Raw genomic sequence first — 113171 nt, 5'->3', positions numbered from 1 at the left:
CATGGCGATCATGATCCGCTGCCGCATCCCGCCCGAGAACTCGTGCGGGAACATGGTGATGCGGTTCTTGGCGTCAGGGATCTTCACCGCGTCGAGCATTTTGGTGGCCTCGGCCACCGCGTCGCGCTTGGTCATGCCCTTGTGCAGGGTCAGCACCTCGGCCATCTGGTCCGAGATCCGCATGTAGGGGTTGAGCGAGGTCATCGGGTCCTGAAAGATCATGCCGATCTCTTCGGAGCGCACCCGGTTCAGCTCCTTCTGCTTCAGCTCCAGCAGGTTGCGCCCGTCGTAGCGGATCTGCCCCGTGGCGCGCCCGTTGCGCGCCAGAAGCCCCATCGCCGCAAAGGCGGTCTGGCTCTTGCCCGAGCCGCTTTCGCCGACGATGGCAAGGGTCTCGCCCTCGTCGATCGAGAAGCTCACCCCGTTGACGGCGTTCACATCGCCGTCGCCGGTGGTGAAGGTGACGCGGAGGTCTTCGATGTCCAGCAGGGCCATTAGCGGTCTTTCGGATCGAGGGCGTCACGCAACCCGTCGCCGACGAAGAAGAAGGCGAAGAGCGTGATGACGAAGAAGAAGAGCGGGAAGGCAAGCTGCCAGATCACGCCGTACTGCATGTTGCTGGCCCCGTTCGAGATCAGCGCGCCGAGCGAGGTGTTCGGCTCCTGAATGCCGAGGCCCAGAAAGCTGATGAAGCTCTCGGTGATGATCATCTGCGGCACCAGCAGCGTGGCATAGACGATGACGAGGCCGAGAAGGTTCGGCACGATGTGGCGCAGGATGATCGTCATGGGCCGGACGCCGGTGGCATGGGCGGCTTCGACGAACTCCTTGCCCTTGATGGTCAGCGTCTGGCCGCGCGCGATGCGCGACATGTCGAGCCATGAGATCAGGCCGATGCCGATGAACAGCATCAGGATCGAGCGGCCGAAGATCACCAGCATCAGGATCAGCACGAACATGTAGGGCACCGACATCAGGATATCGACCGTGCGCATCATCGCGCCGTCGGTGCGTCCACCCCTGTAGCCCGCGATGGCCCCATAGAGCGTGCCGACGATCACCGCGACGCCCGCGCCGACGATGCCGACCAGAAGCGAGATCCGCGTGCCCTGCACGGTGCGCGCATAGAGATCGCGGCCCGAGCTGTCGGTGCCGAAGTAGTGGCCCGTCTCCAGCGACGGCACGCCCTTCGAGGCGTTCGAGCCGATCAGAGAGAAGTCGACGTAGTCGGGCTCGTATTGCGCCAGAAACCCGCCGAAGAAGGCGAAGATGCAGATCGCGACGAGCGCCACGAGACCGGCGGTGGCGGCGCGGTTGCGCATGAAGCGCTGGCGCGCGTCCTTCCACAGCGAGCGGCCCTTGACCTCGGCGGCAGCCTGCGCGGCGAGCAGGCGGTCGGCGGTGCCGGGATCGGGATTGAGCGACATGGGACCCCTCCTCAGTAACGGATCTTCGGGTCGATCCACGCATAGAGCAGGTCGACCACGAGGTTGAACGTGACAGTCAGCACACCGACGAGGATTGTGATCCCCATGATGACCGAGTAGTCGCGGTTGAAGGCGGAGTTGACGAAGAACTGGCCGATGCCGCCGGTCGAGAAGAACACGTCGATGATCACCGAGCCGGTGATCATGCCGACGAAGGCGGGCCCGAGGTAGCTCAGGACCGGCAGCATCGTCGGCTTGAGCGCGTGCTTCCAGATGATCCGGCTGGTCGGCAGACCCTTGGCCCGCGCCGTCCGGATGAAGCCTGCGTTCATCACCTCGAGCATCGAGGAGCGGGTGATCCGCGCGATCGAGGCCATGTAGGAGGTCGAGAGCGCGATAACCGGCAGGATGATGTATTCGATCTGCCCGCCCTGCCAGCCGCCGCCCGGCAACCAGCCGAGCCACAGCGTGAAGACGAGCACGAGGATCGGCGCCATCACGAAGTTGGGCAGGACCTGCGCGCCGATCGAGATGCCGACGGCAAGATAGTCGAGCCATGTGTTGTGGCGGATCGCCGCGGCGACGCCGAGCGAGACGCCGACCACCAGCGCCACGATGAAGCTCCAAAACCCATAGGTGAGCGTCACCGGGAAACCTTGGGCGATCACGTCGTTCACCGTGCGGTCGCGGTATTGGAACGAGGGGCCGAAGTCGAAGTGCACGACGACGTTCCAGATGTAGGTCGTCATCTGCTTCCAATAGGGCTGATCGAGGCCATAGCGTGCCTCGATGTTGGCCATCACCTGCGCGGGCAGCGGACGCTCGGAATTGAAGGGGCCGCCGGGGGCTGCGTACATCAGCACGAAAGAGATGACGACGAGCAGCAGGATCGTCGGGACCGCGATGGCGACGCGCCTGAGAACATAGTTCAGCATGTGGGTTTTACCTCGGTTCCGCCTCTTGCGGAAATGGGCCGCGCCCCCCGGCGGTTGGGCCAGGGGGCGCGGCGTTCGTTCAGGTCGGGATCACTCGCCCGCGACGCGGTACAGATCCTTGGCGTACCAGTTGTCCTGCGCGTTCTCGAGCGGGTAGCCCTTGATGTGCTCGTCCATCATGAACACGGTGGCGTAGTGGTAGATCGGCAGGATCGGGAATTCCTGCGTGATGATCTCTTCGGCCTGGGTGTAGAGCGGCAGCGGATCTTCGGCGGTCTTCGCCTCAGTCAGCAGACCATCGTAATCGGCGTTGTTGAAGCCCGAGTCATTGTAGGACGAGTTGGTGTCCATGATGTCGAGGAAGGACGAGGCTTCGTTGTAGTCGGCGCACCAGCCGGCGCGCGCCACTTCGTAGTTCTTGTTGTGGCGCTCCTCGAGGAAGGTCTGCCACTCCATGTTGGCCATCTCGATGTCGACGCCGAGCGTCTGCTTCCACATCTGGCCGATCGCCGTGGCGACCTGCTTGTGGGCCTCGGAGGTGTTGTAGAGCAGGTCGAGCGAAAGCGCCTCGCCATCCTTGCCATAGCCGGCCTCGGCCATCAGCTCGGCGGCGCGCTCGTTGCGCTCCTGCTGGGTCATGTTCGCCGCCTCGACCTGCGGCACCTCGAAGCCCGCGGTGGCCCAGTGGGTCAGCGTGTAGGCCGGCTTCTGGCCCCCGGCGACGACGTTGTCGACGATCACGTTGCGGTCGATGGCGAGGTAGAGCGCCTCGCGGACCTTCGGATCGGCCAGCGCTTCGGGGCCCGAATCCGAGACGTTCAGGTTGTAGTAGTAGGTGCACAGGTTCGGCACCGAGATCGCCTGCGCGGGGTATTCCTCGGCGAGGCGCGGGAACTGGCCCGCGGGCACGTCGGTCTGGTCGAACTCGCCGGCAAGGTAGCGGGTCAGCGCCTGATTTTCATCGTTGATGATGAGGGCGGTGACTTCCTCGATGATGACGTTGTCCGCATCCCAGTACTCGGGGTTCTTCTTGAGCGTGATGTATTCCTGCGGCACGCGGCTATCGAGGACATAGGCGCCGTTCGACACCATGTTGCCGGGCTGGGTCCAGGCGTCGCCATGCTCTTCGATGGTGGCCTTGGGCACCGGGAAGGTGGTGGTGTGCGTCACCATCTGGTCGAAATAGGGCAGCGGCTGCGACAGCGTCACCTCGAGGGTGTGGTCATCCACGGCCTTCACGCCCAGTTCGGAGGGCTCCTTGTCGCCCGAGATCACCTCATCGACGTTGGCGATCTTCATCAGGCCCATGTACCACTGGTACTCGGAGGCGGTCGCGGGATTGGCGGCGCGCTGCCACGAATAGACGAAGTCGTTCGCCGTCACCGGCTCGCCGTTCGACCACTTGGCTTCGGGGCGCAGCGTGAAGGTGTAGGTGAGACCGTCCTCGGAGACCTCGTAGCCGGTGGCGACGGCGGGAACCACGTCACCTTTGCTGTCCTGCCCCATCAGGCCCTCGAAGAGGTTGCGGCCGATGGCCGAGCCTTCGACGTCCTCGATGAGGTTGGGGTCGATCGAGGGAAATTCGTCGAGCACGCGGTAGGTGAAGCTCTGTTCGGCGGCGAGCTTTTCCCCGGTCTCGGGGTGCTCCATCATCGCGTGGCTCTCGGCGTTCGCGGCGCCAGCGAGCGCCAGCAGCGCGGCGGTGCCGGCGAGAAGATGGGTCTTCAAGGTCATGTGGTCATCCCTGTTTGGAGGACGCGAGACAGCCCGCGTCGGATGCAGATCCGCCCTTTTCAGGCGTGGTTGTGTCACGATCCTTTTGCGAGTGGCCGTTATTTGCAAGACTTATCGCAGCATGACCACGCGACAGCGCACGGGGCATACTTCCCCTACGTCAGCCAAGTTAGGCAACCTTATGGCGAATTTTCCGATGTATTCGCACGATTGATGTTGCGCAGGCTCCATGCTGCGACAACTTCACGTTTCATTCCTCCGTAGGGTGTCTTGAAATTGTGATCATTCGCCCAAGCGGGAATCTGCCGCCTCTCGCCCTCGCCACCCTCTCGAACTAGCTTTCGGTCCAAGGAGACGCGCCGATGACCCCAGAGACCAACGATCCCGCGCTGACGCTCGGGGCCCGTGCGGGCCTTCCCGATGCGCTGCGCGTGCTGCTCGAGGATTATCCCCGTGCCGGTTGGGAGACCGATCCCGGCTTTGACGGGCTGGTGCGATTCTGGCTCTCCAAGCATCTGTCGTTCCGCGAAATGCTGGCGATGCTGACGCGCGAGACGCAGGCCGCCGCCGACGGAGCCGACCCGGCCCGCTTTGCCGCCGCGCTGTCGCAGGTCGGCGGGCGGCTGGTGGGCGAGTTGCACGGGCACCACGGCATCGAGGACGCGCATTATTTCCCCCGTCTTTCGGCTATGGAGCCGCGGCTGGAGGCGGGCTTTGCGCTGCTCGACGGCGATCACCACGCGCTCGATGGGCATCTTGCGGATTTCGTCGAGGCCGCGAACGGGCTGATCGGCATCGCGGATGCGCCCGCCCGGATGCGCGGCGAGGCGGCGCGCTTCGCCACCCGGCTAGACGGATTTCAAGGATTTCTCGATCGGCACCTCGTCGATGAGGAAGAGCTAGTGGTGCCGGTCCTACTGCATCACGGTACTGGGGCCTTAGGATGATCGAGCGGCTCGAGATGTTTCTGGCGCTCGCCAAGGCCGAGCATTTCGGCCGCGCCGCCGAGGCGATGGGGGTGACGCAGCCGACGCTTTCGGCAGCGATCCGGCAGCTCGAGGATCAATTGGGCGTGATGCTGGTGCGGCGCGGCTCGCGGTTTCAGGGGCTGACGCCGGAGGGCGAGCGCGTGCGCGACTGGGCGCGGCGGATCTCCGGCGACGTGCGCGGCATGAAGGAGGAGCTGCGCGCCGCGCGCGAAGGGCTGACCGGCGTGCTGCGGCTCGCGGTGATCCCGACCGCCTTGGGGGCCGTCACGCAGCTCACTTCGCGCTTTGCCGCAGCCCATCCCAAGATGCGGTTCTCGGTGCGCTCGACCACCACGACGCAGCTTCTCGCGGCGCTGGAGGATCATGAGGCCGACGCCGGGATCGGCTATCTCGACAACGAACCCATGGGCCGCGTTGTCACCGTGCCGCTCTATACCGAACGCTACGTGGCGGTTATGCGCGGCGATGCGGCGCTGGCCACACAAGCGCGGCTGCGCTGGGCCGATTTCAAAGATACGGATCTGTGCCTGCTCACCCCCGACATGCAGAACCGCCGGATCATCGCGGGGCATCTGGCGGGCGCGGGCGTTGAGGTTACGCCAAGGGTCGAAACCAACTCGACCATCGTGTTGATTTCCCATGTGCTGAATTCGGGCTGGGTCACGATCCTGCCAGAGCGTGCGGCGGCGATCTTTCTCGAAGGCCTGCCGCTGGTGGCCCAGCGGATCACCGACCCCGATGCCGCCCACGAGATCGGGCTGATCGCGCCATGGCGCGAGCCGCACACGCCGCTGCTATCGGCGCTACTGTCGGAGGCACGACGCTTCGACCGGGATTGATAGGTTTTCTCTATCGCAGCACGAAATTGCGATATTGATACGCAGTGTGAGTATGCGGTTGTATGCGCGGACGACTCGAGGAGGAGCCAGCCGATGCCGACACCGCCAGCCCCCGCCGATCTGGAAGGCCGCCTGCGCGCGATCCTTGCCGATCACGCGACCTTCGAAGGGCCCTTGCTGCCGATCCTGCACGCGGTGCAGGCCGAATGGGGCTATGTGCCGCCAGAGGCGCTGCCGATCATTGCCGAAGGCCTGAACATCAGCCGTGCCGAGGTGCACGGCGTGGTCAGCTTCTACCATGACTTCCGTGAAGAGCCGGCGGGTCGCCACATGCTCAAGATCTGCCGCGCCGAGGCCTGTCAGGCACGCGGCGGTCTGGGCATCGAGGCGGCGGCCAAGGCCCGGCTCGGTGTCGATTGGCACGGCACGAGCGCGCGAGGCGACGTGACGCTGGAGCCGGTCTATTGCCTCGGGCTTTGCGCCACCGGCCCCGCGATGATGCTCGATGGCCGCGTCGTGGCACGGGTCGACAAGGCGCGGCTCGACGCGCTGCTTTCGGAGGTGGACGCATGAGCGTGCTGAAGATCTACGTCCCACGCGATGCCGCCGCCCTCGCCGTCGACGCCGAGAAGGTGGCCGAAGCGGTCATCACCGAGGCGAAGATCCGCGAGATCGAGATCGAAGTCATCCGCAACGGGTCGCGCGGGATGCTCTGGCTGGAGCCGATGGTCGAAATCGAGAAGGATGGCGTCCGTCATGCCTTTGGACCGGTGACGCCGCATGACGTGCGCGCGCTGTTCGACGCCGACTGGGGCACACACGCGCTGGCCCTCGGCCCGACCGAAGAGATCGACTGGATGAAGCGGCAGACCCGCCTCACCTTTGCCCGCGTCGGCGTGATCGACCCGCTGTCGCTCGATGCCTACGAGGCGCATGGCGGCCTTAAGGGTCTGCGCCGGGCGCTGGAGATGACCGGCGCGGCGATGATCGACGAGATGAAGGAAAGCGGCCTGCGTGGTCGCGGCGGCGCAGGTTTCCCCACCGGCATCAAATGGGACACCGTGCGTCTCGCTCAAGCGAGCCAGAAATACATCGTCGCCAACGCCGACGAGGGCGATTCGGGCACCTTCGCCGACCGGATGCTGATGGAAGGCGATCCCTTCAGCCTCATCGAGGGCATGGCGATCGCGGGCATCTGCGTCGGCGCGACGCGCGGCTATATCTACCTGCGCTCGGAGTATCCCGAAGCGATCCACACCATGAACGAGGCGATCCGCATCGCCCGTGCGCGCGGTGTGCTCGGTGCTTCGGTGCTTGGCTCGGATTTCGCCTATGACATGGAGGTCCGCGTTGGCGCGGGCGCTTATGTCTGCGGCGAAGAAACCTCGCTCCTGAACAGCCTTGAAGGCAAGCGCGGCGTGGTACGGGCCAAGCCCCCCCTGCCCGCGCTCGAAGGTTTTCTCGGCAAGCCGACGGTGGTCAACAACATCATCTCGCTCGGCACCGTGCCGGTGATCTTCGAAAAAGGTGCGGCGCATTACCGCGACTTCGGTCTTGGCCGCTCGCGCGGCACGATCCCGATCCAGATCGCGGGCAACGTGAAGTTCGGCGGCTTGTTCGAAACGGCCTTCGGCACCTCTCTGGGCGCGCTGGTCGACGAGATCGGCGGCGGCACGGCAATGGGCCGCCCGGTCAAGGCGGTGCAGGTCGGTGGTCCTCTTGGGGCCTACTTCCCGCGCTCCAAGTTCGACACGCCCTTCGGCTACGAAGAGTTCGACGGTGAAGGCGGGCTCATCGGTCATGCGGGCGTGGTGGTGTTCGACGACAGTGCCGACATGCTCGGCATGGCGCGCTTTGCCATGGAGTTCTGCGCGGTCGAAAGCTGCGGCAAGTGCACGCCCTGCCGGATCGGCGCGGTGCGCGGCGTCGAGACGGTCGATCGGATCGCACGTGGCGACACGAGCGCGATCCCGCTGCTGACCGATCTTTGTGATACCATGAAGGACGGCTCGCTTTGCGCGCTGGGGGGCTTCACCCCCTACCCCGTGATGTCGGCGCTGACGCATTTCCCTGACGATTTCCATGCCAATGCCAAGGAGGCAGCGGAATGAAGGACTTTCTGATTCCCTTCGACGGTCCCGGTGGCACCGGTCTCAAGGACGACACCGACATGGGCACGCCCGCGTCGACCTCGACCAAGACGGTTACGCTGAGCATCGACGGCTTTGACGTCACCGTGCCCGAGGGCACCAGCGTCATGCGTGCCAGCGCCGAGCTGGGCATTCAGGTGCCCAAGCTCTGCGCCTCCGACAACATGGCCGCCTTCGGGTCGTGCCGTCTTTGCGTGGTCGAGATCGAGGGGCGGCGCGGCACGCCCGCCTCCTGCACCACGCCGGTGGCCGAGGGCATGGTGGTCCACACCCAGACCTCCAAGATCAAGAAGCTCCGCAAGGGCGTCATGGAGCTCTATATCTCCGACCACCCGCTCGACTGTCTGACCTGCGGTGCCAACGGCGATTGCGAGCTTCAGGACATGGCCGGGGCCGTGGGCCTGCGCGACGTGCGCTACACGCCCGGCGACAACCACTACGACCCCTCAGGCACCGGGGCGCGTTCCCAAGCCGAGGCGCGGCTGCGTCAGCCGGTCGGCATCTCGAACCCGCAGTTCATCCCCAAGGATGACAGCAACCCCTACTTCACCTACGACCCCTCCAAATGCATCGTCTGTTCGCGCTGCGTGCGGGCCTGCGAGGAGGTGCAGGGCACATTCGCGCTGACCATCGAGGGGCGCGGCTTCGACAGCCGGGTTTCGGCGGGCACCAAGCTCGACGACTTCATGACCTCGGACTGCGTGTCCTGCGGCGCCTGCGTGCAGGCCTGCCCGACCGCGACGCTGCAGGAAAAGTCGGTGATCGAGATCGGCACGCCGGATCGCTCGGTCGTCACCACCTGCGCCTATTGCGGCGTCGGCTGTTCGTTCAAGGCTGAGATGCGCGGCGACGAGCTGGTGCGCATGACCCCGTATAAGCACGGCAAGGCCAACCGCGGCCATAGCTGCGTCAAGGGCCGCTTCGCCTATGGCTATGCCGCGCATAGCGACCGCATCCTGAACCCGATGATCCGGGTCAGCATCGACCAGCCTTGGAAAGAGGTGTCCTGGGACGAAGCCATCGGCTTTGCCGCCAAGAAGATGCGCGGCATTCAGGAGCAGTACGGCAAGAAGTCGATCGGCGTGATCACCTCCTCGCGCTGCACCAACGAAGAGACCTATCTCGTCCAGAAGATGGCCCGTGCCGTCTTTGGCAACAACAACACCGATACCTGCGCCCGCGTTTGCCACTCACCCACGGGCTATGGCCTCGGCCAGACCTACGGCACATCCGCCGGGACGCAGGATTTCGATTCGGTCGAGGACACGGATGTGGTCGTCGTCATCGGGGCCAACCCGACCGACGGCCACCCGGTCTTCGCAAGCCGCCTCAAGAAGCGGCTGCGGGAGGGGGCGAAACTGATCGTCGTCGATCCTCGCCGAATCGACCTTGTCAAAAGCCCGCATGTCGAAGCCGCGCATCACCTCGCGCTGCGACCGGGCACCAACGTCGCGATCGTGACCGCCATCGCGCATGTGATCGTGACCGAAGGCCTCTACGACGAGGAGTTCATCCGCACCCGCTGCGACTGGGAAGAATTCCAGGACTACGTGGAGTTCGTGGCCGAGGACCGGCACGCGCCCGAAGCGGTCGAGATGCTCACCGGCGTCCCGGCGGAAGAGCTGCGCAAGGCTGCCCGTCTCTACGCCACAGGCGGCAACGGCGCGATCTACTACGGTCTCGGTGTGACCGAGCATTCCCAAGGCTCGACCACCGTCATCGGCATCGCCAACCTCGCCATGCTGACCGGCAACATCGGTCGTCGCGGCGTTGGCGTGAACCCGCTGCGCGGCCAGAACAACGTGCAGGGTTCCTGCGACATGGGCTCCTTCCCGCACGAGCTTCCGGGCTACCGCCACGTAGCGGGCTCGGAGGTGCGCGAGGTGTTCGAGAGCCTGTGGAACGTCAAGCTCGACTCTGAGCCGGGCCTGCGCATCCCCAACATGCTCGATGCCGCCGTCGACGGCACCTTCAAGGGCCTTTACTGCCAGGGCGAGGACATCCTTCAGTCCGACCCCGACACCAAGCACGTGGCAGCGGGCCTGGCGGCGATGGAGTGCGTGATCGTGCAGGACCTGTTCCTGAACGAGACCGCGAACTACGCGCATGTCTTCCTGCCCGGCTCGACCTTCCTTGAGAAGGACGGCACCTTCACCAACGCCGAGCGCCGCATCAACCGCGTGCGCAAGGTCATGGCCCCGAAGAACGGCTATGCCGATTGGGAGGTGACGCAATTGCTGGCGAATGCAATGGGCGGCGGCTGGACCTATACCCACCCCGCGCAGATTATGGCCGAGATCGCGGCGACGACGCCGAGCTTTGCCAATGTCAGCTACGAGCTGCTGGAAGAGAAGGGTTCGGTGCAGTGGCCCTGCAACGACGCCTCGCCCGAGGGCACGCCCCTCATGCACATCGACGGCTTCGTGCGCGGTCGCGGGCGCTTCATCCGCACCGAATACGTGGCGACGGATGAAAAGACCGGCCCGCGCTTCCCCTTGCTGCTCACCACGGGTCGCATCCTGTCGCAGTACAACGTCGGCGCGCAGACGCGCCGCACCGAGAACTCGCGCTGGCATGAAGAGGATGTGTTGGAGATCCACCCGCATGATGCCGAGGTGCGCGGCGTGAAGGACGGCGACTATGTCCGCCTCGCCTCGCGCTCGGGCGACACCTCTTTGCGCGCGGTGATCACCGACCGGGTCAGCCCCGGCGTGGTCTACACCACCTTCCACCACCCGACGACGCAGGCCAACGTCATCACCACCGACTTCTCGGACTGGGCGACCAACTGCCCGGAATACAAGGTGACGGCGGTGCAGGTCAGCCCGTCGAACGGCCCGTCCGAGTGGCAGGAGGATTACAACGCGCAGGCCGAGCAATCGCGCCGCATCCTGCCCGCGGCGGAATGAGCGAGGGTTTGCACCCTTACCAGCGGGTTTCGGCCCGCGACGCGGGGGCGGCTCAGGCCGCCCCCGCTTCCCTGTCCGCCGTGTCCCTGCCCGAGGAGACCCCCGTGGCGGTGGTCTACAACGGCTCGACCCAGGCGGTGATGATGGCGACGCCCGCCGATATCGAGGATTTCGCGCGCGGCTTCACGATCACCGAAGGCTTTGCCGAAGCCCAAGAGATCGGCGAGGTCGAGATCGTCGAGCAACCCAATGGCATCGAGGCCCGAATCTGGCTGCCGGATGAAAAGCAGGCCGCCCTCGACGCGCGCCGCCGTGCGCAGGTCGGCCCCGTCGGCTGCGGCTTGTGCGGCATCGACAGCCTCGCGCAGGCGGCCCGCACCGTGCGGGCGGTGCCCGCCTCCGACCTCGTGCTGGCCCCGTCGGAAATCGCAGTGGCACTCCACGCCCTGCGCACACTGCAACCGCTGCACGACGAGACCCGGGCCGTTCACGCGGCAGGCTTCTACATCCCCGGCCAAGGCATCGTGCTCGCCCGCGAGGACGTGGGCCGTCACAACGCGCTCGACAAGCTCGCCGGTGCCATGGCGGCCACAGGCGTCGACCCTGCCTCCGGCGCGGTCGTTCTGACCTCACGGCTGTCGTTGGAGATGGTGCAGAAGACCGCGATGATCGGCGCGCCGGTCATGCTTTCGGTCTCGCAGCCCACGGCCCACGCGGTGCGCCTCGCCGAGGAGGCAGGGATCGCGCTCGTCACCCACAACCGCCAAGGCACCCGCATCTTTACCCATCACGCCCGTATCGGAGCCGCCCATGTCCTCTAGAACCACCGACCAGAAGCTCGTCTACATGGCGAACCAGATCGCCACCTTCTTCGAAAGCCAAGCGGAGGGCACGCGGGCCCAGCACGTGGCCGAGCACCTGCGCTCGTTCTGGGAGCCGCGGATGCGTGATCGGCTGTTTGCGATGCTGGACACGAACGAAGCGGATGATCTGACCCCCCTTGCCCGTCGCGGCGCGGAAATCTGGCGCGAATTCGGCAAGGCAGTGCCCGCCCACTCCGAAGAGGAGTGATCCGTCGGCCCCGCCGGGCGCATCATTGGCAACTTCATTCTGCAAATACTCATGGCACCCGGTCCGCGTCGCGCGCTCCGTCGCGGATCAGGGTGCCGTTTCAGCCGCCGCTCTTCGCGCGGTAGATGCCTTCAGGCAAATTCAGCGCCGCCTGCAGCTCGCGCGCCTGGTGCAGTGACAGGGTGATCCGCACTACGGCATCGCTGCGGGGATCGTACTGCTCGACGGTCACGCAATCTTCGAAGGCGCAGACGGTGACGTCCTCCTGAAGATGGGCGGCACCCTCGTCGACAAGCGTGACGACCGTGGCGTCGAAATCGTGCTCGATGGTGAACATGGTCCCAGCCTAGGCGGCGCGTCGAGGCTCTGCAAGTCGTCGGCGGCGGCGCGATGCCGATCTTGTGAGAGGGGCGCGTCCGGGGCTGGCCCCGCGTCGGGGTGGCGGCTAGGATCGGGGCAATTCTTCCCGACGAACCGGATGTTGTCGCCGATGTTGTCCCGCCTTTCCTTTTTCGCCCTGGCCGCCGGTCTTGGGCTTTCGGCCTGTGCGCCGCCCATCACCGTGGCCACGGGGCCGCAGCGCACCACCACCGTGACGCGCCCGGGCACCCCAGCCCCCACCCCGACCAATGTCACCGTCTCCAAGGGAGCGGGCCCTGTGTCCAACCCCGATGCCGCCCGCTCGGCCGCGCGCAATTTCGTGCAGGTCGTGGAACGGCTGGAACCGGTGGCCGAACAGGTTTGCCGCGCCAACGCGCCGCAGCTCGATTGCGATTTCCGCATCGTCGTCGATGACCGTCCCGGCCAGCCTGCCAACGCCTTCCAGACCCGCGACGCCCAAGGCCGCCCGCTTTTGGCCTTTACCGTGGCGCTGCTGAGCGAAGTGCAGAACGCCGATGAGCTGGCCTTCGTGCTCAGCCACGAGGCGGCGCATCACATTGCGGGTCACCTGGATCGCCAGAGCCGCAACGCCGCGATAGGCGCCACGGTGTTCGGCCAGCTCGCCAGCGGGCTTGGTGGCGGCAACGAAAGCGTGGTGCGTACCGCGCAGCAACTTGGCGCGGGCTTTGGCGCGCGCAGCTATTCCAAGGATTTCGAGCTGGAGGCCGATGCGCTGGGTGCGACCATCGCCAAGCGCGCGGGCTACGACGCGGTCAAGGGCGCAGAGTTCTTCCTGCGCATCCCCGATCCGGGCGACCGGCTGCTCGGAACGCATCCGCCGAACGCGCAGCGCATGGAGATCGTGCGGCGCACCGTCGCCGGGCTTTGACCCACAATGGGGGTGCTCAGACGAGCACCCCCATCGCGATCGCGGCAAAAAAGCAGGCCGAGGCGGCGAGCACGAAACCGTGCCAGATCGCGTTGGAAAAACGCAGGCCTTCCCACACGAAGAAGATCACCCCTGCCGAATAGAGCAGTCCCCCGATCACCACCAGCGCGGTCGAGGCCACCGGCAGCGTCATCGCCAGCGACCAGACCAGCGCGGTGCTGAGCCAGCCCAGCAGCAGGTAAAGCGTGGGGCCGAGACGGCCCGGGCTCTTCCAGAAGAACAGCTTGGCCGTCGCGCCGCCCAGAGCCACTGCCCAGACCACCGCAAGGATGGCATAGGCGAAGGCCGACCCGATCAGCACCACCAGCGGCGTATAGGTGCCCGCGATCTTGAGATAGATCGCAGCGTGGTCGATCCGGCGCAGCATCGGCCGCAAGCGGGCCCAAGGCGTCATGTGATAGAACGCCGAGGCCGAGAAGGTCGCGATCAGCGCGGCCCCGTAGATCGCCACGGCGACGATCCGGTCGGCGCGCGCCTGCGCATCCCAGACCGAGAGCGAGATCAACAGGGCCGCCCCGATGAGTGCAAAGATCACGCCGAGGGCGTGGATCACGCCATCGGCGATGCGCTCGGAGCGGGCATAGGCGGGGTAATCTTCGTGTTGAGGTGTCATGCAGATAGATCTAGCGCAAGCCGCGCGCAGTGGGAGGGCGCATTGGTAGAGGACGTGGCGACAACGAGAAAACATTGCACTGCCTTGGCCGGCGGGGACTCCTTGGCTTCCTCTTTCGCACAGGTCATATCTGCTTTTGCGAGGCCCGGGGGCGAGATATGCGTGAACATTACGAGCGACTGCGCATGCGCGCGGTCTGGTCCTGGCAGGGACTCAAGCACATCTGGAACACCGAAGGCAGCCTGCATCAGTGGATGTGGGCCAACATCGCCTCCGCCGTGCTGGCCTTCGTGCTGCCGCTCTCGGCGGGCGAGCGCGGCATGCTCTTGATGGGCGGCGTCATGGTTCTGGCGTTCGAATGCCTCAACACCGCGATCGAGCGGGTCGTCGACGACGTTTCCGAAGAACGCCGCGCTCTGGCCAAGCAGGCCAAGGATTCCGGCTCTGCCGCGGTCGCCGTCGCGGGCGCCGCCGTGGGGCTGGCTTGGATCTGCGTGCTGGGCGGGCTGGTGTTCTGAGAGACGCGAGACATCGCTGCGCATGAAAAAGGCCGCACCCCACTCGGGATGCGGCCTTTTCCTTTGCCGGTGGGCCGATCAGCTCTCGGGCGGCAGCACGCGCAGGCGCAGCTCGCGCAGCTGGTCGTTTGTGGGCTCCGAGGGCGCGTTCATCATCAGGTCTTCGGCCCGCTGGTTCATCGGGAAGAGGATGACCTCTCGGATGTTGGCCTCGTCGGCCAAGAGCATCACCACCCGGTCGATGCCGGCGGCGCAGCCACCATGCGGCGGGGCGCCGTACTGGAACGCGTTGACCATGCCGCCAAAGCGCTTCTTGACCTCGTCCTCGCCGTAACCGGCCAGCTCGAAGGCCTTGAACATGATCTCCGGCTTGTGGTTCCGGATCGCCCCCGAGATCAGCTCGTAGCCGTTGCAGGCGAGGTCGTACTGGTAGCCCAGCACCGATAGCGGATCGCCCTGAAGCGCCTCCATCCCGCCCTGCGGCATCGAGAACGGGTTGTGCGAGAAGTCGATCCGGCCCTCGTCGTCCTTCTCGTACATCGGGAAGTCGACGATCCAGGCAAAGGCGAAGCGGTCGGTCTCGGTGATCTTCAACTCTTCGCCGATCGCGACGCGGGCGCGGCCGGCCACTCGCTCGAACGCCTCGGGCTTGCCGCCGAGGAAGAAGGCGGCGTCACCGACGCCGAGGCCAAGCTGCTGGCGGATCGCCTCGGTGCGCTCGGGGCCGATGTTCTTGGCGAGCGGACCGGCGGCTTCCATGCCGCCCTCGGCTTCGCGCCAGAAGATGTAGCCCATGCCCGGCAGGCCTTCCTTCTGGGCGAAGGCGTTCATCCGGTCGCAGAACTTGCGCGAGCCGCCGGTCGGGGCGGGAATCGCACGGATCTGCGTGCCCTCCTGCTCCAAGAGCTTGGCAAAGATCGCGAAGCCCGAGCCTTTGAAATGCTCGGAGACGTCCTGCATCTTGATCGGGTTGCGTAGGTCGGGCTTGTCGGTGCCGTACCAGAGAGCGGCGTCCTTGTAGGAGATCAGCGGCCATTCGTCATCGACCTTCCGACCGCCACCGAACTCCTCGAAGATGCCCTGCATCACCGGCTGGATCGTGTCGAACACGTCCTGCTGCTCCACAAAGCTCATCTCGAGGTCGAGCTGGTAGAAATCGGTGGGCGAGCGATCGGCGCGCGGGTCCTCGTCGCGGAAACACGGCGCGATCTGGAAGTACTTGTCGAAGCCCGACACCATCAGGAGTTGCTTGAACTGCTGCGGTGCCTGCGGCAGCGCGTAGAACTTGCCCGGGTGCAGACGCGACGGCACGAGGAAGTCGCGCGCGCCCTCGGGGGAGGAGGCGGTGATGATCGGCGTCTGGTACTCGCGGAAGTTCTGGTCCCACATCCGCTGGCGGATCGAGCGCACCACGTCCGAGCGCAGCGTCATGTTCGCCTGCATCGCCTCGCGGCGCAGGTCGAGATAGCGGTACTTGAGCCGCGTCTCCTCGGGGTATTCCTGATCGCCGAAGACCTGCAGCGGCAGTTCCTTGGAGGCGCCGAGCACCTCGACCCCGCGCACGAAGACCTCGATCTCGCCGGTCGGCAGCTTGGGGTTCACCAGCTCGGGCGCGCGGGCCTTCACCTCGCCGTCGATGCGGATGCACCATTCGGAGCGCAGCTTCTCGACATCGGCGAAGGCCGCGCTGTCGGGGTCGCACAGCACCTGCGTGACGCCGTAATGGTCGCGCAGGTCGATGAACAGGATGCCGCCGTGGTCGCGGATCCGATGCACCCAGCCCGACAGCCGGACGGTATCGCCCACATTGTCACGGGTCAGGGCGGCGCAGGTGTGGGTGCGGTAGGCGTGCATGAAAGGATATCCCTTGTGGCGGGTGTCGCGCCGATACACCGGGTTGGGGCCTTGATGTCAAGCAAGCCGGGAGGTCACGCCGCGACGAGATGCGCCGCGATCAGCCCCCGAAGCGAATTGCCCATGAAGAACGGCTCGGCTTCGAGGTCGCCCTGCGTCAGCACCGCCTCGCGCCAGCCCTGCCCCAGAAGCGTGGCCCTGAGCACGCCGGGCAGCAATCCGCAGGACAGCGCGGGTGTGCGGTGGTCTACGAAGAGATTGGTGATCGTACCCTCGCAAAGCTCCCCGCGACCGTTGAGAAACAGCCATTCGTCCACGCCTTCGGGCAGTTCGGCTCGCGCCCGGTCATAGAGCGCCCGACGGGTGGTCTTGTATCGCAGCCATGGATCCTCGGCGTCGAGCCGCTCGGGGTGGATCGCCACGCGCCACAAGGCGGGGTTCGGGGCCAGCGGACCGGTCGTGAGATCGAGCGCGCCCGCCCGGTCGAGCGTCAGGCGGCAACGCAAAGGCGCCTCGGGGCTGAGGTCGAGCAGCGTCTCGGCCCGTCTGCGGTCGAACGGGAAGCCCAGCGCCAGCGCCGTGCGGCCCATCCGATCGAGATGCGCTGCCAGCCGACGCGGCCCCTCGCCGGGATGCGCGCCCAAGGTCTCGATGATCCGAAGCGGGGTCTCTTGGGGCATATGCGGGCTTTGAGTGTTTCTGGAGTAAACTTGCCGGATCACGGCAGAATGCGCGCGAAGCGGGTCTTCCACAACGCCTCGTCCCATTCCGAACCCGCCTCGCTGTCCCAGACGATGCCGCCGCCGACGTTGAGCGTGGCGCGCCCACCCTCGACCATCAGAGTACGGATCGCCACGTTGAACGAGGACCGCCCGTCTGGCCCGGCCCAGCCGATCGCGCCGCAGTAAGCCTCGCGCGGCCACGGCTCCAGCTCGCGGATGATCTCCATTGCCCGCAACTTCGGCGCGCCGGTGATCGAGCCGCAGGGAAACAGCGCGGCCAGGATCGCCGCGAACCCGGCGCCGGGGGCCAGCCGGGCGGTCACGTGGCTCACCATCTGGTGCACCGAGGCATAGGTCTCGATGTCGAACAGCTTTGGCACCGCGACGCTGCCGGGCACGGCCACCCGGCTCAGATCGTTGCGCAGCAGATCCACGATCATCAGGTTCTCGGCGCGATTCTTCTCGTCGGCGGCGAGAAACGCGCGGCGCGCCTCATCCTCGGCCTGCGTCGCCCCCCGCGGCTGTGTGCCCTTCATGGGCCGCGTCTCGATGCCCCCTGCCCCGTCGGTGGCAAAGAACAACTCCGGCGAGCGCGAGATCAGCGTGGGCAGCCCCTCCTGCTCGACCATCGCGCCATGCGCCACCGGCTGGCCCCGCGACAGCGCGGCATAGAGCGCCTCCGCGCGGCCCGTGCACACCGCATCGAGCGGGAAAGTCAGGTTCGCCTGATAGATGTCGCCCGCCGCGATGTAGTCGCGCACCTTGTCCAGCGCGGCACGGTGATCCTGTGCCGTCCAGCGCGGCTCGAACGCACCCAAGCGCGCCGGTCCCACCTCTGGCGCCCAGTCCTCCGGCGCCTGCTCGAACACGCCAAACCGCAAGAGCGGCAAGCGGCGCTCCTGCGGCATCAGGCGTCGCAGCCGCCGCTCCAGCGCGTAGCCCAGCTCGTAGCTCGCATAGCCTGCGATCCATGCGCCCTCCGCCCGCGCGGCCTCGATGGCGGCAAGTGCCAATGGCACGCCTTCGGGCCGCCACGCCTCGATCAGACGTCGAGGCCGCGAAAATACCGCGCCCCGTCCCTCGGGGCCCCTGTCGAAGCCGATCCGCATGTTCGCCCACACTCTTTTGCCCCCTCCCGATACATCGGGCGCCCTCCGCGCGACAGGGGGGCCGGAGTTTGCTTTCCCCTGCGGGACCGCAGGGCCTTGCGCTAAGACGGTCCATGTCTATAACCGCGACGATTTGCGCGGCCCCCTCCCTTGAGGCTGCGCGAGAAACACGAGGGTCCCATGCCGAAAAGAACCGATATCCGCTCGATCATGATCATCGGCGCGGGGCCGATTGTCATCGGCCAAGCCTGCGAGTTCGATTACTCGGGCGCGCAAGCCTGCAAGGCGCTGCGCGAAGAAGGCTACAGGGTCATCCTCGTCAACTCCAACCCAGCGACGATCATGACCGATCCGGGGCTGGCCGACGCCACCTACATCGAGCCGATCACCCCCGAGGTCGTCGCCAAGATCATCGAGAAGGAGCGCCCCGACGCGCTCCTGCCGACCATGGGCGGACAGACCGGCCTCAACACCTCTTTGGCGCTCGCCGATATGGGTGTGTTGGAGAAGTTCGGCGTCGAGATGATCGGCGCCAAGCGCGAGGCCATCGAGATGGCCGAGGACCGCAAGCTGTTCCGCGAAGCGATGGACCGGATCGGCCTCGAAAACCCCAAGGCCACGATCATCACCGCGCCCAAGATGGCGAACGGCAAGCGTGACCTGAACGCCGGCGTCTCTCTCGCCATCGAGGCGCTCGAAGAAATCGGTCTTCCCGCGATCATCCGCCCCGCCTTCACGCTGGGTGGAACGGGGGGCGGCATCGCCTACAACCGTGCCGAATACGAGCATTACTGCCGCACCGGCATGGACGCCTCGCCGGTGGGTCAGATCCTCGTCGACGAGTCGCTGCTCGGCTGGAAGGAATACGAGATGGAAGTCGTGCGCGACCGCGCCGACAACGCCATCATCGTCTGCGCCATCGAGAACGTCGACCCGATGGGCGTGCACACCGGAGATTCGATCACCGTCGCCCCGGCGCTGACCCTCACCGACCGCGAATACCAGCACATGCGCAACGGCTCGATCGCCGTTCTGCGCGAGATCGGCGTCGAAACCGGCGGCTCGAATGTGCAGTGGGCGATCAACCCCGATGACGGCCGCATGGTAGTGATCGAGATGAACCCGCGCGTCTCGCGCTCCTCGGCGCTGGCCTCCAAGGCCACCGGCTTCCCGATCGCCAAGATCGCGGCCAAGCTGGCCGTGGGCTATACGCTCGACGAGCTCGACAACGACATCACCAAGGTGACCCCGGCGAGCTTCGAGCCGACCATCGACTATGTCGTCACCAAGATCCCGCGCTTTGCCTTCGAGAAGTTCCCGGGCTCCGAGCCGCATCTGACCACCGCGATGAAATCGGTGGGCGAGGCCATGGCGATCGGCCGGACCTTCCACGAATCGATGCAAAAGGCGCTGGCTTCGATGGAGACCGGGCTGACCGGCTTTGACGAAATCGAGATCGCGGGCGCGCCCGACCGCGCGGCGATCACCAAGGCGCTGTCGAAGACCACGCCCGACCGGATCCGCGTCATCGCCCAGGCGATGCGCCATGAGCTGTCGGATGACGAGATCCAGGCCGTCACCAAGTTCGACCCGTGGTTCCTCGCCCGCATCCGCGAGATCGTCGACACCGAGAACGAGCTGCGCAAGACCGGCCTGCCCACCACGGAAGAGGGCCTGCGCCACCTCAAGATGATGGGCTTCACCGATGCCCGCCTCGCCACCCTCACGGGCCGCGATGAGGACAACGTGCGCCGTGCGCGCCGCAATCTCGGCGTGACGGCGGTGTTCAAGCGGATCGACACCTGCGCCGCCGAGTTCGAGGCGCAGACCCCCTACATGTATTCGACCTACGAGCACCCCGTCATGGGCGAGGTCGAGGACGAGGCGCGGCCCTCGGACCGCAAGAAGGTGGTGATCCTGGGCGGCGGTCCTAACCGGATCGGTCAGGGCATCGAGTTCGACTACTGCTGCTGTCACGCCTGCTTCGCGCTAACCGATGCGGGCTACGAGACGATCATGGTCAACTGCAACCCCGAGACCGTCTCGACCGACTACGACACCTCGGACAGGCTTTATTTCGAGCCGCTGACCTTCGAGCACGTCATGGAGATCCTGCGGGTCGAGCAGGAAAACGGCACGCTGCACGGTGTGATCGTGCAGTTCGGCGGCCAGACCCCGCTCAAGCTCGCCCGCGCGCTCGAGGCCGAAGGCGTCCCGATCTTGGGCACCACGCCCGACGCCATCGACCTCGCCGAGGACCGCGAGCGGTTCCAGGACCTGGTGAACCGTCTGGGCCTGAAGCAGCCGGTGAACGGCATAGCCTCGACCGACCAGCAGGCCATCGACATCGCCGACAGCATCGGCTTCCCGTTGGTGATCCGCCCCTCCTACGTGCTGGGTGGCCGGGCCATGGAGATCGTCCGCGACATGGACCATCTCAAGCGCTACATCCGCAACGCCGTCGTCGTGTCCGGCGACAGCCCGGTGCTGCTCGACAGCTACCTCTCCGGCGCGACCGAAGTGGACGTCGACGCGCTGTGCGACGGCGAACAGGTGCACGTCGCGGGCATCATGCAGCACATCGAAGAGGCCGGCGTGCACTCGGGTGACAGTGCGTGCTGCCTGCCGCCGCACTCGCTCACCCAAGAGATCCAAGCCGAAATCCGGCGTCAGACCGAGGCCTTGGCCAAGGCGCTGGGCGTGGTCGGGCTGATGAACGTGCAGTTCGCCGTCAAGGACGACGAGGTCTACCTGATCGAGGTGAACCCGCGCGCCTCGCGCACCGTGCCCTTCGTCGCCAAGGCGACCGACAGCGCCATCGCCTCGATCGCCGCACGCCTCATGGCGGGCGAAAAGCTCTCGGCCTTCCCGTTCCGCCCGGCCTACGAGAATGTCGATTACGACAGCGACCTGCCCTATGCCGACCCGATGACGCTGGCCGATCCCAACATGCCGTGGTTCTCGGTCAAGGAGGCGGTGCTGCCCTTCGCTCGCTTCCCCGGCGTCGACACCATCCTCGGGCCGGAGATGCGCTCGACCGGCGAGGTCATGGGCTGGGACCGCAGCTTCGCTCTGGCCTTCCTCAAGGCGCAGATGGGCGCGGGTGTTGATCTGCCGCGCGAGGGCCGCGTGTTCCTGTCGATCCGCGACGGCGACAAGACGCCCGACATGGCGGAAGCGGCGCGCATCGTCACGGGTCTCGGCCTCACCATCCTCGCCACGCGCGGCACGCTGTCGTGGCTCAAGGAGAACGGCATCGAGGCCGAGCTGGTCAACAAGCTCTACGAGGGTGGCCTCACCATCGTGGACCGGCTGAAGGACGGGCATGTGGCCTTGGTTATGAACACCACCGAGGGCGCGCAGGCGATCGAGGACAGCCGCGACATCCGCTCGGCGGCGCTGCATTCCAAGATCCCCTACTTCACCACCGCCGCCGCAGCGCAGGCCGCAGCGCAAGCGATGAAGGCCCGCGTCGAGGGCGATGTGGGCGTGCGCTCGCTGCAGGCGTAACGTCAGCCGGAACGGCCTGAGCAACCATGCGTTTCTCCCTCACCAACCAGAAGGGAGAGACGCATGGATACCCCCCTCGAGATCGCCTTCCACAACATGGACAGCTCTAACGGGCTTGAGGCCAAGATCCGCGAACGCGCCGACAAGCTCGAGCGTTTTCACAGCCATATCACCAGCTGCCACGTCGTGGTCGAGGTGCCCAACCGCAGTCAGGCGGGGGCCAAGGGATATCACGTGCGCATCGAATGCCGCGTGCCGGGTAAGGAACTGGTGGTCAGCCAGGACCCCGGAAAGGGCGACAAGCATGACCCCTACCTCGCGGTCCGCGACGCCTTCTACGCGATGGAGCGACAGCTCGAACACGCCGCACAAAAGGTGCAGGGCGATGTGAAGATGCACGAGGGGCCGCCGCAGGGCCGGGTGCGCCAGCTCTTCACCGAATACGGTTTCATCGAGACCCTCGACGGGCGCGACATCTGGTTCCACAAGGCCAGCGTCGCCGAGGACGGGTTCGCGAAGCTCGAAGAAAACACCCCGGTCGAGTTGTCGATCGTCGATGACGGGCCGAACGGCATGGGGCCGCAGGCGACGAGCGTCCGTCCGATCGGCCGGATGCAGCTGCAGGGCGACGTGCCCTCGCACGCCTGACCCCGAAGCTCACCGGGGCCGAGCGAAATTTGCCCCGAAGGACGGGCGGCGCGTTGTCAGGATGCGCCGCCCTTTGTATGTCCGGCGCATGGCCAAGCTCTATTTCAACTACTCCACCATGAATGCCGGCAAGTCGACGGTGCTGCTGCAAGCGGCGCACAACTACGACGAGCGCGGCATGCAGACCTATCTGCTTACTGCCAAGTTCGACAACCGCGCCGGCGAGGGCTTCATCAAGAGCCGCATCGGGATCGGCTCCAGGGCCGACACCTTCGACGCGGGCGACGACTTGTTCGAAAAGATCAAGACGCGGCTGGAGACGCCTTGCGCCTGCGTCTTCATCGACGAGGCGCAGTTTCTCTCGCCTGATCAGGTCTGGCAACTGGCCCGCGCCGTTGACGATCTGAACGTGCCGGTGATGTGCTACGGGCTGCGCGTCGATTTCCTAGGAGAGCTGTTTCCCGGCTCGGCCGCCCTTCTGGCGCTGGCCGACGAGATGCGCGAGGTGCGCACGATCTGCCATTGCGGGCGCAAGGCGACGATGGTGGTGCGCAAGGACGCCGAAGGTCGCGTGGCCACGGGCGGCGATCAGGTCGAGATCGGCGGCAACGACCGGTACGTCTCGCTGTGTCGGCGGCATTTCCGCGAGGCGATCGGCGACCGCCCCGCGTGAGCGTCAGTTGACGAGGTTGGGCAGCGCCTGCCCCTTGGCCCAGGCACGGGCGTTGTCGAGCGCCATCCGCCCCATCGCCTCGCGCACCTCCAGCGCCGCGGTGCCCAGATGCGGCAGCAGCACGGCGTTGTCGAGATCACGCAGCGCCTGCGGCACCTCGGGTTCGTTCTCGTAGACATCGAGGCCGGCACCGCCGATCCGGCGCTCCTGCAACGCCGCAATGAGCGCCTGCTCGTCGACGACGTCGCCCCGCGCGATGTTCACGAGGATGGCGCCGGGCTTCATCGCGGCGATCATCTTGGCCGAGATCATGTGCCGGGTTTCGGGCGTCGCGGGCACGGTGACGACGATGAAGTCCGAGGACGACATCAGCTCCTCCAGATCGCCGACCTGCAGCGCCGGAAGCGGCACCGCCTTGGACGAGCGGTTGTGGAACAGCACCTGCATGTTGAAGCCCAGCGCGCAGCGCGTCGCCACGGCCTGACCGATCCGGCCCATGCCGACGATGCCCACGGTCTTGCCGGTCACATGGGCACCCAGCATCTGCGTCGGCGCCCAGCCGGTCCATTTGCCCGCGCGCACCAGCCGCTCGCCCTCGCCCGCGCGTCGCGCGGCGGCCAGAAGCAGCGTCAGGCCGATGTCGGCGGTCGCGTCCGTCACCGTGTCGGGGGTGTTGGACACCGCGACACCCGCCGCACGGGCGGCGGAGGCGTCGATGTGGTTGTAGCCCACCCCGAAATTGGCGAGCACGCCGCAGCGGATTTCTCCCGCCTGCGCGAAGGCGTTCGCCGTGAACCGGTCGCCCAGCGTACACAGGATCGCGTCGTACTCACCCAGCGCCCGCGCCGCCTCGGCCTCGGTCAGGCCGCGATCCGCGTCGCGGAAGGTGGCATCAAAGGCTTCGGCACAGGCGTCGAGCACGGATTGCGGCAAGGGCCGCGTCACGAGAAGGGTCTTCTTGGTCATGACAGCCGCCCTCCCAGCGGCACAGGCTGATCGGGGCCGATCAGCACGATCGCGCCCTCCGCGTCGGGCAGGCCCAGCACCAGCACTTCGGAGACGAACTTGCCGATCTGGCGCGGTGCGAAGTTCACCACGGCCAGCACCTGCCGGCCTTCGAGGGTAGCGGGGTCGTAATGCGTGGCGATCTGCGCCGAAGAGCGTTTCTCACCGATCTCACCGCCGAAATCGATCCAGAGCTTGATCGCGGGCTTTCGCGCCTCGGGGTAAGGCTCCGCGCGGGTCACGCGACCCACGCGGATGTCGATCTTGGCGAAATCGTCAAAGACGATCTCGGGGGATCTCGCCTCACCCATTCGCAAGCTCGCGCGAGCGGTCGGCGGCGGCCTTGAGCGCACGGCTGAGAAGCACCGGGAAGCCGTCGGTCTCGTTCATCAGCACGTCGAGCGCGGCCTGCGTGGTGCCGTTGGGCGAGGTGACGTTCTCGCGCAGCTTGCCGGGATGCTCGTCGGAGCCATCCGCCAGAGCGCCCGCGCCCGCCACCGTGGCCGAGGCCAGCTGCAGCGCCAGCTCGGGGCTGAGACCCTGCTCCTCGCCCGCCTTGGCCATCGTCTCGATCAGGTGGAACACATAAGCCGGGCCGGAGCCCGAGACCGCCGTCACGCCGTCCATCTGGTCCTCGCTGTCGAGCCGGACCACCTGCCCTACCGCCTTCAGGAGTTCCTCGGCCAGATCGACCTGCTTGGCCGTGGCGTGGGCGTTGCCGATGATCGCGGTGATGCCGCGTCCGATGGCCGAGGGCGTGTTGGGCATGGCGCGCACGATCGGGGTCTTGTCACCCAGCGCCTGCTCGAACTTGGCGATCGGGGTGCCCGCGGCGACCGAGACGAACAGCGTCGTGCCGTTGCCCTTGGCCTGCATCGAGGGCAGCGCGTCGCCCATCATCTGCGGCTTGACCGCGACCAGAACGATCGCCGGATCCTCGGGCAGCTCCTCGTTCAGGCGCACGCCCTGCTTTTGCAGCCACTCCGAGGGGTGCGGATCGAGCACCGTCACCGAAGTGGTCGGCAGACCGCCATCGAGCCAGCCCGCCAGCATGGCCGAACCCATCTTGCCGCAGCCAAGGAGCACGAGGCCCCGGCGCGCAACTTCATCCATCTGCATGGCGCAACCTCCTTTGAGTTTGCGCGGGAGGCTAGGCGCGTGGGGGCCGGGCTGCAAGCAGATGACCCACCCGCGCAGCCCGAGAGCGCTCATGCGGCCTGTGGATTGGCAAGACGGTTCAGCGGCGGCGCAGCCGGATCACCACGTCGACCTTGGCGATCTCCGCGCCCTCGGGGGCGACGGGCAGCCGAGAGATCTCGAGCTGATCGGCGGGGGCGTCCGAGAGGCGCGCCTCGTCTTCCCAGTAGAAATGCGGGTGATCGGTCATGTCGGTGTCGAAATAGCTCTTGGAGCCATCCACCGTGATCTCGCGCATCAACCCGGCGGCGCAGAACGCCGACAGCGTGTTATAGACCGTCGCAAGCGACACCTTGTGCCCCGTGCGCGCCGCCGCCTCGAACAGGCTCTCGGCGGTGACGTGGCGGTTCTGCCCGTCGCCCACCAAAAGCGTGGCGAGCGCGAGCCGCTGGCGCGTCGGGCGCAGCCCGGCGGTGGCCAGCCAGTCGGCGCCGCGGCGGGCGCGAGGTTGGGGCGTGTGCGTCATGACCCGCCAGATATGCCCTTTATCGGCCACGATTTCAATGTTGCACGATATCCCGCCGGGCCGCGGCGCTCTTGCCCTATCGCGCGGCACGGTGCTAGAGCCTTGGGTCAGACAAACCACAAGAAACCGACGGGGCCACATGTCAGAATATCCGACCCAGTTCGACAAGGACGCGCTTCTGAAATGCTCGCGCGGTGAACTGTTCGGGCCGGGCAATGCCCAGCTTCCGGCGCCGCCGATGCTGATGATGGACCGCATCACCGACATTTCGGGCGACCGGGGCGAACATGGCAAGGGTCACGTCGTGGCCGAGTTCGACATCACGCCCGACCTGTGGTTCTTCGAGTGCCACTTTCCGGGCAATCCCATCATGCCCGGCTGCCTCGGGCTCGACGGGCTGTGGCAGCTCACCGGGTTCAACCTGGGCTGGCGCGGCTGGCAGGGGCGCGGCTATGCGCTCGGCGTCGGCGAGGTAAAGCTCACCGGCATGGTGCGCCCGGACCGCAAGAAGCTCACCTATTACGTGGATTTCACCAAGGCGGTGCAGACCCGCCGCCTGACCATGGGCGTCGCCGACGGCCGGGTCGAGGCCGACGGTGAAACCATCTATCTCGTCAAGGACATGAAGGTCGCTCTCTCCGAGAGCTGAACCTGTCAAGGAAGGAGGCGCCATGCGTCGCGTCGTCGTCACCGGCCTCGGGGTCGTCTCGCCCATCGGCAATTCGGCCGAGGAAGTGGATGCCGCGCTGCGCGCGGGCCGCTCGGGCATCGAAGCCTCGGATGAAATGGCCAAATACGGCTTTCGCAGCCGTGTCGCGGGCACGCTGAAGGTCGACCTCAAGGAAGAGATCGACAAGCGGACCCTGCGCTTCATGGGACCGGGCGCGGGCTATGCCTATCTCTCGATGCGTCAGGCCATCGCCGATGCCGGGCTCGAAGAGCACGAGATCTCGAACGAGCGCACCGGGCTCATCGCAGGCTCGGGCGGACCCTCGACCTCGAACCTCTTCGCCGCGCATCAGATCGTGCTCAAATCCGGCAGCCCCAAGCGCATCGGCCCGCTCATGGTGCCGCGCGGCATGTCGTCGACCGTCTCGGCGAACCTGTCGACCGCCTATTCGATCAAGGGCATCAACTACTCGATCACCTCGGCCTGCTCGACATCGCTGCATTGCATCGGGGCGGCCGCCGAGCAGATCATGATGGGCAAGCAGGACGTGATGTTCGCCGGTGGCGGTGAAGAGCTCGACTGGACCCTGTCGTGCCTGTTCGACGCGATGGGCGCGATGTCGTCCAAGTTCAACGACACGCCTCAGAAGGCCAGCCGGGCGTTTGATCGCGACCGCGACGGCTTCGTCATCGCGGGCGGCGGCGGCATCGTGGTGCTCGAAGACCTCGAGCACGCACGCGCACGCGGCGCCAAGATCTATGCCGAGGTCACAGGCTTCGCCGCGACCTCCGACGGCCATGACATGGTGGCCCCCTCCGGCGAGGGTGGCGAGCGGGCGATGCGTCTGGCGCTGTCGACTCTGCCTGAAGACCGCAAGGTCGGCTACATCAACGCGCATGGCACCTCGACGCCGGTGGGCGACGTGGGCGAGGTCGAGGCGGTGCGCCGCGTCTTTGGCGCGGGCAACACGCCCCCCATCTCCTCGACCAAGTCGATGACCGGCCACAGCCAGGGTGCCACCGGCGCGCAGGAGGCGATCTACTGCCTCCTGATGCTCAAGGGCGACTACATCGCGCCCTCGATCAACGTCGAGAACCTCGCCGAGGGGATCAACGAAGGCGAGATCGCGACGGAGCTGCGCGAGAACGCCGGCCTCGACACGGTGATGACCAACAGCTTCGGATTCGGCGGCACCAACGGCTCGATGCTGCTGTCCCGTTTCAACGACTGATCAAAGCGGGAGAGACGGACATGATGTCGATGGAAGGCAAGCGCGGCCTCGTCATGGGGGTCGCAAACGACCGCTCGATCGCTTGGGGCATCGCCCGCGCGCTGCATGGCGCCGGGGCGGAGCTGGCTTTCTCCTATCAGGGCGAGACCTTCGGGAGGCGCGTGGCACCGCTGGTGGCGCAACTCGGATCGGACTTCCTGCTCGATGTGGATGTCACCGACGACGCCTCGCTCGATGCCGCGTTCAAGGAGATCGAGGAGCGTTGGGGTCGGCTCGACTTCATCATTCACGCCATCGCCTATTCCAACAAGGACGAGCTCGCGGGGCGGTTCATCAACACGAGCCGCGAGAACTTCCGCAACTCGCTCACCATCTCGTGCTACTCGCTCATCGACATCGCCCGCCGCGCGCATCCGCTGATGGCTCCGGGCAGCTCGATCGTCACCCTGACCTATCAGGGTTCGAACAAGGTGACGCCGTTCTACAACGTCATGGGCGTGGCCAAGGCGGCGCTGGAAGCCTCCGTGCGCTACCTCGCCAACGACCTCGGCCCCGAAGGTATTCGCGTCAACGCGGTCTCGCCGGGTCCGATGAAGACGCTGGCGGGGGCGGCCATCGGCGGCGCGCGCAAGACCTTCAAGCACACCGACGCCAACGCGCCGATGCGCGCGAACGCGACGCTTGAGGCCGTGGGCGGCACGGCGCTCTATCTCTGCTCGGAGGCCGCGGCCTGCACCACCGGCGAGATCGTGCATGTCGACGGCGGCTACCACGTGCTCGGCATGCCGCAGAGCGAGAACCTCTGAAGGCCCGGCCCCGCGCCTAGCCGCGCGGCCCCCACAGGATCAGCGCCGCGCCGATCAGGCAGACCAGCGCCCCGCCCGCATCAAAGCGGTCGGGGCGTTGTCCTTCCACGACCCAGAGCCAGCCGAGCGAAGCCGCGATATAGACCCCGCCATAGGCGGCGAAAGCCCGTCCGGCAAAGGCCGCGGGGCTGAGCGCCAGCAGCATCGCGAACCCCGCCAGGGCCGCGCCGCCAGGCACCAGCCACCAGCCCGAGGCCCCCGAGCGCCACCACGCCCAGACCGCGAAGCAACCGGAGATTTCAAAAAGGGCTGCAAAGAGGTAGATCGTCAAAGCCTGCATGGTTTTCTTCTAGGCTCCGCGCGGTCGGAGTTCACATGAAAAAGGCCCCGGCAGCGCGTGCTGCCGGGGCCTTTTCCGTTGATTTGTGCCCGTGATCAGGCCGGGTCGACGCCGACCACCTCGACGTTGAAGGTCAGGTCCTGACCGGCCAGCGGGTGGTTCGCATCGAGCACGACCTGCTCTTCGGTCGCTTCCATCACCGTGACCGGCACGACCTGCCCCTGCGGGGTCTGCATCTGCAGGCGGGTGCCCGGATCGACCGGGATGTCGGCCGGGATCGAATCGCGCGGCACGGCCTGACGCGCGTTCGGGTCGGGCTGGCCATAGGCATTGTCGCAGGCGACCTCGACGGTCTTCTTCTCGCCCACTTCCATGCCGGGAATGGCGCTGTCGAGACCGGGGATGATCTGGCCCGAACCGACCTGGAACTCGAGCGGCTCGCGGCCTTCGCTCGAATCGAAGGTCTGGCCGTCATTCAGAGTGCCGGTGTAGTGAATGCGCACGGTGTCGCCCTGCTTGACTTGCGTCATGAGCCTCTCCTTGAACTGGGATCTTGCGGGTGAATGTCTGGAGGCCGCCTCTGCGGGTGCTCCTCGTCGGTCCCCCCCAAGGTAGGAAGACTGAGCCCGGTTCGCAACCCGATCGCCCCGAGAAGCCTTTTCCTAGGACACGGGGCATGCCAGCCTCGCCACCACAGGGGGATCTCATGACCATCAAGACCATCGTTTTCGACGCCTACGGCACGCTCTTCGACGTCAATGGCGCGGCCCGCATCGCCAGCGCCGAGCCGGGCGGCGAGGCGCTCGCCCGAAATTGGGAAGAGATCGCGCAGAACTGGCGCATCAAGCAGCTCGAATACACCTGGCTGCGCGCGATAACCGGCAACCACATCGATTTCGCGCATGTCACCGCCGACGCGCTGACTTGGACCATGGAGAAGGCCGGGCTCGACAGCCCCGAGTTGCGCGCGCGTCTGCTGGCGCTTTACGACACCCTGCCCGCCTATCCGGAGGTGCGAGAGGTGCTGGCTGACCTCAAGGCCAAGGACCGCAACGTGGCGATTCTGTCGAACGGCACGCCCGAGATGCTCGACCGCGCGGTGGAATCCGCCGGTATCGGCGCCAGCCTCGACGCGGTACTCTCGGTTGAGGAGGTGGGCGTCTACAAGCCCGACGCGCGGGTCTATGACCTCGTGCAGGCCCGGTTCGGCGGCAACAAGGACGAGGTGCTCTTCGTCACCTCGAACTTCTGGGATGTGGCAGGGGCCACGGGTTATGGCTTCATCACGGCTTGGGTGAACCGCACCGACCAGCCGCGCGACAGGCTCTGGTCGCGCCCGACCCATGTGCTGCCCGACCTCAGCCACGTTCCGGATTTCGCATGATGCCGCACTACGACGCCGAAGACGGGGTGCGGCTGCACTATCTCGATGAAGGTGAGGGCCTGCCGCTTTTGTGCCTGCCCGGCCTATCGCGCAACGCCGCCGATTTCGACCACGTGGCGGCGTATCTGTCCGGCGTGCGGCTGATCCGGCCTGACTATCGCGGGCGAGGCCGATCGGACTGGGCCGACCCAGCAAGCTACACGGTGGGCCAGGAATCTCGCGATGTGCTGGCGCTGATGGCGCACCTTGGGCTGGCGCGGGCCGCGATCCTCGGCACCTCGCGCGGCGGCCTCATCGCCATGGCGCTCGCCGCGACCGTGAAGGACCGGTTGATCGGGGTGGCGCTCAACGACATCGGCCCCGAGATCGCGCCCGCAGGGCTCGAAACCATCAAGGGCTATCTCGGCATCCCGCCCGCGCAGGCGACATGGGAGGAGGCCGCGCGCTATCGCGCCGAGGCATGGACCGGGTTCGAAGGCGTGCCGCATGACCGCTGGCTCGATGAGGTGCGCGGGCATTACGAAGAAACGCCGGAGGGGCTGAAGCTGCGCTATGATCCGCGCCTGCGCGATGCGGTGCTGGGCGGTGCGGTGCAGCCCGCCCCCGATCTCTGGCCGCTGTTCGACGCGCTCGCGGGCCTGCCCGTGGCGTTGATCCGGGGCGCGAATTCGGAGCTTCTGACGTCCGGCACAGCCGCCGAGATGCGCCGCCGCCAGCCGGACATGATCTTCGCCGAGGTGCCGGGCCGCGGCCATGTCCCCTTCCTTGACGAGCCGCCGTCGCTCGCGGCATTGAACGACTGGCTGGCGCGTTGCCGGGCTGTTGAGGGAGACAGGGTTTGAGCGACATCGACATGATCCGCGCCGCGCGGGCACGTATCGGCGACAACTTGCGCCGCACGCCGCTGCTGTCGGCCCCTGCCCTCGACGACATCGCCGGTCGGCGCGTGCTTCTGAAGGCCGAATGCCTGCAGATCACCGGATCGTTCAAGGCGCGCGGCGGCTGGTCGGCGGTCTCGGCCATCGCGCCCGAGATCCGCGCGCGCGGCGTCATCGCGTTTTCCTCGGGCAACCATGCGCAGGGCGTGGCCCACGCGGCGCGCGAACACGGCGTCCCAGCGGTCATCCTGATGCCGAAGGACGCGCCTCGGGCCAAGATCGACGGCACGCGGGCGCTCGGCGCCGAGGTCGTGCTCTTCGACCGCGAACAAGACGACCGCGACGCCATGGGCGCGGAGCTGGCCCAAGCGCGCGGGCTGACGCTGATCAAGCCCTTCGACGACGCGCTGGTCATCGCGGGGCAAGGCACGCTGGGGCTTGAGCTCGCCGCGCAGGCGGCCTCTCGCGGCATCGCGGAGGCCGAGGTGCTGGTCTGCTGCGGCGGCGGCGGCCTGACATCGGGCGTGGCGCTGGCGCTGGAGGCCGACGCGCCGGGGCTACGGGCGCGGTCCTGCGAGCCCGAGGGCTTCGACGACGTGGCGCGCAGCCTTGCCGCAGGCGAAATCTGCCGCAACGACCGCCTGTCCGGTTCGATCTGCGACGCCATCGTGACGCCGCAGCCGGGCAACCTCACCTTCCCGATCCTCAAGCGCCTCTGCGGCCCCGGCCTCGTGGTGACCGAGGACGAGGTGCTGCGCGCCATGGCGCTGGCCTTCAGGCACCTGCGGGTGGTGATCGAACCTGGCGGCGCGGTCTCTCTCGCCGCCGCCCTGTTTCACCCCGAGGCGCTCGGCTCAGACACGGTGATCGCGGTCGCCACGGGCGGCAACGTCGATCCCGCCCTCTATGCCCGCGCGCTGGAGACCTTGCCGGAGACCATGGCGTGATCGTCGAGGCGCGCGACGGCTGCCGCCTTGCCACCCGGATCGAGGGGCCGGAGCGCGCGCCCGCGCTGGTTCTGGCGCATGGGCTCGGCATGGACATGACGCTGTGGGACGCGGTGTTGCCGTTGCTGCCCGGCGACATCCGGGTGCTGCGCTACGACCTGCGCGGTCATGGCGGCTCCGACGCGCCGGACGCGCCTTATGCGATGGGACAGATGATCTCGGACGCCGAAGCCGTGATCGAAGCGCATGGGCTGACCGACACGGTGTTCGGGGGTCTGTCGCTTGGCGGCATGGTCGCGCAGGGGCTGGCGATCAAGCGGCTCGATCTGGTGCGCGGACTGGTGCTGTCGAACACGGCCGCCAAGATCGGCACGCCGAAGATCTGGGAGGACCGCATCGCCGCGATCCGGCGCACGGGTTTGGCGGCGCAGGCCGAGAAGGTGCTCGACCGCTGGCTTGGACGCGACGCGCGCCATGGGGCGGCTGCGGCCCGGGCGCGGCGGGTGCTCGGGGGCACGTCGGTCGAGGGATATGTCGGCGGATGCGCCGCCGTGTCCGGCACCGACTTCTGGACGCCGACCTCGGGGTTGCGGCTGCCGGTGCTGGGTCTGGCCGGGGCCGAGGACCGATCCACCCCGGCGGACCTGATGCGCGAGACGGTGGAGTTGATCCCCGGTGCGCGGTTCGAGATCATCCGCCGCGCCGGGCACCTGCCCCCGGTCGAGCGGCCCGAAGACTGGGCCGCCCATGTGACGCGGTTCCTGCGCGCCATCGGTCACGCGGGCGCGGCTGCCGCCACGCCCTGAGTGCTCAGAGGCCTGGCACTATGTCGAACAGGCTGCGCGAGCCAAAGCTGGTGCCGGAGTTGCGGCCAAAGCCGATCTCGGCGCCAATGGCGAGATAGGTCTCGTCGCCGGTGAAGGCGCCGTCCTCGGCCTCGATCCGGCCCAGTTCGCCCCAAAGGCGCGGTCCGCCATCGATCTGGTAGCCGCCACCCAGCGCGGCGCGCAGCAGCTCGCCATCGCCATCACCGTCGGCAAGGCCGAGATCGCCCATCGCGAAGATCTGTGGGGTGATGTCGTATTGCGCCGAGATCCCGGCGAGGTTGATCTGGCCCAGATCGCCGTCATGCCGCGCGAGATAGCCCTCGGCCTGAATGCCATAAAGGTCGCCCGAAGCCTCGACGCCGAAGATCTCGGCATCGCCATCCTCGTAGCCGTCGCGGCCGAGGAAGGCCCCGAGGCTCGCATCGCCGAACGCCAGAAGCGGGCCGAAGTCGTAGATGGCGTGCAGCGTCACATTGCTGCCATCCGAGCCAAAGCCCGAAAAGCCGTAGGAGGCGAGGTCGATCGCCATGCCAAAGCCCATGGCGACGTCGAACTGCAACCCGCCCGAATAGGTCGTGTAGCCGATGTCGCCCTCTTCGACGAAAGCCGAGGTTTCGATCGCGAGCGTGCCGCCGGCGAGACCCTGCGCCTGCGCGCCCCCCGCGACGACAAGGCCGAGGCCTGCCATCAGCCCTGCTGTTCCGATTGCCTGTTTGATCATCTTCACTGTCCTCGTGGGGTTGGTCTTGATGCCGCGTCCGGGCTCGCTTCTACACCGCGTTCGCGCGAGGCCACAGCCCTTTTCGAACGCAAAGATGACCGCATTGCGCCACAGATGCAGATGCGCGGCACCTTGCCGATACGAGATGTCGACATATGTGTCATACGACGACCTATCCGACGCGGACGCCTCGCCAGCGCCCCGGACGCCTGATCAAAGGACAGCACATGAACGCCCTCGAATCGACCTTTGCCAACCTCGAAGCCCGCATGACCACCGCCGCAGGCGCCGCCCCCAGCCGCCCGGCCCCGGCCCCCGTCGCGGAGACCAAGGGCGACGTCACCACCCGCGCCGCGCGAGCCATCCTCGACGCCGAAAACGAGTCGCGTAACGCCAAGATCGCAGCCCTGCGCGCGGCACGGTTGAAGCTGGACCCGAGCTGACGCATCTAACCGGGCGCACTCTGTCCCGGCATCTGGCCTGAGATTGCATCTCTTGGCTGCGGAGAACGCATCGCACCTCCCCTAGGAGCGTCTCAAAAGGGCCCCAAGCCCGCCGAGATCTCCGGGAGGTGCGATCACGTCGGCGATCCAAGGCGTTTCGGACTGCGCTGTAACAGGTGGTCTTGAAAAATGGCGATCCCACGAGGACTCGAACCCCGAACCTGCTGATTAGAAGTCAGCTGCTCTATCCAGTTGAGCTATGGGACCGCGAGGGCCTTGCCCCGACCCAAAATGGGCCGCCGGGCGGGCAGATCTCGACTCGCTTCGGGTCGGCGCGAAGATGCGCAAATTTCTCTTGCGACTCAAGGTGCCTTTTCCTTGGGCCTGCGGAAGGGTCGGAAAGAGGGAAAACCCCATTCGATGGCGCGATGCGACCCTCTGTTTGCGGGCCGCACCGAGACGGGGCGCCAGTGCTGCCCTTGTTCAAGGCAGATGACGCTTAGGCCCCCAAGGCGAAGCTCCGCCTCTCGTTATCGTGTCACACCACGCGACGCCCGTTTCCGAGGGGCGGTTACAACCCGCGGACTGCTGCGCTAAGGGTGGCACATCCGAAATAACGTACGAAGATTCAATGACCCACTCGATCGAGATCGTCCCCCTCCAGTGCACCGAAACCGGACTCCGGCTCAGGACCAAATTCAAGGCCGCGACCGAATACGACGTCGTCGCGCGTCAGGTCACCAAGGGCAAGAAAGAGTTCCTGTGGCGCAAGCCCGCGGAGACGATCGAGGAGGCCCGCAGGATCGCCGCCGAGGCGCAGGACGCCTTCGGGGCCGATGCGATGGTGATCGGCGACCTGCCGCACCAGCCCGCCGCACCGCTGCGATCCGCCCCGCCGGTCAACGGTCACGCCGCCCTCTCGCTCTGAGTTCAGGCGCCTTCCCCCGTTTTGTGAGGGAGGGCGTCACGCTCCGGTTCTGTCGCTCTCCACCACCGTCGCGCCCGGCAGTTCCTCGCCACCCTTCCATAGGTTGCGAGGCGGAGCCCACGACCCGGCCCCGGTCCCGTTGAGCCTAAGCCTGGCACGCGCGACCACAGGCGAGCTCCCGCAAGAGAGGTCCGTGGATTCACACATCCTCGAGCTCGCCATCCGCCCCCCTAAGCCCCTCTCTCGTCCCGGCCTCGCGCCTCGCGCGATGGGCCGCTTGGCCGCGTCGGATCAGTTCAGGCTTCACTCGCGAGGGTCAGCCTGACAAAAGGGTCAAAGACACAAACTCTGAAGGTCAGCTTATGCGTCGCTCCTCCCATGCCACAATTCTGGCGTTGATGCTCCTTTCCGGCTGTGGCGCATCTGGCGGAAGAACGGTGGTCGAAGGCGCCGGCGCCGACGAACTGCTGAAGCTGCGCGCGGGGCCGGGACTTGGCTATAGCGTGATCCTCGGCCTTCCCGACGGTACCCGGCTCGTCCGTCGCGATTGTGTCACCGAAGTGGGCCAGCTCTGGTGTCGCGTCTCGCTCGCCGATGCACCCAAGATCACGGGTTATGTGTCCGAAGATTACCTGTCCGAGTCCTGAGCCGGCACGCATCGCTCTACAGGGCGGTGGCGTTCAGAGGATAGTATCGACCCCGAACGGCCTCCGCTAAGTGCCTCACTTAGAACCGGGGCAAAGGGTCGGGCCTCGGTCGACAAAGATACCGCTCGTTGGCCCCGACAGGCCATAGCCCCAAAGTGGACGCGCGCCACGTATGGCAGAGGCCGTCCTCCCACAATCCCTCGATTATGGTCCGCGCCCCGTACAAGGCCCCGAGGGCCTTTGACATGCAGTCTAGCGGAGGCCGGTGGTAAGCCCATCACGAACACCGCTCTCTCCGGATGATCCAGCTGCGCCTCGCCCCCAGCCCCGATGACCACGAACTCGGAGCTGCTGTTGGTGTGAGGGCCTTTTAGATCTGCGCCGCTCTCAGCCGACCCGCAGGGAAATACACGTCAAGGTTACTCCTGCAGATGCCCTTCGAGGCCCCTTGGGCAATTGATAATTTTTTTCTATATATCGATGCGTTGCCATTCGCGCTGGCTCGCCATGATGCCGCACCGTGCGGTCATCGTGCTCCCAACAAGGTAGTCGAGATTAATTACTTAGCCTCAACAATAGATGAGGCAGGATCGGTGCTGTCGCCGGCAGCAGGTCCATCTAGTGCGAAAAACATGTCAATAGCTAAATTGATCTCTCATGGCGTTTTCGAGCTCTTCCCTCTGGCGTGAGATGCTGAGCGCCAAGCTCGCTCGGCCGCTTCACCGGCAGTAGGTGCTAATCAAATCGCGATATACCCTCAATTTTTCTCACCAATCCAGCCCCAGGTCACAACCTCAGCACGTGTCTTTCATGCAACCTTGAGGCGCATCACCAGCGATCCAGAAACTTTTCAGGACATCCTCGGGTTGCGGATTTCCGCCTACCCTGATCAAGTGCGCGTGAACATGCGATAGATGATTACCTCGGACTCTCCATTAGACCTATGCCCTACCGTAATTGCCTTTGGATATCCGAGGCTGCAGATTTGACCTGCCATCTCGCAGGAACAAGCAAATCAATTGAAAAGTCAGAGCTAATAATTTCCGCGCCTCGGCGAGGATTGACCCTCGATACATATCGCGGTGGCGCTTGCGTACCGCCCCATCGGGCGCAGATCCACACTCGGGTCTTCGCACGAACCAACTCGCCCCAAAGGTGCGAAACCCGACGCGTTGCTCCGGTGGCCTTTCCGGATCGGTGCCCCGCGCGGTTCTCGCCTCATGTCTGAGCAGTTCATCGCCCGCACCACGGTGCCGCGCGCCGTGTTGCGACGCGCCGGTGAGGCCCCCGTGGTCGAGCGTCATACCGAACTGGTCCGCATCGTACGCGCCGCAGGCGGTGACCCCGATCTCTTTGCCACACCGATCCTCGGTCGGCCCAAGGATGACGGGACGCTGAACATCTCGTGGTACACGACCCGGAGCGGTACGCCGCACCGGCTCGACGGGCTGGATGGCGCGATGCGCGAGGACGTCGCGTTGCGCCTCGAAGAGGATCTCGAGGTCCTGCGCGCGCATCTCGAGGCGCCGCAGGTTCCGGACGAAGACAAGGCTGTTCTGCGTCAGGCCCTCTGCGTCGCGGAAACAGGGTCGATCCACATGGTGGGCGGCCACCCGCTTTTGACCGGATGGGGCACGGGGACTGCGGACCTCGGGTCCGACGCAGATGCGGCAGCCAGCCATTTCGATACCGTCATGGGCGGTCTGGGCCTGCGCCTGCCGATCGGCGCGTCGACCGGCCCCGGCCCCGGCCCCGGCCCCGAGGAAACGCCCGTCCCCGGGCAGATTCCAGCGGCGCTTGAAACCGAGGTTGCTGCTGCGGCAGCCGCGACGTTGTCGCAGGACGCGGGGCCGCATGCGGAAAATCAGCCTGTCGAAGAGGCTCCCGTGGCGCGAACCGGCTGGTGGCCGGTATGGGTCTTGGCCGGGCTGTGTTTCGTGCTGTTGCTGCTGTTGCTGTTGCTGCTGCTGGCTCCGGAGCGGTTCGCCTGGATGGGACCGTCCGGCGGTGCCTCCGCGGTCGACGAGGGTCTCGCGGCCCGGGCCCGCGCGCTCGAGACGGCCCTGAACGGCGCCGTCTGCACCCCGGAGGGACGGTTCGTGCTGCCCGATGGGACCGGCCCGGGCCTGCTGCCGGTCCCGTCGGGCCCGGACAGCCCGTCGCAGCCGAGCGCGGAGGCAGCCCGATGACGAGCAATCGCAAGATCTCGACCTCCACCCGGGGTGGCATGCGCGAGCTGGGGTCCCCCGGCCAGCGGTCCTGGGAGTTGATCTCCGGCATGATCGCCCGCGAGATCGGCCCGCGCCATGCCGCCCTCTTCGCCGAACCGGTGCCCAGCGCCGACGGCTCCCGGATCGATTGGTACACCGATGGGGCGGGCGTGCCGCGCGCATTGGTCGAGCTCGACGATGAAAGGCGCGCAAAGGTCGAGGCCGAGTTGGCAGGGATGTTCGACGACATTCGTCTGCACGCCGACCGGCTTGAGGCTGCCGGTGATGCGGCCTCGGTCCGGATGGCCGAAGCGCTGCGCAACGCCACCACGGTGCCCGGCGCGGAGTCAGTCTACGTCTTTGACGCGCAAGCCGACGATACGCCGCTGCGACCCGTCATCGTCGACTGGGCGACCACGGCGGAAGAGCGCCCCGAGGCGGGTGCGCAGGCGCTTACCGGATGGGCCCCTCGCCGAGAAGCAAGCGCCACGACCGAGCTGCGCACTTCGACTGCGGCCGCCCCGGTGGCCGAGACCGCAGCCGAAGCCCCTGCTGCCGCGACCGCCATCGTGGCTGCCCGCGACCCCCGCCCTTGGATCCTCGCTGCCTTGGCGCTGCTACTGCTGGGGCTTCTGGCTGGCGTGATCTACCTCTTGCTGCGCAGCTGCATCCTACCGGGCTGGGGGCTGGGAACCTGTTCGACCGCCGTGCCGCCGATCGCCGCCGATCGAGCGGCATTGGAGCACCGCATCGCAGGACTCGAACGCGACCTTTCAGAGCGTGGCGCAGCCTGCGCGCCGCGCGACGAGTTCGCCGAGCGGCTCGACCGCGAAAGCGCCATCAGCGGCGAGGCCGAGATCGCGCTGATCTGGAACAGCACCGCCGATCTCGACCTGCATGTCACTTGCCCTGCGGGGGACTCGATCAACTTCCAGTCCCGCGAATCCGCGGTCTGCGGCGGCCGTCTCGATGTCGACATGAACGTCGGCGGTCGGCGCGTGCCGGATCCTGTCGAGCACGTCTATTTCGAAGAAGTTTCCCCCGGAACCTACGACATCGCGGTGATGCTCTACGACGCCGCCGACGACGCGACGCACCCGTTCCAGCTGCGCGTCACATCCGGCGACCGAACCGAGGAATTCGCGGGAGAGGTCAGCCCCGCCGCGCCCATCTGGAGCATCACGCATGACATCGCACCCTGAAGGAATTCGCCCCATGCATGACGGCGCGGCCGCGCTGCGGCCTCTCACCGACTGGAAGGACGAGGTGACGCTGGTCCCCTACTCGGGCATCCAGATCCTCGATTTCGGCTTTTCGCTCGCGACCGCGAAGGAAAAGGTGAAGTCGCGCGGCTTCCTCGAACACACGATCACCACCGCCGATGATCGGGTCGAGCGCGAACTCGTGCCCCTTGGTGCCGACCCCGAAAGGGACGAGGCGCTGCGCGGTGCCACCGACGCGCAGGTCGTGGAATACACGATCACGGTCGACAAGGCGCTCGAGCCGTTTCTCGGCCACTGGGTCCCGATCCCGATGCTGCGCCTGCGCAAGAGCGACGACCCCAGCGGCGCGCAGGCCTTCGATCCCGGCCCCAGCTCCTGGGCCCGGGTCCGTGTCGTCGCCCTCGACGCGCCCGATCCCGAAACCGGCCACGACTACAGGGTTCAGATCGCGCTCGACACGATGCTCGCGCCGGGTAGCCACGAGGAGCGCTACGTCGCTCCGGACCGCGAGGACGTCAGCGCCCAGAGAGAGTTTCGCTTCGTCTCCAGCACCCGCAAGATGAGCTGGTTCCTGCTGCGGCCGATGCCGGTACCCGACCTTGAAGGCGAGATCGAGGATCTGCAGGCTTGGGCCTCGGACTGGCTCGACGAGCTGTTTTTCGGCTTCATGCAGGCAAAAAAGACGGGTCGCTCCCTGACCCGGGCCGACCTGAATTACAGGTTCGAACACTGGGCCCGGTACCTGCAGTTCCTCAAGCTGATCGACGGCGCGGTGCGTGTGCCCAAGCTGCGGTTTCTCGACACCATCACCGAGCACGAGCAGGTGCCGGCCGTGTCGGTCGACCTGATCCTCGACATCGGCAACAGCCGGACCTGCGGCATCTTCGTCGAGAGCTTCCCCAAGCGGCCCGAGGTCGAGCTCAGCCGTTCCTATCCGCTCGAACTGCGCGACCTGTCGCAGCCCGAGCTGTGCTACGGCGGCCTCTTCGAAAGCCGGGTGGAGTTCGCCGAGCTGAATTTCGGTCTTGATCGCTACGCGCGGGCCTCGGGACGGGGCAATGGCTTCTTGTGGCCGAGCATCGTGCGCACCGGCCCCGAGGCGCGCCGGCTTACCCGTTCGGACGTCGGCAACGAGACGACCTCGGGGCTCTCCTCGCCCAAGCGCTACCTGTGGGACACCGATCCGATCCGGCAGAACTGGCGCTTTCACGGACACCGGGACCCCTACAACCTGCCGCGCAACGCCCGCGCGGTGATGCAGTATCTCAACGAGGCGGGCGACATGCTCGAGGCGGTGCAGGCCGACCCCGAGCGGCGCAAGGATCCCGCGGCGACGCAGCCGGCGATCCGGCCACAGTTCTCGCGTTCCTCCGTCTATGCCTTCATGCTGAGCGAGATCATCTCGCACGCGCTGGTGCAGATCAACGACCCCGCCGGACGCTACCGGCGCGAACAGTCGGACCTGCCGCGACGGCTGGCGCGGATCATCCTGACGCTGCCGACCGCCACGCCGGTGCATGAAAAACGCATCATGCGCGAGAGGGCCGAGGCGGCGCTGGCGCTGGTGCGTCGGCGCATGGGCATGACCGGGATCGCGTCGAACATCTCGGCCCCGCCCGAGCTGGTGGTCGAATGGGACGAGGCGAGCTGCACCCAGCTGGTCTATCTCTATTCCGAGATCACCCAGAAATCCGCAGGCTCGATCGACGGCTATCTAGCGCTGCGCGGCCGACCGCGACGGCCCGCGCCGGACCGACCGGCACAGCCGTCGCTGCGGCTGGCCTGCATCGACGTCGGCGGCGGCACCACCGACCTCGCGGTGACGACGTACTTTGGAGAGGCCGACACTGTTCTCGAGCCGGTGCAGACCTTCCGCGAAGGCTTCCGCATCGCCGGCGACGATCTGGTGCGCAAGGTAATCGCCCGGGTCGTGCTCCCTGCGATCGAAAAGGACGCCGAAGCCGCCGGTGGCCGCCACCTGCGCGGCAAGCTCGACGAACTGTTCAAGGGCGACCTCGGCGGACGCGACCACCGCTTCGTCCAGTACCGCCGCCAATGCGTGCTGCGGCTGCTGCGGCCGCTCGCCACGGCGCTCATCGGGGCCAGCGAAACCGCCGCCGCAAGCGACACGATCGAGATCGACGTCGCAGAGCTGCTGGGGCTCGCGCCGCCGCGACCGGTTGACGACGGGCCGGAGGCAGATGCGACCGGCAACCCGGACAAGGAGGCCGCGACCGCGACGCCCGAGGCTCCGGACGGCGTGCCAGCCGATGTGCTGGCGTTCCTCGAAACCGCGATGCAGGCGCAGGGCGCAACCGAGTGGCGGCTCGGCGCCATGACGCTGCAAGCCACGCGCGCGGAGATCGACGGTGTCGTGCGCGACGTCTTCGGCAAGGCGATCGGCAACATGGTCGAGGTGATCGATCATCTCGGCACCGACATCGTGCTGTTGACCGGGCGGCCGTCGCGCCTGCCGGCGCTGCGGGCCCTGATCGAAAACGCCATGGTCGTGCCGCCTGACCGGCTGGTGTCCATGCATGGCTACCGCACCGACCGCTGGTACCCCTACCGCGACCCGGTAAGCCAGAGGATCAGCGACCCCAAGAGCACCGTCGCCGTCGGCGGCATGTTGATGGCGCTGGCCGGCAACCGGATCAGCCGGTTCAAGGTCCGCACCGATGCCTACAAGATGCGTTCCACCGCCAGCTACATCGGCGTGATGGAGGCCAGCGGCCGGATCTCCAAGGCCAACGAGCTGTTCGCTCCCGCCGATGCAGCGCGCGGCCAGCGACCGACCAGCGAGGCCGGTGTCGACCTCTACAGCCCGGTGCAGATCGGCTTTCGACAGCTGCCGCTCGAACGATGGACCACGACGCCGCTCTATCGGCTCGACTTCGCCCCGGAGGCCGCGACCCGGCACCTGCCGCCGCTGCGCGTGCAGATCAGCCGGCCCGAGATCGACGAACTGCCCGAGCGTCCGACCCTCGACCAGAGGATCGAGATGGAATCGCGGCTCGAAAAGCTGGTGCCGATCGAGGTCAGCGATGCGGAAGACAACGGCCTGCGGCTCAGCGAGGTGACGCTGAAGCTGCACACCATGGGCGGCGAAACCGAATACTGGCTCGATTCCGGCATCGTCGGCGAATGAGGGAGATCCTGGCATGAACAAGCCCACAGCACAGAGTGTCGGAACCGCCTGCCGGGACTTCGTCGCCGCCGCAGGACAAGCGGTCGAATGGATCGCCGCGGATGATGGCAAGCAGATCGGACCGGCGCAGCGCGGCCGCCTCGAGCGGCAACTGCGTCACGGCATGCGCCGTGGCCGCAAGCTCGAGGCGGCGGCCGCCTCCAACATGGCGGTCAGCGTCTTTGGCCCCTCGCAGAACGGCAAGTCGTTCCTCGTTTCGGTGCTCGCCCGGCCCGAGGGGCGACCGTTGTTCACCAACTACGCCGGCCCAGAGGGGGAGCGTAGCTACATCCGCGACATCAACCCCGAGGGCGAGGGCGAGTCGACCGGTCTGGTCACCCGCTTCACGATGCAGCGCCCGAAAACCCCGGAGGGCTTCCCGGTGCCGTTGCGGCTGCTCGCCTTGGCCGACCTCGCACAGATGCTGATCAACAGCTTCTACATGGATGGCGACAACTCCGAGGCGGCTTTGTCGCCGGAGGAGATCGCAGCGCATGTCGGACGTTTCGAGAGCCGGATCGGCGCGGGCTCGGGCGGCCTCGGGGCCGACGACATCTGGGAAATGTCCGACTACGTCGGGCGCAACTTCCGCAGCTTTGCCTATTCGACGGCGCTCGAGAGCTTCTGGGAGTCCGCGGCACGGATCGCGCCGCGTTTGGCCACCGCCGATCTCGGTGCGTTTCTGGCGCCGCTCTGGGGGGCCTACCCGCGCTTTACCGAACTGTTCGACCAGCTGGCCGCCGGACTCGATGCTCTGGGGCATGTCTCGGAGGTCTTTGCGCCGATGGCGGCTCTGGTGCCACGCGACAGCTCGATCATCGATGTCGCACAGCTCCACGCGATTGGCCGCCCCGACGCCGACACGCTCGATCTGGCGCTGCCTGGCGGCGGCCGTGCCACCCTGCCGCGCCCCCTGATCTGCGCGCTGACCGCCGAACTGGTCCTGCCGATGCGCGACCTGCCGGACCCGATGTTCGAACAGACCGACCTGCTCGACTTTCCCGGCACCCGCAACCGCTTCTCGCAACCTCTGCGGGTCACCTTCGAGGCACAGGATGGCGGGCTGGGCCAGCTGATCCTGCGCGGCAAGGTGGCCTATCTCTTCGACCGTTATGTCGAGGACCAGAAGATCAACGCGATGCTGCTGTGCATCAAGGATTCCAACATGGAATCGATCGACCTGCCCAAGCTGGTCGAGAACTGGATCGCGCTGACCCAAGGGGCCAGTCCCGAGAAACGCGCGCAGGCCACCAGTATCCTGTTCTTCTGCCTGACCTTCTTCGACAAGCACCTGCTCGACAACGCCGCCGGCGCCGGAGAGAAGGAGCGCTTCGAAAAGCGCCTCTACCATTCGCTGGTCGAGAAGTTCAAACCCGGCGGTTGGGTCGAGAACTGGACCCCCGGTCAGCCGTTCCAGAACTGCTTTTGGGTGCGCAACCCGAACTTCCACGTCGAGGCACTGTTCAACTACGACCATGCCAGCGACCCGGCGGTCGAGACGCTGCGCACGGATAAGCGGGCGCGCCTGTCCGAACTGCGGGCGGGCTACCTCCAATCCCCCCTCGTACAGACCCATTTCGAAGACCCCGGCGCCGCGTGGGATGCGGCTCTGACCGAGAACGATGGCGGCATCGGCCACCTGCGTGCCCAACTGGGCCCGGTCTGCAACATCGATCGCAAGCTCGACCAGATCGCGACGCAGCTCGATGCCCTGCGCGAGCAGCTGGCCACCGAATTGGATCCGCTTCACGTCTCAGACGACCTGCAGCAGCGCGTCGAGGAGAAGATGGAGCTGTGCGATGCCCTGCTCGACAGCCTTGAGCCCACGGTGCAGGAGCGCAGCCTGGGGAGCTTCATCGCCACGCTGATGGTGGAGCAGGACGCGCTCTATGACCGGATGGTGCGCCCCCCGGCGGGCGTGATCATCAACGACGCCTCCTCGGCCACCGCCAGCGAGGGGCTGCGCGCGATGCGCCCGCGCCGCGCCGGGAGCGATGCGGCCGCCTCGGCGGCGTCTCGTCCCGATGCCGAGGCGCCCGCCCGCGCGGCGGGCCGCACGATGAGCCGGACCGAGTTCCTCGCCGAGACGGCCTTGCGCTGCTGGACAGAGCGGATGGACCGGCTGAAAGCGGATCCCAGGGTCGCGGCAGAGTTTCACCTGATGCCGGAACTGGCGGCGCGGCTCGCCGCCGAACTGCGCCACGCAGCCCAGCGCACCGGGCTCGAAGCCCGCATCCACGAGGCCGTGAGCGGGACCGGCTTTGGCGAGGTGATGGAGGATTTCGCCCGTCCCGCCTCGATCATCGCGGCCGAGCACATCAACCGCTTCGTCGGCACGCTGGACCAATCCCGGCTGCCGGAGGCCGAACGCGCGCGGCGGCCCTCGCGACCGGGCGGGCCCGAGGTTCCGCTCTTTGCCACGGCCCCGAGCCGCGACGATGAGACCGGCCTGCCAGAGGAGCCGCGCGCCACACTCGACGAATTCTGGCTCGATTGGAGCTACGCGCTCGATGCCTGCCTGCAGGCCAACGCCCGACACGTCGGCGGCGGCGACGTCGATCAGGAACGCAACGGCGCACTCGGCGAGATCCTGCGGGCCCTGCATCTCGGCCGGACAAACCAAAGGGAGGAAGCGGCATGACCGCGATCGAGATCATCCCCGCACGAAAGCGGGGCCATGCCCAGCTGCGGCTTGCCAAGGGTGCCCTGCCCGATCCGACCGCCACCGTCACCGTGGTCGACCGCTACAAGGAGCGTGGCCTCGGGCAGTCCGATGGCTCACAGGCGGTCTGGAACGGCAAGGGCCACGCCTTCGGCCCTTATGCGGTCGAGGCCGACCCCGACGGACGGCCCTTCGTCGAGATCGGCCCCGAGATCGCGAACTGGCTCGAGGAGTACCAGAGGCTGCGGCTCACCGTGGGTGCCACCACCGCCGATGTCGTCTGGCCCGAAACGATCGAGCGCGCGGCAGCCGCAACGCATGGCGCCCGCATCGCCGGTGCCGCGGCGGCCGCGCCCAAGCCCGAGCCCGAACCCGCAGCCAAGTCCGAAGCGCCGCCACAGGCCGCGCCCGCATTCGAGCCGAGCAGCCTTGTCGCGCCTGCCCGAGACCCTGCCGAAACGCCCGCGTCACCCGGTCGCCGCTGGCTCTACTGGGGGATCGGTTCGGCGGTGGCCCTATCGCTGATCGTTGCCGGGCTGCTCGTCTCGGCCCCGCATTGGAAGCCCCAATTCGACGACCTCCTCGCCAGCATATGGCCCGATCGCCCTGACACGGACACGGACACGGGCACGAGCCCGACCTCGGCCTCAACCTCCTGCGCCGCGCTGACGCCGGACGGCCTCGCCGCCGACCCGCGCGGGGCCATCGAGGCGCTGCTCGCGCAAAGCGCGCAGGGCGGCTGCACCGGCGGGGTCGATGCGACATTGGCGCTGCGCCATCTGCAGACCGCGGCGACGCAGGGCTCGGGCGAAGCGCTTGCCATGTTCGGCGGGCTCTACGATCCGACCCATCGCGACCCGCTGCTGAACGATCAACTCGCGCTGACGCTGAGCGACGACGTGTCGCTGGCGCTCGACTACTACACGCGCGCCGAAGCCGCCGGTGCGGCAGAGGTTCGCACGGCAATCACCGAGCTTTGCGCCAGCATCGCAGGTGCCACCGATCCGCGTGCTGCCGAAGCGGAGCGGGAGTTCTGCGAATGAGCCGCCCTGTCCTGCGCGCCACCGCCTTCGGGCTGGCTCTCCTGCTCGGGCCGGTCACAGCCACCGCGGCCCCCCTGCTCGTCGAGGGCAAGCAGACCGTGTACCAAAGGGTGCTGACACGCCCGGGTGCCATCCTGACCACGACGCCGGATGGCGAGGTGCTGCGCCGCCTCGACCCGTTCGAGCCGCTTTACGTCTTCGAGCGGACCGACGGCTGGCTGCATGTCGGGCATGTCGCCTCCGGCGCGCCAGGCGGTTGGGTCGCGGCGAGCCATGTGGTCGACTGGCGTCAGAACATCGTCGCCGCCTTCACCAACCCGGCCAACCGCAGCCGCCAGGTGATCTTTTCGGATCTCGACGGGCTGCGCGCGCATATGAACGGCGAGAGCGTGGCCGATCAGCATCTCGGACTGCTGGCCGCCGCCGATGCCGGAGCCCCGCCCGAGGAGGCTGGGGTGATCTCGGTCGAACCGCCCGAGCACATCGATATCCGCGACAACTTCTACATCATGCCGATCCTGGATTTCGTGCAGGATTTCCATCCCCTGTCGTTCCAGACCAACATCATGATGCAGGTGGCTTCGCTGCCGTTGAACCCGCCCGAGCCGGCCGCCCCTGCTGACGACGCAGGGGACGGCTTCGATGCGGGCGTGGTCTTCGTGATCGACACCACCACCTCGATGCTGCCCTATTTCGACGTGATGCGCCGGCAGGTGCAGGACATGGTGGAGCGGATCGACGGCTCCGAGCTTGGCAAGCAGGTCGATTTCGGCGTCGTCGCCTTCCGCGACGACATCGCGGGGCGGCCCGATCTGGAATACCGCATCCGTGAGATCCTGCCGCTCGAGAAGCGCGACGACCAATCGCCGGTCGTCGAGGCGCTGGCCGATCTGCGCGAAGCCCGCGCCAGCACGGTGGGCTTCAACGAGGACAGCCTCTCCGCCGTGGCCTACGCGCTCGACGAGATAGACTGGAGCGGCTTTGACGGGCGCTTCGTGGTGCTGGTCACCGACGCCGGGCCAAAGCTGCCGGGCACGGACGGTGCAGGCTATGAAAACCGGCCCGAAGACCTGCAGGCCGCCGCCGAGGCACAACAGATCGCGCTTCTGCCGGTACACCTCAAGACCGGGGGCGGCGCCGGGGGCAACCATGATTTCGCTTCCGCGCAATACCGCAGTCTTGGTCGCTATGCCGGTTCCGAGCTGTATTTTCCGATCGAGAACGGCGATCCGGCCGCCTTCGCCGCGCAGACCCAGAGCATCATCGGCTTCATCCGCGATCAGGCTGCCCGTGCCGAGGGGCTCGACAACGATCCGGCCTCGGAGGAGGTCGACCCGCAGCTCGCGGCGCTCGGCGCGGCAATCCAACTGCAATATCTGGGCCAAGCGCGCGGCACCGCCGCCCCAGACCTGTTCGACGGCTGGATCTCCGGCCTCGCGGTCGACGACGGCACCCGTCAGGCGGTCAACTTCCGCCTGCTGGTGACCCGCAACGAATTGGCCACCATGGCGGATCTGGTCGAACAGTTCATGCAGGCCAGCGCCCGCATCGAAAGCGACAATGATCTCGAAAGCTTCCATGGCGAGATCCGTGCCGCCATCCTGCGGATGTCTCAGGATCCGAACCGTCTCGTCGATCCCGGCGCAGAAGAGCTGGGCGACGCGATGGAGTTCCTCGAGGACCTGCCCTACCAGAGCGTGCTGCTGCGCACGAGCCAAGAGCGCTGGCTCAGCAACCCTGGTGAGCGTCAGGTCGTTCTGGACGGCCTCACCTCGAAGCTGCGCAGCTACCGACGCTGGCTCACCTCCCCCGAGGTCTGGCAACCGCTGTTCCCGGATGCGCCGGACAGCGAATGGGTCACCGCCCTGCCCGTCGAGTTCCTGCCCTGATGTCGGTCGAGATCTGGGCAGAACAGCTGTCGGTCAGCCTCGGCGGCCCTGAGCGCCGTGTCCGCGTGCGCGCCGACGGGCTGTCGGTGGCGGCTGGCGAACTGGTGGCGCTGACCGGCGAAAGCGGCTCGGGCAAGACGCTGTTGCTGGAAACCTTGGGACTGCTGCGCCGACCCGATCCGGGGGCGCGCTTCGGACTGACGACCGAAGGAAGCACGATCGACCTCGCCGCCGCCTGGGCCCCCGGCGGCGACCCCGCCGCGCTGCGGCGCAGGCATTTCGGCTTTGTGCCGCAATCGGGCGGCCTGCTCGGGTTTCTCGATCTCGAAGCCAACGTGGCGCTGGCCCAAAAGCTCGCGGGACAGAGCGATGACGACTACCGCAACCTTCTCCTCGATGCGCTCGACTTGCGAACAAAGAAGCACGTCAGGCCCGACGCGCTGTCGATCGGCGAGCGTCAGCGCGTCGCGATCGCCCGCGCCCTCGTGCATCGACCCGCTGTGGTGATCGCCGACGAGCCGACGGCCTCGCTGGATCCGCACATGGCGGGCGACGTGCTGGCGTTGTTCATCGAGCTGGCCGCGTCTCAGGGAACGGCGGTGCTGATGTCCACCCATGATCTGGTGCTGGCCAAAGCGATGGGGCTGCGCCGCATCGCCCTGCAGACCCATGCGCTCGACCCGCATGCCGCCGGGGTGTCGGTCGAAACCCGGATTGCCACGGCGGGCGGGCCGCACGGTAGCGCGACCGCGGAGTGGGTCAGATGAGGGCCGGGCTGATTTCGGCGCTGGCGCTGACGGCGCTGTGGCGCGAGCGGCTGCAGCTTGTCGCGAGCCTGGCGATGATCGTCGGGATCGTGTTGCCGCTGCTGACCGTTCTTGGCGCCAAGAACGGCGCGGTGGCCGATCTGCTCGATAGCCTCGCCAGCGATCCGCGGCTTCTCATGATCGAGACCGCCGACAATGCGGCCGTCACCGAGGCCGACCTTGCCGCCGTGGCGGCCCTGCCGGGGGTGATCTTCGTCGTCCCCAAGCCGCGCAGCCAGTCGAATTGGGTTCTGGCGCGCGGCGCGGCGGGGGGGATCCACAACGCGCGGGTGCTGCCCACCCAGCCGGGCGATCCGCTGATGCGGGGGCTGGACACGCTCGGGCCGGACGAGGTGGCAATCACCGAGGCGCTGGCCATTCGAATGACAGTGGGCGTCGGGGATGACATCGCCCTCGTGACGCAGGCCGAGGGGCGTTCGCGGCAGGGGCACGTCGACCGCCGGGTCGCCATAGTGCTGCCGGCGGCGCGTCTGACCGGGCATGCGGTTCTCGCCGGGGACGGGCTCGCCGAGGCCGTCGAGGCTTTCGCGGATGGCTATGCCGTGCCTGTGCTCGGGGTGACCGAGGGCCGCGATCCGGCCGGACGCAGGGTCGCGCACGAGGGGCTGCGCGTGAACGTGGCCGAGATGCGGCAGGTCGGACCGGTCGCCGAACAGGTCTCGCGACTGCTCGGGCGCGACATGATCTCCGCAGCGGCAGAGATTGCCAGGACCAGCGCCACCATCGATGACCTCGACGCCGCGTTCGGGCTGATCGCGCTTGTCGGCTTCATCGGCGTCGCCGCGGCGCTCACCGGTACCCAGGTCAGCGATGTGCTGCGCCGTCGCCGGGTCCTTGCCACGCTTGCCCTGATGGGCTTCGCCCCGCGCCAGATGGCCTTAATGCCGCTGGTGCAATCATCGGCGGTGGTCGCCCTCGGGCTGGCTTCGTCGCTGGCACTGTTCGTGCCGGCGGCCACGCTCGCGGGCGAGGTGCTCGGCACCGCTTCGGGGCCGGCGGGCAGCTTCGTTCACCTGAACTGGACCGACATCGCCGCGGTGATCGGCTGCGGCGCGCTGGTCGCAGGCGTCGCCAGCGTCGCGGCGGGCCGGCGCATTCTCTCCATCGACCCCGCTATCATCCTCAGGGAGGCCGCATGACCACCATGACCCAAGCCCGGACCCGCGCCCTTGCCACGGCCGCCTTCGCCACGGCGACCGCCCTCGGCGCGGGGGGCACCCTCGCGGAAGGCGCCGCGCCCACGGTCACATGGGACCGTCAGTTCCACGACCTCGGCGGTGCCCGCCTCGATCTGCCAGAGGCCGACCTTGTGCTGCCGCTGCCCTGCGGTGGCGCGATGGGGTTCCAGAAGGTAATGGTCAGCGCCGATGCCGACGATCCGGTGGCCGACCGCGTGGTGCGGGTCGGGCAGACCGGCACCAGCTTCGGCTACATGGATTCGCTGCGGCGCGACTTCCTCCGCGGGGCTTTCTCGAGCCACGACAGCGGCAGCACCTACTATTATATCGGTCGCTACGAACTGACCGAACTGCAGTATGCCGCGCTCACCGATCCGGATTGCGGCACCACGCCCAAGATCACCGGGCTCCTGCCCCGCCTGAACCTGTCGTGGTTCGAAGCGGTCGATCTGGCGCGGCGCTATACCGAATGGTTGATGGCAGCCGCGCCGGATGCGATGCCGCGCGCCGACGGTCAGGCGGGTTTCCTTCGGTTGCCCACCGAGGTCGAATGGGAATTCGCGGCGCGCGGCGGCGAGGCGGTCGACCCGCTCGACTACAACGCGCCGCGCCCGATGATGTCCGAGACGGCCGATCAACTCGCGCAGTTCGAGCAGACCGGCCCTGCCCCCGCCGGCGCGCATGCGCCCAACCCCTTGATGCTGTTCGACATGCTGGGCAATGCCGAGGAGCTGATGCTTGAGCCGTTCCGGCTCAATGCCGTGGCCCGCACCCATGGTCAGGGTGGCGGGGTGGTGACGCGTGGCGGCTCCTATCATTCCACCGAGGCAGACATGCGGTCGGCGCGGCGCAGCGAATGGCCGCCCTACAACCCGCGCAGCGGCGCGGCGCAGAGGCAAGACAGCTTTGGTGTGCGCTTCGTCATCTCGGCGCCGGTGATGACCGGAGACGCCCGCGTCGACGAAATCGGAACCGCATGGGCGCGTGCGATGACCGAGACCGGAACCGGCGAGGCCGAACAGCTTCCGGTCGCGGAATTGGCTGGGGTGATTGAGGGCGAAGACGACCCCGAGCGCCGATCGGCGCTTGAGGATCTGCAGCTGAGCCTGACCGAGGCCAAGACCGCCGAGGATCAGGCGGCGCGTGAGCGGCTCGATGCGACGCTGGTCATGGCGACGGTGGCCAACGCGACCATCCGGCTTCAGGATCGGCGGCGCACGGGGGTGACGGACTATCTCGAACATCTCGAGACGACGCTCGAAGAGATCACGGCCGAGGATGCGGCCGGCGATCCCGAACTGATCGAGCGCAACCGCGAGAACATCCGCCTCACCATGGACGACCTGCGGCAAAAGCTGATCGAGGTCGAGGAGTCTCTGCACAACCTCGTGGGCAGCTACCGCGAAGCTCTGACGATCCTCGCCGACGCGGACCCCGCGCGACGCGACGAGGCCTTCGTCCTGCATCTCGAGCGGCTCGAAGCGCGCGGCGATACGGGACAATCGGAAGCCGCGGCGCTGCTGCGCGATGACATCCCCGCCTTCGCAGCGACCCCGGACATGACCTACGACATGCTGCTGGATCTGGCCCGGAGCGCGACATGACGCGTCTCGCCACTCTCCTGCGCGGCGTCGGCCTCGCCGCGGCCCTCACGGCCTGCACCGACACGACCACGCCGTCCGACCGGGATGGCACGGCGCTGAGGCAGACCGTCGAACAGCTGCGCCTGCCCGCCACCCCGGCCGAGATGACCGGCGCGGTGCTGGCCTTTGGCTTGGTCTGCATCGCGATGAAGGAGAACTGCACGACCGAACTGGTGGTGCATGCCGGCACCGTCGGCGCGGCCCATCACCGCTCCGACAGGGACGCGCACGAGGCGGCGGTGGTACTGGCGCTGCGGGCCCAGCGTGCCGAAGCCATCGCCGCGCGTCTCGAGGCACGGCAGGCCGCCGAGATCGCCGCGCTGCGCCGCGACGCCATGACGCCGGGCAGCGGTCGCCTCGCGCCCCGCCTGAGACAGCTGACCGAGCAGCATCGCCTCGTGCACGAGGCGGCGGAACGCGCGGAGGCGATTGGCCGCGATTTCATGGAACGGCTGCGCGGGCGCGACGAGACACCCGCGCGCCGCGCGCCCGCGATGGCACTGTTGGATACGGCCGTGCGGTTGCAACAGACCGCGGCGCGGATGCGCGAGCGGCTCGATGAAATCCGTCCGGCCGCGGGCCGGGCAGATGGGGATGGCCGGGCCTTGGGTCCGGCCGAACGGGAATGAACTTCTAAGGAAACCACATGACACGCATCAAAATGATCACCGCGGCCGGGCTTCTGGCCACGCTTGCCGCCTGCGCCCCCGGCACGGATGGCGAAATGAACAACGTGTTCAGCGACGTGAAAACGCTGACCGCGGCCTCGGCGGACCAATCGGCCGCCCAGAAGGCGCTCGCCTCGCAAGAGCGCGACTATGCCAAGGTCCGTGTGCAGAGTGCGGCCGGTGGTGCGATCGGCGGCCTGCTGCTGTGCCAACTTCAGGGCTGTTCGAACCAGCAGACGGCGGCGGCCATGGTCGCCGGTGCGACGGCGGGCTATGCCGCAGGCGGTTACCTGAGCAACCAGAACAAGGCATTTCAGGCCACGCAGGAGACGCTGACGCGCGACATCGAGTTGGCGCAGCAGGACAACAAGCGCCTCGCTTCCGCGGTCGCCGCCGCCGAACAGGTCGTCGGTTTCCAAAAGAGCGAGATCGCCCGACTGAACGCCGCCTATGGCAAGGGCGAGGTGTCCGCGGCTGACTACAAGGCCAAGCTCGCCACCATGCAGGCCGACGTCAAGGCGACCCAGTCCCTGGTCGGCAAATCCCAAGAGCGCCTTACCGGTCTCGACAACTCGGTCAAGCAGCACGGCGCTGCGGGCTTGCCGACCGCCGGATTGTCGGCGCAGCGCAACGCTCAGCTGGCACAGCTCAACCGGCTTCGCGCCGCCGAGAAATCGATGATCGGCGTGATCGGCAGCGCGCCTGCGGCGGTCCGGTCGTGATCGGTCATCCCACCGCACTTGGCCTCGGCACCGCGGCGCTCGCTCTTCTGGCGGCCTGTACCGATCCCGGCGCCAATGCCTGCGCAAACGCCAACCGGGACATCACCCTGGTCAATCTTGCGGGCAACTCGCTCAGCGGCAGCTACGCCAACTGTGTCGCCGATCTCGAAGGCGAGCTGGCGGCATTGCGGCTGGAATCGCGTCGTCTCAGCGCCGAGGCCGCGCGGCTTGAGGCGCAGGCCGCACGGCTCGACGGCGAGCGGCGCAGCGCGGCGCAGCGTTTGTCGCAGATCACGGCCCGTCAGGCCGAGTTGTCGCAGCAGATCGCGGACACGGATGCCGGTCGCTCGGGGCTGGGTGATCTGGTGAGCCGCGACGCGGCACTGCGGGCCGAGATCGACCGGGCAGCCGCCAATGACGGGGTCGACGAGGCCACCGCCAATCGCCTGCTCGAACAACAGCTGCAACTCAACACTCTGGCGCGACAGATCCTCTGACCGCCCGGCCCGGCGGCGGTCTGCGCCGCCGGGTCTTTCGATGTCCAACAGGGCGGCGAGGCTCCCCGTCAGGGGACCGGTGCCGGCCGTCCGTGCTTACTTTCAAAGGCCAAGACCCATGATCAAATCCTTTTTTCAATTCGACGTCTTCATCTTCCCCAAGGTGGTGCGGATCGTTTTCGCGATCGGCGCCATCGGCATCATCCTCGCCACGGTCATCGGGATGATCACCCAGCTGTTCGCCGGCTGGGCCCCTATCAGCGCTCGGTTCGGCACCGCGATCTTCACGCTGGTCGGCGGTCTCGCGTCGCTGCTCGGCTGGCGCATTTCGATCGAGCTCATGCTGGTGCTGTTTTCGATCAACGATCGCCTTAAGCGGTCCTGACTAACCCCTCGGCCCGGCGCGGAGCTTTCCGCCTCGGGTCGATGGCCAGTGTTCGCCCATCCCCGACCCCAGTCGCACCACCGTGACCGCCGTCCGCGCCCAGTGCCCGAGACCGAGGCGACGTCCCGTTTCCATTCGTCACGGGTGCTATCATGACGGCGATGTCGCCCTTAGGCGCAGCTCCAGCCGGACTCGGGATCGTGTCCCTCGATGCGGCCATTCGCATTACATACCCCTTGTTTCGGCGGATACGCGCTGCTTCGGCCGCGCCAAAAGGCAAGGCTTCGCCGAGTTCTCCCCGATGCTGGAACCGTTGCCCCTTTGCCATTGCCCCACGGAGGCGTGCCCCGCAGATAGGGGGAACATCCTCAGGACAACCACCGAAGGACGCGCCTGTGACCAAGTTGAACGCCACGCTTCGTACCCTGCTGACCGCTGGCTGCCTGTTGGCGGCCGCCCCATTCGCCACGGCGCACTCGGGCAGCGTCACCAAGACCTTCGAAGGGGCCGCCTCCTGGTACGGACCGGGCTTTCATGGGCGCCAGACCGCCAATGGTGAGACCTACGACATGAACAGCCTGACCGCCGCCCATCCGAGCCTGCCTTTTGGCACGCGGGTGCGGGTCACGAACGAGGCCACGAACGAGGCCGTCGTTGTCCGGATCAACGATCGAGGTCCCTATGCCAAGAACCGCATCATCGACCTGTCCAAGGGGGCCGCGGACGACATCGGCCTGCTGAGCAGCGGTGTTGGCCATGTGACGGTCGAAGTGCTCGCCGACGCCTGAGCCAGCGCTGCCCAAGTCTCGCGAAGCGTCCTCGCCGCGCCCCCTCTTACGATGGTTTCATGCGCGACAGCCTCCATCCGATGCGCAGCCCGAAACGCTTGCTAGAATGCTGTGAAGAAATGTCGCCTTGCAACTCATGTCAGCGGATCCAGCCGCTGCCCTCAATGACCGCCTTGCTTCGCATTCAGGGGAAAAGGCGTTCACGGTGGAGAGTGCTATTCTCGATATAGGCACGCCACGGATCGTGTGCCCATGCGGATCGGCCATACCGTGCCCCGAAGGGGTCCACCTCCTGACGACTGCGGCCCGAGACACTCTCAGCTGGCTGGCAAGTACGTTGCCCTGCCGCGAAGCGGCACGGCCCCCGCGGGTGGCGCGAGTTCTACCCGGCAATGAAAACAGCCGCTTCCGCCATCCGTGCCCCCATCCGCGCCGTGAAAATCCTTCCCAAACGAAACGGACACTGCCGGTCGCTTCGACCCTGCCCGACCCATTTCTGCAGCGCCCAATAACCCGCGCGAGCGCCTTTCGTGACGGAGACAGCTGAGTGGCATAGCAACCGGCTCAGCGCCGCGTCCCAGACCGGTGCGCCGCCTGCCGCAAGATATTTTTCACCGCACATTGCAGTCTCTCAAGCTTGGTGCCGCGAAGGTCGGCATTCCGACCTTCCTTGTCCAAACCTCGGCTGCAAGCACGTCCACTCAGCTATGGCGCCGCATTGGCTTTCGAAACCTCCGCCACCGCAAGTTCAGCCATACGCAGGATCGCATCGCGGCTTGAGGCCACCGCAATGAACCGACCGTTGTGGCAGAACTTCGCCCCCGGCACGCCTGACGCTTCCTCCAGCGCCTCGTCGGTCAGTCCCGCCCAGGCGGCAGGCAGGTCGGCGCGGGTGGCAAAGGTGTCGTCGCCGGTGCGGATCGTCGTCAGGGCCCAGTCCGCGCCACGCGGATGGACGACGAACAGCAGGTGATCGGCTCCCGCCGCTTCGACACCGGCGCGGAACGGCATGCCCATAGGCAGCTCCAGAATGCGCCCCACGCCTGCCGCTTCGATCGCTGACAGGACCATCGCCTCGGCCCGGTATTTCGCGGCCGAGCGGCGGATGCGGGCTTCGACGAAGGCGCGCGCGACCGGAACGGCGGCGGCAAAGGCGCGATCATCGGCGCCCTCTTCGCGATCATCGAAGGCGGGCTTCAGGCTTTCGAGCAGCGCCGGCAGCGTCAGCCCCGAGAACAGCGGCCCCGCCGAGGAGGCATCCACCGCGCCGTTGTCGAGCAAGTCGACAGGCAGCACGAAGCCGCGGTCGAAAGAGGCGTGGATCTTCTCGACATCATGCTCAGGGATATCCAGCGCGCGCAGGTAGTCGCGTCCGTACTGCGCCCAGATCAGGCCAAAGGAGCTGTAGGGCTGGCCATCCTCGCGCAGCGGGTTGGGCTTCTGGTGGTGATCGAAGATCCGCGCCTTAGCGTCGAACTGACCGCCCACGTCGTAGATGATCCGCCCCTCGCCGGGGGTGATCCAAGCCTTGTCGCGGCTACGGATAAGCTCCGCATCGGGACACAGCCGGGTCAGGATGACCGAGGAGAGGAGTTCGTCGGCATGGAAGCCGCCCGAATGGGTGACGAGGTGGGTGATGGTCATTGCTGATCCCTGAAACGAAACGGGCGGCCATCAGGCCGCCCTTGGTAGAAGTCTATGGCATCCGATCCAGCCGGGCACTCGGTGTTATGTCTGTCGGCGGCTTCGCCGGATCTCGACCGCCAAACCGCCTCAACTTGAGTCGGATTTACATAATCAGTGGGTCCAAGCCCCGCGCCGCGTGGTCGAGAAATTTTCGCCATAGCCGCCCGGGCGGATGTTGTGCTTGCGTACCTGGGGCTCCTGCACCACGGCGTCGAGGCCGTGCTTCTCGGCATAGGCCACCGCCGCCTCGCGGCTCTCGAAATACATCCGCACCTGCGACTGAGTGTCGGTCGAGCTGGTCCAGCCCATCAGCGGGTCGATCTCGCGCTTGGAGGCGGGTGCGTGTTCGAGCACCCAGGCCTCGGTCTTGGCGGTGCCGGACTGGGTGGCGGTCCGGGCGGGTCGGTAGATCCGTGCGCGCATCTTTGGTCCCTTCTGATCTGATCGGCGTTATCGGCAAAACGGCGTCTTCATGCAAGCGGGCAAAGACGTCGCACCCCTCTTGCACAGGAACGAAAAGAGGCCAGATTGGTTCGGTCCCGAGGAGTCCGCCGATGCACAACAACTCGCCCCAGCAGATGCCGATGCTGCACGCCCCCGCGCCAGAGGTGAAGGCGCGCGAAAAGCTCGAAGGTGGCAAGCGCTTTCGCATGCAGACCGACTTTGAAGCGGCGGGCGACCAGCCCACCGCCATCGTCGAACTTGCGGGCGGCATCACCTCGGGCGAACGCGATCAGGTGCTTTTGGGCGCCACCGGCACCGGCAAGACCTTCACCATGGCCAAGGTGATCGAGGAGACGCAGCGCCCGGCGATCATCCTCGCGCCGAACAAGACCCTCGCGGCACAGCTTTACGGCGAGTTCAAGGGGTTCTTTCCCGACAACGCGGTCGAGTATTTCGTCTCGTATTACGACTACTACCAGCCCGAGGCCTACGTGCCGCGCTCGGACACCTTCATCGAGAAGGAAAGCCAGATCAACGAACAGATCGACCGGATGCGCCACTCGGCCACCCGGGCGCTTCTGGAGCGCGACGACGTGATCATCGTGGCCTCGGTGTCGTGCATCTACGGCATCGGCTCCGTCGAAACCTATGGCGCGATGACGGTCGACCTGCACAAGGGCAAGAATTACGAGCAGCGCGCCGTGATGGCCGACCTGGTGGCGCAGCAATACCGGCGCAACGACGCCGCCTTCGCGCGCGGCTCGTTCCGGGTGCGCGGCGACAGCCTCGAGGTCTGGCCCGCCCACCTCGAGGATCGCGCCTGGCGGTTGTCGTTCTTTGGCGACGAGCTCGAGAGCATCACCGAGTTCGACCCGCTGACCGGATCGAAGACCGACGACTTCGACCGCATCCGCATCTATGCCAACAGCCACTACGTCACGCCGCGCCCGACGATGAATCAGGCGGTGAAGGGCATCAAGGAAGAGCTGCGCATCCGCCTCGACCAGCTCGTCGGCGAGGGCAAGCTACTGGAGGCGCAGCGGCTGGAGCAGCGCACGCATTTCGACCTTGAGATGCTGGAGGCCACCGGCGTGTGCAACGGCATCGAGAACTACTCGCGCTATCTTACCGGGCGCGCGCCGGGCGAGCCGCCGCCTACATTGTTCGAGTTCATCCCCGACAATGCCATCGTCTTCGCCGATGAGAGCCACGTCTCGGTTCCGCAGATCGGCGGCATGTACAAGGGCGACTTCCGGCGCAAGATGACGCTGGCCGAGCATGGCTTTCGCCTGCCGTCGTGCATGGACAACCGCCCCCTCAAGTTCGAGGAGTGGGACGCGATGCGCCCGCAGTCGATCTTCGTGTCGGCCACGCCCTCGGCCTGGGAGCTGGATCAGGCGGGCGGCGTCTTCACCGAACAGGTGATCCGCCCCACCGGCCTGCTCGATCCCCAGATCGAGATCCGCCCCGTGAAGACCCAAGTCGACGACCTGCTCGACGAGATCCGCCTCGTGACGGCGCGCGGCTATCGCACGCTGTGTACGACGCTGACCAAGCGCATGGCCGAGGACCTGACCGAATACCTGCACGAGCAGGGCATCAAGGTGCGCTACATGCACTCCGACATCGACACGATCGAGCGGATCGAGATCCTGCGCGACCTGCGGCTCGGGGCCTTCGATGTGCTGATCGGCATCAACCTGCTGCGCGAGGGGCTCGACATCCCCGAATGCGGGCTGGTGGCGATCCTGGATGCCGACAAGGAGGGCTTCCTGCGCTCCGAGACCTCGCTGGTGCAGACCATCGGCCGCGCCGCACGCAACGAGGAAGGGCGCGTCATCATGTATGCCGACCGGATCACCGGCTCCATGGAGCGCGCCATGGCCGAAACCGACCGGCGTCGCGAAAAGCAGATGGCCTACAACGTCGAGCACAACATCACGCCCGCGACCGTGAAGAAGAACGTCGAGGACATCCTCGCCGGTCTCTACAAGGGCGACGTCGACATGAACCGGGTCACCGCCAAGGTCGACAAGCCGATGGCGGGCGCGAACCTGCAGGCGGTGCTCGATGGGCTCAAGACCGACATGCGCAAGGCGGCAGAGAACCTCGAATTCGAAGAAGCGGCACGTTTGCGCGACGAGGTGAAGCGGTTGGAGGCGGTGGACCTGATGGTGTCAGACGATCCCATGGCGCGCCAGCAGGCGGTCGAGCGGGCCTCAGAGGCGGCGGTGAAATCCTCGGGGCGCTCCACCGCTGGCAAGCCTGGTCAAAGGGGCGGCAACGTGCAGCGCCGCAAGAAGCGGTAGCCGCACGCCGCCTTGGCGACTACTTGGCGATCGCGCGCACCAGCGCCAGCACCAGCGCCGCGCCGATCAGCGCCACGACGATGACGAGCAACAAGCCCCCCGCGGCCAGCACGGTCACGCCCAGCGCCGCCAGCACGAAGGGCGTGGCCATCGCCGCCAGCGCACCTACCACCATGTAGAGCGCCCGCCTGCGCCCGCCCGAAAGCAGGCTCGCGAACCAGCCCACGGCGAGGCCTACGAGAGCCAGTATGACCAGCGCCGCGATGCCGATGCCTTGCAGAAGTTCTTCCATCATCCGTCTCCTGTTGTTGCGCCAAGCCTAGCGCGGCGACAGGCGTGGGAAAGACCCGGCGTGCCCGGTGGCCACTTTGCGCTAACTGACCACAGGCACAGACAGGAAAACGCCCGCATGACCGATGAGACCACCGCCGCGCTGATCCTCGGGGCCGCCGTCTGGCAAAGCGGCCCCTCGCCGACGCTGCGGCGGCGCACGCTGCAAGGGGCGGCGCTGTGGCATATAGGCGAGGTGTCGCATCTTGTCCCCTGCGGCGGGCTGGGACAGCACTCGCCGAGCGAGGGCGAGGCGATGCAGCGTTTGCTCATCGAGGCGGGCGTGCCGGCGGATGCGATCCACCCTGAGACGACCTCGCGCGACACGCTCGAGAACATCCGCCTCGCCCTGCCGATCCTTGCGCGGCTCGGGGTGCGCCACGTGGTCGTGGTCACCGATGCGCCCCACCTGCCCCGCGCCTTGCTGGTGGCGCGCCGACACGGGCTCGAGGCGCGCGGCAGCGCCCCGCATGGCGGCGGCAGGCTGGTGCCGCAGCTGCGCCTCGCCCTGCGCGAGATCCCTGCCTATGGTGCCTATCTGTGGCGGCTGCGGCGACGTTAATTCCCCCTTAACCTCTCGCCTCGCAGCCTTGGGCAGGGCTGTTCGGGGGGAGGCCGATGCCGCGCATCCTGATCCTGTGGGTCTGGCTCTGGGTTGGCTGGGGCGCGGCCCCTGTCACGGCGGGGGCCTGGCCGCGCGAGGAAGGCACGACCTTCGTGTCGTTTGGTGGCAACGTGGCGCTGTTCGGTGGCGCGACGCGGCCGGTGCATTACGACCCGATGATCTATGTCGAACACGGCCTGACCCCACGGCTCACCTTCGGCATCGACGGCTACACTGCCGATGCTGGCACCGCCGGAAGCCTCTTTGCCTGGATCCGCCTGCCTTGGCGTCCCGGTGACGGCGGCGACGTCTGGGCAGCGTCGACCGGGCTCGGCACGACGCTGCTGCCCGACGGCACCCATGAGGCGACGACGCGGCTCGGGTTGCACTGGGGGCGCGGGCTCGAGAGCGGCTGGCTGGCGCTTGACGCCCAAGGCCAGCTTGGCGTGACGCGGCTGTCGCATCAGGCCAAGGTCGAGGGCACATGGGGCCGCAAGCTCACCCCGCAGCTAACCGGGCTGCTGCAGGGGCAGACAGGCTACGGACTGTCGGGCGACCTCTACGCCAAGCTCGGGGCCTCGGTAGTGTGGCACGCGACCGAGGCGCTCGATCTGCGGATCGGCCTCACCCGCGCGATGACCGGCGACCGCGGCGGCGGGCTGACGCTCGAAGGCTGGTGGCGTTTCTGAGCTTGCCTGCGCCGCCTCCCCGCGACAGGCTGGTCCCATGACCGATCCCATCCGCCCCACCGACGACGGCGCTCGCAGACAGGCGGCGCGTCTCCTGTCGCAAGCGCGCCACGCCGTGCTGGGCGTGCGGGGCGACGGGCCGCCGGGGCTGAGCCGGGTGGCGGTTCTGCCGGTCGGTGCGGATCTGCTGCTGCTGGTGTCGGAGCTGTCGCGGCACACCCGCGCCCTCGACGCCGATCCGGACTGTGCCCTGCTCATCGGTGAGCCGGGCACCGGCGACCCGCTCGCCGCCGCGCGATTGTCGCTCGAGCTTCGGGCCGAGGCGGCGGACAAGGCGGCGCACCGAGAGGCTTGGCTCGCGTGGCATCCGGGCGCGGCCCTTTACTACGACTTCGCGGATTTTCGACTGCTGCGACTGGTGATGCGGTCGGGCTTTCTCGTCGGTGGCTTCGGACGGGCCTTTGCCCTGTCGCGCGCGGATCTCGAAAACTGCCGCCCCACCGCTTGACACAGACCTGCCGACGGGCCAGATACGCGCGTAGTGGGGTCGTAGCTCAGTTGGGAGAGCGCGTCGTTCGCAATGACGAGGTCAGGGGTTCGATCCCCCTCGACTCCACCAGATCCCTTCCCTTTCGATATCTCGGCCCTGTCGCGATTGCGGCCGGTTGCGAGCCGCATGCCGACTGAGCCGTCGATCCTTGAGGCTTGATCTGCCGGACCCACGTGCCAAGACCGCGTTGAGCGCGCCGGAGGTGGTGTCCCGGCGCGTCGCCCGTGAATCTCGCCAAAGGCCATCAATGATGGCGAGGCCGCAGGCCGATCGAGTTGGATTGCTCGTGGAGTCGTGCGCGCAGAAACGCGCACAGGATCAAGAACTGCGGGCCGAGGCTGAGGTCGATGTCCGAGACGGGCGGCACAGCACCGCCCGCCTCAAGCAGGTCAGCTTGTCGGTATCAGCCTTTCGAGCCCAGAAAATTGGGCCCGCGCCGGGCCAGCCTGCGGTTGTTGCGGCCGGTGCGGCGTTGCAGCGGTGTCATCGTCGCCATCGCGATCTGGTCGGGGCGCTGGCCCGATATCATGGCCCGGCTACCGGCCATCATCGCCTCGGCAAAGGCCGGGCCCTTTTCATTGACCATCCGCTTGTTCTCGGTGCCGGTGACGGCCCAGAGGCCCGCCATGCCCATGATGCGGTAGGTCATCACGGCTTGGGTCTCCGCCATCAGGGTCCAGAAGGTCACGGATGTTCGAACCAGTTCGGCCGGTGTCGCGATCGCGTTCATCATTGTCTCCACAGGAGGGGGGCCCGAGGTGGGAGGGGCTACCTGCATGGACGCGCGAACCCCCTTCGAAGTTCCGCGCGAGGTATCGGTCATTCGGGCTGATCCATGCGCACCCGACAGCGCATCCGCCCCTTGACCGGGGTGCCCCAGATGAGGCGAAAGCTGCGCTTGTCGCCGCCATATTCGGGGTCGGCCCAAGGGCTTTCATAGACCGCGTCGCCCGATGCGTTCTCTATCCGGGCCTCCGGCAGCGCCGCCTCCACCACCCGCGCACGCCCCCGGAACGGCAGGTCCGGCGCGGTGCCGACCACCCAGATCCGCGTCGGCGACGCCTCGGAATGGCTCAGGCTCGCGGGGTTGCGCACCGGTTGGTTGATGCCGTGGAAGGCATTGGATTCGAAGGTAATGTCGCGCATACGCCCATAGTCGAGATCGGCAAAACTGGTGTCGACATGCTCGACCCGGTCGATGTTGCCGTTGAAGGTGCGAAACACGTTTCCGGTCACGTGCAGTCCGTGGATGTAGTGCCCCGGCCCGCGCGGTTTGATCACCAACCAGTTGAACCAGCGCGCCGCGTCGGTGCAGATGAAGATGTTGCCGGTGATGGTGAGGCCGCCGAAGCTGAACTGCGTGCCCCGCGCCGGGCTTTCGTCGTGCTCGTTGCTCCATTCGATGAAGTTGTTGTCGATATAGTTACCGACGATCAGCGAGGCCGGGTTCGGACGGGTCAGGATGATGCCGCCTTTGCGCACGCCGTCGGATTCGGAATCGCCGTGGAACCAGTGGTTGTTCGAAATAAGGTTGCCGGTGCCGGCCAGCACGCAGAAATGCTCGAACAAGACGATCCGGCAATCGCGGATCTTCACGTCGTTGGCATTGGCGTTGAAGCACAGCGTGCGCCGCTGCTCGACCGGCAGGCCCTGCTCGTTCGACAGGAACTGGCAGCGGTCGATCATCATCCCCTGACAGCCGCCGCCATGCGAGGTGAGCCCGCGGTCTCGTGGCTTGGTCACGAAGCAGTCGCGCAGATGAAAGGTCAGCCCGGCGGGCGGTAGGATGAGGCCCGAGGCCACGCCGTTGCACTGAAACTCGATGTCGTCGAAGACGAACTGGCTCAGATCCTTGAAGCCCGAGAAATCGATCAGGTAGCGAAACCGGGTGAAGGTGAAGGGCTGCACGCCTTCGGCATCATAGAGCGGCTGGCTCAGGACGATCCGCCGGTTGGCGACATCGACGGATTTGACATAGACCTCGCGCCCCACCCCATTGCCGGTCACGAGACTGCCCGGCGCAATGGAGCCCGCCTTCGCCACGTTGTCGAGCCGGTAGGGAGTGGCGGCAGCGTAGCTGGCCTGCGAGGTCACCGTGGCCGGGGTCCAGGCCGCGCCTGCGATGGGCTGGAACTGACCGTTGCGGATCACGCGGCGGGTGGCGAAGGTTTCGCGGTCGGGCACGGCGGCGGCCATGTCGAAGGGTTTCGACAGGCCGATGCGCCGCCCTTCGAGATCGAGGGATTCGTGATCGGAGAAGCTCAGCAGCGCCTGAAACGCCTTGGTGAAGGCCAGCTCCTCGTTGCCCAGCGCATCGAGATAGGCGCCAAAGCGGAAGTCGCGCTGCAGGATCAGCTTGGTCGCTCCCACGGGCACCACGGTGCCGACAAAGCGCACATGGCTGCGAAAGGTGACGTCGCTGGCAATGCGGTAGCGGCCTTCGGGGACCAGCACCGTGCGCCCCAAGGCCGCCGCGTCGGCAGCCTCGAAGGCGGCGGCGTCGTTGCCGCTGCCGTCGCCCCGCGCGCCGTAGTCGCGCACGTCGACCACGCCCGCGAGATCGGCGGCAAAGAGATGCGTGACCTCCTCGATCACGATGTCATCGACACGCACCACCCCGCCAGAGGCCCCCGTGAAATCGATCCCGACATGGCCAAACCCCGCCCCGGGCCACACGAGGTCGACGCCGTCCTGCAGCCCCGGCCCGATGATCGCCGACACCTCGACCACCTCGCCATAGGCGACAAGCTCGGTCACCGGGCCGGTTTCGTCCACACCGCCCAGATGCGCGCCCGTCTCGCGCCCGGCCCAGCCCGCGATGCGCACCCCCGGCAATGGCCCCGACAACGCCTTCACCCGCGCGGTGACGCGGATGTAGAGACCAGGGCGCACCGGCGTCTCGCCCATGTAGCGCAGCCTTTGCACCGAGGCTGTCTTGAAGATTTCCAGCGCGCCGCCGAAATCCTGATCGGCCGGTACGAAGACACCGGAGCCAGACCCGGCATAGGTGTCGGAGCCCGGCGTGCCATCGCCGCTCGACCAGACCTCGAGGCCCGAGGAAAACGGTGTCGGCATCAGGTTTTCGGTGATCGGCATGGCGCGGGCCCCTGTCGCTGTGGGGCGGACCGGGGGCGACATGGCCCCCCGCCCGTCGCCGCCCCGGCCCGCCCGGTCCTCGTCCGGGCCATGGCACCGGACAGGCGACATCAATAGCGGGCGGGCATGAAGGACCCGCCACCGGGGCGCGCGCGCGAGGGCCGTGCTGCGCAACGCGTCAGACGCCGACGTCGGGCCCTGCGATTAGCGACACACCGTCGATGCGCCAGCCCTGCGGCGTCTCGATCATTTTGTATTCCAGCACATGCGGCACCCCGCGCGCATCGCGCAGCATGACCCTTTGCCACCAGACCTCGCCCTGTTCGCGCAGGTCGAGGTAACGTGCGCCTGCATTGTCCCAGACCATCGGGTAGCCTTCTTCGACCATGGCGCCGAAGTTCTCCGCGTTGCCGAACATCCCCCGGATGGTCCGGCTGGCGTGATCGAAGGCCCCGTCGAGATCGCGCGCGGTGAAGTCGGCGAGCTGATCGTCGATCACCGCCGCTATGGCGGGGCCTTCCCTTTCCTGCGCCGTGGCCGCAGCGGCCAACGTGGCCGACAGCAGCAGGGCCGTGATTGCGATACGCATGTTCCGTCCTCCTCATCATCCCGAGAAGCTACGGCATCACGGCCCGATCGGTTTCACACGGAACGCGTTCGGGGCGAGGGTCGGGGCGGAAGCGGCGGGAAAGACGCATCTTTCCCGCCATCACGTTGTGGCGAGCCGCGCGGAGCAGTCTCAGTCGGCCAGCTCGCCCGACAGCCCCCGGTCGATGAGCTGAATCGTGTTCTCGACGCCGTAAAGGGCGACGAACCCGCCAAAGCGCGGTCCCTCGGAGGCCCCGAGCAGCACCTCGTAGAGCGCCTTGAACCAGTCGCGCAGCGGCTCGAAACCATGCGCCTTGCCGACGGCAAAGACCTCCGATTGCAGCGCGTCGCCATCGGCCCCGCCCTGCCACGCCGCGAGGCGTGCGCGCAGATCCTCGAGGGCGGCACGCTCTTCGTCGGTGGGCGCGCGGTAGGTCTTGCCCGGCTTCACGCGGTCCTCGTAGTAGCGGATCGCGAAGCCCGCCGCATCGTCGAGACCGGGGTGCGTCTCGGGCGTGGCCTCGGGCGCATAGCGGCGGATGAAGCCCCACAGCGTGCCCTTGTCCTCGGCCCCCGAGACCGAAACGAGGTTCAGAAGCATCTGGAACGGCACCACCATGTCCGAAACGGGCACATCGCCTTGATGGATATGATAGACTGGGTTGGCGAGTTGCGCCTTGATATCCTGACCGGGATAGGCGCGCAGCTGCTGGTGATACTCATCGACCATCTTGGGGATCACGTCGAAATGCATCCGCTTGGCGGTCTTGGGCTTGAGATACATGAAGTAGCTCAAGCTGTCGGTCGATCCGTAGCTCAGCCATTCGTCGATGGTCAGGCCGTTGCCCTTGGACTTGGAGATCTTCTGGCCCTGATCGTCGAGGAACAGCTCGTAGGTGAAGTGGTGCGGCGCGCGGCCGCCCAGCACCTTGCAGATGCCGTCATAGATCGGCGTGTTGGTCGAGTGGTCCTTGCCGTACATCTCGAAATCGACGCCGAGCGCTGCCCAACGCGCGCCGAAATCGGGCTTCCACTGCAGCTTCACATTGCCGCCGGTGACGGGCAGCGTCCATTCGCGCCCGTTCTCGTCGTCGAAGGTGACGGTGTGCTCCTTGGCGTCGACATGCTTCATCGGCACGTAGAGCACCCGGCCCGTCTCAGGGTGGATCGGCAGGAAGCACGAATAGGTCTCGCGCCGCTCGTCGCGCAGGCTCTTGAGCATGATCGCCATGATGTCGTCGTAGCGCTCGGTCGCGAGCTTCAGCGTGTCGTCGAACTTGCCCGCCCGGTAGAACTCGGTGGCCGAAACGAACTCGTAATCGAAGCCGAAGGTGTCGAGGAAGCGGCGCAGCATGGCGTTGTTGTGATCGCCAAAGCTGTCATGCGTGCCAAAGGGATCGGGCACGGAAGTGAGGGGGCGCTGCAGGTTCTCGTGCATCATCTCCTGCTCGGGCACGTTCTCGGGCACCTTGCGCATGCCGTCGAGATCGTCCGAAAAGCAGACGAGCCGGGTCGGGATGTCCGAGATCACCTCGAAGGCGCGGCGGATCATCGTGGTGCGCAGCACCTCTCCGAAGGTGCCGATATGCGGCAGGCCCGACGGGCCATAGCCGGTCTCGAACAGCACGTGGCCCTTGGCGGGGTCCTTGCCACCCAGACGTTTGAGCAGCGCGCGCGCCTCTTCGAAGGGCCAGGCCTTGCTCTGCATCGCCGCGTCGCGCAATTCGGACATCGTGTCACCTCTTGGGGGAATGATCCGGCTCTCCTATTGCGGGGGTGGGGCCGCGTCAATAAATTGGCCCTGAATGCAAGGAGCCCGACCCATGAGCGACACCCCTTCCCTGACCGCGCAGGATGCGCTGGTGGCGCTGATGATCGCCGTCTCGGCCTCGGACGAGACCATCCGCACCTCCGAACTCGTCAAGATTTCTAACATGGTGAACCACCTGCCGGTCTTCTCCGAATATGGCGACGACCTGTCGGGCATCTCGAACACCGTGTTCGACCTGCTAGAGCAGGAGGACGGGCTCGACGCGCTGTTCGGCCTGATCCGCGAGGCGCTGCCCGAGCGGCTGTTCGAGACCGCCTATGCGCTGGCCTGCGACGTGGCGGCCGCCGACGGCAACGTCACCGACGGCGAGGCGCGGATGCTCGAGGAGATCCGCTACGAGCTGGCGATCGACCGGCTGCACGCCGCGGCGATCGAGCGTGGTGCGCGGGCGCGACACCTGACGATCTGACGGGGCGCTTCGACGGACCCCAAGGGCGCATCGGGCGTTGCCGTGGCATACAGCCATGAAAGGGCGGCGCCATGCGCATTCTGGGACTGATCGTCTTCCTGCTCGACCTCTACGCCATCTACAACGTCATCACCTCCTCGACCTCGACGGGCAAGAAGGTGATCTGGACGCTCGCCATCCTGATCCTGCCGGTGCTCGGCCTGATCGTGTGGTTCTTCATGGGTCCGCGCGGACGCGGCGCCAAGGTCTGAGACCTGATCCCGAAGAAAGGCGCCCGAAGGCGTGACCGGTCAGTTGGTCGCGTCTTCGGTCCCATAGGCGATGCCCCAACGCTGCAGCAGCCTCTGTTGCAGCCATTTGGCACGACCGTTGTAGGCGCGTGCCCCTTCGGGGCGCTCCTCCTCGTCATCCTGCGCGTCGATACGGCGGTCCACATCGCCCGAGAAGATTGCAAAGGCGATGTCGCGCCCGCCCATCGTGCGCTCATATCCCGCCAGCGCGCTGACGAAGTTGAGCGTGCCGGTCTTGGCCACCACCACGCCCGGCGGCTGCGGCAGCGCCTCGCCGCGCGGGCCGAACAGGCGGATCGACTTGAGCAACGGCCTGAGATCGTTGCGTGCCTGCGCCGTGGCGAGGATCTTGGCCATCTGGATCGCGCTGATCCGGCTCGCGCCGCCCAGACCCGAATGGTCGACCAGATCGGGCGCCGCGCCGAACCGCGCCTCGACCCAATTCGACATCTCCCGCGCCGATCCCGGCAGATCGGTCACGCCGCCGCCGCGCTTGACGCTGGCGGCAAGGCCGATCTGCTCGGCGATGAGGTTGGTCGAATAGAGCAGCATGTCGCGGATGAGCTTGGTCAGATCGGCGCTCTTGTGCGTCACCAGCGCCGTGCCCTGTGGCGCGGAGGCCGCCTCGGACACTTGGCCAAGATCGATCCCCTGCGCCTTGGCCAAGGATGCGAAGACCTGCCCCGCATAGAGCGCGGGCCGCCGCACCGGCAGCCAGCGCGAGCCGCTGTCGCCCAAGTAACGCCGACCCACGGTCCAGACGTCGGCGCCGTTTTCCTGCGCATAGGTATAGACCGGCGTGCCGCGATCCACCGCCTCGATCCGAGCCATCGCGACCTCGGGGCGGCTGTTGGTACCGCGCGCGTCGAGCGACAGATCGTATCCCGTGCCCTTGCGCGCCCAGGAGAAATAGATGCGGTTGTAGTTGAGGTTGAGCCCACCGACCGAGGGGTTGTAGCCCAGATGCGCCAACTGCACCGGGTCGATCTGCGCCTGCTGCGGCACGGCCCCGCCCCAGACGACAAACCCGCCCGCCACGCCGCGCACGCCCGCGGCCTTCAGCTCGAGCGCCATGTCGGCCAGAGCATCGGTGTCGAGCGTCGGATCCCCCGTGCCCGCGAGCACCAGATCGCCCTGCACGATGCCGTTCTCGACCGGGCCGGTGGCGACGAGGGTGGTGTCAAAGCGGAAATCGCCGCCCAGCGCGTCGAGCGCATAGAGTGCCGTGATCGATTTGGTCACGCTGGCGGGCGGCAGGCGCGTGTAGGCGTTGTGCTGGTCGAGGATCTCGCCCGAGCGCGCGTCGAGGGCCACGAAGGAGGTGCGCCCACCCAAGCGCGCCTCTTCGACGAAGCGGGCGGTGGAATCGCGCGCCTGCGGGCGCAGTCCCGAGGGGCGCGCGTCGAGGGCCACGGCCCCGTCGGGCCGGGCCTGCGGGCGCAACGAGGTCAACGGCTGCGCCATGGCGGCGGAGGCGGTGATGGAGAGGCCGCCGAGAAGCAGGCCGCGTCGGGTCAGTCGTGCATTCATACCGGATAAATAGAGCGCGCAGGGGCGTGGGGGCAACGCCCTGCGGCTCACGGCTTCGCAAGTTTTCGCCGCCCATCGGGCCAGCCGCCCCCGGCGCGGATCGCCGTGGACGAGGCCGCCGACATCGGCAGGTTCACAAAGCACCAGGCCGGCGCGTCGACCCGGGCCAGCGCCTCGGCCGCGCGCATCGGCAATTGCGCACTGCGGTAGACCCGCGCGGCCCGCGACAGCCGCGCCGAAAGCCGGTCGCCGGGCCGGGCGAAGACCCCCATCGGCACGGTTTCGACGATGCGCCGCCAATCCTGCCAGCGGTGCAGCTGCACGAGGTTGTCGGCCCCCATCAGCCACACGAAATCGACGCCCGGATAGCGCGCGGTCAGCCGGGCGACGGTCTGCGCGGTATAGCGCGTGCCAAGCCGCGTCTCGATGTCGGTGACCCGCACCTTGGGGTGGCGGGCCACGGCTTCGGCCTGCGCGATGCGCTGCGCCATCGGGGCGGGGCGGCGCGCCTTGAGCGGGTTGCCGGGGCTCACCATCCACCACACGCGGTCAAGCCGGAACCGGCGGATCGCCTCGAGCGTGATCGCCATGTGCCCCTCATGCGCCGGATCGAACGAGCCGCCCAAGAGGCCGATGGCCTGCCCCGCCCGCGCCCGGGGCCAGCCCGTGCTCATGCCGGATACCGCACGAAGGCAAAGCCCGCGCTGTCCGGGGCCCAGCATGGCACGTTCAGGCTCCCCTGCCCGCCGCGAAACCGTGCGATCTCATGCCCTTCGCCCCCCGCCTGCGGCATCAGCCACAGCGCCACGTCGAGATCGGCGGGATGGCCCTTGGTGCCCGGCGGATAGCGCAGGTGCACGACATGGCGGCCATCGGGCGAAGGATGTGGAAACCAATCGACGCCCTCCCCGCTTGTCATCGGCTCCGCCTCCGCGCCGTCGGGCCGGATGCGCCAGATGTCGACCGCGCCGTCCCTCTCGCCGTTGAACCAGACCCATGCGCCATCGGCTGAAAAATCCGACCCGTCGGCATGATCGAAATCGGCGGTCACGCAACGCTCCTCGCCGGTCGCGACCTCGGTGAGATAGATCCCCACCGGCCCGCCGTCCCGCGCGCCCGCATGCACGATCTCGCACCCGTCCGGGCTCCAGCCATGCATCCATGATGGCACATGGCGCGTGATGCGGCGCGGCGTCCCGCCCGCGATCGGCACCAGATAGATGCACGAGGCCCCCGTCTCGACCTTGTCGGAAACCGCGATGTGCCGGCCATCGGGCGACGGCACATGATCGTTGTTGAGCCGCGTCGCGAACCCGGTGTCGACAGGAGCAAGCCGATCGGCCCCCGGCGCGAGCCGCCACAGCCGCCCATCGGCGTTGACCAGAAGCGCACCGTCGGCGCACCAGTTCGGCGCCTCGACACGGCCCTCGCAGGTCAGTCGCACGGAAATCGTGCCATCGCTGTGCCAGACGCAGATCTCGCTCTTCATCGCGCTCCCCCCGGGGCTGCCGGACACGACACCGGGTTCGAGCAAGGAGCCGCCGAACCGCCGCCGGACGCGCCCGAATGCGAATTGATTTTCTGGCTGATTCGGGTTAACTGGACAAGGCGACGTTACCTCTATCGACCACTGTCTCCTTTACGGCCTCAGTCCCTCGATCAGCACTGACAGAGCCGCAACCGCCGCAATTCCGCGCGCGGAGACTTGTTAAGGAAGACAGCACGATGGCTACCGGCACCGTGAAATGGTTCAACACCACCAAAGGCTTCGGCTTCATCGCGCCCGATGGCGGCAGCAAGGACGTCTTCGTCCACATTTCCGCCGTTGAGCGCTCGGGCCTGACCGGCCTCGCCGACAACCAGAAGGTCAGCTTCGACATCGAAGCCGGCCGCGATGGCCGTGAGTCGGCCGTGAACCTCAAGCCGATGTAAAACGCGGGGGCGCACCGCGCCCCGTCGCAGAACTACGGAAACGGGCGCGGCCTTTGTGGGTCGCGCCCGTTTTCATCTCGAAACCGGTGTCCTGGCGTGAACCGCGTGAACAATGGAGGCCGGGCCGCCCAATGGGGCGCGGCGATCCTGCCCGTTTCGACCGAGACCCTCCGCCCCGAACGCCAAAGGGCGACATGCTGCCCTCAGGAAGTCCAAAGTTCTCCGAGGCCTAACGCGCAGCAGCCTGCGATCCGTCGTTCTCCCCTTGGTACGCCAGAGCCCGTTCGGCCAGATCCTGCACCTGCGGCCCCAAGGCTTCGACGATCAGCGCCACGCCCGCCGCGTTGGGGTGGATGCCGTCGGCCTGCAGATAGGCGCGGCGCGCCGCATCGACCCCCTGCCCGTCCTGCAGGGCCGCGAAGAAATCGGGATAGAGCGGCACGTCATAGGTCTCGGCCAACTCGGCATAGGCCCCGTCGAAGGCCGCCGCATACTCCGCGCCATAGTTCGGCCCGGCCCTGAGCCCGACCAGCAGCGTCTCGACCCCGGCCGCCTCGGCCTTGGTCAGGATGCCGTCGATGTTGTCGCGCATCGCCTCGGGGGCGAGCCCGCGCAGGAAGTCGTTGCCGCCCAGCGCCACGATCATCGCGTCGACCTCGGGCGTCAGGGTCCAGTCGGTGCGCGCCAGCCCGCCCGCCGAGGTGTCGCCAGACACGCCCGCGTTGATGAGGCGTACCTCCGCGCCCTCGGCGTCGAGCCAATCTTGCAACTGCGGCACCAGCCCCTCGCCCTGCGGCAGGCCGTAACCCGCCGTCAGACTGTCGCCCAGCGCCGCGATGACGACCTCTTCGGCCTGCGCGGCCATGGGTGCCGCGAGGGAGGCTGCGGCGATCAGCAGCGGGAGGAGGTGCTTGCGCATCCCCACCCGGAGGCCATATCGCTCGGAGCGTGCGCGAAAAAAGGCTCCCCCCATGACCGATCCCGTTCTCTCCCTGACCGACGCCGAGCTGACGCTTTCGGGCAACGCGGGGCCGGTGGAGATCCTGCACGGCATCACCCTCGACGTGACGCCGGGCGAAACGCTGGGGCTGGTGGGTCCGAGTGGCTCTGGCAAGTCGTCTCTCCTCATGCTCATGGGCGGTCTTGAGCGCGCCACCGGCGGCACCGTCGCCGCATTGGGCTTTGACCTCACCGCGCTGGACGAGGACGCGCTGGCCCGGTTCCGCCGTGACAATATGGGGGTGGTGTTCCAATCCTTCCACCTGATCCCGACGATGACCGCGCTGGAAAACGTCGCGATCCCGCTGGAACTGGCTGGCGCGCGCGACGCGCATGAGCGCGCCGAGGCGCAATTGGTCGCCGTGGGCCTCGGTCACCGCGCCGGGCACTACCCCGGTCAGCTGTCGGGCGGCGAGCAGCAGCGCGTGGCTCTGGCCCGAGCCACCGCGCCGCATCCCAAGATTCTTCTGGCCGACGAGCCGACCGGCAACCTCGACGCCGCCAACGGCGCGCAGATCATGGACCTGCTGTTCGACCTGCGCGACCGGCACGGGGCGACCTTGGTGATGGTGACCCACGCGCCCGAGCTGGCCGAGCGCTGCGACCGGGTGGTGCGGCTGACCGACGGGCGGATCTCGGCATGAGCGCGAGCCTCGCCGCCCGCCTCGCGCGGCGCGAGTTGCGCGGCGGCCTGCGCGGCTTTCGGATCTTTCTGGCCTGCCTCGCGCTGGGCGTCGCCGCCATCGCCGCCGTCGGCATGGTGCGCTCGGCGATCCAGTCGGGGCTGGAGCGCGAAAGCGCCGCGATGCTCGGCGGCGACGCCGAGATCGAGCTGACCTACCGCTATGCCAGCGACGAGGAGCGCGCGTGGATGCGGTCCATGGCCTCCACCGTCTCTGAGGTGGTCGATTTCCGCTCCATGGCGGTCATCGAGCGCGGCGGCGAAACCGAGCGCGGCCTGACGCAGGTGCGCGCCGTGGACGAAGCCTACCCCCTCGTGGGTCAGGTGCGGCTCGAGCCCGAAATGGGTCTGGAGCAGGCCTTCGCGGGCGAAGGCGGCCTGCCCGGCATCGTCATGGAGCGCGCCCTGACCGACCGGCTGGCGCTTGTCCCCGGCGACCTGGTGCGGCTCGGCACGCAGGACTTCGTGCTGATGGCGGTGCTCGCGCGCTATCCCGACAGCGCGGCGGGCGGCTTTGGCCTCGGGCCGCGCAGCCTCGTGCTGGCGCGCGATCTCGAAGCCTCGGGTCTTCTGGCCGAAGGGACCCTGTTTTCCACGCATTACCGGCTCGATCTGCCCGACAGCGCCAATCTGCAATCGCTCGAAGACGAGGCCGAGGCGCGGTTCGAGGGCAGCGGGCTGCGCTGGCGCGACGCGCGGCGCGGCGCTGGCGGCACCGAACGTTTCGTCGACCGCTTGGGCTCGTTTCTGGTGCTGATCGGCCTGTCGGGCCTCGCGGTGGGCGGCGTCGGCATTTCGGCGGCGGTGCGCGCCTATCTCGCGGGCAAGACCGAAACCATCGCCACGCTGCGCACACTCGGGGCGACGCGCTCGACGATCTTCCTGACCTACTTCCTGCAGATCGGCGCGCTGACGCTGCTGGGCCTCGCCATCGGCCTCGCGCTCGGCGTGCTGGCGCCCTTGGCGCTGGCCCCGCTCATCACCGCGCGGCTGCCGATCCCGGCCGAGTTCGCGATCTATCCCCGCCCGCTGATCGAGGCGGCGCTCTACGGCGCGCTGGTTGCCGTGATCTTTACGCTCTGGCCGCTGGCCCGCACCGAGAACGTGCGCGCAGCCACCCTGTTTCGCGATGCGATGGGCGCGGGAGCCGCCCTGCCCCGGCGGCGCTACCTGGGCGCGATCCTCGGGCTTCTGGCCGTGCTTCTGGCGGCGGCTGTGCTGTTTTCGGGCACTTGGCGGCTGACGCTCTCGACGGCGGGCGGCATCGCGGGCGCGCTGGTGCTGTTGTCATTGGCGGCCTTGGGCGTGCAGGCGCTGGCCCGCCGCTTCGGGCGCGGGCTGCGCGGGCGTCCCGGCCTGCGGCTGGCGCTGGGGGCCATTGGCAAGCGCGGTGGGGAGACCGGCTCGGTGGTGCTGTCGCTGGGCCTCGGCCTATCGGTGCTGGCCGCCGTGGGTCAGATCGACGGCAACCTGCGCCGTGCCATCGCCGACGACCTGCCCGAGGTCGCGCCCGCCTATTTCTTTCTCGATATCCAGCCCGACCAGATCGAGGGCTTTCGCGAAAGGCTCGACGGCGATCCGCAGGTCAGCCGCACCGACAGCGCGCCGATGCTGCGCGGCATCGTGAGCGAGATCAACGGACGCCCCGCGCGCGAGGTGGCCGACCACTGGGTGCTGCACGGCGACCGGGGCCTGACCTATTCGGCCACCCCGCCCGAGGGCGAGGAGATCGTCGCGGGCGACTGGTGGGCCGAAGACTATTCCGGCCCGCCGCTGGTGAGCTTTGCCGAAGAAGAGGCGCTGGAAATCGGGCTCGGGATCGGCGACGAGATCACCGTCAACGTGCTGGGCCGCGACGTGACCGCGACCATCGCCAACCTGCGCCGCGTCGATTTCGGCTCGGCCGCCATCGCCTTCGTGATGTCGATGAACCCCTCGGCTCTGGCGGGCGCACCGCACAGCTGGATCTCCACGGTCTATGCCAAGGAAGAGGCCGAAGCCGAGATCCTGCGCGATCTGGCCGATGCCTATCCCAACATCACCGCGATCCGGGTGCGCGACGCCATCGATCAGGTGACGCGGGTGATCGGCGGCATCGCAGCGGCCACGCGCTACGGCGCCGCCGCCACCCTGCTCACCGGGTTTCTGGTACTGATCGGGGCCGCGGCGGCGGGCGAGCGGTCACGCACCTACGAGGCCGCGATCCTCAAGACGCTCGGGGCTTCGCGCGCCCGCATCCTCGCGAGCTTTGCGCTGCGTGCCGCGCTCCTTGGGGCAGCCGCCGGTCTGGTGGCGCTGGGCGCGGGCATCCTCGGCGGATGGGCGGTGTCCTATTTCGTGATGGAAACCGAGTTCTCGGTGATCTGGTCCTCGGCCATCGCCATCGTGCTAGGCGGCGCGCTGGCCAGCCTGCTGGCGGGTCTCGCCTTCGCCTGGCGGCCGCTCAAGGTCCGGCCCGCGCAGGTGCTGCGCGCGCAGGACTAGCCTTCGAGCAGGCGGTTGTGGATCGCCGTGGTCGCCACGGCGGCGTGCCCCATGCCGTAAGCGATCTGGTCGAGCCCCGCGACCACGTCACCGATGGCGAAGAGCCCTTCGATGTCGGTCTCGCACTGCGCGTCGACCGGGATGCAGCCCGCCTCCGTCAGCGTGGCCCCGAGATCGCACGCGAGGTCGGAATGCGGATCGGTGCCCAGCGCCACGTAGAGCGTATCGAAGCGCGCCACCTGCCCGTCCTGCATCTCGACCACGATGTGATCGCCGTCGAGCCGGATGTCGCGGCGGTGCGAGGGCAGGATTTTCAACCCCGCCTCGGACAGCGCCTTTTCACCGTCGTCGTCGAGCGGCGCGTGCTCGGGGCGCACCACGGTGACGTCCTTGGCATAGTGGCGCACGAAGCGGCCTTCCGCGACCGCGTGCGGGCCGGAGCCGAGGATCGCGACCTTCTGGCCGCGCACCTCGAAGGCGTCGCAGATCGGGCAATAGCGGATGAGCCCGCGCGCCACGCCCTCGTCATGGAGGGCCTCGGAAATGCGCGGCGGGCGATTGGTGACGCCGGTGGCGAGGATCAGGTTGCGCGCCTCGACCGCGCCGCCCTCCGCCTCCACGCGAAAACCGCCGTCGATCCGCGTGGCGGTGGTGACGTGATCACGCCGGATCTCGATGTCGTATTGGGCAAGCTGGCGGCGCATGTTGTCGAGAAGCTCCGGCCCCTCGATGCCCTCGGGGTATCCCGGCAGGTTGCGAGTGCGCGGGATGCGGTGCGCGCGGGGGCGGCCCGCGTCGAACAGCACCGTATCGCGCAAGAACCGGGCCATGTAGATCCCGGCGGTCAGCCCCGCCGGGCCGCCGCCCACGATGATGCAATCGCGCATGTTCCGTCTCCCGCCAATCAGAGGCGGGAGATATGGCGGCGCGTCGCGGGGTCCAGTGCCCAAGGGCCCGGACCCTGCGTTGCAAAGACGTCAGACCTGCGGCTTGACCTGCATCAGCGCCATGACGTCGGCCATCTCGGGACCGTGGTCCATGCCGGTGACGGCGCGGCGCAGCGGCAGGAACAGGCCCTTGCCCTTGCGGCCCGTCTCGGCCTTGACCGCATCGGTCCAGCTCTTCCAGGTCTCGGGGCCGTAGGGCGCATCGCCCAGCATCCCCAGCGCCTGTGACACGAACTCGGTATCCTCCGGCTCGGCGCGGCCCGCGCGGCCGTCGCGGAACACGGCCCACCATTCGGCAATCGTGGCGCGGGTCTTCAGGTTCTCGCGCACCACGGCCCAGAAGGGTTCGGCCAGAGCGTCGGGCACGCCTGCGGCGGCCACGTCACCGGCGACTTCCGACAGGGGCTGCAGCGACAGCCAGCGCGCGGTCAGCGGCGCGAGGTCGTCGGGGTCGAACTTGGTCGGCGAGGCACCGAAGGTGGCGATGTCGAAGCCGTCGATCACCTCCTGCGGGGTCTGGCGCAGTTCAACCGGCTGCGAGGAGCCAAGGCGCGCCATCAGGCTCAGGATCGCCATCGGCTCGATGCCCGCGGCCTTGAGGTCGCGCAAGGACAGCGTGCCCAGACGCTTGGACAGCGCCTCGCCCTGCGGGCCGGTGAGCAGGCTGTGATGCGCGAAGCGCGGCGGCTCATAGCCCAACGCGCGGATGATCTGGATCTGCGTCGCGGTGTTGGTCACGTGGTCCGAGCCGCGCACCACGTCGGTGATGCCCATTTCGGCATCGTCGACCGAGGAGGCGAAGGTGTAGAGCACCTGCCCGCTTTCCTTGATCAGCACCGGGTCCGACACGCTCGCCGCGTCGATCGAGATCGGCCCGAGGATGCCGTCCTCCCACTCGATCCGCTCGCGGTCGAGCTTGAAGCGCCAGTGGCTGCCGCGCTCGGCGCGCAGGCGGTCCTTCTCGGCATCCGACAGATCAAGGGCGGCGCGGTCGTAGACCGGCGGCTTGCCCATGTTGAGCTGTTTCTTGCGCTTGAGATCGAGCTCAGTCGGGGTCTCGAAGCACTCGTAGAGCCGCCCGTCGGCGATCAGCTTCTCGCGCGCCGCCGTGTAGCGCTCCATGCGCTCGGACTGATGCTCGACGCGGTCGAAGGTGAGCCCGAGCCAGTCGAGCGCCTCGAGAATGCCGTCGACGTACTCGGGTTTGGAGCGTTCGAGATCGGTGTCGTCGATACGCAGGATGAACGTCCCGCCCTGTTGCCGCGCGATGGCATGGTTGAACAGCGCGGCGCGCAGGTTGCCGATGTGCAGCCAACCGGTGGGGGACGGGGCGAAACGGGTCGTTGTCATGGGGCTCTCCTGTTCGCCAAGGCCTCTTTCACAGGTGGGCCGTTTTGTCCATATCGGGGGCCATGGACAGCACATCAGACCCCTTCGCCAGCAGCCCCCTCGCGCCCTCTCTCGACGAGATGGAGGCGATCGCGCGCCATGTCGTGGCCACCCTGCCCGAGCCGTTCCGCCGCGCCGCCGCCGAGGTGGCGCTGCGGGTCGTCGATTTCGCCCCCGACGACATCCTCGAACAGATGCAGATGGAGCCATTCGAGCTGACCGGGCTTTATGACGGCACGCCGATGACCGAGAAATCGAACTGGGACGTGCCGCACGGGCCGGACGTGGTCTGGCTGTTCCGGCGACCCATCCTCGACGAATGGGCCGAGCGGGGCGACGTGACTGTGGCCGAGATGGTGGCGCATGTGACGGTGCACGAGTTCGCCCATCACTTCGGCTGGTCCGACGACGACATCGCCGCGATCGACCAATGGTGGCTATGACGCACGGCGGTTGTGCGCGAATACGCTAGGCGTGAGCCCGGCGCGAGCTATTCTCTGGGGCGACACAGCCCAGAGGAGACACGACATGTCCCATTCAATCAGCCGCCGCGCGGCGCTTTTGGCCGGTGCGGCGCTGCCGCTCGCCGCAGGCGCGAGCCTGCCCGGCACTGCCACCGCTCAGGCGGCCCAAGGCGACGGGGTCGAGTTTCCGACCCACCGCGCCTTCACGCTGGGCGACGTCAAGGTGACCACCCTGCTCGCCGGCAGCCGCGTGGTGCCCGAGCCGCACAAGATCTTCGGCCTCAACGTCGACGACGAGACCTTCGCGCAGGTCAGCGAAGAGAACTTCATCCCCTCCGACGAGGCGCGGTTCTTCTTCAACCCGGTGCTGGTCGAGGCGGGCGAGAACCTGATCCTCGTCGACACCGGCAACGACGCGGCGGGCATCACCGCGGCACTGGAAGCGGCCGGAAAATCGCCCGAGGACATCACCCACGTGGTGCTGACCCACATGCATGGCGATCATATCGGCGGGCTGATGACCGAAGCCGGGGAGCGAACCTTTGCCAACGCCTCGCACCACGCGGGCCGGGTCGAATTCGACCATTGGGCGGCGCAGGGCAACGAGGGTTTCGAGGCCAAGGTGCGCCCGCTCGAGGCCGAACTGCAGTTCCTAGAGGACGGCGATCAGGTCGGCCCGCTCACCGCGATGGATGCCTTTGGTCACACGCCGGGTCATCTCGTCTTCACCGTGACCGGGAGCGAGGGCGAGCTTTTGCTGATGGCTGACACCGCCAACCACTATGTCTGGTCGGTGGGCGAGCCCGATTGGCATGTGAGCTTTGATTCGGACAAGGAAATGGCGGTCGAGACGCGCCGCCGGGTGCTGTCGATGGCGGCCGAGCGCAAGATGCCGGTGATCGGCTACCACATGCCTTTCCCCGGCGCGGGCTATGTCATGGCGGTGGACGACGGCTTTGCCTGGGTGCCACACAGCTACCAGCTGACGCTTTGATCACTCCGCCGGGGCGGGATCGGGCTTGCCGCCCGACCCCTGCCCCGGCACGAGGCGCGGCTCGGGCAGACGCCAGACGAGCAGCGCCACGGCGACGAAGGCGGCCGCGTTGAACCACAGCGCGGCCGTCAGCGCGCCGGGATAGCCGCCGCCCGCCCGAAGCATCCCGAAGAACAGCTGTCCCATCACCGCCACGCCCAGTGCGCCGCCCACCTGCTGAAAGCTTTGCAGCGCGCCCGAGCCCGCGCCGGTGTCGCGGTCGGCGACATTGGCCAGCACCGTCTGGAACAGCGGTGACACGGCGGTGCCAAGGCCGAGCCCCGCCAGCGCCAATGGCCCGATGAAGGCGATGCGCGACAGCGCCTCCCCCTCGCCCGGCAGCACCAGCCGCAGCACCGTCACCCCGACGACGAGCAGCACCGCCCCTACCGTGATCCTCTGGCGCGGCCAGCGGGTGCCCAAGCGACCCGACAGGATCGACGCGCCCAGCACGCCGAGCGAGAACGGCATGGTGGTGACGCCGGATTCCAGCGGCGTCAGCCCGTAGCCCACCTGCAGGAAGATCGCGAAGACGAGAAAAAAGCCCGGAATGCCCGCGAAGAGCAGCGTGGCGAGCACCGAACCAGTGACATAGTCGGCATTGGCCAGAAGGCTTGCCGGGATCAGCTGCGGCGCACCGCGACGCGCCTGATTGCGCTGCCATGCCACGAAGGCCACGCTCATGGGCAGCGCCGAGGCCATCATCGCGAAGATCCACGCGGGCCAGCCGAGTTGCCGCCCCTCGATCAGCGGGAACAGCAAGAGCATCAGCCCGATCCCCGCCAGAGCCATGCCGACCAGATCGAGGCGCAGCGCCTTGTCGCCGGGGATCTTCGGCACGTAGCGCATGGCACCTGCCACCGCGATCACGCCGACGGGGATGTTGACCAGAAAGATCGGCCGCCAATCGAGCCCGGCGATGTCGGCGCCGATGAGAAAGCCGCCCAGCACCGGACCGGTGACGCTCGCCAGACCCGCCGAGAGGCCGAACAACGCGAAGGCCGCGCCGCGTTCGCGGGGCGGAAACAATGCGGGCACCAGCGCCAGCGTCTGCGGCGTCATCATCGCCCCGCCGATGCCTTGCAGAACACGGGCCGCCACGAGGCTGCCGATGCCGGGCGCGAGGCCGCAGAGCGCCGAGGCGATGGTGAATACCGTGACCCCAATCACGAACATGCGCCTGCGCCCCACCACGTCGCCCAAACGGCCCGCGGGCAACAAGAACAGCGCGAAGCTCAGGATATAGGCCGCGACCACCCATTCGATCTGGCTATCGGTGGCGTCGAACGCCGCCTGAAGCGAAGGGATGGCGACGTTGACGATGGTGACGTCGATCAGGTTCATGAAGCCTGCCACGAGCAGCGCCGCCATGGCGATCCAGCGGCCCGGGCGCGGGGTGTCGTTTTCGGTCATGGCGCTCCTTGCAGGCGGGCAGGCCTCAGATCGGATGCACCGGCCAGAACCCCTCCAGCCGGTCGAGGCCATGCCGGATCAGCTCTGCCAGAACGCCGCGATCCACATCGGCGAGCTTGTTGATATACAGGCAGGACTTGCCCAGACGATGCTTGCCCAGCCGGGCGAGGATCGGGTTGGCGTCGTCGTAGCCGGGCATGATGTAGAGCACCAGATGCGCCTTTCGAGGCGAAAACCCGGTGGCGAGAAAACGCCCCGAGCGGCCGCTTTCGTAAACGTAATCATACGAGCCATAGCCGACGATCGACGGTCCCCAGATCTGCGGCACGAAGCCCGACACCTCGCGAAACAGCGCGTCGAGGCTGCGCGCGTCCTCGCGCCGCCGGTCGGGCGTCACCGCGCTCAGGAACTCCTCGACGCTTCGGGCCGTGACTTGGGTCTTGTTGTCGGACATGGGACCTCCGCGGGTCTGATGGGCTCGGGCGACAGTAATCGCCGCCCATTCCCGCGCAAGACGTCACCGCACGAGATGCGACGCCTGCGTCGTCACCTGCCCCGCCCCCGACCTGTGGCCCACAAGCCCCGACACGCAGGGACATTCCCGGGCTGTTGTCTTGACCCCGAGCCACCGCTACTCTGATGCCAAAGCGGAAACAGGGGCCGGTCAAACCGGGCCCGGCGATCGGGGGCAATCGGTCATGTCGGCAAGAGCCATGCGCGCGTTCACTCTCGCGGCAGCAATGGGACTCGCGCAAGCGCCACACGCCTTTGCGCAGGACGTCACCACCAAGCAGTACGAAGACGGTGGCGTCTACGAGGGCACCTTTCTCAATGGCCGCCAGCATGGTCAGGGCAGCTACCGGCTGCCCAACGGCTATGAGTACAAGGGCGAATGGTTCGAAGGCGAGATCCGCGGCGAGGGTCAGGCCACCTTTCCCAACGGCTCGGTCTACGAGGGCCAGTTCGCGCGCGGCAAGCCCGAGGGCGTGGGTCGGATCACCTTTGCCGACGGCGGCAGCTATGAAGGCGAGTGGGAGGACGGCAAGATCACCGGCCGCGGCACCGCCGACTATGCCAACGGCACCCGCTACGAGGGTGAGTTCCGCAACGCCATGCACCATGGCACCGGCAAGCTGACGAGCCCGGACGGCTATGTCTACGAGGGTCAGTTCATCAACGGCGTCAAGGAAGGTGAGGGCAAGATCACCTATCCCGACGGGTCGAGCTACGAGGGCACGCTCAAGGCAGGCGAGCGAGACGGCGAAGGCACGCTCACCATGCCCGACGGGCTGAGCTATACCGGTGGCTGGGTCGATGGGCAGATCGAGGGCGAAGGCCGGCTCGAGCAGCCCAATGGCGACGTTTACGTGGGCCAGTTCGTGGCCGGCAAGCGCGAGGGCACGGGCCGGGTCGAATATGCCAATGGCGATGTCTACGAGGGCGCCTTTCAGGCCGACCGCCGCCATGGTCAGGGCAGCTTCACCGGCACCGACGGCTACCGCTATGTCGGCGCATGGATCGAGGGCCGGATCGAGGGTCAGGGCGAAGTCACCTATCCCGACGGTTCTGTCTACAAGGGCGCTTTCGAGAACGATCTCGCGCATGGCACTGGCAAGATCACCTACCCCGACGGCTCGACCTATGAGGGCGACTGGAAGGAGGGCGTGATCGAGGGCGACGGCGTCGCCACCTATGCCAACGGTCTCGTCTACGAGGGCGCCTTCCTCAACGCGCAGAACCACGGTCGCGGCAAGATGACCTATGCCGACGGCTACAGCTATGAAGGCGATTGGGCCGAAGGGCAGCGCGAGGGTCTGGGCACGGCCACCTATGCCGACGGCACCGTCTACGAGGGCGGATTCGTCGACGGGCAGCGGCATGGCAAGGGCAAGATCACCATGCCCGACGGCTTCGTCTACGAGGGCGACTGGTCGGATGGCGAGATCGAGGGACAGGGCCTCGCGACCTATGCCAACGGCGACACCTACGAAGGCGAGTTCCGCAACGGCCGCAGGCAGGGCAACGGCGTGATGCGCTATGCCACGGGCGAGGTCGAGGACGGCGGCTGGCGCGATGGGGCCTATGTGGGCAACACGCCGGTCACGCCCCCCGGAGCGGCCCCGGCAGATGCGGAAGACGCCGCATCGGAGGCCCCTGTCGTGGGCGGTGCGCCCGACGCCCCGATGCTGGACACGGCCCCCGAGGCGCCCGCGCCGGATGACGCATCGGATGACGTATCAGGCACCGAGGCGGACGATACTGAGACCGAAGAGACCGACGCAGCGACGGCGCCGACGGTCATCGAGGCCGATCCCGAGGCGGCGGAGGTGACGCTGGAAGGGGTCGAGACGCCGGAGGAAGACTCCGGGGCGGACGACTGACGCCTTACCAGGGCACCTCTTCGCCGCGCCAATCGTAGAACCCGCCAGATTGCGCGGGGTCCAGCCCCTCCATCACCCGCAGCAGGTTCTGCGCGGCCTCCTGTGCGGGCACCATCCGGTGCCGCCCGGCATAGGCTGTGGTGAAGGCGGTCTCGACCGTGCCGGGGTGCAGCGCCACGAGGATCGCCTCGCGGTCGTGACGCTCGAGTTCGATCGCCGCGCCGTGCACGATCTGGTTCAGCGCCGCCTTGGACGCGCGGTAGCCGTGCCAGCCGCCGATCGCGTTGTCGCCGATCGAGCCCACCCGCGCCGACAGCACCCCTGCCCGGCCAGCCGGCGCGAGAAGGCGCGCCAGATGCCGCAGGATCAGCCCCGGGCCGATGGCGTTCACCGCGAAGAGCCGGGCCATGGCGGTGGCGTCGATGGCCGAGAGGGATTTCTCCGGGCCCTGCCCTTCGGGCGCGAGAATGCCGATCGCCACGAGGATCGTGTCGAAGGGACCTTCGACGCCGCTCATGACCCGCTCCACCGATGCGGCGTCGGTTACCTCCAGCCCATCCATTTGGCGCGACAGGCGCGTCACCGCGGCGCCGCGCGCCTCCAGCGCCTCGGCCAGCGCAGCACCGATGCCGCCCGTGGCCCCGATCACGAGGGCGCGTTCACTCGGCATAGATCATTTTCCGTGTCATGCCGCCGTCGAGCACTACCTCCTGACCGGTCATGAAGCCCGCCCCCGCCAGCCAGAGCACCGCCTCGGCCACGTCCTCGGGGCGGCCCGCCCGGCCTGCCGGGTGCTGCGCGTGGTCGATTTCGCGCAGATCGTCCCAGCCGGTGGTGACGATCCAACCGGGGGCCAAGGCATTCACCCGGACATCCGGCCCCAGCGACACCGCGAGCGCGTGGGTCAGCGCCGTCAGGCCGCCCTTGGCCGCGGCATAGGCTTCGGTGTTCGGCTCGGACTGGTGCGCCCGGCTCGAGGTGATGTTGACGATGGCGCCGCGCCGCGCGCGCAAAAGCGGCACGCAATGCTTGGTCATCAAGAGCGCGCCAGTGAGGTTGGTGTCGATCCAGGCTTGCCACGCGTCGAGCGCCAGATCCTCGACCGGCCCGGCCTCGGGCCCCGAAAGCCCCGCGTTGTTCACCAGCAGGTCCAGCCCGTCCCAGCCCGTCGCCGCCACGGCGGCCCGCACCGAGGCCTCGTCAGAGACGTCGCCGGTGATGGCGCGCGCCCCCTGAGGCAGACCCTGCAGCGCCTCCGCGTCGCGGTCCATCGCCGCGACCTGCCAGCCGTCCTGCGCCAGACGCTCCACGAGGCCGCGCCCGATTCCCTTGGCGCCGCCGGTGACGAGCGCGCGTTTGATGTTCTGTGTCATGCGCCGCGACCTAGGCGGAACGCCGGTCCGGTCAATCCGTGACGGCACGCGCACCGCGTGGCATCATCGCGCCACGCACAGGAGGAACGCCCATGGCCCGCCCCGTCATCTATCACATCCCCGTCTGCCCGTTTTCGCAGCGGGTCGAGGTCCTGCTGGCGCTCAAGGGGTTGTCCGAGGCGGTCGAGTTCCGGGTCATCGACATCACCCAGCCGCGCCCCGACTGGCTCCTGGAAAAGACCGGCGGCACCACGGCGCTGCCGGTGCTGGAGACAGAAGACGGCGGCATCCTCAAGGAGAGCCTCGTAATCCTGCGCTATGTCGAGGAGCGCTGGGACATGCCCCGCATCGCCCGCGCTGATCCGTTCGAGCGCGGGGTCGAGCGTTTGTTCATCACCCGCGAGGGTCCGTTCGGCATGGCGGGCTATCTCTATGTGATGAACACCGACCCCGCGAAAACCGACGAGAAACGCGAGGCGCTGCTCGGGCATTACCGCTGGCTCGGCGAGATGCTGGAGCGGCACAACCCGGACGGCACATGGCTCTTCGGCCAGTTCGGCCTGCCCGAGATCGTCTATACGCCGCTGATGATGCGGTTCTGGTTTCTGGAGCACTACGAGGGGTTTGCGCTGCCCGACACGCCCGAGTTCGCCCGCGTGGCCCGCTGGCGCGAGGCCTGTCTCGATCACGAGGCGGCCCAGCAGGTCACGCCCGACCAGATCGTGAAGCTCTACTACGACTATGCCGTAGGCGCGGGCAACGGCGCGCTGCCCGAGGGGCGCAGGCGGTCGAGCTTTGCCTTTGAGCCGCATTGGCGCGACCGCCCCATGCCGCCTCGCGACAAGTACGACCGCATCGCCTCGGACGCCGAGTTGGGGCTTCTGACCGCTTAGGGGTTTTCATTGGCAATCCGGGCGATATAGTCCCGCCCATGAGCTGGAACGTCACCCTCTCGTCCCCCGCGGCCCTGCCCGCGCTTCGGACCCTTCTCTTGCTTACTCGCCTCTGAGCGTGCCCATCGGCGCGACCGCTCAGAGGGGATGAACGCGCCGGACAAAGCACCCGGACCCGAGAGGACTTGAGAGATGACCACCACCCCCGACACCCGCCCCGAAAACCGCGTCCTGATTTTCGATACGACGCTGCGCGACGGCGAGCAATCGCCCGGCGCCACCATGACCCATGCCGAAAAGCTGGAGATCGCCGATCTGCTCGACGAAATGGGCGTCGACATCATCGAAGCCGGTTTCCCGATCGCCTCCGAAGGCGACTTCAAGGCGGTGAGCGAAATCGCGCGGCAATCGCGCAACGCCACGATCTGCGGCCTCGCGCGCGCCAACTACAAGGACATCGACCGCTGCTGGGAGGCGGTGAAGCACGCGCGCTCGCCGCGCATCCACACCTTCATCGGCACCTCGCCGCTGCACCGCGCCATCCCGAACCTGACCAAGGACGAAATGGCCCAGCGCATCCACGACACCGTGACCCACGCGCGCAATCTGTGCGACAACGTGCAATGGTCGCCGATGGACGCCACGCGCACCGAGTGGGACTACCTCGCCCGCACGGTCGAGATCGCGATCAAGGCCGGGGCGACAACGATCAACATCCCCGACACGGTGGGCTACACCGCCCCGATGGAGAGCGCCGACCTGATCCGCCGGCTGATCGCCGAGGTGCCGGGCGCGGATGAGATCATCTTTGCGACTCACTGCCACAACGATCTGGGCATGGCGACGGCCAACTCGCTCGCTGCGGTCGAGGGCGGCGCGCGGCAGATCGAGTGCACGATCAACGGTCTGGGCGAGCGCGCGGGCAACACCGCGCTCGAAGAGGTGGTGATGGCGCTGAAGGTGCGCCACGACATCCTGCCGTGGGACACCGGCATCGACACCCGCAAGATCATGAACATCTCGCGCCGCGTCGCCACCGTCTCGGGCTTTCCGGTGCAGTTCAACAAGGCGATTGTCGGCAAGAACGCCTTCGCGCATGAGAGCGGCATCCATCAGGACGGGATGCTCAAGAACGCCGAGACCTTCGAGATCATGCGCCCCGAGGACGTGGGCCTCGCGGGCACCTCGCTGCCGCTGGGCAAGCATTCGGGCCGCGCGGCGCTGCGCTCCAAGCTCAAGGAGCTGGGCTTCGAGATGGCCGACAACCAGCTCAACGACACCTTCGTGCGGTTCAAGGATCTGGCCGACCGCAAAAAGGAGGTCTACGACGACGACCTGATCGCGCTGGTGCGCCAGAACGAGGCGGTCTCGGACCGGGTGCGGCTGAAATCGCTGAAGGTGGTCTGCGGTACCGAAGGGCCGCAGCACGCGGCAATGACCCTGACCATCGACGACGAGGAGAAATCGGTCGATGCCACGGGCGACGGACCGGTTGATGCCACCTTCAACGCGATCAAGGCGCTGTTCCCGCACGAAGCGCGGCTGCAACTCTACCAGGTGGCCGCCGTAACCGAAGGGACGGATGCGCAGGCGACCGTTTCGGTCCGGCTCGAGGAGGACGGGCGGATCGCGACCGGCCAGTCCGCCGATACCGACACCGTCGTGGCCAGTGCCAAGGCCTATATCAACGCCGTGAACCGGCTGCTGGTGCGGCGCGAGCAGACAGGGCCCGGCGCCGACATGAAGGGCGTGGGCTACATGGACGCGAGCGAGTGACAACCAGGGGTGGCATGGCGCGCGCTGTGCCGCCCCCACAAGCGTCGATTGCGGCAGTGCGGCGAAAATGCGCTGACGCGAAGGTGGGACGGCCCTTTCCGCGACGGGCCGCTATGCCTATAAGGCGCGAGGTCCGCAGGCTTTTGGAGTCGTGGATCATCACAGCACTGGGAACGGGATAGATCACGCCATGTTCGGATTGGGCAGCTTGTTTTCGTCTGACATGGCGATCGACCTCGGAACGGCGAACACGCTGGTCTACGTCAAGGGACGTGGCATCGTGCTCTCCGAGCCGTCGGTGGTGGCGTATCATGTCAAGGACGGGGTGAAGAAGGTTCTTGCCGTCGGAGAGGACGCCAAGCTGATGCTGGGCCGGACCCCCGGCTCGATCCAAGCGATCCGGCCGATGCGCGAAGGCGTCATCGCCGACTTCGACGTCGCCGAGGAGATGATCAAGTACTTCATCCGCAAGGTGCACAAGCGGACGACCTTCTCGAAGCCCAAGATCATCGTCTGCGTGCCGCATGGTGCGACCCCGGTCGAAAAGCGCGCGATCCGCCAGTCGGTGCTCTCGGCCGGCGCACGGCGCGCGGGCCTGATCGCGGAACCCATCGCGGCCGCGATCGGATCGGGCATGCCGATCACCGATCCCACCGGCAACATGGTCGTCGACATCGGCGGCGGCACCACCGAGGTGGCGGTGCTGTCGCTGGGCGACATCGTCTATGCCCGTTCGGTGCGCGTCGGTGGCGACCGCATGGACGAGGCAATCGTCAGCTACCTGCGTCGTCAGCACAATCTACTGGTGGGCGAGGCCACGGCCGAGCGTATCAAGACCCAGATCGGCACCGCTCGCATGCCCGACGACGGGCGGGGCCAGTCGATGCAGATCCGCGGCCGCGACCTGCTCAACGGCGTGCCGAAGGAAACCGAGATCTCTCAGGCGCAGATCGCCGAGGCGCTGGCCGAGCCGGTGCAGCAGATCTGCGAGGCGGTGATGACGGCGCTCGAAGCGACGCCGCCGGATCTCGCCGCCGACATCGTCGACCGCGGCGTGATGCTCACCGGTGGCGGCGCGCTTCTGGGCCAGCTTGATCTCGCACTGCGCGAACAGACCGGTCTGGCGATCTCGGTCGCCGACGAGTCACTCAACTGTGTGGCGCTCGGCACTGGCAAGGCGCTGGAGTACGAAAAGCAGCTGCGTCATGTGATAGACTACGACAGCTGATCGCGGCGCCCTCGGGGCGCCCTGCCCCATGTCCGGGGGCGACATGCCAATTCACGAGGGGGTGCGCGCTCCTTGGCACGACCACGAAACAGCGGCGAGGAGTTTGCCCGCCCGATCCGCAGGCTGCTGGTCGGGCTGCTACTGCTCGCGCTGATCGCGCTGTTCGCGCTGTGGCGCATCGACAGCCCACGCGTGGAGCGGATGCGCGCCGAGGTGACCGACCGGGTGCTGCCCTCTTTCGACTGGGCGCTGGTGCCGGTCACCGGTCTGGTGACCATGGCCTCCAATTTTCAGAGCTACGCCCATCTGCACGAGCAGAATCAGCAACTGCGCCGGGAGTTGCAGCAGATGCGCGCATGGCGCGAGGCGGCGCTGCAGCTCGAGCAGGAAAACGCCAAACTCCTCGATCTCAACAACGTGCGGCTCGACCCGCGCCTGACCTACATCACCGGGGTGGTGATGGCCGACAGCGGCTCGCCCTTCCGCCAGTCGGTGCTGCTCAACGTCGGCGCGCGCGACGGCGTGCTCGACGGCTGGCCCGCGATGGACGGTATCGGTCTCGTGGGGCGGATTTCGGGCGTCGGCCGCGCCACCAGCCGTATTTTGCTGCTCACCGACACCTCGAGCCGGATCCCGGTGACGATTCAGCCCTCGGGACAGCGCGCGATCCTTGCGGGCGACAACACGGTCTATCCGCCCATCGACTTTCTCGAGAACCCCGACCTCGTGCGCCCCGGCGACCGGGTGGTGTCCTCGGGCGACGGTGGCATGTTCCCGGCCGATTTGCTGGTGGGTCAGGTGACGATGGGGGCCGACGGGCGGCTGCGTATCCGGCTCGCCGCCGATTACGAGCGGCTGGAATTCCTGCGGGTGCTGCGCAGCCATCAGGCCGAGACGCTCGACGAGAACGGTCGCCTGATCGTGCCCGAGCCGCGCGAGGTGTTCGGCCCGCCCGCTCCTGCCCCCGAGAGCCTTACGCTGGTGGACGAGACGCCCGAGCCAGGCGCGGAGACACCCGATGGCTAATCCGCGCCCGACCACGCTCTGGCTGGGCCGTCTGGGCGTCGCGGCCTTGGCTCTCGTGCTGATCATTGCCCGGCTCCTGCCGCTCGATACGCTGCCGCCGCGCTGGGCGGGGCCGGACCTGCTCCTCGCGGTGGTGCTGCTATGGACGCTGCGGCGGCCCCGGCTGCTGCCGGTCTGGCTTGTCGCGGGGATCGTGCTTCTGGCCGATTTCCTGTTCCAGCGCCCGCCGGGGCTGGTCGCGGCGCTGACCGTGATCGCCACCGAGATGCTGCGCCGCAGACATCAACGGTTGCGCGCCGGCGGTTTTGCCACGGAATGGATTGCGGCGGGGCTTGCGGTGGTGGGCATCCTCGCGAGCGCGCAACTGGTGATGCTGATCGCCGTGATCCCGACCCCGCCGGCCTCGCTGGTGGCGAGCCAAGCCTTGGCGACGGCGCTGGCCTATCCGATCATCGCCTTCGTCGCGCGCTGGCTGTTCGGCGTCGCGCGCAACCCGACCGACACCCGCCGGAGGATCTCCGCATGAAACGCCCGCCCAAGGAAACCGCCGAGAGCGCCCGCGGCATCGGGCGACGCAGCCTCGTCATCGGGGTCTCACAGCTGGCCATGATCGGCGTGCTGGGCTGGCGGATGCGCTCCATGCAGGTCGAGGAAGGCGAGATCTACCGCACGCTGGCCGAGGAAAACCGCATCAACATGCGGCTGATCCCGCCGTCGCGCGGGCTGATCTTCGATCGCAACGGCGTGCCGCTCGCGGTCAACGAACAGAACTACCGCATCATCATCACCCGCGAGGATGCGGGCGACGTGGATGACACGCTCGACCGCCTGGCGCGGCTGATCTCGCTGCCCGAAGGCGCGGTCGAGAGCGCCAAGGCCGAGATGAAGCGACGCCCCGGTTTCGTCCCCGTCACCGTGGCCGAGCGGGTGCCGTGGGACGACGTGGCCAAGGTCACGGTCAACACCCCCGCCCTGCCGGGCATCACCGCCGAGGTGGGCCTGTCGCGGCATTATCCGCGCGGCTCCGACACGGCGCATGTGGTGGGCTACGTGGGCCCCGTCTCGGACTATGACCTGTCGAAGATGGACAACCCCGACCCGCTCATGCAGATCCCGCGCTTCCAGATCGGCAAGACCGGCGTCGAGGCCAAGTTCGAGGAGGAACTGCGCGGCTCGGCGGGCACCAAGCGGATCGAGGTCAACGCCACCGGCCGGGTGATGCGCGAGCTCGACCGCGAAGAGGGCAAGTCCGGCGCCGACATCCAGCTCGCGCTCGACAGCAAGCTGCAAAGCTATACCGAAGCCCGGCTCGAGGGCGAAAGCGCCTCGGTGGTGGTGATCGATCTCGAGAACGGCGACCTGCGCGCCGTGGCCTCGGCCCCCACCTTCGACCCGAACCTCTTCGTGCGCGGCATCTCCGGGCCGGACTGGCGCGGGCTCAACGAGAACAAGTATCGCCCCCTTTCGGCCAAGACCGTGCAGGGCGCCTATCCGCCCGGCTCCACCTTCAAGATGGTGGTGGCGATGGCGGCGCTGGAATCGGGGCTCGTGGGTCCCGAGGACACCGAATACTGCCCCGGCTACACCGAGGTCGGCGGCTCGCGGTTTCACTGCTGGAAGCGCGGCGGCCACGGCAACGTCAACATGCACCGTTCGCTGCAGGAGAGCTGCGACGTCTATTACTACGAGGTCAGCCAGAAGATCGGCATCGACCGCATCGCAGAGATGGCCCGGCGGCTTGGCGTCGGCGTGCCGCTCGACGTGCCGATGTCGGCGGTGAGCGAGGGCGTGGCCCCCGACACCAAGTGGAAGCGCGACCGCTACGGCGAAAGCTGGCGCATCGGCGACACGGTCAACGCCTCGATCGGCCAGGGCTATGTGCTGGCGACGCCGCTGCAGCTTGCGGTCATGACCGCCCGGCTCGCCACGGGGCGCGAAATCTCACCGCGGCTGGTGCGCTCCATCGGTGGCGTGGAGCAGCCCTCGGGTCTGGGCGAGCCCATGGGCCTCAACGAGAACTACCTGCGCCGGGTGCGCGCGGCGATGAGCGATGTCTCCAACGCCCAGCGCGGCACCGGTTTTCGGGCGCGGATCGTGGCCGAGGGCATGCAGATGGCGGGCAAATCCGGCACCAGCCAGGTGCGCCGCATCACCGCCGACGAGCGCGCGCGCGGCGTCACCTCGAACGCCGACCTGCCGTGGGAGCGCCGCGACCACGCGCTCTGGGTCAACTTCGCCCCCTACGAGAACCCGCGCTTTGCGGTGTCGGTGGTGGTCGAACACGGCGGCGGCGGCTCCTCGGTCGCGGCCCCGATCGCGCGCGACGTGACGCTGCAGGCACTCTACGACGGGGCGCCGCCGCTCGAGGCCTACCCGTCGAACCTGCGCGACGAGATCGCCGAGCAGCAAAAGCGGATCGAGAACCACGTCGCGCGCGGCATGACCTCCTCGGACAGGGCCTGAGATGAGCTACCTCGAAGCGAATGCGAAGTTCGTCCCCAGCGGCTTTCGTAAGCTCCTTTACCTGAACTGGCCGGTGGTGCTCCTGCTCGCCGCCGTGTCGGGCTTTGGTTTCTTGATGCTCTACTCGGTGGCGGGCGGCTCGCCCACGCCGTGGATGGAGCCGCAGATGAAGCGGTTCGGCGTCGGCATGGTGGCGATGATCGTCGTCGCCATGGTGCCGATCTGGTTCTGGCGCAACATGGCGCTTCTGGCCTATGCTGGCTCTCTGGCGCTTCTGGTCGCGGTGGACATGTTCGGCACGGTCGGCATGGGCGCGCAGCGCTGGATCGATCTCGGGCCGATCCGCCTGCAACCTTCCGAGCTGATGAAAGTCAGCCTCGTGATGTTTCTGGCCGCCTATTACGACTGGCTGCCGCTCAGGCGCACCTCGCATATCTTCTGGGTGCTGCTGCCGGTGGTCTTCATCTCGATCCCGACCTTGCTGACGCTGGCGCAGCCCGACCTCGGCACGGCGCTGCTGCTGTTGATCGGCGGCGCCACGGTGATGTTCGCCGCAGGCGTCCACTGGGCCTATTTCATGACCGTGATCGCCGCCGGCGTCGGGACCGTCTATGCCGTCTTCGTTTCACGGGGAACACCTTGGCAGCTTCTCAAGGACTACCAGTACCGGCGTATCGACACCTTTCTTGATCCGTCCAACGACCCGCTAGGCGCGGGCTATCACATCACGCAGGCCAAGATCGCGCTGGGATCGGGGGGCTGGACCGGGCGCGGTTTCATGCAGGGGACGCAGTCGCGGCTGAACTTCCTGCCCGAGAAGCACACCGACTTCATTTTTACGACCCTGGCCGAGGAGCTGGGCTTCGTCGGCGCCTCGACGCTGCTGGTGCTCTACTCGCTGATCATCTTCTTCTGCGTGGTCTCGGCGGTGAACAACCGCGACCGCTTTGCCGCGCTCGTCACCATCGGCATCACCATGACCTTCTTTTTGTTCTTTGCCGTGAACATGTCGATGGTGATGGGCCTCGCCCCCGTCGTAGGCGTGCCGTTGCCGCTGGTGAGCTACGGCGGCTCGGCGATGCTCGTGCTGCTTCTGGCCTTCGGCCTCGTGCAGAGCGCGCATGTCCACAAGCCGAGGTGAGATGAAGATCCTGTTCTCCGCGCCCGAGGACGATTGGGGCGACTATCGCGACGTGTTGCCGGCGGCCCTGGTCGAGGCCGGAATCGGGGCCGACGTGGTGCGCGAGGCGGCGCCCGAGACCGTCGACTACATCGTCTATGCGCCCAACGACCGCCTGCATGATTTCGCGCCCTACACGCGCACCCGCGCCGTACTCAGCCTCTGGGCCGGGGTCGAACGGATCGTCGGCAACCCGACCCTGACCCAGCCGCTGACGCGCATGGTCGATGCCGGGCTGGAGCGCGGCATGGTCGAATACGTGACCGGCCACGTGCTGCGCCATCATCTCGGGATGGACGCGCATGTGGTGAACCCCGCCCGCGACTGGCACCCCGCACCGCCGCCGCTTGCCGCCGACCGGCCCGTCACCCTGCTGGGCCTTGGCGCGCTGGGGCGGGCCTGCGCGCAGACGCTGGCGGGCCTGGGATTTCCGGTCACGGGCTGGAGCCGGACGGCCAAGAAGATCGACGGGATCCTTTGCCTGTCGGGTGAGGATGGTCTTGTCGGAGCGCTGAGCGATGCGCAGATCGTGGTGGCCCTGCTGCCGCTGACAGCCGAAACCGAGAACCTGCTCGATGCCGATCGCCTCGCCCTGCCCGCCCGCGGCGCGGCGCTCATCAACCCCGGTCGCGGGCGGTTGATCGACGACGACGCCCTCCTCGCCGCGCTCGATGCGGGCTGGATCGGCCATGCGACGCTCGACGTGTTCCGGACCGAGCCGTTGCCTTTGGACCATCCCTACTGGCGCCATCCGCGCGTCACCGTCACGCCGCACGTCGCCTCTGCCACGAGGCCCGGCACTGCGGCGCGGGTGATCGCCGAGAACATCCGGCGCGCGGAAGCGGGTGAGCCGCTCTTGTACCTCGTGGATCGGGCGCGCGGGTATTGAGACCGGGCGCGTGTGGCGACCGATCGATTTGAGTATTCTAGGAGTAAACTGGCCGTCAGTGCAGGCGCGGCGGCTTTTCGGGGTCCATGCCGGGGGCCTTGGGGCCGGGGGCCACATGCGGCTGCGGCAGCTTGAGCCGCAGGCCCACGCGGGCGATGCGGCGCGCGGTCTCCGATGCGCTGTCAAGAAACGTAACGTCGAGCGCGCCCTCCTCCAGCCCCGAAAAGGTCAGCGCCTCGCCAACGGCCACCGCGAGACCGCGCTCGGCCACGGGGGCGGGATCGAGAAAGGCCAGGAGCGGGGCTTCGCGCCCGTCGGCATATTCGACCCGGACAAGCCAGGCCTCGCGCGCCAGACCGCGCGCCGAAGCAAGCTTTTCATCGAGCGCGGCAAGCAGGTTTTCCGGAAAATCCTTGGGCGGGTTCACCGCCACGGGCCGGTCGGCGGCCTCCTGTGGCGCATGAGTGAGCGTCTCGGCCAGCCAGGTCAGCGCCTCGGGCGGCAGCAGCCGAGCCGAAGATGCGATGCGCGGGTTGAGTGCGAGACCGATGCCCTGCGCGCCCAAGATCTGTGCCAGCGCCCGGCCCGGCACGGCGGCGTGAAACGCGGCGGTGCCGGCGTATTCGGACAGGCGCTCCTCGCGGTCGAAGGCCACCGCGTAGCTCTGGCCCGCCTCCTCGATGGTCACCGGGGTCACGCTTTCGTCGTCGGCCTCGTCGGCCAGCAGCATGTAGAGCTCGGCGTCCGCGAGCCGTCCGTAGTAGCGCAGCCGTGCCGCGTCATCCTCGGGGGCGGCATCCATGGCGGCCGAAGCCACGTCGAGACCGGTTTCCATGAGCTAGTCCTCCATAACCTCGCGCACGCGGGTCTTCAGGGCGGGGAGCACCTCCTCGCCGAACCACGGGTTGCGCTTGAGCCATGCGGTATTGCGCCATGAGGGGTGAGGCAAGGGAAACACGTCAGGCCCGTGGTCGCGCCAATGCCGCACCCGCTCGGTCACGCCCGCGCCCTTGCCCAAGTGCCAGTTCATCGCGGCCCCGCCGATCAGCACGGTGAGACGGATGTCGGTCAACTCCGACAACACGCGGTCGCGCCAGACCTGAGCGCAGACGGGTGGCGGCGGCAGGTCGGAGCCTTTGGCGTCATATCCCGGAAAACAGAAGGCCATGGGCACGATGGCAACGCGCGAGCGGTCGTAGAAAGTATCTTCGTCGAGACCCAGCCAATCGCGCAGGCGGGTGCCGGATCGGTCCCAGAACGGGGTGCCCGCCTCATGCACCCGCAGCCCGGGGGCCTGACTCGCGATCAAGAGCCGGGCGCCGGGGCGAAACCAGACGACAGGCCGTGGCGCATGCCGTGTCGCGGTGGCGGCAAAACGGTCGGCACAGAGGCGACAGGCTGACAGATCGGCACGAAGCTGCTCCATCACCGGCCACCTCTGTCGTTGTGGTCGTGCGGCAACCGGGATCAGCCCCGGCGACGGCCGCCCAGAAGCTTGCGACCCAGTTTGTAGAGGGCGAAATACTTGACGAGCTTGCGCATGATGATGTCCTTCCGGGTGTTACTTGGGCAACAAACGCGCAAGCCTCTCAGAAGGTCCGTGTCCCGAGGGGCGACCGCCGCGGGATCTAGGCGCGATTTGGGAAACATTCGTCCAGTTTGGTAAGGATTTTGGCGTCCTTTCGCCATAAAGCAGGAATAGACCGAAACCGGGGTGACCTTGATCGGACCTCGGCGGTTGGGCATGCATATCGGGGATCAAAGCGGGGAGCGGATGCTCGAATTCAATCAGGTCAGCAAGTCCTTCTGGACCGGCACGCAGCGCAAGGTCATTCTCGACCGGGCGTCGTTTCGCGTCGAACTGGGCCGCTCGCTCGGCATCCTCGCACCCAATGGCACCGGCAAGACGACGCTGATCAACATGATGGCCGGGCTCGAAAAACCCGACGAGGGCACGATCACCAGAGGCTGCCGCATCTCGTTTCCGCTGGGCTTCATGGGCGGCGTGGTGCCGCGCCACACGGCGCGCGAGAACGCCCGCTACATCGCCCGGCTCTATGGGCTCGACCCCGACTACGTCGAGGCCTTCTGCCGCTGGCTCTGCGGCATCGAGGAATATTTCGACCGGCCCGTCGGCACCTACAGCCAAGGCATGCGGGCGCGCTTCACCTTCTCATTGATGCTGGCGCTCGACTTCGACATCTACCTCATCGATGAGGGGATGCCGCAGACCACGGATGCCGAGTTCAACCGCAAGGCGGGCGAGATCCTGCGCGAGCGGCTGGAAACCACGACTGTCATCATCGTCTCGCACCAGCCCCAGACGCTGGAGCGTTTTGCGAGACACGCGGCGGTGCTGCAACACGGACGGCTGCATATGTTCGACAGTCTCGAGGAGGCGCGCGAGCTTTATGACTACCAAGCCTAAGGTGACCCGCTACCGGCTGCGCGCCGGAGCACCGCTCGCGCCGCGTCTCGCCGATCCCGCCGCGGCCAAGACGGTCGCGGACGCCGCGCAGCGCGCGCCGCGACCGCCGGGCTCCGCCGTATCGATGCGGGTGACGCAGCAGCGCCTGCCGCGCCCTGATGTCACGACCGATCAGGGCAGCCTGTTGGAGGGAGAGGCCGTGGCCCGCGACGACACCCCCGACGAGGCGGCCCCTGCCCGGCCGCAGGTGGCCCCGCCGCCGGTCGCGGAAAGCGCGCCCGATGCCGAGCAGGAGATCGACCGCATTCGCCGCGAGGGACTCAGCGGTCGGCAGCTGCGCATGGCGCGCCGCGTGGCCCAGAAGCAGGGGCTCGACGTGGCGTCTGATTTCGACGCGGTGCGCCAGCTGCGTGTGCTGGGCGTCGATCCGTTCCAGCGATCGAACATCATCGAACTCGTGGTGCCCGCGCAAGACGAAGAGATCGCCGCCACCGATGCGCGCGTGCAGCTGCCCTCGACCGTGTTCGAGGGCGACAGGCAGTTGCCCTCCACCGAGAAAATGGACCCGGCCGAGCGGCGCGGCTCGGAAATTCGCACCATCCAGCGCGACCTCGCCCGCCGCCGCCGTCGTCGGATGGCGCTGCTGTGCCTGCGGCTCTCGCTGTTCGTGCTGCTGCCCACGGTGCTGGCGGGGTATTACTTCTTTGCCGTGGCAACGCCGATGTTCGCCACCCGATCGGAGTTCGTGATCCAGCAGGCCGAGCCGCAAAGCGGCGCGGGCCTCGGCGGCCTGTTCCAGGGCACCTCGATGGCGACGCAGCAGGACAGCATCACCGTGCAGTCCTATCTGACCTCGCGCGCCGCCATGGTCCGGCTCGACGAGGAGGAAGGCTTCAAGGAGGTGTTCTCGGACCCCGAGATCGACCCGCTGCAGCGCCTGCCGCAACCCACCACCAACGAGGCGGCCTACAAGGTCTATCAGGACCACGTGAAGATCTCCTACGACCCCACTGAGGGGATCGTGAAGATGGAGGTGATCGCCCCCGATCCCGATACCTCGCAGCGGTTCTCCGAGGCGCTTTTGGGTTATGCCGAGGATCAGGTCGACCAGCTCACCAGCCGTTTGCGCAACGATCAGATGCAAGGCGCGCGCGACAGCTACGAGACCGCCGAGGCGCGCCGTACCGACGCGCTCGCCAACTGGCTGCGCATCCAGCAGGAGGTGCAACAGATCGATCCGGTGGGCGAAACGGCGGCGCGCACCAGCCAGATCTCGACCCTCGAAAGCCAACGCCAGCAGCTGCAGCTCGAATTGCAGACGAGGCTCGCGGTGCGCCGTCCCAACGAGGCGCAGGTCAATTCGATCAGGAGCCAGATCTCGGGCATCGAGGCGCTGATCTTGGAGATGCGCCGCGAGATGACCGAAGCCTCGGAGGTGGGTTCGTCGCTGGCCGCGCGCAACACCGAGTTGCGGCTGGCCGAGGAAGACTACGGCTTTCAGACGCTGCTGGTGCAGCAGGCGCTGCAGCAGATGGAGGCGGCGCAGATCGAGGCCAACCGTCAGGTGCGCTACCTGTCGCTCGGGGTGGAGCCGGTGGCCCCAGATGAGGCGACCTATCCCAAGGCGCTCGAGAACACGGCGCTGGCCTTCCTGATCTTCGCGGGCATCTACCTGATGCTGTCTCTCACGGTATCGATCCTGCGCGAACAGGTCTCGAGCTGAGCCTCGGCGTGGGCGGCGCGTGACGCCGCCCGCCGTGCGCGTTAGACCGGGGCCGACAGCATGCGAAAGGCCCTACCCCATGATCGACGTCCAAATCGGCCCCCTCACGGTCGGCAACGACCGCCCCCTCACCCTGATCGCCGGGCCCTGCCAGCTCGAATCCTCCGACCACGCGCAGATGATCGCGGGCCGGATGGCCGAGGCCTGCGCCGCCCACGGCGCGCAGTTCGTGTTCAAGGGCAGCTACGACAAGGCCAACCGCACCTCGCTCTCGGGCAAGCGCGGCCTTGGGATGGAGGCCGGGCTCCGCGTGCTTGAGGACGTCAAGCGCGCCATCGGCTGCCCGGTGCTGACCGACATCCACGGCGCCGATCACTGCGCGCCCGTGGCCGAGGTGGCCGACATCCTGCAGATCCCGGCCTTCCTGTGCCGTCAGACCGATCTATTGCTGGCGGCAGGCGAAACCGGCGCGGTGATCAACGTCAAGAAGGGCCAGTTCCTCGCTCCGTGGGACATGGCCAACGTCGCCGAAAAGGTCGCCTCGACCGGCAACAGTCGCATCCTGCTCACCGAGCGCGGTGCGTCGTTCGGCTACAACACGCTTGTGGCCGACATGCGCTCGCTGCCGACGATGATGAAGACGGGCTACCCGGTGGTGATGGACGCGACCCATTCGGTGCAGCAGCCCGGCGGCCTGGGTGGTGCCTCTGGCGGCCAGCGCGAGTTCGCCCCCGTGATGGCGCGCGCGGCCGTGTCGCTCGGCATCGCCGCCGTGTTCATCGAGACGCACGAATCCCCCGACGCCGCGCCGTCGGACGGCCCTAACATGGTGCCGCTCTCGCAGATGCCCAAGCTCGTCGAGACCTTGATGGCTTTCGACCGCCTCGCCAAAACCGACCCGATCCGCATCTGATCCCGCCTCTGCGGCGGGCCTGCCCCACAGCCGGCCCGCATGCCCTGCAGCCGCGACCCAAGCTGCCCTCGCGGAAGATGAAAAAACCACGAAATCCGGTCTTGAACCCCCCGAACGACAAGGTTAGACAGCGCCACACCTGCTGGGGTGTAGCCAAGTGGTAAGGCATCGGTTTTTGGTACCGTGTATCGTAGGTTCGAATCCTACCACCCCAGCCAGGTTTTCTCCAAGTCATTGATATTGTTGATACCCCGAAATGTGACTGGGGCATGTCACACAGAGCTGTCACACCACGATGCAGCACTGGATGACGGGGATCTCGGACGGCCTGCTCTCGATGGAGGGCGGCATGACCGCAATGAACCATGCCTTCCGAAGAGGCGCCGTCTATACGTGGCGCCGTCGACTACCCCGCTCGCTGGTCGGGCGTGGAGCGCCTGCCGTGATGCAGTTGAGCTTACAAACCTGTGGATTACCGGCCGCTAGGCGCCTCGCCGCTATTGTGACAGCGCAGAGCGAAGCTGTATTTTGGGCCATGGAACACGAAAACCTTTCCCCCGAAGAGGCCCGGCGTTTGCTGGAGCATAGCTTGCGCGACGCGCAGGCTAAGATTGCAAAGCAAGAGCTTCTAGCTCTCGCAGATGGCGCGCCGAACGCGGTCAAGGCGGAACGGCGGGCCGATCTCGTATCGGGACAGGCGCATAGGCTGATGGCGACACGTGGCCAGTCAGCACGTCTCAGCGAACAGGACCGGCAGTCGCTTGCGCGGGAGGGACTGAGCGAGGAGGAATGCAGCTCCATCGCTGCCCATATGGACGTTCTGAGGGACGCGTATTTTTCTCGATCATGGGCGGGCCTGATCGGTCGGAAGACCTCCGAGGCCATTGGCCGACGGAACCTGTCAGCCCTCGATCTGGTCACTGCTCGCCAGATCATTCTCAAGGGACGCGCTGCGGCTTACCTCGAAAGCGCAGCCTTGAACGCTTCCGACGACATCAGCCCCGAGATCACTCTCGCTGCTGAAATCAGGAGGGAGGCAATGACCGCGGCCTATGCCCCTCCTAGCGCGGATCCTGCGATGGATCGCGGTACCCACCCATTACCGGTCCAGCCCGCAGCAGGTAACGAGGCTTGCACGACTGAGCGCTCGGACATTGCATTGACGACCACGGAAACCAAGGAAGACGTGCCTTCCGATGACCTCGAATACGATAGTCGGATCTACGCAGTCTGTGCTCGTTTGGTCGATGACAAAATTCGTGACGGCGTCGACGAGAAGTTTCAAACGCAGATCGTGACCACAGCCCGAATCCTGCAGCAGGTCACAGGGATCAGCGATATCCGAAACCTGAACCATAGGCATTGCGCGCGCTTCAGGGATTCCCATTACAAGCTTCCCAAAAGCTGGGGAAAAAGCCCGAAGGATCGTGACCTCACGGTGCCGCAGATCATCGAGGCTGCAGCGGACCTGCCCGCCGAGAAAAGAGGTCTGAGCGCTGCAACGATCAACCGCAATCTTGGCCTGCTGAAACAGTTGCTCGACAGAGCGGAAAGCGACGGCATTCCGGTCAGCTCAAGCATTAAGCTAGACAAGCTGCGTGTTCGATCCCACCGTCGAGCCTGGGACGACCGAAAGCCATTTAGTCTTAGCGAGATCCGCAAGGTTTTTGAGCATCCTGTCTGGACGGGCTGCCACGGACCCACCCGCCGCCTGCGCCTTGGCGAGAAAATCATCAAGGACGGCCTGTTCTGGATTCCCCTTATTGCCGCATATACCGGCGCCCGCCGTGCGGAGATCGCGGGCCTCGCGATCGAGGATCTCCGTCAGGACGAGAATGGCCTTTGGTTCTTCGATATCCGCTTTACGCACCTCCGCCGTCTCAAGAACGAGGCCTCGATCCGCAAGGTACCGGTTCACAGTCACCTCATCGAGCTTGGCTTGATCGAGCACCTGAACGCCCAGAAAAAGTCAAAAGTTGCAGAGCTATTCCCTGACATGCGGCCGAAGCATGCCAAAGGCACCTTTGGTGATCGGCTCGACCGGAACTGGAGAATGATCGTGACGCAACAGCTCGGGAACGATGACAACGACAATTCGCCCGAACAGGTTTTCCACTCTCTTCGCCACTATGTGGTCAACCAGCTCAAACGGGATCCTGAACTCAAGGCAGGGTACGAGAAGGACATCGTCGGGCACGCGGGACGGGACGAAACCGAGGAGCGCTATGGGGATACGTTACCCATCAACATCCTCAAACCCGCCATCGAACGCCTTCCACGAGTGTTCGCACTCGACTGACAGCACTGAGTTCCACATATCTGCCCATATTCGATCGAACACACCTAGTTCGGCAGCAAGAAGTTGCACCTACGACTTGGACCGGCCGTTCGTACTATGTGCAGCAAGGGACCGGAAGCAGCCCGAAGCGGACCTCCATGCTGCGTGCAGCGTACAGTACCCGGGTCAAAGACCTCTACGTGTCTGCTGGCAGAGATCCGACGGCCGCTCCTGCTCAGTAGCTGCTCTGCCCCCTGAAAACGCGACCGCCTGAAGCTGGAGTTTTCGACTAAGCTTGGCCCGGCTGGGACGAGGAGCGAAGCCATGAAGTCATCGAAGTTTTCAGACGCACAGAAGGCGTTCGTCTTGAAGCAGGGCGAGGAAGGCACGCCGGTTGCCGAGATCTGCCGCAAGGCCGCGATCAGTCCGGCGACCTACTTCAGCTGGAAGAAGAAGTATGCCGGCCTGCTCCCGGACGAGATGCGACGCCTGAAGCAGCTCGAAGACGAGAACAACCGGCTGAAGAAGATCGTCGCGGACCTGACCTTGGACCGGGAAATGTTGCAGGACGTCATCCGCCGAAAGCTCTGACGCCTGGCCGTTTGCGCGAGCTCGTCACCGGGATGTGCGTCGATTGGGGCGTATCGATCAGGAAGGCCTGTGGGGCCATCTGCTTCGATACCTCCACCTACCACTACAAGTCCCGGCGGACGGACCAGGCTGCCGTCGAAAGGCGGATCAAGGAGATCTGCGAAACGCGGGTGCGCTACGGCTACCGGCATGTCCATGTCCTGCTGCGCCGAGAAGGCTGGGTGATCAACATGAAAAAGACCCGGAGGATTTACAACGAGTTGGGCCTTCAGCTGCGCAACAAGCATCCCAAGCGCCGGGTGAAGGCCAAGCTGCGCGAGGACCGGCAGGAGGCGTCCGGGCCGAACGAGGTCTGGGCGATGGATTTTGTCCATGACCAGCTCGCAACCGGCCGCAAGCTGCGTATTCTGACCATCGTCGACACCCATTCGCGCTATTGCCCGGCCACCGATCCGAGGTTCAGCTATCGCGGCGAAGACGTGGTGCAGACGCTGGAACGGGTCTGTCGCCAGACGGGCTATCCGAAGACCATACGCGTCGACACCGGCAGCGAATTCATCTCGCGCGACCTCGATCTGTGGGCCTATGCCAACCATGTCACGCTGGACTTCTCACGGCCCGGAAAACCCACGGACAACGGCTTCATCGAAGCGTTCAACAGCAGGCTTCGGGCGGAGTGCCTGAACGCGCATTGGTTCCTGACGCTTGCCGATGCCCGCGAAAAGTTGGAGAATTGGCGCAGAGACTACAACGAGGTTCGGCCGCACAGCGCGATCGGATACAACGTCCCGATCGACATCCATAATCCCGGTGGCGCCACCAGCCTGTCACCGGAATGAAGGCCGAAAACTTCAGATCCCGGCGGTCCAAGGTTGGGTCCTAGAGCAGTAGTGAAGAGAGCGTAAGGCAGCTTGCCCGACACTACGGGATCAGCCCGACGACGGTGCAGAAATGGCGCAAGCGCGCCTCGACGACCGACCTGCCGATGGGACCGGCAGATCCCCGCTCGACGGCGCTGAGCCCAGAGGAAGAGGCCGTCATAGTAGCATTCAGGCGGTATTCTCTGCTGCCTCTCGACGATTGCCTCTATGCCCTGCAGCCCAACATTCCCCAGCTGACGCGCTCTTCGCTGCACCGCTGCGCAGCGGCATGGCACCAGCCGGCTGCCCGACATGGAGGGTGACGAGCCGAAACGGCAGAAGTTCAAACAATACCGGATCGGCTATTTCCACATGGACATCGCCGAAGTTCGGACCGCCGAAGGAAAGCTGTATCTCTTTGTGGCTATTGATCGAACCAGCAAGTTCGTGGTGGCTCGGCTCACTGAGGCGAGCAGAAAAACTGCTTCGGAGTTTCCGGAGCTTCTGAAGGCGGTGCCTTACCGCATTCATACGATCCTTACCAATTACGGCATTCAGTTCGCCGATCAGCCTCGCAACCGCAACACCGCCGCCTCACGGCTCATGCAGTTTGACATGATCTGCGAGGCCAATGGGATCGAGCACCGGCTGACCCAGCCGAACCACCCCTGGACCAACAGGCAAGTCGAGCGGATGAACCGGAAGATCAAGGACGCCACGGTGAAGCGCTATCACTACGACGATCACGCGCAGCTCGAACGCCACCTCGCCCTGTTCATCGACGCCAATAATACGGCGCGGCGCTTGAAGACGCTCAAGGGACTAACGCCGGCGCAATTCATATGGCGAGAATGGCAAACTAACCCCGACCTGTTCCACCGAGAACCGTGCCACTTAACCTCGGGACCATACACCTAACGCAATGTTCCCGCGCTGTCGAAGGCTCCGGAAAGACGGGCAAGCGTAGAACAAACATATTAGACGGATCGAACCTATTACACGACAGATTGCGACAACAAGAAGATCGCTCGCGACACATTCAATACGATAAAAATCCATCGGCAGCACGCATAAGATGTGGTATGCTTGCCGAGTATCGAGTTTCAAAGTTAATGTCAGAGGACGCGCTTCCCTCGGCACGAGACTAGTGAGATAATTTATGTACAAGCTGGCCGCAAGGTTAATAATACCCAGAGCCTCCCTCACTCTATTTGCCTCACTTTTTATCAACGTCACCGCTGCCGTGGCCCAGTGCGAAAGTATAATTACCACAGACCAATTCAACCGATTGACAGCATCAACGGGCGGCGTTGCGAATATCACATGGCCGGATGGTGTGTTTCCGATTGGTCACCCAATGAATATACACATCAAGAACACACCTGCGGCAGACAGGTCACTAAGATATCGCGCGTGGGTCCGTCTGGCCAACGACGTATCCGGCCCCACCCCTTTGAACATTACAGCGGTGTCGACAGACATTCAAACAGGGGGCACAAATATCCAGTTAGAATTATCCATTGAACCAAGCCAATCACCTTGGCTCACAGCACGAACAGTAATCCTTGTAACAGCGTGTGAGAGCGGGGCAGGAAATAGTGAAGAATTGCACTCCTTCGCGTCCCTAGAAAGCTCTGTCTCGACATGGCTACTCGGGGTACTCGCCACCACAGCGGCACTCATTATATCTGTGAGTGTAGCAATAGTTGGCGCGCAAGCAGTAGAAAAACACTCATTAGATCGGCGCAACGAGAGGATGTGGGGCTTAAACGGATTATTTGTCGACCATCGCGATAAAATGAGTTTGAGCCACTTTCAGATAGCAGTATTCTCAATCACAGTCCTTCTCGCAGTAGCCTACGTATTCGGCAGAACGCGCGAACTCAGCGACCTTTCGGAGGACGTGCTCTTTTTGTTAGGCATCTCAGCCACGGGGGCCATCAGCGGGCGCGTAAGCGATGTACTGAAGAACCGCCTCGACTGGGAGAACTGGGCATGGTTGAAATTCACGGTAAAAGCGTTTCCAAGTGATGAGCAATCGCCGCGCCCTAGATGGTCTCAACTAGTAAGCACCAATGGTAGATTCGATTTATATCGGTTCCAAGCTTTGACGTTCACCCTACTCGTCGCTCCGGCATTCGCGATCAAGTCGGTCTATTCTCTCGGCGACGCAAACATCCCTGTGGGCATACTCGCTGTCCTGGGGCTAAGCCAAGCAACCTACCTATTTGGCAAGATTGCAGAACCACCGACGATTTCTGACTTCAATAAGCGGGTTAGTTTCATGCGACAAACCTTTACTGACCAAGAGAGGTCAGTCTCTGATGAAGAGTGGGAACGCTTCAAGCATGAATTCACTGCAGCTATGCAACTACCTTGGTCCGACGTAGCCATTCGTCCATTGAGCAATGGACTGGCGGAAGACGCCGAAGATATCAAGGTCAAATAATTGATTTAAGCGAAAGACGAGCAAGTCTGGAATGACCCGATATTAATATAGAGCAGGAGGTCAGCGGTGGCTATATGCGAAGTGTGCAGAAATAGCATTCCCCCTGGAGCAGTGCGATGCGCAGAATGCGGGAGTTACCAGGGTTGGCGCCACGCTTTTTCTTGGTACGTCCCTGCCGCGAGTGGATTGATCGCTACCTTCCTAGGAATTCCTGCTCTTTACGGCATCTACAAGGAACTGAGACATGTGGAGAGAAGCAACGTTCAGCTTCTATCTGCCGCATTTAGCGATAACGCCCTCGAAACTCAACTCGTCAACCTAAGCCGAAAGCCGGCCATTGCATACAGAGAGATGTCATGCATGGAGCACGGCGTGGAAAAGCACCCGATAAAGCTAACGGTGTATGGCAAAAAAGAGAACAGCAGTTCGCCGCTTTCAAATATTTATATCCCCAATGAATCAACGGAAGCAGTAAGTATAAAATGGGACACATGGAATGCTGAAGTTATAGAAGCGAAGCATACTTCATTAGACGAAAGTTCCTTGATCGAAATAGAGGAATCACTAAAATATATAGCCAAGAACGACTACAACGAGTCGGACATGTCGAGCACTAGAATCGCCGAACGAATCATAAAGCATTTAGGCCAAGGGAATTGGACGCCAATGAATGAAGTTTTTAACTACCACCTTTCCCTAACTGCAAAACTTTTGGCCGCTGGTGTAAAAGATCTTCGAGAAGACTATAATTTTAAATGCCGCATCTCGGGCCGAGATGATGTCGAGGAAGTAGAAATAGGATCTATAAATATATCTTTTAGCGCAGGAAGTTATTCAGAGCCTGTAATAGCGGGGGCGTTCGGCAATTCTGAATAGCCGCTCCACAGACCCATCCCTCGTCCCGTCCCCGACCCAACCATTGCCGACCAGCTCTGAATATGCCCGCTCGGCTCCAGACTTTTTAGCTTCACCCAACGCCACGTTACCCCATAAGCCCTTCAGAGACCTGGGTTCATTGAAAATTGCAGTCCACCCCATCAATTTCAACGCCGCCTATTGATATTGAGAAAATTCCACCCCACTTGGCGACGCGGGTCGCCAAATCGAAATCGACGAACTGCCGCCACACATAAATACAGGGCAGTATAGCGCTTCAATAGCGACCCAAAATAACAAAATGGGGCATCCGAGACCGTACGACAGAAACTCCCAACGCGTAGATAGGCGAAATACATGTTTTTACCCCCCCCCCCATGAATAGGGAAAAAATAAATCGAACAGGAAACAACGCTTATCGGCGCTGCTGCCGGAAATGCTTCGCAGTGCTTGTATTTCTTGCATTGTCGGCCTGCACTCCCCCGCGAGGGGCAGCACAATTCATCCAGTATACAGAGGCATTTTCGGCTTCGCGACAAGCGTCTGAAGCGCTTTTTGACTTAGTTGAGGTAGCCGAGCGCGATCAGGCGAGACTGGCCTACAACGCTGAACTAGCGGAGTTTGATCCATCGCGACCCTATCTCTATTCAGATCTGGCTGCTCCGCCGCTCGCGAGTGAGTACCGCACGAGCTTTAATGTGATCTCCCGTTATAACCAGCTAATGGTTGCACTAATCACTGGTGAGAGTGCTGGTGTGTTGCTGACCCAAGTCACGGAACTAGAAACCAGTGCTCTGGCCATTGCGGCAACGGCCACATCGACCGCGCGGCTTCAAGGCCTGGCCTCGGTTATGGAGGTGATCTCAGTTGTCGCCAGAGATGCCGTGGCAGTTCGGGATCGCAGAGTCGTTGCCGCAGAGCTTGCTCAGAGCGCTGACGCCGTCATGAGGCTTATGAGGACAATGCGCTTGGGCGCTCCAGATATTTACAACCTCCTGCGCGCTACTGCTGGCAGCGATAACGATAGTACCCGGCGTAGACTGGTAGCTGACTGGATTGTCCTAATGGACCGTAACATTGAAGCTTTGCAAGCCGCCGTAATCGCATCGGAAAATACTTCCCGCGCGTCAACTGAATTTCAGTCGCTACAGGCGAGAATGACTGAATTACAAAATGCTGCTGACAGTATAAAGGCCAGCCTAGCGGAGCTTGCGAAGTAGCACAGTGCTGTCGTTCAAAGTGTAGCGTGAAGTCTTTGGAGCAGAATGCAAGATGTCCCTATCCATCCATGACATGCATCTTTTAGTGGAAGCCCTAGAAAGCGAGCTTGCGGCCGCTACGGCCGCTAGTGACAATGCCCGCATCGCGGATCTTCAGGTTTCGCTCATGGAGATGAAAGTGCTCAGGGCACAGCTAATGATCGCAAAAACCGAGGCCTTCACCCCACAACTCGCGGCGTCACGCGCCGAAGTTGAGGTTGCGATTTCAAGCATCCGTAGCAAGACTGGGCTGTCTTCAGTGCGCAATTTGACAACACAGCTTGGAATCCAGCCTCCGAACCGAGCCGGCGTGAGTAGCGACATTCTGGAAGACCTACCAAAGGAACCTCCAGTTGCATCGATGAACGATTCCGGACCAGCCCTGACGGGAGGCCCCTCGACCTTTGTGGCGGCCCGTAAGATTCGGCCGCAAGCAATCCTCTACACCGATGATGCGGGCCGGGATTTCCTGCGAATCGCAGGGTCGCGATCTTGGCGCAATTGCAATCCCGGCAACATCCGTAAAGGCAACTTTTCCGCCAATAATGGTGGAATAGGAGATGACGGATCCTTTGCAATTTTTCCAAGCAGGGAAATTGGGCGCGATGCCATCGAAGCGCTCTTGCGCGGGCGTAGCTACGGGCCACTAACAGTGGAAGCCGCAATCAATCGCTATGCCCCGCCTTCTGAGAACAATACTGACACCTATGTGCGATTCGTCCTAGAGCAGACTGGGCTGAAACGAACCGACGTTCTTGACAATCTTAAGATCGCCGAGATCCGATCAGTGATTAGTTCCATCGAAAAAATGGAGGGTTGGAGGCCCGGTGAGGAGAGACCGCATCTACCGGCAAGCGGATTCGATAGAAACAGCCCGCTTATCAAGGGCGGAACCAGCGACCAGGGAACTTCCGCTGCCGTTGGAGCAGCAGCGGAATGGATGGACATCGCGTATACTGAGGCGGCACTAGCTCCGGCGCTTCGGTCTGAAGTTCCGGGCCCAGGTAGTAACCCACGTATTCTAGAGTACTTTCGCGTAGGTTCCGGCTGGTTCGATCCCATAGAGGGTGACGAGGAAGAATGGTGCGCTGTCTTCGTCAATTTCTGCCTGGAGATGAGCGGGCATGTGGGCACAAATCATCCGGGGGCGCGCTCTTTTTTTTGGAACAAGAGGAATCAGTTCATTCGACTTTCCGGCCCGCGAAAATTCAGCATCGGCGTTCGTCGCTATGATTTTAGCCATCCAACTTGGGAACACGGGTCGGGCCATGTTGGATTTGTCGTTGATTATACATCAACCCACGTAACGCTCCTCGGAGGAAATCAATCTGATACGATCACTGAACAGAGATACCCGCTTCGCACAGTCGATAGCCAGGGAGCTATAACGGCAGATTTCGTCGCGTTTATGATGCCAGTTATTAACTAGATGTTCCATCCCGGATGATCACATAAGCCCTCGGCGATCTGCGCTGTTCATGGCAAGATCGGTTCTGAGGGATGTCCCGGGCGGAGCACGATCATGCTGATCCATCTTCACAAGCAAGCCACGACGACGCCAAGGATACGGGCCCTGATCCAGGCGAGCACGGAGCCTGCGCCGGTTCTAGCGGAACGCTTCGACATTACGGAGCAGACCGTCTACAAGTGGCGCAAGCGCGACAGCGTCGAGGATCTCAGCCACACGCCGCATCGGCTACAAACGACGTTGACGCCCGCGCAGGAAGCCGTCGCGGTGGCCTTGCGCAAGACGCTGCTGGTCTCGTTCGATGACTTGCTGGCGGTGGTGCGGGAGTTTCTCAATCCGAACGCGTCACGCTCGGGTCTCGACCGCTGCCTGCGTCGGCATGGCGTGGGCAACCTGCGCGATCCGAAGGCTGAGGTCCCTCGGCCGAAACACAGCGCCTTCAAGGCCTATGAGCCCGGCTACATCCACATCGATGTGAAATACTTGGCCCAGATGGCGGATGAAACATCATGGCGCTACCTCTTCGTAGCGATCAACCGGGCGACCCGCTGGGTCTTTATCCGCATCTTCGAAGCAAGGACTGCGGCCAACGCCCGCCGCTTCCTTCGGGATCTTGAACGAGCCTGTCCCCTCCGCATCCGCACCATTCTCACGGATAATGGCAACGAGTTCACCGACCGCCTGTTCGGCCTGCGCAAGCGCGCCGCAACGGGCGCGCATGAGTGCGACACGCTCTGTGAGGCCCTCGACATCAAGCACCGCCTGACACCGCCGAAATCACCGCAGACCAACGGCATGGTGGAGCGGTTCAACGGCCGCATCGAGGAGGTGCTGCAAAGCCACCACTTCCGGTCGGGCGAGGAACTGGAGACAACGCTTTACCGCTATGTCTGGCTCTACAACCAGCAGCTCCCTCAATCAGCCTTGGGAAGCAAGTCGCCCTTGCAGGCGATGAAGGACTGGCACAATCTCAAGCCAAAGCTGTATAAGAGAAAGCCATACTACCTGCTGGGATGTGACACCTACCTTCCTGTCAAGCGACGTGCTACGCTTCAGGCCGCAACATGCATTGGGCCGCAAAACATAGACTGCTTGCCGTATCGCACTGCAGAGTTAGCTAACGGAAAAATATTGGAAGCACTGAAGCATCAACAAGACGAACTAATTCAAAGCACCCCTGAGACATACCTCCCAATGCTATCGAAACGTCTCCGTGGCGGAAAAAATGGATCTCAAAAAATCTGCAAAATGACAATCAGGATGCGCCATGCTATTGTTTCATTGATTCTATTAACAACTCAGGCGGCGCCGGGGCTTAGTCAGGAAAATTACTTCCGCATCACAAAAGATAATTTCGAATGCATTTTAAGGTATAGGCATGTGTATGAGGGTTTCGATACTAACCCGATCTACGTTATTGTAGATAAGTGCCAGCCCGATGGGCCATCTGAGCCCGCCTCACTACTGGACACGATTAGGAACGAGGCGCCTGATATCGAGATCTCTGATGACGCTGGGGAGTTCGATGGCTTCTTAGTGCTCTCGTCTGAAGTGTTTGCCTGCTTGGCACGCCTTGACATCCCTGATGCTGAAGTCTTTCAAGTATTTCCCGGTGAACCAGAATGCAGGATTGAGATTGAGTAGTGCCCGAATACCCGAAACTTGAGATTTCAGTAAAATTAGCGGCAACTCTAATAGCCGCTTTCGGGGTCGTAGCGTTTTTTCTTGATAGGTCGCATGCACGTACGACGTCTGAAAAGAACATGTCGCTGTCATTTATCGAGAAATTCGCGTCATCCGATGTTATCCAAGCCCGAGGCCGTTTGCTAACTTACTGGCAAAATTATCCGGAATTCGTAGACTATTCTCGAGAAAATAGCCTTAGCTCACGTGAGTATACTAATTTTGTGCGCGCGACTTATCCGGCCCGCGACGATCGTGGGGAAGTTGACAAGGCATTGTTCAGGATGCAGGTATTCTTCGATGAGCTGTCCTATTGCTATTATTCAGGTATATGCGATAATAACATCATTGATGAATACTTTTGCGACTATGCGGTTAACTTCTCGAATGTTTATGGAGCATTCTACGGCCTTCTGGCTGAAGAAATTGGGTCAAAACCCCTCGATCAGAAGGTCGGGCTTTTTTCATCTCATTGCACGCGGCAATCTGACCTGTGAGAATGCCTAGAGGCTAGACCCAAGTCGCGGAAGTCGAGTAGCAGTGATGCCCCAATTAAGCAGAATTTTGATTGGCTTAGCCTTTTTTCCGCAGGCGCCCCTCTGCCATGCTGCCAGCTTTACCCCCATCGGCCCAATGGGCCCATTGGATTACGACGCCGTGATCGAAGGCACATGCTCGATTGAAATGAGCGGGACCGTTGCACAAGGCGATGCTGAAAGATTGGCCGCGCTCATGAAGGAGATGTGGCTCGAACGTGATGGCTTCGTGCCTGAAGCGGCAGATTGGATTGACGGCTCAGACGAAGCAATGGCGATTTGCTTGAAGGACAGCGGTGGTGGAGACTTTGCTGCGGGTGTTGAATTAGCCAACGAAATTTCAGATCTTGGACTTACGACCTTTGTCCCAGAGGGGGGACGATGCGAAAGCGCTTGCGCTATTGCCCTTCTTGGAGGTGTCTTCCCGTACTTCAATGAAGGCCTTTTGCCCTATCGGGGCATGCATTCTACTTCGACGGTTGGGTTTCACGCGCCTTCGATTGAGCTGAAAGGTGGGACAGTTACTGCCGCCGCAATCAACGAGGCGTACGCAGCAGCGGCGGAGAGTATATACTCTCTGTCTGAACTTAACCGTTTGACATCGAACGGCCTGACCATGATGGGCATTCAGGTGTCATCGGACATATTGAATATTATTCTGTCCACTCCGGCAGATGAGATGCGCTACGTCGAAACTTATTCGGACGCTGCTGTTTTTGATATTGCCATTTTTGATCGACGACACACCATGGATGAAAGTAAAGTGTTCAGGCTATGTCTGAACGCAATGTACTGGTGGCGTCCGTCTGTCTTCCAGAAGGGCAACGTTTCTTTGCTTCAAGAAACTCAGATGTTTTCACCGAAAATTCTTCGTGAGGAGGGGCTTACTGATGCAGACCAAATGATCGAGAAAAGAATCGAAAATGATCTTCATGGAGTTGAGACCCGAAGGGTTCAGAAGCCATGGGGCGAAGAAAGCAATACAGTTGTCGAGTTTTTTGGAACTTGGAACGATTTGCAAACCTGCGAAGTGCATCATTCTGGGTTCGATAAGAATGGATGGGCTGGCGACGTTGTCTATCGAGGCGCGGATGGTGATATTGTAGATCTTGGACGGTTTAGGGCTTGGCATGCCCTTCCACTTGGACACCCCATAGCAAGCAACTGGGGCCGCCGGTAAGAGAAACGCCAAGAAGGGGTATTCTCTTACGGTAGCTGTTCCATCCCGGATGCTCACATAATCCCTCGGCGATCAGCGCTGTTCATGGCAAGATCGGTTCTGAGGGATGTCCCGGGCGGAGCGGGAGTGTCCTGAACTTTGTGTATCCGGGCTGGTCCATGCGGTTTGGGATACTCAAGCGTCGAAGCGCTCGCCAAACATTATGGCGAACTGATTTCGGGCCGCAAACCATTCCCGAACGTTTCGCCCGTCCCTCTCAAAGTTACGGATGGCGAGGTAGATCAGCTTGGTCGCGGCCTCATCCGTTGGGAAGGACCCACGCGTCTTGAACGATTTCCGGATCACGCGGTTCAGATTTTCAATGGCGTTGGTCGTGTAGATGATCTTGCGGATCGCCGGATCGAAGGCAAAGAACGGGCTTGCGAGCCAGAATGCGTCCCAGCCAGGAGTTCACTGCGGGCGGTCGGACTTTGCACTCTGAAATCACCGCCATCGCGCCGATGATCAGCAAACGCCGGATATCACGCTGACCGGACTTGCTCGTGCGCCCGAGCCTTTGCTTGCCACCGCTCGAATGCTGCCTTGGCACGAGCCCCAGCCACGCCGAGAAGTCGCGGCCCCGTCGGAAGTTCTCCATTGGTGGTGCGAAGGCAGCCAAGGCCATGGCGGTCACAGGACCAACACCGGGCATCTTCTGCATGCGCGCGGAAAAACGCGATCGCCGGCTGGCCGCCGATATCTGAGCGTCTATCTCTTCGATGCGCCGAGACAGGTCGACGACCAGGTCCAGACAAAGTTGCGCCATCTGGCGCACGGGAGCCGGAAAATCAGCCGCGCCATCTTCAGGATCCAGCATCGATCGCAGCTTTTCGACGTTCTCTCGACCTTTACCTGCGATGAGGCCGAACTCGGCGAGATGACCGCGCAGAGCATTGATCGTTTGCGTGCGCTGGCCGACCAGCAGATCCTTCGACCGAATGACCATGCTCAGCCCCTGTTGCTCGACCGTCTTAATCTCGACGAAGCGCATGGTCGGACGGGTCGCTGCTTCCACAATCACCTCGGCGTCCGCCATGTCGTTTTTCTGGGTTTTCACATACGGCTTGACGAACATCGGTGCGATCAACCGCACCTCATGGCCGAAACCCGTCAGCATGCGAGCCCAGTGGTGAGCCGTGGCGCACGCCTCCATCGCGACGCGACAACGAGGATGTGCCTCCATGAAAACCACGAACTGCTTGCGTGACAGCTTCTTCCGAAAGACGACTTCGCCGTCAGCGGTCGCTCCGTGGAGCTGAGACACCTGCTTGGCCAAGTCGACGCCGATGATTGATACTTCCTTCATTGCGCGATCCTTCTGATCCGATCTGGACCATCGTGGCACAAGTGCCGTCAGGAGAGGCTACCCAACCCATCATCAACGCCCTGCAAGGGCTCGCTCTCGATCAAGCTCAAGCGCGCAGGCTGGGATGACGACTTCCTTCGGAAGCTTCTCGATGGGTTAGCCTAGACGTGAGGCCAACTGAAGCGCCCCGGTTTTGTCGGAGGCTTCAACTCCTGAGTAAGGTGGAGCATG

At 65.8% G+C, this 113171-nt stretch carries 104 protein-coding genes, 3 tRNA genes and 3 pseudogenes (1 of these 110 running past the window's edge); 72 read left to right on the top strand and 38 right to left on the bottom strand.

The genetic code is table 11. The annotated features are described in order from the left end of the window. The 4 genes from AADJ02_RS13295 to AADJ02_RS13280 all read right to left on the bottom strand — a co-directional run. Positions 1 to 495: the 5' portion of an oligopeptide/dipeptide ABC transporter ATP-binding protein gene (locus AADJ02_RS13295; RefSeq protein WP_341213494.1), read on the bottom strand. It extends 480 nt beyond the left edge of the window; the window shows 495 of its 975 coding nt (coding positions 1–495); the start codon lies at positions 493 to 495; its stop codon lies off the left edge, out of view. Then, positions 495 to 1427, bottom strand: coding sequence for an ABC transporter permease subunit (locus tag AADJ02_RS13290; RefSeq protein ID WP_341213493.1), 933 nt, complete (start codon positions 1425 to 1427; stop codon positions 495 to 497). Before AADJ02_RS13290 ends, AADJ02_RS13295 begins: the two co-directional genes overlap by 1 nt. Positions 1428 to 1438: 11 nt before the next feature. Beyond that, positions 1439 to 2362, bottom strand: coding sequence for an oligopeptide ABC transporter permease OppB (oppB, locus tag AADJ02_RS13285; RefSeq protein ID WP_341213492.1), 924 nt, complete (start codon positions 2360 to 2362; stop codon positions 1439 to 1441). Between the two features lie 90 nt (positions 2363 to 2452). Further along, positions 2453 to 4096 carry a peptide ABC transporter substrate-binding protein gene (locus AADJ02_RS13280; protein ID WP_341213491.1) on the bottom strand — a complete coding sequence of 548 codons (1644 nt, stop codon included), beginning with the start codon at positions 4094 to 4096 and terminating at the stop codon, positions 2453 to 2455. 362 nt (positions 4097 to 4458) lie between these two features. On the opposite strand from AADJ02_RS13280, the gene AADJ02_RS13275 reads away from it, so the two are divergent. From AADJ02_RS13275 to AADJ02_RS13245, 7 genes are all read left to right on the top strand, one after another. Next, a complete protein-coding gene (locus tag AADJ02_RS13275; protein WP_341213490.1) occupies positions 4459 to 5043 on the top strand; it encodes a hemerythrin domain-containing protein in 585 nt (194 codons plus the stop codon). Beyond that, complete coding sequence (locus tag AADJ02_RS13270) at positions 5040 to 5924, top strand: LysR family transcriptional regulator (protein ID WP_341213489.1); 885 nt, start codon at positions 5040 to 5042, stop codon at positions 5922 to 5924. Before AADJ02_RS13275 ends, AADJ02_RS13270 begins: the two co-directional genes overlap by 4 nt. Positions 5925 to 6017: 93 nt before the next feature. Continuing rightward, positions 6018 to 6497, top strand: a complete 480-nt coding sequence (locus AADJ02_RS13265) for a formate dehydrogenase subunit gamma (protein WP_341213488.1) — start codon at positions 6018 to 6020, stop codon at positions 6495 to 6497. A gap of 5 nt (positions 6498 to 6502) precedes the next feature. Beyond that, on the top strand, positions 6503 to 8035 hold the full coding sequence (locus AADJ02_RS13260) for an NADH-ubiquinone oxidoreductase-F iron-sulfur binding region domain-containing protein (protein WP_341213544.1): 1533 nt from the start codon (positions 6503 to 6505) through the stop codon (positions 8033 to 8035). Further along, entirely contained in the window at positions 8032 to 10983 is a 2952-nt protein-coding gene (gene fdhF, locus AADJ02_RS13255) for a formate dehydrogenase subunit alpha (RefSeq protein ID WP_341213487.1), read from the top strand. Before AADJ02_RS13260 ends, fdhF begins: the two co-directional genes overlap by 4 nt. Next, positions 10980 to 11804 (top strand): formate dehydrogenase accessory sulfurtransferase FdhD, encoded by an 825-nt coding sequence (gene fdhD / locus AADJ02_RS13250; protein ID WP_341213486.1) that lies wholly within the window; start codon positions 10980 to 10982, stop codon positions 11802 to 11804. Before fdhF ends, fdhD begins: the two co-directional genes overlap by 4 nt. Further along, a complete protein-coding gene (locus AADJ02_RS13245) occupies positions 11794 to 12054 on the top strand; it encodes a formate dehydrogenase subunit delta (protein WP_341213485.1) in 261 nt (86 codons plus the stop codon). The genes fdhD and AADJ02_RS13245 overlap by 11 nt, the downstream gene beginning before the upstream one ends. 100 nt (positions 12055 to 12154) lie before the next feature. Here the strand turns inward: AADJ02_RS13245 and AADJ02_RS13240 are convergent, their stop codons facing one another. After that, complete coding sequence (locus tag AADJ02_RS13240) at positions 12155 to 12391, bottom strand: hypothetical protein (protein WP_341213484.1); 237 nt, start codon at positions 12389 to 12391, stop codon at positions 12155 to 12157. A gap of 153 nt (positions 12392 to 12544) precedes the next feature. On the opposite strand from AADJ02_RS13240, the gene AADJ02_RS13235 reads away from it, so the two are divergent. Beyond that, positions 12545 to 13324, top strand: a complete 780-nt coding sequence (locus tag AADJ02_RS13235) for a M48 family metallopeptidase (RefSeq protein WP_341213483.1) — start codon at positions 12545 to 12547, stop codon at positions 13322 to 13324. A gap of 16 nt (positions 13325 to 13340) precedes the next feature. Here the strand turns inward: AADJ02_RS13235 and AADJ02_RS13230 are convergent, their stop codons facing one another. Next, positions 13341 to 13997 carry a hemolysin III family protein gene (locus AADJ02_RS13230; RefSeq protein WP_341213482.1) on the bottom strand — a complete coding sequence of 219 codons (657 nt, stop codon included), beginning with the start codon at positions 13995 to 13997 and terminating at the stop codon, positions 13341 to 13343. Positions 13998 to 14155: 158 nt separating this feature from the next. Between AADJ02_RS13230 and AADJ02_RS13225 the strand changes: the two genes are divergently transcribed. Next, entirely contained in the window at positions 14156 to 14515 is a 360-nt protein-coding gene (locus AADJ02_RS13225; protein WP_341213481.1) for a diacylglycerol kinase, read from the top strand. Positions 14516 to 14593: 78 nt separating this feature from the next. Here the strand turns inward: AADJ02_RS13225 and aspS are convergent, their stop codons facing one another. From aspS to AADJ02_RS13210, 3 genes are all read right to left on the bottom strand, one after another. Beyond that, positions 14594 to 16369 carry an aspartate--tRNA ligase gene (gene aspS, locus AADJ02_RS13220; protein ID WP_341213480.1) on the bottom strand — a complete coding sequence of 592 codons (1776 nt, stop codon included), beginning with the start codon at positions 16367 to 16369 and terminating at the stop codon, positions 14594 to 14596. Positions 16370 to 16443: 74 nt separating this feature from the next. Beyond that, positions 16444 to 17049, bottom strand: coding sequence for an aminotransferase class IV family protein (locus AADJ02_RS13215; protein ID WP_341213479.1), 606 nt, complete (start codon positions 17047 to 17049; stop codon positions 16444 to 16446). Positions 17050 to 17087: 38 nt separating this feature from the next. After that, complete coding sequence (locus tag AADJ02_RS13210) at positions 17088 to 18200, bottom strand: aminodeoxychorismate synthase component I (RefSeq protein ID WP_341213543.1); 1113 nt, start codon at positions 18198 to 18200, stop codon at positions 17088 to 17090. 180 nt (positions 18201 to 18380) lie between these two features. Here AADJ02_RS13210 and carB point away from each other — a divergent pair, with 180 nt between their 5' ends. The 3 genes from carB to AADJ02_RS13195 all read left to right on the top strand — a co-directional run bounded on the left by carB (position 18381) and on the right by AADJ02_RS13195 (position 23031). Further along, the gene (carB, locus tag AADJ02_RS13205) at positions 18381 to 21710 is read left to right on the top strand and encodes a carbamoyl-phosphate synthase large subunit (RefSeq protein ID WP_341213478.1); all 3330 of its coding nucleotides are present in this window, start codon (positions 18381 to 18383) and stop codon (positions 21708 to 21710) included. Positions 21711 to 21773: 63 nt separating this feature from the next. Beyond that, on the top strand, positions 21774 to 22358 hold the full coding sequence (locus AADJ02_RS13200) for an HPF/RaiA family ribosome-associated protein (protein WP_341213477.1): 585 nt from the start codon (positions 21774 to 21776) through the stop codon (positions 22356 to 22358). A gap of 88 nt (positions 22359 to 22446) precedes the next feature. Continuing rightward, a complete protein-coding gene (locus AADJ02_RS13195) occupies positions 22447 to 23031 on the top strand; it encodes a thymidine kinase (protein WP_341213476.1) in 585 nt (194 codons plus the stop codon). Positions 23032 to 23034: 3 nt separating this feature from the next. Here AADJ02_RS13195 and AADJ02_RS13190 read toward each other — a convergent pair whose 3' ends face one another. From AADJ02_RS13190 to irr, 4 genes are all read right to left on the bottom strand, one after another. Then, positions 23035 to 23997: a D-glycerate dehydrogenase gene (locus AADJ02_RS13190; protein ID WP_341213475.1), complete on the bottom strand. Its 963-nt coding sequence runs from the start codon at positions 23995 to 23997 to the stop codon at positions 23035 to 23037. Continuing rightward, positions 23994 to 24347: a tRNA-binding protein gene (locus AADJ02_RS13185; RefSeq protein WP_341213474.1), complete on the bottom strand. Its 354-nt coding sequence runs from the start codon at positions 24345 to 24347 to the stop codon at positions 23994 to 23996. The genes AADJ02_RS13190 and AADJ02_RS13185 overlap by 4 nt, the downstream gene beginning before the upstream one ends. Further along, the gene (gene proC / locus AADJ02_RS13180) at positions 24340 to 25155 is read right to left on the bottom strand and encodes a pyrroline-5-carboxylate reductase (RefSeq protein WP_341213473.1); all 816 of its coding nucleotides are present in this window, start codon (positions 25153 to 25155) and stop codon (positions 24340 to 24342) included. The genes AADJ02_RS13185 and proC overlap by 8 nt, the downstream gene beginning before the upstream one ends. Before the next feature lie 118 nt (positions 25156 to 25273). Then, complete coding sequence (gene irr / locus AADJ02_RS13175; protein WP_341213472.1) at positions 25274 to 25699, bottom strand: Fur family transcriptional regulator Irr; 426 nt, start codon at positions 25697 to 25699, stop codon at positions 25274 to 25276. 139 nt (positions 25700 to 25838) lie between these two features. On the opposite strand from irr, the gene fabA reads away from it, so the two are divergent. Genes fabA through AADJ02_RS13160 form a run of 3 tightly spaced genes read left to right on the top strand, consistent with a single transcriptional unit; the run spans position 25839 to position 28406 of the window. Further along, a complete protein-coding gene (gene fabA, locus AADJ02_RS13170; protein WP_341213471.1) occupies positions 25839 to 26348 on the top strand; it encodes a bifunctional 3-hydroxydecanoyl-ACP dehydratase/trans-2-decenoyl-ACP isomerase in 510 nt (169 codons plus the stop codon). Positions 26349 to 26370: 22 nt separating this feature from the next. Continuing rightward, complete coding sequence (gene fabB / locus AADJ02_RS13165; RefSeq protein WP_341213470.1) at positions 26371 to 27600, top strand: beta-ketoacyl-ACP synthase I; 1230 nt, start codon at positions 26371 to 26373, stop codon at positions 27598 to 27600. 23 nt (positions 27601 to 27623) lie between these two features. Further along, positions 27624 to 28406 (top strand): enoyl-ACP reductase, encoded by a 783-nt coding sequence (locus tag AADJ02_RS13160; protein ID WP_341213542.1) that lies wholly within the window; start codon positions 27624 to 27626, stop codon positions 28404 to 28406. Positions 28407 to 28422: 16 nt separating this feature from the next. Here the strand turns inward: AADJ02_RS13160 and AADJ02_RS13155 are convergent, their stop codons facing one another. Both AADJ02_RS13155 and AADJ02_RS13150 read right to left on the bottom strand, forming a co-directional pair. Then, positions 28423 to 28746 carry a YnfA family protein gene (locus tag AADJ02_RS13155; RefSeq protein ID WP_341213469.1) on the bottom strand — a complete coding sequence of 108 codons (324 nt, stop codon included), beginning with the start codon at positions 28744 to 28746 and terminating at the stop codon, positions 28423 to 28425. A 95-nt stretch (positions 28747 to 28841) separates the two neighbouring features. Further along, positions 28842 to 29276: a peptidylprolyl isomerase gene (locus AADJ02_RS13150; protein WP_341213468.1), complete on the bottom strand. Its 435-nt coding sequence runs from the start codon at positions 29274 to 29276 to the stop codon at positions 28842 to 28844. Positions 29277 to 29452: 176 nt separating this feature from the next. Here AADJ02_RS13150 and AADJ02_RS13145 point away from each other — a divergent pair, with 176 nt between their 5' ends. Genes AADJ02_RS13145 through pcaD form a run of 4 tightly spaced genes read left to right on the top strand, consistent with a single transcriptional unit; the run spans position 29453 to position 32761 of the window. Next, a complete protein-coding gene (locus AADJ02_RS13145; protein WP_341213467.1) occupies positions 29453 to 30130 on the top strand; it encodes a haloacid dehalogenase type II in 678 nt (225 codons plus the stop codon). Then, a complete protein-coding gene (locus AADJ02_RS13140) occupies positions 30130 to 30972 on the top strand; it encodes an alpha/beta hydrolase (RefSeq protein WP_341213541.1) in 843 nt (280 codons plus the stop codon). Before AADJ02_RS13145 ends, AADJ02_RS13140 begins: the two co-directional genes overlap by 1 nt. Then, positions 30969 to 31955 carry a threonine/serine dehydratase gene (locus AADJ02_RS13135; protein ID WP_341213466.1) on the top strand — a complete coding sequence of 329 codons (987 nt, stop codon included), beginning with the start codon at positions 30969 to 30971 and terminating at the stop codon, positions 31953 to 31955. Before AADJ02_RS13140 ends, AADJ02_RS13135 begins: the two co-directional genes overlap by 4 nt. Next, positions 31952 to 32761 carry a 3-oxoadipate enol-lactonase gene (gene pcaD, locus AADJ02_RS13130; RefSeq protein ID WP_341213465.1) on the top strand — a complete coding sequence of 270 codons (810 nt, stop codon included), beginning with the start codon at positions 31952 to 31954 and terminating at the stop codon, positions 32759 to 32761. The genes AADJ02_RS13135 and pcaD overlap by 4 nt, the downstream gene beginning before the upstream one ends. A gap of 4 nt (positions 32762 to 32765) precedes the next feature. Here the strand turns inward: pcaD and AADJ02_RS13125 are convergent, their stop codons facing one another. Then, the gene (locus AADJ02_RS13125) at positions 32766 to 33503 is read right to left on the bottom strand and encodes a hypothetical protein (protein ID WP_341213464.1); all 738 of its coding nucleotides are present in this window, start codon (positions 33501 to 33503) and stop codon (positions 32766 to 32768) included. A gap of 227 nt (positions 33504 to 33730) precedes the next feature. On the opposite strand from AADJ02_RS13125, the gene AADJ02_RS13120 reads away from it, so the two are divergent. Continuing rightward, positions 33731 to 33946, top strand: a complete 216-nt coding sequence (locus tag AADJ02_RS13120) for a hypothetical protein (RefSeq protein WP_341213463.1) — start codon at positions 33731 to 33733, stop codon at positions 33944 to 33946. 190 nt (positions 33947 to 34136) lie between these two features. On the opposite strand, the gene AADJ02_RS13115 is transcribed toward AADJ02_RS13120, so the two are convergent. Then, positions 34137 to 34213 (bottom strand) — tRNA-Arg (locus AADJ02_RS13115). Positions 34214 to 34577: 364 nt separating this feature from the next. On the opposite strand from AADJ02_RS13115, the gene AADJ02_RS13110 reads away from it, so the two are divergent. From AADJ02_RS13110 to AADJ02_RS13030, 17 genes are all read left to right on the top strand, one after another. Beyond that, complete coding sequence (locus AADJ02_RS13110) at positions 34578 to 34874, top strand: hypothetical protein (protein WP_341213462.1); 297 nt, start codon at positions 34578 to 34580, stop codon at positions 34872 to 34874. A gap of 362 nt (positions 34875 to 35236) precedes the next feature. Beyond that, positions 35237 to 35521, top strand: coding sequence for an SH3 domain-containing protein (locus AADJ02_RS13105; protein ID WP_341213461.1), 285 nt, complete (start codon positions 35237 to 35239; stop codon positions 35519 to 35521). Between the two features lie 431 nt (positions 35522 to 35952). Continuing rightward, positions 35953 to 36210, top strand: coding sequence for a hypothetical protein (locus tag AADJ02_RS13100; RefSeq protein ID WP_341213460.1), 258 nt, complete (start codon positions 35953 to 35955; stop codon positions 36208 to 36210). 531 nt (positions 36211 to 36741) lie between these two features. Then, positions 36742 to 37710 (top strand): hypothetical protein, encoded by a 969-nt coding sequence (locus AADJ02_RS13095; protein ID WP_341213459.1) that lies wholly within the window; start codon positions 36742 to 36744, stop codon positions 37708 to 37710. Beyond that, the gene (locus AADJ02_RS13090) at positions 37707 to 38933 is read left to right on the top strand and encodes a hypothetical protein (protein ID WP_341213458.1); all 1227 of its coding nucleotides are present in this window, start codon (positions 37707 to 37709) and stop codon (positions 38931 to 38933) included. Before AADJ02_RS13095 ends, AADJ02_RS13090 begins: the two co-directional genes overlap by 4 nt. A gap of 13 nt (positions 38934 to 38946) precedes the next feature. After that, a complete protein-coding gene (locus AADJ02_RS13085; RefSeq protein WP_341213457.1) occupies positions 38947 to 42102 on the top strand; it encodes a virulence factor SrfB in 3156 nt (1051 codons plus the stop codon). Positions 42103 to 42115: 13 nt separating this feature from the next. Then, positions 42116 to 44782 (top strand): virulence factor SrfC family protein, encoded by a 2667-nt coding sequence (locus AADJ02_RS13080; protein ID WP_341213456.1) that lies wholly within the window; start codon positions 42116 to 42118, stop codon positions 44780 to 44782. Beyond that, entirely contained in the window at positions 44779 to 45846 is a 1068-nt protein-coding gene (locus AADJ02_RS13075; protein WP_341213455.1) for a hypothetical protein, read from the top strand. The genes AADJ02_RS13080 and AADJ02_RS13075 overlap by 4 nt, the downstream gene beginning before the upstream one ends. Beyond that, positions 45843 to 47735, top strand: coding sequence for a vWA domain-containing protein (locus tag AADJ02_RS13070; protein ID WP_341213454.1), 1893 nt, complete (start codon positions 45843 to 45845; stop codon positions 47733 to 47735). The genes AADJ02_RS13075 and AADJ02_RS13070 overlap by 4 nt, the downstream gene beginning before the upstream one ends. After that, complete coding sequence (locus AADJ02_RS13065) at positions 47735 to 48502, top strand: ATP-binding cassette domain-containing protein (RefSeq protein ID WP_341213453.1); 768 nt, start codon at positions 47735 to 47737, stop codon at positions 48500 to 48502. Before AADJ02_RS13070 ends, AADJ02_RS13065 begins: the two co-directional genes overlap by 1 nt. Further along, on the top strand, positions 48499 to 49701 hold the full coding sequence (locus AADJ02_RS13060) for an ABC transporter permease (protein ID WP_341213452.1): 1203 nt from the start codon (positions 48499 to 48501) through the stop codon (positions 49699 to 49701). Before AADJ02_RS13065 ends, AADJ02_RS13060 begins: the two co-directional genes overlap by 4 nt. Next, entirely contained in the window at positions 49698 to 51344 is a 1647-nt protein-coding gene (locus tag AADJ02_RS13055) for an SUMF1/EgtB/PvdO family nonheme iron enzyme (protein WP_341213451.1), read from the top strand. Before AADJ02_RS13060 ends, AADJ02_RS13055 begins: the two co-directional genes overlap by 4 nt. Beyond that, a complete protein-coding gene (locus tag AADJ02_RS13050) occupies positions 51341 to 52012 on the top strand; it encodes a hypothetical protein (RefSeq protein ID WP_341213450.1) in 672 nt (223 codons plus the stop codon). Before AADJ02_RS13055 ends, AADJ02_RS13050 begins: the two co-directional genes overlap by 4 nt. A gap of 17 nt (positions 52013 to 52029) precedes the next feature. Next, positions 52030 to 52773, top strand: coding sequence for a hypothetical protein (locus AADJ02_RS13045; RefSeq protein WP_341213449.1), 744 nt, complete (start codon positions 52030 to 52032; stop codon positions 52771 to 52773). Beyond that, positions 52770 to 53270: a hypothetical protein gene (locus tag AADJ02_RS13040; protein ID WP_341213448.1), complete on the top strand. Its 501-nt coding sequence runs from the start codon at positions 52770 to 52772 to the stop codon at positions 53268 to 53270. Before AADJ02_RS13045 ends, AADJ02_RS13040 begins: the two co-directional genes overlap by 4 nt. Before the next feature lie 118 nt (positions 53271 to 53388). Further along, the gene (locus AADJ02_RS13035; RefSeq protein WP_341213447.1) at positions 53389 to 53655 is read left to right on the top strand and encodes a DUF4282 domain-containing protein; all 267 of its coding nucleotides are present in this window, start codon (positions 53389 to 53391) and stop codon (positions 53653 to 53655) included. Between the two features lie 395 nt (positions 53656 to 54050). Next, the gene (locus tag AADJ02_RS13030) at positions 54051 to 54443 is read left to right on the top strand and encodes a septal ring lytic transglycosylase RlpA family protein (protein ID WP_341213446.1); all 393 of its coding nucleotides are present in this window, start codon (positions 54051 to 54053) and stop codon (positions 54441 to 54443) included. A gap of 705 nt (positions 54444 to 55148) precedes the next feature. Here AADJ02_RS13030 and AADJ02_RS13025 read toward each other — a convergent pair. Beyond that, entirely contained in the window at positions 55149 to 56087 is a 939-nt protein-coding gene (locus AADJ02_RS13025) for an MYG1 family protein (protein WP_341213445.1), read from the bottom strand. A 153-nt stretch (positions 56088 to 56240) separates the two neighbouring features. Continuing rightward, positions 56241 to 56552 carry an ETC complex I subunit gene (locus AADJ02_RS13020; protein WP_341213444.1) on the bottom strand — a complete coding sequence of 104 codons (312 nt, stop codon included), beginning with the start codon at positions 56550 to 56552 and terminating at the stop codon, positions 56241 to 56243. Positions 56553 to 56683: 131 nt separating this feature from the next. On the opposite strand from AADJ02_RS13020, the gene uvrB reads away from it, so the two are divergent. Continuing rightward, on the top strand, positions 56684 to 58882 hold the full coding sequence (uvrB, locus tag AADJ02_RS13015) for an excinuclease ABC subunit UvrB (RefSeq protein WP_341213443.1): 2199 nt from the start codon (positions 56684 to 56686) through the stop codon (positions 58880 to 58882). Between the two features lie 19 nt (positions 58883 to 58901). On the opposite strand, the gene AADJ02_RS13010 is transcribed toward uvrB, so the two are convergent. After that, positions 58902 to 59174, bottom strand: a complete 273-nt coding sequence (locus AADJ02_RS13010) for a GlsB/YeaQ/YmgE family stress response membrane protein (protein WP_341213442.1) — start codon at positions 59172 to 59174, stop codon at positions 58902 to 58904. Between the two features lie 117 nt (positions 59175 to 59291). On the opposite strand from AADJ02_RS13010, the gene AADJ02_RS13005 reads away from it, so the two are divergent. The 4 genes from AADJ02_RS13005 (at position 59292) to AADJ02_RS12990 (ending at position 61124) form a co-directional block, all read left to right on the top strand. Beyond that, entirely contained in the window at positions 59292 to 59774 is a 483-nt protein-coding gene (locus AADJ02_RS13005) for a YdcF family protein (protein WP_341213441.1), read from the top strand. 56 nt (positions 59775 to 59830) lie between these two features. After that, the gene (locus AADJ02_RS13000) at positions 59831 to 60505 is read left to right on the top strand and encodes a hypothetical protein (RefSeq protein ID WP_341213440.1); all 675 of its coding nucleotides are present in this window, start codon (positions 59831 to 59833) and stop codon (positions 60503 to 60505) included. 37 nt (positions 60506 to 60542) lie between these two features. Further along, a complete protein-coding gene (locus AADJ02_RS12995) occupies positions 60543 to 61013 on the top strand; it encodes a pyridoxamine 5-phosphate oxidase (RefSeq protein WP_341213439.1) in 471 nt (156 codons plus the stop codon). A gap of 35 nt (positions 61014 to 61048) precedes the next feature. Then, positions 61049 to 61124 (top strand) — tRNA-Ala (locus tag AADJ02_RS12990). Between the two features lie 334 nt (positions 61125 to 61458). On the opposite strand, the gene AADJ02_RS12985 is transcribed toward AADJ02_RS12990, so the two are convergent. From AADJ02_RS12985 to AADJ02_RS12970, 4 genes are all read right to left on the bottom strand, one after another. After that, positions 61459 to 61785, bottom strand: coding sequence for an antifreeze protein (locus AADJ02_RS12985; RefSeq protein ID WP_341213438.1), 327 nt, complete (start codon positions 61783 to 61785; stop codon positions 61459 to 61461). Between the two features lie 89 nt (positions 61786 to 61874). Continuing rightward, positions 61875 to 64151, bottom strand: a complete 2277-nt coding sequence (locus AADJ02_RS12980) for a glycosyl hydrolase family 28-related protein (RefSeq protein WP_341213437.1) — start codon at positions 64149 to 64151, stop codon at positions 61875 to 61877. Positions 64152 to 64329: 178 nt separating this feature from the next. Further along, complete coding sequence (locus AADJ02_RS12975; protein WP_341213436.1) at positions 64330 to 64740, bottom strand: DUF4864 domain-containing protein; 411 nt, start codon at positions 64738 to 64740, stop codon at positions 64330 to 64332. A gap of 150 nt (positions 64741 to 64890) precedes the next feature. After that, complete coding sequence (locus AADJ02_RS12970; protein ID WP_341213435.1) at positions 64891 to 66471, bottom strand: lysine--tRNA ligase; 1581 nt, start codon at positions 66469 to 66471, stop codon at positions 64891 to 64893. Between the two features lie 91 nt (positions 66472 to 66562). Here AADJ02_RS12970 and AADJ02_RS12965 point away from each other — a divergent pair, with 91 nt between their 5' ends. Then, the gene (locus AADJ02_RS12965; RefSeq protein WP_341213434.1) at positions 66563 to 66979 is read left to right on the top strand and encodes a tellurite resistance TerB family protein; all 417 of its coding nucleotides are present in this window, start codon (positions 66563 to 66565) and stop codon (positions 66977 to 66979) included. A 71-nt stretch (positions 66980 to 67050) separates the two neighbouring features. Next, positions 67051 to 67230, top strand: a complete 180-nt coding sequence (locus tag AADJ02_RS12960; protein WP_341213433.1) for a PLD nuclease N-terminal domain-containing protein — start codon at positions 67051 to 67053, stop codon at positions 67228 to 67230. Between the two features lie 39 nt (positions 67231 to 67269). Here the strand turns inward: AADJ02_RS12960 and dacB are convergent, their stop codons facing one another. The 3 genes from dacB to AADJ02_RS12945 are packed head-to-tail and all read right to left on the bottom strand — an operon-like array spanning position 67270 to position 70288. Next, entirely contained in the window at positions 67270 to 68799 is a 1530-nt protein-coding gene (gene dacB / locus AADJ02_RS12955; RefSeq protein WP_341213432.1) for a D-alanyl-D-alanine carboxypeptidase/D-alanyl-D-alanine-endopeptidase, read from the bottom strand. Between the two features lie 47 nt (positions 68800 to 68846). Further along, entirely contained in the window at positions 68847 to 69473 is a 627-nt protein-coding gene (locus AADJ02_RS12950; RefSeq protein WP_341213431.1) for a nicotinate-nucleotide adenylyltransferase, read from the bottom strand. Beyond that, positions 69470 to 70288 carry a hypothetical protein gene (locus AADJ02_RS12945; protein WP_341213430.1) on the bottom strand — a complete coding sequence of 273 codons (819 nt, stop codon included), beginning with the start codon at positions 70286 to 70288 and terminating at the stop codon, positions 69470 to 69472. The genes AADJ02_RS12950 and AADJ02_RS12945 overlap by 4 nt, the downstream gene beginning before the upstream one ends. A gap of 236 nt (positions 70289 to 70524) precedes the next feature. On the opposite strand from AADJ02_RS12945, the gene AADJ02_RS12940 reads away from it, so the two are divergent. Continuing rightward, entirely contained in the window at positions 70525 to 70731 is a 207-nt protein-coding gene (locus AADJ02_RS12940) for a cold-shock protein (protein WP_021693760.1), read from the top strand. Between the two features lie 229 nt (positions 70732 to 70960). On the opposite strand, the gene AADJ02_RS12935 is transcribed toward AADJ02_RS12940, so the two are convergent. After that, positions 70961 to 71650, bottom strand: a complete 690-nt coding sequence (locus AADJ02_RS12935) for an arylesterase (protein ID WP_341213429.1) — start codon at positions 71648 to 71650, stop codon at positions 70961 to 70963. Positions 71651 to 71702: 52 nt separating this feature from the next. On the opposite strand from AADJ02_RS12935, the gene AADJ02_RS12930 reads away from it, so the two are divergent. Both AADJ02_RS12930 and AADJ02_RS12925 read left to right on the top strand, forming a co-directional pair. Continuing rightward, positions 71703 to 72374, top strand: a complete 672-nt coding sequence (locus tag AADJ02_RS12930) for an ABC transporter ATP-binding protein (protein ID WP_341213428.1) — start codon at positions 71703 to 71705, stop codon at positions 72372 to 72374. Next, positions 72371 to 74896 (top strand): FtsX-like permease family protein, encoded by a 2526-nt coding sequence (locus tag AADJ02_RS12925; RefSeq protein WP_341213427.1) that lies wholly within the window; start codon positions 72371 to 72373, stop codon positions 74894 to 74896. Before AADJ02_RS12930 ends, AADJ02_RS12925 begins: the two co-directional genes overlap by 4 nt. Here AADJ02_RS12925 and AADJ02_RS12920 read toward each other — a convergent pair. Both AADJ02_RS12920 and gltX read right to left on the bottom strand, forming a co-directional pair. After that, entirely contained in the window at positions 74893 to 75783 is an 891-nt protein-coding gene (locus AADJ02_RS12920; RefSeq protein WP_341213426.1) for an NAD(P)/FAD-dependent oxidoreductase, read from the bottom strand. The two genes, AADJ02_RS12925 and AADJ02_RS12920, sit on opposite strands and share 4 nt — an antisense overlap. 90 nt (positions 75784 to 75873) lie before the next feature. Continuing rightward, complete coding sequence (gltX, locus tag AADJ02_RS12915; RefSeq protein WP_341213425.1) at positions 75874 to 77193, bottom strand: glutamate--tRNA ligase; 1320 nt, start codon at positions 77191 to 77193, stop codon at positions 75874 to 75876. 62 nt (positions 77194 to 77255) lie between these two features. Between gltX and AADJ02_RS12910 the strand changes: the two genes are divergently transcribed. Then, complete coding sequence (locus AADJ02_RS12910; protein ID WP_341213424.1) at positions 77256 to 77675, top strand: metallopeptidase family protein; 420 nt, start codon at positions 77256 to 77258, stop codon at positions 77673 to 77675. Between the two features lie 85 nt (positions 77676 to 77760). Continuing rightward, positions 77761 to 78690 carry an MBL fold metallo-hydrolase gene (locus AADJ02_RS12905; RefSeq protein ID WP_341213423.1) on the top strand — a complete coding sequence of 310 codons (930 nt, stop codon included), beginning with the start codon at positions 77761 to 77763 and terminating at the stop codon, positions 78688 to 78690. Here AADJ02_RS12905 and AADJ02_RS12900 read toward each other — a convergent pair whose 3' ends face one another. Together AADJ02_RS12900 and AADJ02_RS12895 are read right to left on the bottom strand one after the other, a co-directional pair. Next, the gene (locus AADJ02_RS12900; protein WP_341213422.1) at positions 78691 to 80142 is read right to left on the bottom strand and encodes an MFS transporter; all 1452 of its coding nucleotides are present in this window, start codon (positions 80140 to 80142) and stop codon (positions 78691 to 78693) included. Positions 80143 to 80167: 25 nt separating this feature from the next. Then, positions 80168 to 80596: a DUF1801 domain-containing protein gene (locus AADJ02_RS12895; protein WP_341213421.1), complete on the bottom strand. Its 429-nt coding sequence runs from the start codon at positions 80594 to 80596 to the stop codon at positions 80168 to 80170. 259 nt (positions 80597 to 80855) lie between these two features. On the opposite strand from AADJ02_RS12895, the gene AADJ02_RS12890 reads away from it, so the two are divergent. Next, positions 80856 to 82523: a 2-isopropylmalate synthase gene (locus AADJ02_RS12890; RefSeq protein ID WP_341213420.1), complete on the top strand. Its 1668-nt coding sequence runs from the start codon at positions 80856 to 80858 to the stop codon at positions 82521 to 82523. Between the two features lie 4 nt (positions 82524 to 82527). Here the strand turns inward: AADJ02_RS12890 and AADJ02_RS12885 are convergent, their stop codons facing one another. Continuing rightward, entirely contained in the window at positions 82528 to 83193 is a 666-nt protein-coding gene (locus AADJ02_RS12885) for an SDR family NAD(P)-dependent oxidoreductase (RefSeq protein WP_341213419.1), read from the bottom strand. Beyond that, entirely contained in the window at positions 83183 to 83896 is a 714-nt protein-coding gene (locus AADJ02_RS12880) for an SDR family oxidoreductase (protein WP_341213418.1), read from the bottom strand. Before AADJ02_RS12880 ends, AADJ02_RS12885 begins: the two co-directional genes overlap by 11 nt. Before the next feature lie 92 nt (positions 83897 to 83988). Here AADJ02_RS12880 and AADJ02_RS12875 point away from each other — a divergent pair, with 92 nt between their 5' ends. The 8 genes from AADJ02_RS12875 to AADJ02_RS12840 all read left to right on the top strand — a co-directional run bounded on the left by AADJ02_RS12875 (position 83989) and on the right by AADJ02_RS12840 (position 93351). Then, on the top strand, positions 83989 to 84789 hold the full coding sequence (locus tag AADJ02_RS12875; RefSeq protein ID WP_341213417.1) for a glutathione S-transferase family protein: 801 nt from the start codon (positions 83989 to 83991) through the stop codon (positions 84787 to 84789). A 192-nt stretch (positions 84790 to 84981) separates the two neighbouring features. Further along, positions 84982 to 86565: a 2-isopropylmalate synthase gene (locus AADJ02_RS12870; protein WP_341213416.1), complete on the top strand. Its 1584-nt coding sequence runs from the start codon at positions 84982 to 84984 to the stop codon at positions 86563 to 86565. A 190-nt stretch (positions 86566 to 86755) separates the two neighbouring features. Beyond that, the gene (locus AADJ02_RS12865; protein ID WP_021693743.1) at positions 86756 to 87793 is read left to right on the top strand and encodes a rod shape-determining protein; all 1038 of its coding nucleotides are present in this window, start codon (positions 86756 to 86758) and stop codon (positions 87791 to 87793) included. 72 nt (positions 87794 to 87865) lie between these two features. Then, positions 87866 to 88819, top strand: a complete 954-nt coding sequence (mreC, locus tag AADJ02_RS12860; RefSeq protein ID WP_341213415.1) for a rod shape-determining protein MreC — start codon at positions 87866 to 87868, stop codon at positions 88817 to 88819. Then, a complete protein-coding gene (locus AADJ02_RS12855) occupies positions 88812 to 89345 on the top strand; it encodes a rod shape-determining protein MreD (protein ID WP_341213414.1) in 534 nt (177 codons plus the stop codon). Before mreC ends, AADJ02_RS12855 begins: the two co-directional genes overlap by 8 nt. Further along, positions 89342 to 91282, top strand: coding sequence for a penicillin-binding protein 2 (gene mrdA / locus AADJ02_RS12850; protein ID WP_341213413.1), 1941 nt, complete (start codon positions 89342 to 89344; stop codon positions 91280 to 91282). The genes AADJ02_RS12855 and mrdA overlap by 4 nt, the downstream gene beginning before the upstream one ends. A gap of 1 nt (position 91283) precedes the next feature. Further along, positions 91284 to 92423 (top strand): rod shape-determining protein RodA, encoded by a 1140-nt coding sequence (gene rodA / locus AADJ02_RS12845; RefSeq protein WP_341213412.1) that lies wholly within the window; start codon positions 91284 to 91286, stop codon positions 92421 to 92423. A 1-nt stretch (position 92424) separates the two neighbouring features. Next, positions 92425 to 93351 (top strand): glyoxylate/hydroxypyruvate reductase A, encoded by a 927-nt coding sequence (locus AADJ02_RS12840; RefSeq protein ID WP_341213411.1) that lies wholly within the window; start codon positions 92425 to 92427, stop codon positions 93349 to 93351. Between the two features lie 55 nt (positions 93352 to 93406). On the opposite strand, the gene AADJ02_RS12835 is transcribed toward AADJ02_RS12840, so the two are convergent. Together AADJ02_RS12835 and AADJ02_RS12830 are read right to left on the bottom strand one after the other, a co-directional pair. Next, entirely contained in the window at positions 93407 to 94186 is a 780-nt protein-coding gene (locus AADJ02_RS12835) for an SseB family protein (protein WP_341213410.1), read from the bottom strand. Between the two features lie 3 nt (positions 94187 to 94189). Next, a complete protein-coding gene (locus tag AADJ02_RS12830; RefSeq protein ID WP_341213409.1) occupies positions 94190 to 94777 on the bottom strand; it encodes a uracil-DNA glycosylase family protein in 588 nt (195 codons plus the stop codon). 348 nt (positions 94778 to 95125) lie between these two features. Between AADJ02_RS12830 and AADJ02_RS12825 the strand changes: the two genes are divergently transcribed. From AADJ02_RS12825 to AADJ02_RS12760, 14 genes and pseudogenes are all read left to right on the top strand, one after another. Beyond that, complete coding sequence (locus AADJ02_RS12825; protein WP_341213408.1) at positions 95126 to 95779, top strand: ATP-binding cassette domain-containing protein; 654 nt, start codon at positions 95126 to 95128, stop codon at positions 95777 to 95779. Next, positions 95763 to 97502, top strand: coding sequence for a capsule biosynthesis protein (locus AADJ02_RS12820; protein WP_341213407.1), 1740 nt, complete (start codon positions 95763 to 95765; stop codon positions 97500 to 97502). The genes AADJ02_RS12825 and AADJ02_RS12820 overlap by 17 nt, the downstream gene beginning before the upstream one ends. Before the next feature lie 79 nt (positions 97503 to 97581). Continuing rightward, positions 97582 to 98415, top strand: coding sequence for a 3-deoxy-8-phosphooctulonate synthase (gene kdsA, locus AADJ02_RS12815; protein WP_341213406.1), 834 nt, complete (start codon positions 97582 to 97584; stop codon positions 98413 to 98415). Positions 98416 to 98558: 143 nt separating this feature from the next. Then, positions 98559 to 98633, top strand: a tRNA-Gln gene (locus AADJ02_RS12810). Positions 98634 to 98710: 77 nt separating this feature from the next. Continuing rightward, positions 98711 to 100714, top strand: a complete 2004-nt coding sequence (locus tag AADJ02_RS12805) for a site-specific integrase (protein ID WP_341213405.1) — start codon at positions 98711 to 98713, stop codon at positions 100712 to 100714. A 303-nt stretch (positions 100715 to 101017) separates the two neighbouring features. After that, positions 101018 to 102123 (top strand): IS3 family transposase gene (locus tag AADJ02_RS12800; RefSeq protein WP_341213404.1). Its coding sequence is split into 2 segments (ribosomal slippage): positions 101018 to 101279 and positions 101279 to 102123, totalling 1107 coding nucleotides; the frame shifts between segments, so codons are not numbered across the junction. 47 nt (positions 102124 to 102170) lie between these two features. Then, a pseudogene (locus AADJ02_RS12795) lies at positions 102171 to 103062 on the top strand (IS481 family transposase); the annotation flags it as partial. Between the two features lie 241 nt (positions 103063 to 103303). Beyond that, on the top strand, positions 103304 to 104593 hold the full coding sequence (locus tag AADJ02_RS12790; protein ID WP_341213403.1) for a hypothetical protein: 1290 nt from the start codon (positions 103304 to 103306) through the stop codon (positions 104591 to 104593). A 186-nt stretch (positions 104594 to 104779) separates the two neighbouring features. Beyond that, on the top strand, positions 104780 to 105469 hold the full coding sequence (locus AADJ02_RS12785) for a hypothetical protein (RefSeq protein WP_341213402.1): 690 nt from the start codon (positions 104780 to 104782) through the stop codon (positions 105467 to 105469). Between the two features lie 377 nt (positions 105470 to 105846). After that, a complete protein-coding gene (locus AADJ02_RS12780) occupies positions 105847 to 106689 on the top strand; it encodes a hypothetical protein (RefSeq protein ID WP_341213401.1) in 843 nt (280 codons plus the stop codon). 52 nt (positions 106690 to 106741) lie between these two features. After that, the gene (locus tag AADJ02_RS12775) at positions 106742 to 108157 is read left to right on the top strand and encodes a hypothetical protein (RefSeq protein WP_341213400.1); all 1416 of its coding nucleotides are present in this window, start codon (positions 106742 to 106744) and stop codon (positions 108155 to 108157) included. Between the two features lie 93 nt (positions 108158 to 108250). Further along, a pseudogene (locus tag AADJ02_RS12770) lies at positions 108251 to 109216 on the top strand (IS481 family transposase); the annotation flags it as partial. Between the two features lie 623 nt (positions 109217 to 109839). Beyond that, positions 109840 to 110376 carry a hypothetical protein gene (locus AADJ02_RS12765; RefSeq protein WP_341213399.1) on the top strand — a complete coding sequence of 179 codons (537 nt, stop codon included), beginning with the start codon at positions 109840 to 109842 and terminating at the stop codon, positions 110374 to 110376. Between the two features lie 46 nt (positions 110377 to 110422). Further along, positions 110423 to 111595 carry a hypothetical protein gene (locus AADJ02_RS12760; protein WP_341213398.1) on the top strand — a complete coding sequence of 391 codons (1173 nt, stop codon included), beginning with the start codon at positions 110423 to 110425 and terminating at the stop codon, positions 111593 to 111595. Between the two features lie 174 nt (positions 111596 to 111769). Here AADJ02_RS12760 and AADJ02_RS12755 read toward each other — a convergent pair. Both AADJ02_RS12755 and AADJ02_RS12750 read right to left on the bottom strand, forming a co-directional pair. After that, a pseudogene (locus tag AADJ02_RS12755) lies at positions 111770 to 112012 on the bottom strand (transposase); the annotation flags it as partial. Next, entirely contained in the window at positions 111954 to 112940 is a 987-nt protein-coding gene (locus AADJ02_RS12750) for an IS110 family transposase (protein ID WP_341213397.1), read from the bottom strand. The gene AADJ02_RS12750 and the pseudogene AADJ02_RS12755, both read right to left, overlap by 59 nt. Positions 112941 to 113171 lie beyond the last annotated feature (231 nt).

This window comes from uncultured Limimaricola sp., from assembly GCF_964022235.1.
Lineage (GTDB): Bacteria > Pseudomonadota > Alphaproteobacteria > Rhodobacterales > Rhodobacteraceae > Limimaricola.
This window is presented reverse-complemented; position numbering and strand designations above follow the sequence as displayed.

Coding starts and splice junctions, on each gene's coding strand:
- AADJ02_RS13290 (WP_341213493.1), bottom strand. CDS start 1,427: ATGTCGCTCAATCCCGATCCCGGCACCGCCGACCGCCTGCTCGCCGCG.
- oppB (WP_341213492.1), bottom strand. CDS start 2,362: ATGCTGAACTATGTTCTCAGGCGCGTCGCCATCGCGGTCCCGACGATC.
- AADJ02_RS13280 (WP_341213491.1), bottom strand. CDS start 4,096: ATGACCTTGAAGACCCATCTTCTCGCCGGCACCGCCGCGCTGCTGGCG.
- AADJ02_RS13275 (WP_341213490.1), top strand. CDS start 4,459: ATGACCCCAGAGACCAACGATCCCGCGCTGACGCTCGGGGCCCGTGCG.
- AADJ02_RS13270 (WP_341213489.1), top strand. CDS start 5,040: ATGATCGAGCGGCTCGAGATGTTTCTGGCGCTCGCCAAGGCCGAGCAT.
- AADJ02_RS13265 (WP_341213488.1), top strand. CDS start 6,018: ATGCCGACACCGCCAGCCCCCGCCGATCTGGAAGGCCGCCTGCGCGCG.
- fdhF (WP_341213487.1), top strand. CDS start 8,032: ATGAAGGACTTTCTGATTCCCTTCGACGGTCCCGGTGGCACCGGTCTC.
- fdhD (WP_341213486.1), top strand. CDS start 10,980: ATGAGCGAGGGTTTGCACCCTTACCAGCGGGTTTCGGCCCGCGACGCG.
- AADJ02_RS13245 (WP_341213485.1), top strand. CDS start 11,794: ATGTCCTCTAGAACCACCGACCAGAAGCTCGTCTACATGGCGAACCAG.
- AADJ02_RS13240 (WP_341213484.1), bottom strand. CDS start 12,391: ATGTTCACCATCGAGCACGATTTCGACGCCACGGTCGTCACGCTTGTC.
- AADJ02_RS13235 (WP_341213483.1), top strand. CDS start 12,545: ATGTTGTCCCGCCTTTCCTTTTTCGCCCTGGCCGCCGGTCTTGGGCTT.
- AADJ02_RS13230 (WP_341213482.1), bottom strand. CDS start 13,997: ATGACACCTCAACACGAAGATTACCCCGCCTATGCCCGCTCCGAGCGC.
- AADJ02_RS13225 (WP_341213481.1), top strand. CDS start 14,156: ATGCGTGAACATTACGAGCGACTGCGCATGCGCGCGGTCTGGTCCTGG.
- aspS (WP_341213480.1), bottom strand. CDS start 16,369: ATGCACGCCTACCGCACCCACACCTGCGCCGCCCTGACCCGTGACAAT.
- AADJ02_RS13215 (WP_341213479.1), bottom strand. CDS start 17,049: ATGCCCCAAGAGACCCCGCTTCGGATCATCGAGACCTTGGGCGCGCAT.
- AADJ02_RS13210 (WP_341213543.1), bottom strand. CDS start 18,200: ATGCGGATCGGCTTCGACAGGGGCCCCGAGGGACGGGGCGCGGTATTT.
- carB (WP_341213478.1), top strand. CDS start 18,381: ATGCCGAAAAGAACCGATATCCGCTCGATCATGATCATCGGCGCGGGG.
- AADJ02_RS13200 (WP_341213477.1), top strand. CDS start 21,774: ATGGATACCCCCCTCGAGATCGCCTTCCACAACATGGACAGCTCTAAC.
- AADJ02_RS13195 (WP_341213476.1), top strand. CDS start 22,447: ATGGCCAAGCTCTATTTCAACTACTCCACCATGAATGCCGGCAAGTCG.
- AADJ02_RS13190 (WP_341213475.1), bottom strand. CDS start 23,997: ATGACCAAGAAGACCCTTCTCGTGACGCGGCCCTTGCCGCAATCCGTG.
- AADJ02_RS13185 (WP_341213474.1), bottom strand. CDS start 24,347: ATGGGTGAGGCGAGATCCCCCGAGATCGTCTTTGACGATTTCGCCAAG.
- proC (WP_341213473.1), bottom strand. CDS start 25,155: ATGCAGATGGATGAAGTTGCGCGCCGGGGCCTCGTGCTCCTTGGCTGC.
- irr (WP_341213472.1), bottom strand. CDS start 25,699: ATGACGCACACGCCCCAACCTCGCGCCCGCCGCGGCGCCGACTGGCTG.
- fabA (WP_341213471.1), top strand. CDS start 25,839: ATGTCAGAATATCCGACCCAGTTCGACAAGGACGCGCTTCTGAAATGC.
- fabB (WP_341213470.1), top strand. CDS start 26,371: ATGCGTCGCGTCGTCGTCACCGGCCTCGGGGTCGTCTCGCCCATCGGC.
- AADJ02_RS13160 (WP_341213542.1), top strand. CDS start 27,624: ATGTCGATGGAAGGCAAGCGCGGCCTCGTCATGGGGGTCGCAAACGAC.
- AADJ02_RS13155 (WP_341213469.1), bottom strand. CDS start 28,746: ATGCAGGCTTTGACGATCTACCTCTTTGCAGCCCTTTTTGAAATCTCC.
- AADJ02_RS13150 (WP_341213468.1), bottom strand. CDS start 29,276: ATGACGCAAGTCAAGCAGGGCGACACCGTGCGCATTCACTACACCGGC.
- AADJ02_RS13145 (WP_341213467.1), top strand. CDS start 29,453: ATGACCATCAAGACCATCGTTTTCGACGCCTACGGCACGCTCTTCGAC.
- AADJ02_RS13140 (WP_341213541.1), top strand. CDS start 30,130: ATGCCGCACTACGACGCCGAAGACGGGGTGCGGCTGCACTATCTCGAT.
- AADJ02_RS13125 (WP_341213464.1), bottom strand. CDS start 33,503: ATGATCAAACAGGCAATCGGAACAGCAGGGCTGATGGCAGGCCTCGGC.
- AADJ02_RS13120 (WP_341213463.1), top strand. CDS start 33,731: ATGAACGCCCTCGAATCGACCTTTGCCAACCTCGAAGCCCGCATGACC.
- AADJ02_RS13110 (WP_341213462.1), top strand. CDS start 34,578: ATGACCCACTCGATCGAGATCGTCCCCCTCCAGTGCACCGAAACCGGA.
- AADJ02_RS13105 (WP_341213461.1), top strand. CDS start 35,237: ATGCGTCGCTCCTCCCATGCCACAATTCTGGCGTTGATGCTCCTTTCC.
- AADJ02_RS13100 (WP_341213460.1), top strand. CDS start 35,953: ATGCCCTTCGAGGCCCCTTGGGCAATTGATAATTTTTTTCTATATATC.
- AADJ02_RS13095 (WP_341213459.1), top strand. CDS start 36,742: ATGTCTGAGCAGTTCATCGCCCGCACCACGGTGCCGCGCGCCGTGTTG.
- AADJ02_RS13090 (WP_341213458.1), top strand. CDS start 37,707: ATGACGAGCAATCGCAAGATCTCGACCTCCACCCGGGGTGGCATGCGC.
- AADJ02_RS13085 (WP_341213457.1), top strand. CDS start 38,947: ATGCATGACGGCGCGGCCGCGCTGCGGCCTCTCACCGACTGGAAGGAC.
- AADJ02_RS13080 (WP_341213456.1), top strand. CDS start 42,116: ATGAACAAGCCCACAGCACAGAGTGTCGGAACCGCCTGCCGGGACTTC.
- AADJ02_RS13075 (WP_341213455.1), top strand. CDS start 44,779: ATGACCGCGATCGAGATCATCCCCGCACGAAAGCGGGGCCATGCCCAG.
- AADJ02_RS13070 (WP_341213454.1), top strand. CDS start 45,843: ATGAGCCGCCCTGTCCTGCGCGCCACCGCCTTCGGGCTGGCTCTCCTG.
- AADJ02_RS13065 (WP_341213453.1), top strand. CDS start 47,735: ATGTCGGTCGAGATCTGGGCAGAACAGCTGTCGGTCAGCCTCGGCGGC.
- AADJ02_RS13060 (WP_341213452.1), top strand. CDS start 48,499: ATGAGGGCCGGGCTGATTTCGGCGCTGGCGCTGACGGCGCTGTGGCGC.
- AADJ02_RS13055 (WP_341213451.1), top strand. CDS start 49,698: ATGACCACCATGACCCAAGCCCGGACCCGCGCCCTTGCCACGGCCGCC.
- AADJ02_RS13050 (WP_341213450.1), top strand. CDS start 51,341: ATGACGCGTCTCGCCACTCTCCTGCGCGGCGTCGGCCTCGCCGCGGCC.
- AADJ02_RS13045 (WP_341213449.1), top strand. CDS start 52,030: ATGACACGCATCAAAATGATCACCGCGGCCGGGCTTCTGGCCACGCTT.
- AADJ02_RS13035 (WP_341213447.1), top strand. CDS start 53,389: ATGATCAAATCCTTTTTTCAATTCGACGTCTTCATCTTCCCCAAGGTG.
- AADJ02_RS13025 (WP_341213445.1), bottom strand. CDS start 56,087: ATGACCATCACCCACCTCGTCACCCATTCGGGCGGCTTCCATGCCGAC.
- AADJ02_RS13020 (WP_341213444.1), bottom strand. CDS start 56,552: ATGCGCGCACGGATCTACCGACCCGCCCGGACCGCCACCCAGTCCGGC.
- uvrB (WP_341213443.1), top strand. CDS start 56,684: ATGCACAACAACTCGCCCCAGCAGATGCCGATGCTGCACGCCCCCGCG.
- AADJ02_RS13010 (WP_341213442.1), bottom strand. CDS start 59,174: ATGGAAGAACTTCTGCAAGGCATCGGCATCGCGGCGCTGGTCATACTG.
- AADJ02_RS13005 (WP_341213441.1), top strand. CDS start 59,292: ATGACCGATGAGACCACCGCCGCGCTGATCCTCGGGGCCGCCGTCTGG.
- AADJ02_RS13000 (WP_341213440.1), top strand. CDS start 59,831: ATGCCGCGCATCCTGATCCTGTGGGTCTGGCTCTGGGTTGGCTGGGGC.
- AADJ02_RS12995 (WP_341213439.1), top strand. CDS start 60,543: ATGACCGATCCCATCCGCCCCACCGACGACGGCGCTCGCAGACAGGCG.
- AADJ02_RS12985 (WP_341213438.1), bottom strand. CDS start 61,785: ATGAACGCGATCGCGACACCGGCCGAACTGGTTCGAACATCCGTGACC.
- AADJ02_RS12980 (WP_341213437.1), bottom strand. CDS start 64,151: ATGCCGATCACCGAAAACCTGATGCCGACACCGTTTTCCTCGGGCCTC.
- AADJ02_RS12975 (WP_341213436.1), bottom strand. CDS start 64,740: ATGCGTATCGCAATCACGGCCCTGCTGCTGTCGGCCACGTTGGCCGCT.
- AADJ02_RS12970 (WP_341213435.1), bottom strand. CDS start 66,471: ATGTCCGAATTGCGCGACGCGGCGATGCAGAGCAAGGCCTGGCCCTTC.
- AADJ02_RS12965 (WP_341213434.1), top strand. CDS start 66,563: ATGAGCGACACCCCTTCCCTGACCGCGCAGGATGCGCTGGTGGCGCTG.
- AADJ02_RS12960 (WP_341213433.1), top strand. CDS start 67,051: ATGCGCATTCTGGGACTGATCGTCTTCCTGCTCGACCTCTACGCCATC.
- dacB (WP_341213432.1), bottom strand. CDS start 68,799: ATGAATGCACGACTGACCCGACGCGGCCTGCTTCTCGGCGGCCTCTCC.
- AADJ02_RS12950 (WP_341213431.1), bottom strand. CDS start 69,473: ATGAGCACGGGCTGGCCCCGGGCGCGGGCGGGGCAGGCCATCGGCCTC.
- AADJ02_RS12945 (WP_341213430.1), bottom strand. CDS start 70,288: ATGAAGAGCGAGATCTGCGTCTGGCACAGCGATGGCACGATTTCCGTG.
- AADJ02_RS12940 (WP_021693760.1), top strand. CDS start 70,525: ATGGCTACCGGCACCGTGAAATGGTTCAACACCACCAAAGGCTTCGGC.
- AADJ02_RS12935 (WP_341213429.1), bottom strand. CDS start 71,650: ATGCGCAAGCACCTCCTCCCGCTGCTGATCGCCGCAGCCTCCCTCGCG.
- AADJ02_RS12930 (WP_341213428.1), top strand. CDS start 71,703: ATGACCGATCCCGTTCTCTCCCTGACCGACGCCGAGCTGACGCTTTCG.
- AADJ02_RS12925 (WP_341213427.1), top strand. CDS start 72,371: ATGAGCGCGAGCCTCGCCGCCCGCCTCGCGCGGCGCGAGTTGCGCGGC.
- AADJ02_RS12920 (WP_341213426.1), bottom strand. CDS start 75,783: ATGCGCGATTGCATCATCGTGGGCGGCGGCCCGGCGGGGCTGACCGCC.
- gltX (WP_341213425.1), bottom strand. CDS start 77,193: ATGACAACGACCCGTTTCGCCCCGTCCCCCACCGGTTGGCTGCACATC.
- AADJ02_RS12910 (WP_341213424.1), top strand. CDS start 77,256: ATGGACAGCACATCAGACCCCTTCGCCAGCAGCCCCCTCGCGCCCTCT.
- AADJ02_RS12905 (WP_341213423.1), top strand. CDS start 77,761: ATGTCCCATTCAATCAGCCGCCGCGCGGCGCTTTTGGCCGGTGCGGCG.
- AADJ02_RS12900 (WP_341213422.1), bottom strand. CDS start 80,142: ATGACCGAAAACGACACCCCGCGCCCGGGCCGCTGGATCGCCATGGCG.
- AADJ02_RS12895 (WP_341213421.1), bottom strand. CDS start 80,596: ATGTCCGACAACAAGACCCAAGTCACGGCCCGAAGCGTCGAGGAGTTC.
- AADJ02_RS12890 (WP_341213420.1), top strand. CDS start 80,856: ATGCGCGCGTTCACTCTCGCGGCAGCAATGGGACTCGCGCAAGCGCCA.
- AADJ02_RS12885 (WP_341213419.1), bottom strand. CDS start 83,193: ATGCCGAGTGAACGCGCCCTCGTGATCGGGGCCACGGGCGGCATCGGT.
- AADJ02_RS12880 (WP_341213418.1), bottom strand. CDS start 83,896: ATGACACAGAACATCAAACGCGCGCTCGTCACCGGCGGCGCCAAGGGA.
- AADJ02_RS12875 (WP_341213417.1), top strand. CDS start 83,989: ATGGCCCGCCCCGTCATCTATCACATCCCCGTCTGCCCGTTTTCGCAG.
- AADJ02_RS12870 (WP_341213416.1), top strand. CDS start 84,982: ATGACCACCACCCCCGACACCCGCCCCGAAAACCGCGTCCTGATTTTC.
- AADJ02_RS12865 (WP_021693743.1), top strand. CDS start 86,756: ATGTTCGGATTGGGCAGCTTGTTTTCGTCTGACATGGCGATCGACCTC.
- AADJ02_RS12855 (WP_341213414.1), top strand. CDS start 88,812: ATGGCTAATCCGCGCCCGACCACGCTCTGGCTGGGCCGTCTGGGCGTC.
- mrdA (WP_341213413.1), top strand. CDS start 89,342: ATGAAACGCCCGCCCAAGGAAACCGCCGAGAGCGCCCGCGGCATCGGG.
- rodA (WP_341213412.1), top strand. CDS start 91,284: ATGAGCTACCTCGAAGCGAATGCGAAGTTCGTCCCCAGCGGCTTTCGT.
- AADJ02_RS12840 (WP_341213411.1), top strand. CDS start 92,425: ATGAAGATCCTGTTCTCCGCGCCCGAGGACGATTGGGGCGACTATCGC.
- AADJ02_RS12835 (WP_341213410.1), bottom strand. CDS start 94,186: ATGGAAACCGGTCTCGACGTGGCTTCGGCCGCCATGGATGCCGCCCCC.
- AADJ02_RS12830 (WP_341213409.1), bottom strand. CDS start 94,777: ATGGAGCAGCTTCGTGCCGATCTGTCAGCCTGTCGCCTCTGTGCCGAC.
- AADJ02_RS12825 (WP_341213408.1), top strand. CDS start 95,126: ATGCTCGAATTCAATCAGGTCAGCAAGTCCTTCTGGACCGGCACGCAG.
- AADJ02_RS12820 (WP_341213407.1), top strand. CDS start 95,763: ATGACTACCAAGCCTAAGGTGACCCGCTACCGGCTGCGCGCCGGAGCA.
- kdsA (WP_341213406.1), top strand. CDS start 97,582: ATGATCGACGTCCAAATCGGCCCCCTCACGGTCGGCAACGACCGCCCC.
- AADJ02_RS12805 (WP_341213405.1), top strand. CDS start 98,711: ATGCAGCACTGGATGACGGGGATCTCGGACGGCCTGCTCTCGATGGAG.
- AADJ02_RS12790 (WP_341213403.1), top strand. CDS start 103,304: ATGTACAAGCTGGCCGCAAGGTTAATAATACCCAGAGCCTCCCTCACT.
- AADJ02_RS12780 (WP_341213401.1), top strand. CDS start 105,847: ATGAATAGGGAAAAAATAAATCGAACAGGAAACAACGCTTATCGGCGC.
- AADJ02_RS12775 (WP_341213400.1), top strand. CDS start 106,742: ATGTCCCTATCCATCCATGACATGCATCTTTTAGTGGAAGCCCTAGAA.
- AADJ02_RS12760 (WP_341213398.1), top strand. CDS start 110,423: ATGCCCCAATTAAGCAGAATTTTGATTGGCTTAGCCTTTTTTCCGCAG.
- AADJ02_RS12750 (WP_341213397.1), bottom strand. CDS start 112,940: ATGAAGGAAGTATCAATCATCGGCGTCGACTTGGCCAAGCAGGTGTCT.